This window comes from Chthoniobacterales bacterium, assembly GCA_035274845.1.
In the GTDB taxonomy this organism is placed as follows: Bacteria; Verrucomicrobiota; Verrucomicrobiia; order Chthoniobacterales; family UBA10450; genus AV80.
Genome location: DATENU010000017.1, coordinates 1 through 113,646 on the forward strand (window position 1 = coordinate 1; position 113,646 = coordinate 113,646).

109 protein-coding genes and 1 pseudogene (1 of these 110 only partly in view) are annotated in these 113,646 nt (G+C 59.1%); 69 read left to right on the top strand and 41 right to left on the bottom strand.

The genetic code is table 11. The annotated features are described in order from the left end of the window. On the top strand, positions 1-1,624 hold a 1,624-nt coding region (locus VJU77_11905; GenBank protein HKP04047.1), incomplete at its 5' end, for an ABC transporter ATP-binding protein. An 18-nt stretch (positions 1,625-1,642) separates the two neighbouring features. Here the strand turns inward: VJU77_11905 and VJU77_11910 are convergent. Continuing rightward, positions 1,643-2,128, bottom strand: a complete 486-nt coding sequence (locus VJU77_11910) for a LysM peptidoglycan-binding domain-containing protein (GenBank protein ID HKP04048.1) — start codon at positions 2,126-2,128, stop codon at positions 1,643-1,645. Positions 2,129-2,231: 103 nt separating this feature from the next. Here VJU77_11910 and VJU77_11915 point away from each other — a divergent pair, with 103 nt between their 5' ends. The 5 genes from VJU77_11915 (at position 2,232) to VJU77_11935 (ending at position 5,618) form a co-directional block, all read left to right on the top strand. Continuing rightward, positions 2,232-2,402 carry a ubiquitin-like protein UBact gene (locus tag VJU77_11915; GenBank protein ID HKP04049.1) on the top strand — a complete coding sequence of 57 codons (171 nt, stop codon included), beginning with the start codon at positions 2,232-2,234 and terminating at the stop codon, positions 2,400-2,402. Further along, positions 2,402-3,223, top strand: a complete 822-nt coding sequence (locus VJU77_11920) for a proteasome subunit alpha (protein HKP04050.1) — start codon at positions 2,402-2,404, stop codon at positions 3,221-3,223. Before VJU77_11915 ends, VJU77_11920 begins: the two co-directional genes overlap by 1 nt. After that, entirely contained in the window at positions 3,220-3,999 is a 780-nt protein-coding gene (locus VJU77_11925; GenBank protein HKP04051.1) for a hypothetical protein, read from the top strand. Before VJU77_11920 ends, VJU77_11925 begins: the two co-directional genes overlap by 4 nt. 87 nt (positions 4,000-4,086) lie before the next feature. Continuing rightward, positions 4,087-4,863 (top strand): N-acetylmuramoyl-L-alanine amidase, encoded by a 777-nt coding sequence (locus VJU77_11930; GenBank protein ID HKP04052.1) that lies wholly within the window; start codon positions 4,087-4,089, stop codon positions 4,861-4,863. Beyond that, complete coding sequence (locus VJU77_11935) at positions 4,860-5,618, top strand: peptidoglycan-binding domain-containing protein (protein ID HKP04053.1); 759 nt, start codon at positions 4,860-4,862, stop codon at positions 5,616-5,618. The genes VJU77_11930 and VJU77_11935 overlap by 4 nt, the downstream gene beginning before the upstream one ends. Positions 5,619-5,644: 26 nt before the next feature. Here the strand turns inward: VJU77_11935 and VJU77_11940 are convergent, their stop codons facing one another. From VJU77_11940 to mqnC, 4 genes are all read right to left on the bottom strand, one after another. Next, the gene (locus VJU77_11940; GenBank protein ID HKP04054.1) at positions 5,645-6,448 is read right to left on the bottom strand and encodes a DUF3108 domain-containing protein; all 804 of its coding nucleotides are present in this window, start codon (positions 6,446-6,448) and stop codon (positions 5,645-5,647) included. Between the two features lie 139 nt (positions 6,449-6,587). Beyond that, entirely contained in the window at positions 6,588-7,241 is a 654-nt protein-coding gene (locus VJU77_11945) for an OmpH family outer membrane protein (protein ID HKP04055.1), read from the bottom strand. 57 nt (positions 7,242-7,298) lie between these two features. Beyond that, complete coding sequence (gene bamA, locus VJU77_11950; GenBank protein HKP04056.1) at positions 7,299-9,626, bottom strand: outer membrane protein assembly factor BamA; 2,328 nt, start codon at positions 9,624-9,626, stop codon at positions 7,299-7,301. A 135-nt stretch (positions 9,627-9,761) separates the two neighbouring features. Then, positions 9,762-10,853, bottom strand: a complete 1,092-nt coding sequence (mqnC, locus tag VJU77_11955) for a cyclic dehypoxanthinyl futalosine synthase (GenBank protein HKP04057.1) — start codon at positions 10,851-10,853, stop codon at positions 9,762-9,764. A 150-nt stretch (positions 10,854-11,003) separates the two neighbouring features. Between mqnC and VJU77_11960 the strand changes: the two genes are divergently transcribed. Beyond that, positions 11,004-11,945, top strand: coding sequence for an FAD-dependent oxidoreductase (locus tag VJU77_11960; protein ID HKP04058.1), 942 nt, complete (start codon positions 11,004-11,006; stop codon positions 11,943-11,945). Here VJU77_11960 and VJU77_11965 read toward each other — a convergent pair. From VJU77_11965 to VJU77_12000, 8 genes are all read right to left on the bottom strand, one after another. Continuing rightward, entirely contained in the window at positions 11,935-12,792 is an 858-nt protein-coding gene (locus VJU77_11965) for an alpha/beta hydrolase (GenBank protein ID HKP04059.1), read from the bottom strand. The two genes, VJU77_11960 and VJU77_11965, sit on opposite strands and share 11 nt — an antisense overlap. A 17-nt stretch (positions 12,793-12,809) precedes the next feature. Continuing rightward, on the bottom strand, positions 12,810-13,205 hold the full coding sequence (locus VJU77_11970; GenBank protein HKP04060.1) for a beta/gamma crystallin-related protein: 396 nt from the start codon (positions 13,203-13,205) through the stop codon (positions 12,810-12,812). A gap of 81 nt (positions 13,206-13,286) precedes the next feature. Continuing rightward, positions 13,287-14,351, bottom strand: coding sequence for a class II fructose-bisphosphatase (gene glpX, locus VJU77_11975; protein ID HKP04061.1), 1,065 nt, complete (start codon positions 14,349-14,351; stop codon positions 13,287-13,289). Between the two features lie 394 nt (positions 14,352-14,745). Further along, positions 14,746-17,046, bottom strand: coding sequence for a S9 family peptidase (locus VJU77_11980; protein HKP04062.1), 2,301 nt, complete (start codon positions 17,044-17,046; stop codon positions 14,746-14,748). Between the two features lie 60 nt (positions 17,047-17,106). Further along, positions 17,107-18,603 carry a heavy metal-binding domain-containing protein gene (locus VJU77_11985; protein ID HKP04063.1) on the bottom strand — a complete coding sequence of 499 codons (1,497 nt, stop codon included), beginning with the start codon at positions 18,601-18,603 and terminating at the stop codon, positions 17,107-17,109. An 83-nt stretch (positions 18,604-18,686) separates the two neighbouring features. Continuing rightward, positions 18,687-19,085, bottom strand: a complete 399-nt coding sequence (locus tag VJU77_11990; GenBank protein HKP04064.1) for a hypothetical protein — start codon at positions 19,083-19,085, stop codon at positions 18,687-18,689. A gap of 55 nt (positions 19,086-19,140) precedes the next feature. Next, positions 19,141-19,974, bottom strand: coding sequence for a peptidoglycan-binding domain-containing protein (locus tag VJU77_11995; GenBank protein HKP04065.1), 834 nt, complete (start codon positions 19,972-19,974; stop codon positions 19,141-19,143). 152 nt (positions 19,975-20,126) lie between these two features. Then, positions 20,127-21,374, bottom strand: a complete 1,248-nt coding sequence (locus VJU77_12000) for a TCR/Tet family MFS transporter (GenBank protein ID HKP04066.1) — start codon at positions 21,372-21,374, stop codon at positions 20,127-20,129. A 51-nt stretch (positions 21,375-21,425) separates the two neighbouring features. Here VJU77_12000 and VJU77_12005 point away from each other — a divergent pair, with 51 nt between their 5' ends. Next, on the top strand, positions 21,426-22,316 hold the full coding sequence (locus tag VJU77_12005; protein HKP04067.1) for an alpha/beta fold hydrolase: 891 nt from the start codon (positions 21,426-21,428) through the stop codon (positions 22,314-22,316). Here the strand turns inward: VJU77_12005 and VJU77_12010 are convergent. Continuing rightward, complete coding sequence (locus tag VJU77_12010) at positions 22,313-23,233, bottom strand: DUF2167 domain-containing protein (GenBank protein ID HKP04068.1); 921 nt, start codon at positions 23,231-23,233, stop codon at positions 22,313-22,315. The two genes, VJU77_12005 and VJU77_12010, sit on opposite strands and share 4 nt — an antisense overlap. A 165-nt stretch (positions 23,234-23,398) precedes the next feature. Here VJU77_12010 and creD point away from each other — a divergent pair, with 165 nt between their 5' ends. From creD to VJU77_12045, 7 genes and pseudogenes are all read left to right on the top strand, one after another. Continuing rightward, positions 23,399-24,790: a cell envelope integrity protein CreD gene (creD, locus tag VJU77_12015; protein ID HKP04069.1), complete on the top strand. Its 1,392-nt coding sequence runs from the start codon at positions 23,399-23,401 to the stop codon at positions 24,788-24,790. Positions 24,791-24,904: 114 nt separating this feature from the next. Then, positions 24,905-25,726: a methyltransferase domain-containing protein gene (locus VJU77_12020; protein ID HKP04070.1), complete on the top strand. Its 822-nt coding sequence runs from the start codon at positions 24,905-24,907 to the stop codon at positions 25,724-25,726. Between the two features lie 126 nt (positions 25,727-25,852). Then, positions 25,853-27,304, top strand: coding sequence for a toll/interleukin-1 receptor domain-containing protein (locus VJU77_12025; protein ID HKP04071.1), 1,452 nt, complete (start codon positions 25,853-25,855; stop codon positions 27,302-27,304). Between the two features lie 14 nt (positions 27,305-27,318). Beyond that, positions 27,319-27,957: a hypothetical protein gene (locus VJU77_12030; protein HKP04072.1), complete on the top strand. Its 639-nt coding sequence runs from the start codon at positions 27,319-27,321 to the stop codon at positions 27,955-27,957. Positions 27,958-28,276: 319 nt separating this feature from the next. Continuing rightward, complete coding sequence (locus VJU77_12035) at positions 28,277-28,495, top strand: hypothetical protein (protein ID HKP04073.1); 219 nt, start codon at positions 28,277-28,279, stop codon at positions 28,493-28,495. Between the two features lie 12 nt (positions 28,496-28,507). Further along, positions 28,508-28,630, top strand: a pseudogene (locus VJU77_12040) (Fic/DOC family N-terminal domain-containing protein). After that, positions 28,625-29,251, top strand: coding sequence for a Fic family protein (locus VJU77_12045; GenBank protein HKP04074.1), 627 nt, complete (start codon positions 28,625-28,627; stop codon positions 29,249-29,251). The pseudogene VJU77_12040 and the gene VJU77_12045 overlap by 6 nt, the downstream one beginning before the upstream one ends. A 345-nt stretch (positions 29,252-29,596) precedes the next feature. Here the strand turns inward: VJU77_12045 and VJU77_12050 are convergent, their stop codons facing one another. After that, positions 29,597-29,806 carry a hypothetical protein gene (locus VJU77_12050; protein ID HKP04075.1) on the bottom strand — a complete coding sequence of 70 codons (210 nt, stop codon included), beginning with the start codon at positions 29,804-29,806 and terminating at the stop codon, positions 29,597-29,599. A gap of 1,066 nt (positions 29,807-30,872) precedes the next feature. Between VJU77_12050 and VJU77_12055 the strand changes: the two genes are divergently transcribed. Next, positions 30,873-32,984, top strand: coding sequence for a DUF4365 domain-containing protein (locus tag VJU77_12055; GenBank protein ID HKP04076.1), 2,112 nt, complete (start codon positions 30,873-30,875; stop codon positions 32,982-32,984). A gap of 3 nt (positions 32,985-32,987) precedes the next feature. Here the strand turns inward: VJU77_12055 and VJU77_12060 are convergent, their stop codons facing one another. The 5 genes from VJU77_12060 to metK all read right to left on the bottom strand — a co-directional run bounded on the left by VJU77_12060 (position 32,988) and on the right by metK (position 37,355). Next, positions 32,988-33,836: a DUF3883 domain-containing protein gene (locus VJU77_12060; GenBank protein ID HKP04077.1), complete on the bottom strand. Its 849-nt coding sequence runs from the start codon at positions 33,834-33,836 to the stop codon at positions 32,988-32,990. An 87-nt stretch (positions 33,837-33,923) separates the two neighbouring features. Beyond that, complete coding sequence (locus tag VJU77_12065; protein HKP04078.1) at positions 33,924-34,091, bottom strand: helix-turn-helix domain-containing protein; 168 nt, start codon at positions 34,089-34,091, stop codon at positions 33,924-33,926. A gap of 164 nt (positions 34,092-34,255) precedes the next feature. Continuing rightward, positions 34,256-34,480, bottom strand: coding sequence for a hypothetical protein (locus VJU77_12070; protein HKP04079.1), 225 nt, complete (start codon positions 34,478-34,480; stop codon positions 34,256-34,258). Positions 34,481-34,717: 237 nt separating this feature from the next. After that, positions 34,718-36,151 (bottom strand): adenosylhomocysteinase, encoded by a 1,434-nt coding sequence (gene ahcY, locus VJU77_12075; protein ID HKP04080.1) that lies wholly within the window; start codon positions 36,149-36,151, stop codon positions 34,718-34,720. Positions 36,152-36,155: 4 nt separating this feature from the next. Then, positions 36,156-37,355, bottom strand: coding sequence for a methionine adenosyltransferase (gene metK / locus VJU77_12080; GenBank protein ID HKP04081.1), 1,200 nt, complete (start codon positions 37,353-37,355; stop codon positions 36,156-36,158). 104 nt (positions 37,356-37,459) lie between these two features. Here metK and VJU77_12085 point away from each other — a divergent pair, with 104 nt between their 5' ends. From VJU77_12085 to VJU77_12150, 14 genes are all read left to right on the top strand, one after another. After that, entirely contained in the window at positions 37,460-38,395 is a 936-nt protein-coding gene (locus VJU77_12085; protein HKP04082.1) for a metalloregulator ArsR/SmtB family transcription factor, read from the top strand. Positions 38,396-38,501: 106 nt separating this feature from the next. After that, positions 38,502-40,019, top strand: coding sequence for a hypothetical protein (locus VJU77_12090; GenBank protein HKP04083.1), 1,518 nt, complete (start codon positions 38,502-38,504; stop codon positions 40,017-40,019). A gap of 131 nt (positions 40,020-40,150) precedes the next feature. Continuing rightward, a complete protein-coding gene (locus VJU77_12095) occupies positions 40,151-41,911 on the top strand; it encodes a tetratricopeptide repeat protein (protein HKP04084.1) in 1,761 nt (586 codons plus the stop codon). A 70-nt stretch (positions 41,912-41,981) separates the two neighbouring features. Next, the gene (locus VJU77_12100; GenBank protein ID HKP04085.1) at positions 41,982-42,257 is read left to right on the top strand and encodes a hypothetical protein; all 276 of its coding nucleotides are present in this window, start codon (positions 41,982-41,984) and stop codon (positions 42,255-42,257) included. A 46-nt stretch (positions 42,258-42,303) separates the two neighbouring features. Next, positions 42,304-42,627 (top strand): hypothetical protein, encoded by a 324-nt coding sequence (locus tag VJU77_12105; GenBank protein HKP04086.1) that lies wholly within the window; start codon positions 42,304-42,306, stop codon positions 42,625-42,627. Between the two features lie 226 nt (positions 42,628-42,853). After that, positions 42,854-43,945: a lipopolysaccharide kinase InaA family protein gene (locus VJU77_12110; GenBank protein ID HKP04087.1), complete on the top strand. Its 1,092-nt coding sequence runs from the start codon at positions 42,854-42,856 to the stop codon at positions 43,943-43,945. Between the two features lie 40 nt (positions 43,946-43,985). After that, positions 43,986-46,028 carry a tetratricopeptide repeat protein gene (locus VJU77_12115; GenBank protein ID HKP04088.1) on the top strand — a complete coding sequence of 681 codons (2,043 nt, stop codon included), beginning with the start codon at positions 43,986-43,988 and terminating at the stop codon, positions 46,026-46,028. Positions 46,029-46,128: 100 nt separating this feature from the next. Then, positions 46,129-48,123, top strand: coding sequence for a tetratricopeptide repeat protein (locus VJU77_12120; GenBank protein HKP04089.1), 1,995 nt, complete (start codon positions 46,129-46,131; stop codon positions 48,121-48,123). Continuing rightward, the gene (locus VJU77_12125) at positions 48,113-48,880 is read left to right on the top strand and encodes a phosphodiester glycosidase family protein (protein ID HKP04090.1); all 768 of its coding nucleotides are present in this window, start codon (positions 48,113-48,115) and stop codon (positions 48,878-48,880) included. The genes VJU77_12120 and VJU77_12125 overlap by 11 nt, the downstream gene beginning before the upstream one ends. 108 nt (positions 48,881-48,988) lie before the next feature. After that, on the top strand, positions 48,989-49,759 hold the full coding sequence (locus VJU77_12130; protein HKP04091.1) for a fumarylacetoacetate hydrolase family protein: 771 nt from the start codon (positions 48,989-48,991) through the stop codon (positions 49,757-49,759). 194 nt (positions 49,760-49,953) lie between these two features. Further along, positions 49,954-50,979 carry a MotA/TolQ/ExbB proton channel family protein gene (locus tag VJU77_12135; GenBank protein HKP04092.1) on the top strand — a complete coding sequence of 342 codons (1,026 nt, stop codon included), beginning with the start codon at positions 49,954-49,956 and terminating at the stop codon, positions 50,977-50,979. 9 nt (positions 50,980-50,988) lie between these two features. Next, positions 50,989-51,426, top strand: coding sequence for a biopolymer transporter ExbD (locus tag VJU77_12140; protein HKP04093.1), 438 nt, complete (start codon positions 50,989-50,991; stop codon positions 51,424-51,426). A 5-nt stretch (positions 51,427-51,431) separates the two neighbouring features. After that, positions 51,432-52,073, top strand: a complete 642-nt coding sequence (locus tag VJU77_12145) for a TonB family protein (protein ID HKP04094.1) — start codon at positions 51,432-51,434, stop codon at positions 52,071-52,073. A gap of 12 nt (positions 52,074-52,085) precedes the next feature. Next, positions 52,086-52,577, top strand: a complete 492-nt coding sequence (locus tag VJU77_12150) for a biopolymer transporter ExbD (protein HKP04095.1) — start codon at positions 52,086-52,088, stop codon at positions 52,575-52,577. A gap of 13 nt (positions 52,578-52,590) precedes the next feature. Here the strand turns inward: VJU77_12150 and rdgB are convergent, their stop codons facing one another. Further along, on the bottom strand, positions 52,591-53,178 hold the full coding sequence (gene rdgB, locus VJU77_12155; GenBank protein HKP04096.1) for an RdgB/HAM1 family non-canonical purine NTP pyrophosphatase: 588 nt from the start codon (positions 53,176-53,178) through the stop codon (positions 52,591-52,593). A gap of 85 nt (positions 53,179-53,263) precedes the next feature. Between rdgB and leuS the strand changes: the two genes are divergently transcribed. Beyond that, positions 53,264-55,861, top strand: coding sequence for a leucine--tRNA ligase (gene leuS, locus VJU77_12160; protein ID HKP04097.1), 2,598 nt, complete (start codon positions 53,264-53,266; stop codon positions 55,859-55,861). 12 nt (positions 55,862-55,873) lie between these two features. Continuing rightward, positions 55,874-56,317 carry a large conductance mechanosensitive channel protein MscL gene (gene mscL / locus VJU77_12165; protein HKP04098.1) on the top strand — a complete coding sequence of 148 codons (444 nt, stop codon included), beginning with the start codon at positions 55,874-55,876 and terminating at the stop codon, positions 56,315-56,317. A 95-nt stretch (positions 56,318-56,412) separates the two neighbouring features. Here the strand turns inward: mscL and VJU77_12170 are convergent, their stop codons facing one another. Continuing rightward, the gene (locus VJU77_12170; protein ID HKP04099.1) at positions 56,413-57,063 is read right to left on the bottom strand and encodes a metallophosphoesterase; all 651 of its coding nucleotides are present in this window, start codon (positions 57,061-57,063) and stop codon (positions 56,413-56,415) included. A 77-nt stretch (positions 57,064-57,140) separates the two neighbouring features. Here VJU77_12170 and VJU77_12175 point away from each other — a divergent pair, with 77 nt between their 5' ends. Beyond that, entirely contained in the window at positions 57,141-57,647 is a 507-nt protein-coding gene (locus VJU77_12175; GenBank protein ID HKP04100.1) for a 3D domain-containing protein, read from the top strand. A 46-nt stretch (positions 57,648-57,693) separates the two neighbouring features. Continuing rightward, the gene (gene galE, locus VJU77_12180; protein HKP04101.1) at positions 57,694-58,665 is read left to right on the top strand and encodes a UDP-glucose 4-epimerase GalE; all 972 of its coding nucleotides are present in this window, start codon (positions 57,694-57,696) and stop codon (positions 58,663-58,665) included. Between the two features lie 194 nt (positions 58,666-58,859). Here galE and VJU77_12185 read toward each other — a convergent pair whose 3' ends face one another. Further along, the gene (locus tag VJU77_12185; GenBank protein ID HKP04102.1) at positions 58,860-59,312 is read right to left on the bottom strand and encodes a hypothetical protein; all 453 of its coding nucleotides are present in this window, start codon (positions 59,310-59,312) and stop codon (positions 58,860-58,862) included. 123 nt (positions 59,313-59,435) lie between these two features. On the opposite strand from VJU77_12185, the gene hisS reads away from it, so the two are divergent. From hisS to VJU77_12205, 4 genes are read left to right on the top strand one after another with little or no spacing between them, the layout of a single operon-like run. Continuing rightward, a complete protein-coding gene (gene hisS, locus VJU77_12190) occupies positions 59,436-60,689 on the top strand; it encodes a histidine--tRNA ligase (protein HKP04103.1) in 1,254 nt (417 codons plus the stop codon). Continuing rightward, a complete protein-coding gene (aspS, locus tag VJU77_12195) occupies positions 60,689-62,467 on the top strand; it encodes an aspartate--tRNA ligase (GenBank protein ID HKP04104.1) in 1,779 nt (592 codons plus the stop codon). The genes hisS and aspS overlap by 1 nt, the downstream gene beginning before the upstream one ends. A gap of 10 nt (positions 62,468-62,477) precedes the next feature. Beyond that, the gene (locus tag VJU77_12200) at positions 62,478-62,681 is read left to right on the top strand and encodes a hypothetical protein (protein ID HKP04105.1); all 204 of its coding nucleotides are present in this window, start codon (positions 62,478-62,480) and stop codon (positions 62,679-62,681) included. Continuing rightward, positions 62,668-63,225 (top strand): hypothetical protein, encoded by a 558-nt coding sequence (locus VJU77_12205; GenBank protein ID HKP04106.1) that lies wholly within the window; start codon positions 62,668-62,670, stop codon positions 63,223-63,225. The genes VJU77_12200 and VJU77_12205 overlap by 14 nt, the downstream gene beginning before the upstream one ends. Here the strand turns inward: VJU77_12205 and VJU77_12210 are convergent. Further along, positions 63,217-64,839 carry a sodium:solute symporter gene (locus VJU77_12210; GenBank protein ID HKP04107.1) on the bottom strand — a complete coding sequence of 541 codons (1,623 nt, stop codon included), beginning with the start codon at positions 64,837-64,839 and terminating at the stop codon, positions 63,217-63,219. The two genes, VJU77_12205 and VJU77_12210, sit on opposite strands and share 9 nt — an antisense overlap. Before the next feature lie 48 nt (positions 64,840-64,887). Between VJU77_12210 and VJU77_12215 the strand changes: the two genes are divergently transcribed. The 5 genes from VJU77_12215 to VJU77_12235 are packed head-to-tail and all read left to right on the top strand — an operon-like array spanning position 64,888 to position 68,618. Next, positions 64,888-65,823 (top strand): DNA glycosylase, encoded by a 936-nt coding sequence (locus VJU77_12215; GenBank protein ID HKP04108.1) that lies wholly within the window; start codon positions 64,888-64,890, stop codon positions 65,821-65,823. A 37-nt stretch (positions 65,824-65,860) separates the two neighbouring features. Next, on the top strand, positions 65,861-66,904 hold the full coding sequence (locus VJU77_12220; protein HKP04109.1) for an energy transducer TonB: 1,044 nt from the start codon (positions 65,861-65,863) through the stop codon (positions 66,902-66,904). Between the two features lie 25 nt (positions 66,905-66,929). Continuing rightward, positions 66,930-67,628: a MotA/TolQ/ExbB proton channel family protein gene (locus VJU77_12225; GenBank protein ID HKP04110.1), complete on the top strand. Its 699-nt coding sequence runs from the start codon at positions 66,930-66,932 to the stop codon at positions 67,626-67,628. A gap of 22 nt (positions 67,629-67,650) precedes the next feature. After that, positions 67,651-68,058 carry a biopolymer transporter ExbD gene (locus VJU77_12230; GenBank protein HKP04111.1) on the top strand — a complete coding sequence of 136 codons (408 nt, stop codon included), beginning with the start codon at positions 67,651-67,653 and terminating at the stop codon, positions 68,056-68,058. Next, complete coding sequence (locus tag VJU77_12235) at positions 68,055-68,618, top strand: peptide deformylase (protein ID HKP04112.1); 564 nt, start codon at positions 68,055-68,057, stop codon at positions 68,616-68,618. Before VJU77_12230 ends, VJU77_12235 begins: the two co-directional genes overlap by 4 nt. A gap of 14 nt (positions 68,619-68,632) precedes the next feature. Here VJU77_12235 and VJU77_12240 read toward each other — a convergent pair whose 3' ends face one another. Continuing rightward, positions 68,633-69,187 (bottom strand): hypothetical protein, encoded by a 555-nt coding sequence (locus tag VJU77_12240; protein HKP04113.1) that lies wholly within the window; start codon positions 69,185-69,187, stop codon positions 68,633-68,635. 525 nt (positions 69,188-69,712) lie between these two features. Here VJU77_12240 and dnaA point away from each other — a divergent pair. Next, a complete protein-coding gene (gene dnaA, locus VJU77_12245) occupies positions 69,713-71,080 on the top strand; it encodes a chromosomal replication initiator protein DnaA (protein ID HKP04114.1) in 1,368 nt (455 codons plus the stop codon). 90 nt (positions 71,081-71,170) lie between these two features. After that, the gene (gene dnaN, locus VJU77_12250) at positions 71,171-72,268 is read left to right on the top strand and encodes a DNA polymerase III subunit beta (GenBank protein HKP04115.1); all 1,098 of its coding nucleotides are present in this window, start codon (positions 71,171-71,173) and stop codon (positions 72,266-72,268) included. A 60-nt stretch (positions 72,269-72,328) separates the two neighbouring features. On the opposite strand, the gene VJU77_12255 is transcribed toward dnaN, so the two are convergent. Genes VJU77_12255 through VJU77_12270 form a run of 4 tightly spaced genes read right to left on the bottom strand, consistent with a single transcriptional unit; the run spans position 72,329 to position 76,052 of the window. After that, positions 72,329-73,258: a glycosyltransferase family 9 protein gene (locus VJU77_12255; GenBank protein HKP04116.1), complete on the bottom strand. Its 930-nt coding sequence runs from the start codon at positions 73,256-73,258 to the stop codon at positions 72,329-72,331. A 34-nt stretch (positions 73,259-73,292) separates the two neighbouring features. Further along, entirely contained in the window at positions 73,293-73,844 is a 552-nt protein-coding gene (locus tag VJU77_12260) for a hypothetical protein (protein HKP04117.1), read from the bottom strand. Beyond that, positions 73,841-75,214, bottom strand: coding sequence for a tRNA (N6-isopentenyl adenosine(37)-C2)-methylthiotransferase MiaB (gene miaB / locus VJU77_12265; protein ID HKP04118.1), 1,374 nt, complete (start codon positions 75,212-75,214; stop codon positions 73,841-73,843). The genes VJU77_12260 and miaB overlap by 4 nt, the downstream gene beginning before the upstream one ends. Before the next feature lie 55 nt (positions 75,215-75,269). Continuing rightward, positions 75,270-76,052 carry a hypothetical protein gene (locus VJU77_12270; protein HKP04119.1) on the bottom strand — a complete coding sequence of 261 codons (783 nt, stop codon included), beginning with the start codon at positions 76,050-76,052 and terminating at the stop codon, positions 75,270-75,272. A gap of 117 nt (positions 76,053-76,169) precedes the next feature. Between VJU77_12270 and mtnP the strand changes: the two genes are divergently transcribed. Together mtnP and VJU77_12280 are read left to right on the top strand one after the other, a co-directional pair. After that, a complete protein-coding gene (gene mtnP / locus VJU77_12275; GenBank protein HKP04120.1) occupies positions 76,170-77,039 on the top strand; it encodes an S-methyl-5'-thioadenosine phosphorylase in 870 nt (289 codons plus the stop codon). A gap of 128 nt (positions 77,040-77,167) precedes the next feature. Then, positions 77,168-77,422 (top strand): hypothetical protein, encoded by a 255-nt coding sequence (locus tag VJU77_12280; GenBank protein HKP04121.1) that lies wholly within the window; start codon positions 77,168-77,170, stop codon positions 77,420-77,422. Between the two features lie 16 nt (positions 77,423-77,438). On the opposite strand, the gene VJU77_12285 is transcribed toward VJU77_12280, so the two are convergent. Together VJU77_12285 and VJU77_12290 are read right to left on the bottom strand one after the other, a co-directional pair. Then, the gene (locus VJU77_12285) at positions 77,439-78,353 is read right to left on the bottom strand and encodes a D-alanyl-D-alanine carboxypeptidase family protein (GenBank protein ID HKP04122.1); all 915 of its coding nucleotides are present in this window, start codon (positions 78,351-78,353) and stop codon (positions 77,439-77,441) included. A gap of 54 nt (positions 78,354-78,407) precedes the next feature. Then, on the bottom strand, positions 78,408-78,794 hold the full coding sequence (locus VJU77_12290; protein ID HKP04123.1) for a VOC family protein: 387 nt from the start codon (positions 78,792-78,794) through the stop codon (positions 78,408-78,410). 180 nt (positions 78,795-78,974) lie between these two features. Between VJU77_12290 and VJU77_12295 the strand changes: the two genes are divergently transcribed. Genes VJU77_12295 through VJU77_12305 form a run of 3 tightly spaced genes read left to right on the top strand, consistent with a single transcriptional unit; the run spans position 78,975 to position 81,093 of the window. After that, positions 78,975-79,544: a UbiX family flavin prenyltransferase gene (locus VJU77_12295; protein ID HKP04124.1), complete on the top strand. Its 570-nt coding sequence runs from the start codon at positions 78,975-78,977 to the stop codon at positions 79,542-79,544. Beyond that, a complete protein-coding gene (locus VJU77_12300; GenBank protein ID HKP04125.1) occupies positions 79,541-80,185 on the top strand; it encodes a lysophospholipid acyltransferase family protein in 645 nt (214 codons plus the stop codon). Before VJU77_12295 ends, VJU77_12300 begins: the two co-directional genes overlap by 4 nt. A gap of 23 nt (positions 80,186-80,208) precedes the next feature. Continuing rightward, positions 80,209-81,093, top strand: coding sequence for a tetrahydrofolate dehydrogenase/cyclohydrolase catalytic domain-containing protein (locus VJU77_12305; protein HKP04126.1), 885 nt, complete (start codon positions 80,209-80,211; stop codon positions 81,091-81,093). Between the two features lie 11 nt (positions 81,094-81,104). Here VJU77_12305 and VJU77_12310 read toward each other — a convergent pair whose 3' ends face one another. Next, positions 81,105-82,217 (bottom strand): NAD(P)/FAD-dependent oxidoreductase, encoded by a 1,113-nt coding sequence (locus tag VJU77_12310; protein ID HKP04127.1) that lies wholly within the window; start codon positions 82,215-82,217, stop codon positions 81,105-81,107. Positions 82,218-82,357: 140 nt separating this feature from the next. On the opposite strand from VJU77_12310, the gene VJU77_12315 reads away from it, so the two are divergent. Both VJU77_12315 and mrdA read left to right on the top strand, forming a co-directional pair. Further along, positions 82,358-83,914 (top strand): excinuclease ABC subunit UvrC, encoded by a 1,557-nt coding sequence (locus VJU77_12315; protein ID HKP04128.1) that lies wholly within the window; start codon positions 82,358-82,360, stop codon positions 83,912-83,914. A gap of 95 nt (positions 83,915-84,009) precedes the next feature. Beyond that, entirely contained in the window at positions 84,010-85,920 is a 1,911-nt protein-coding gene (gene mrdA / locus VJU77_12320; protein ID HKP04129.1) for a penicillin-binding protein 2, read from the top strand. 84 nt (positions 85,921-86,004) lie between these two features. On the opposite strand, the gene VJU77_12325 is transcribed toward mrdA, so the two are convergent. Continuing rightward, the gene (locus VJU77_12325; GenBank protein ID HKP04130.1) at positions 86,005-87,042 is read right to left on the bottom strand and encodes an aldo/keto reductase; all 1,038 of its coding nucleotides are present in this window, start codon (positions 87,040-87,042) and stop codon (positions 86,005-86,007) included. Positions 87,043-87,181: 139 nt separating this feature from the next. On the opposite strand from VJU77_12325, the gene VJU77_12330 reads away from it, so the two are divergent. From VJU77_12330 to VJU77_12355, 6 genes are all read left to right on the top strand, one after another. Beyond that, entirely contained in the window at positions 87,182-88,015 is an 834-nt protein-coding gene (locus VJU77_12330) for a CbiX/SirB N-terminal domain-containing protein (protein ID HKP04131.1), read from the top strand. Positions 88,016-88,036: 21 nt separating this feature from the next. After that, a complete protein-coding gene (locus VJU77_12335; GenBank protein ID HKP04132.1) occupies positions 88,037-88,501 on the top strand; it encodes a GAF domain-containing protein in 465 nt (154 codons plus the stop codon). Continuing rightward, positions 88,498-89,148: a DR2241 family protein gene (locus VJU77_12340; protein HKP04133.1), complete on the top strand. Its 651-nt coding sequence runs from the start codon at positions 88,498-88,500 to the stop codon at positions 89,146-89,148. Before VJU77_12335 ends, VJU77_12340 begins: the two co-directional genes overlap by 4 nt. Next, positions 89,145-90,365, top strand: a complete 1,221-nt coding sequence (locus tag VJU77_12345; GenBank protein ID HKP04134.1) for an amidohydrolase family protein — start codon at positions 89,145-89,147, stop codon at positions 90,363-90,365. The genes VJU77_12340 and VJU77_12345 overlap by 4 nt, the downstream gene beginning before the upstream one ends. A gap of 100 nt (positions 90,366-90,465) precedes the next feature. Next, the gene (locus VJU77_12350; protein ID HKP04135.1) at positions 90,466-91,836 is read left to right on the top strand and encodes a sigma-54 dependent transcriptional regulator; all 1,371 of its coding nucleotides are present in this window, start codon (positions 90,466-90,468) and stop codon (positions 91,834-91,836) included. 5 nt (positions 91,837-91,841) lie between these two features. Then, positions 91,842-92,681, top strand: a complete 840-nt coding sequence (locus VJU77_12355) for a creatininase family protein (GenBank protein ID HKP04136.1) — start codon at positions 91,842-91,844, stop codon at positions 92,679-92,681. A gap of 9 nt (positions 92,682-92,690) precedes the next feature. On the opposite strand, the gene VJU77_12360 is transcribed toward VJU77_12355, so the two are convergent. Continuing rightward, positions 92,691-92,972, bottom strand: coding sequence for a hypothetical protein (locus VJU77_12360; GenBank protein HKP04137.1), 282 nt, complete (start codon positions 92,970-92,972; stop codon positions 92,691-92,693). A gap of 1 nt (position 92,973) precedes the next feature. Beyond that, on the bottom strand, positions 92,974-93,213 hold the full coding sequence (locus VJU77_12365; GenBank protein HKP04138.1) for a hypothetical protein: 240 nt from the start codon (positions 93,211-93,213) through the stop codon (positions 92,974-92,976). Between the two features lie 119 nt (positions 93,214-93,332). Here VJU77_12365 and rpoN point away from each other — a divergent pair, with 119 nt between their 5' ends. The 3 genes from rpoN to VJU77_12380 all read left to right on the top strand — a co-directional run bounded on the left by rpoN (position 93,333) and on the right by VJU77_12380 (position 95,696). After that, positions 93,333-94,754: an RNA polymerase factor sigma-54 gene (gene rpoN / locus VJU77_12370; protein ID HKP04139.1), complete on the top strand. Its 1,422-nt coding sequence runs from the start codon at positions 93,333-93,335 to the stop codon at positions 94,752-94,754. 76 nt (positions 94,755-94,830) lie between these two features. Next, positions 94,831-95,190, top strand: coding sequence for a DUF721 domain-containing protein (locus VJU77_12375; protein ID HKP04140.1), 360 nt, complete (start codon positions 94,831-94,833; stop codon positions 95,188-95,190). 8 nt (positions 95,191-95,198) lie between these two features. Continuing rightward, a complete protein-coding gene (locus VJU77_12380) occupies positions 95,199-95,696 on the top strand; it encodes an MOSC domain-containing protein (GenBank protein ID HKP04141.1) in 498 nt (165 codons plus the stop codon). Here VJU77_12380 and VJU77_12385 read toward each other — a convergent pair. The 3 genes from VJU77_12385 to VJU77_12395 all read right to left on the bottom strand — a co-directional run bounded on the left by VJU77_12385 (position 95,693) and on the right by VJU77_12395 (position 97,879). Beyond that, on the bottom strand, positions 95,693-96,583 hold the full coding sequence (locus VJU77_12385) for an NAD(P)-dependent oxidoreductase (GenBank protein ID HKP04142.1): 891 nt from the start codon (positions 96,581-96,583) through the stop codon (positions 95,693-95,695). The genes VJU77_12380 and VJU77_12385 overlap by 4 nt on opposite strands. Positions 96,584-96,587: 4 nt before the next feature. Beyond that, positions 96,588-97,403 (bottom strand): MBL fold metallo-hydrolase, encoded by an 816-nt coding sequence (locus tag VJU77_12390; protein HKP04143.1) that lies wholly within the window; start codon positions 97,401-97,403, stop codon positions 96,588-96,590. 194 nt (positions 97,404-97,597) lie between these two features. Continuing rightward, a complete protein-coding gene (locus tag VJU77_12395; protein HKP04144.1) occupies positions 97,598-97,879 on the bottom strand; it encodes a hypothetical protein in 282 nt (93 codons plus the stop codon). Positions 97,880-97,929: 50 nt separating this feature from the next. On the opposite strand from VJU77_12395, the gene VJU77_12400 reads away from it, so the two are divergent. The 7 genes from VJU77_12400 (at position 97,930) to VJU77_12430 (ending at position 106,605) form a co-directional block, all read left to right on the top strand. Beyond that, on the top strand, positions 97,930-98,112 hold the full coding sequence (locus VJU77_12400; GenBank protein ID HKP04145.1) for a ribbon-helix-helix protein, CopG family: 183 nt from the start codon (positions 97,930-97,932) through the stop codon (positions 98,110-98,112). 284 nt (positions 98,113-98,396) lie between these two features. Further along, complete coding sequence (locus VJU77_12405; GenBank protein ID HKP04146.1) at positions 98,397-99,092, top strand: hypothetical protein; 696 nt, start codon at positions 98,397-98,399, stop codon at positions 99,090-99,092. Continuing rightward, complete coding sequence (locus VJU77_12410; protein HKP04147.1) at positions 99,089-101,818, top strand: hypothetical protein; 2,730 nt, start codon at positions 99,089-99,091, stop codon at positions 101,816-101,818. Before VJU77_12405 ends, VJU77_12410 begins: the two co-directional genes overlap by 4 nt. Next, complete coding sequence (locus tag VJU77_12415) at positions 101,815-102,861, top strand: hypothetical protein (protein HKP04148.1); 1,047 nt, start codon at positions 101,815-101,817, stop codon at positions 102,859-102,861. The genes VJU77_12410 and VJU77_12415 overlap by 4 nt, the downstream gene beginning before the upstream one ends. Positions 102,862-102,942: 81 nt before the next feature. After that, positions 102,943-104,100: an RHS repeat-associated core domain-containing protein gene (locus VJU77_12420; protein ID HKP04149.1), complete on the top strand. Its 1,158-nt coding sequence runs from the start codon at positions 102,943-102,945 to the stop codon at positions 104,098-104,100. Between the two features lie 373 nt (positions 104,101-104,473). Next, positions 104,474-105,967: an RHS repeat-associated core domain-containing protein gene (locus tag VJU77_12425; GenBank protein HKP04150.1), complete on the top strand. Its 1,494-nt coding sequence runs from the start codon at positions 104,474-104,476 to the stop codon at positions 105,965-105,967. Next, positions 105,964-106,605, top strand: coding sequence for a hypothetical protein (locus VJU77_12430; GenBank protein HKP04151.1), 642 nt, complete (start codon positions 105,964-105,966; stop codon positions 106,603-106,605). Before VJU77_12425 ends, VJU77_12430 begins: the two co-directional genes overlap by 4 nt. A gap of 79 nt (positions 106,606-106,684) precedes the next feature. On the opposite strand, the gene lipB is transcribed toward VJU77_12430, so the two are convergent. From lipB to VJU77_12445, 3 genes are read right to left on the bottom strand one after another with little or no spacing between them, the layout of a single operon-like run. After that, on the bottom strand, positions 106,685-107,341 hold the full coding sequence (gene lipB / locus VJU77_12435) for a lipoyl(octanoyl) transferase LipB (GenBank protein HKP04152.1): 657 nt from the start codon (positions 107,339-107,341) through the stop codon (positions 106,685-106,687). Continuing rightward, positions 107,338-107,841 (bottom strand): crossover junction endodeoxyribonuclease RuvC, encoded by a 504-nt coding sequence (gene ruvC, locus VJU77_12440; GenBank protein HKP04153.1) that lies wholly within the window; start codon positions 107,839-107,841, stop codon positions 107,338-107,340. Before ruvC ends, lipB begins: the two co-directional genes overlap by 4 nt. Positions 107,842-107,845: 4 nt before the next feature. Continuing rightward, the gene (locus tag VJU77_12445; GenBank protein ID HKP04154.1) at positions 107,846-108,373 is read right to left on the bottom strand and encodes a DUF4337 domain-containing protein; all 528 of its coding nucleotides are present in this window, start codon (positions 108,371-108,373) and stop codon (positions 107,846-107,848) included. A gap of 197 nt (positions 108,374-108,570) precedes the next feature. Here VJU77_12445 and VJU77_12450 point away from each other — a divergent pair, with 197 nt between their 5' ends. Then, on the top strand, positions 108,571-113,646 hold the 5' portion of the coding sequence (locus tag VJU77_12450; protein ID HKP04155.1) for an alpha-2-macroglobulin. It continues 825 nt past the right edge of the window; 5,076 of the gene's 5,901 nt are visible here — the first part of the coding sequence; its start codon is at positions 108,571-108,573; its stop codon lies off the right edge, out of view.

The following is a 113,646-nucleotide window of genomic DNA, read 5'->3' on the forward strand; positions in this document are numbered from 1 at the left end:
GGCCCTGGCGTTCCTGCTTCAGAACGGGCTGAACTCGCTCCGGATCATCCTGAACAATACGTTCGAGCAACGGGTGATCTTCGATCTGCGGAGCGATCTCTATTCGCACATCCAGATGCTGCCGCTGCGCTGGTTCGATAATCGGGCGACGGGTGATTTAATGACCCGGATCCTCGAGGATGTGACCTCGGTGGAACGGATGCTGATCGATGGGATCGAGCAGGGCGTGATGGCGGCCCTCCAGCTCGTGATCGTACTCGGGATGATGTTTTATTTCAGCGTGCCGCTAACGTTTGTGGGCTTGGCGCCGCTGCCGCTGCTGGCTGCGGGGGCGCTTTGGTACACCCTGACGGCGCATCGGCGGTACCGGCTGCAACGGCGGGAGTCCTCGGCTATGAACGCGCTGCTGCACGATAACCTGGCCGGAATTCGTCAGATCAAAAGTTACGTGCGGGAACGGCACCAACATGGGCGTTTCAATTCGGTGAGCGACCAGCTGCGGGACGCGACGCTCGTCGTGATGCGGGTCTGGGCGCTTTATCATCCGTCGATGATCCTGGTCGGATCGCTCGGGATCGTTCTCACCGTGTTCGTCGGCTCGCGGATGGTGTTGGCGGGAACCATGCAGCTCGGGGACATGCTCGCGTTCCTGATGCTGACCGGGTTCCTCTACGAACCGATCAACAAGCTGCATCAGTTGAATCAGCTGGTGCAGGCGGGCCGGGCGGCGGGCGAACGCGTTTTCGAAATCATTGACGAGCCGGTCGAGCCGGGATGGGGCGTCGAAAAGCCGGCGACGCGCGTGACGGGCGACGTCCGTTTCGAAGAGGTCGGGTTCAGTTACGGAAAAGAAGCCGCGCCGGCGTTGCAGCAGATCACGTTTCATGCGCGCCCGGGCGAGACCATCGCCCTGGTGGGGACGACCGGCGCGGGCAAATCAACGCTGGTGAATTTGCTGACGCGTTTTTACGAGTACGACACCGGCCAGATTCTCATCGACGGCAAACCGCTGCGCGACTACGGCACCCGGCGCCTGCGGGAGATGATCGGCGTTGTGACGCAGGAAAGCTTTTTGTTCAACGGTTCGGTGCGCGAAAATCTGCTGATGGGCCGGCCGGACGCGACCGACGCGGAAGTTCTGGCCGCGGCGGAAGCGGCGAACGCGCGGGGGTTCATCGACCTTTTGCCGAAGGGACTCGATAGCGTGGTAGGCGAGCGCGGGGTGAAGCTGAGCGTCGGGGAAAAGCAACGCGTTTCAATCGCACGCGCGCTCCTGAAAGACCCACCCATCCTGATCCTCGACGAGGCGACAGCGAGCGTGGACACGACGACCGAGCGCCTGATCCAGGAAGCGCTCGAGCACCTGATGTCGCACCGGACCTGTTTTGTGATCGCGCACCGGCTCTCGACGATTTTGCGGGCGAATCAAATTCTGGTGCTGGAGCGCGGCCGGATCATTGAGCGCGGCACGCATGCGTCGCTCCTCGAGCTGGGAGGAAAATACGCGCGGCTTTGGGAGCAGAGTTTTCTCGAGAAGCCCGCCGAAGATCCGGAAACGGACCTGGAAGAAATCCCAAACATCGAAGATCCAGATCCGGAAGAGAAGCTCGACGTTCCGGTTTAGAGGGCCGGCCGCCGCGGCCTAACCGTTCGGAGGAGGCGAGGGCGAGCCTGGCGAATTCGCAGAAGGCGGAATCATGATCGTCTGGCCGATCTGGAGCTTCCGGTCGTTCTCGATGTGATTGAACTTCTGCAATTCCTCCACGGTCACCTTGTGCATTTTCGCGATCGACGTCAGGGTTTCGCCTTTGGCAACGACGTGGCTGTTCCCGGTTTGCGGAGGTTTCGGGGGCTCCGTCGTCGCGGCAGTGTTAACCGCCGCCGGGGCCGGCGTGGGAGACTCGCCGATCATGACTCCAGGACGCGTGTTCTTGGAGACCTGCTGTTCGAGTTTGAGAATCTGCTGGGAGAGCGCATCGATCTTGGCGTTTTGTTCGTCGATCTTTTTAGACAAAGCCTCGAGCAGCGCGTGGTCGGATTTGTCTCCGGCGGGGGTTTGGGCGCGCAGCCCCGGGCAAACCATCGCTGCGAAAAGAACCGTGCAGGAGGCTAAGGCCAGGCGTCTCATGGGGCCGCATTTTGCCATTGAGGAAAGGTGGTGGCAAGTCCCGGCGCGCGCCCCTCTCGGGGGCCCAGCTTGCCTTTCGATTATTTATCTCTAACGTTTTTTCATGCCTGAGCGGGTCCAAAAACCTCCGGTTCCCTGGGGCCCGAAACCGGGAGACGGGGATGGCCCCAAGTCGCCTGACATCACGAGGCCGGACACGCGGGACCTCCTGCAAAAAATGCGCAAGGTGGACCCAAACCAGTCCAAGCGCTATCGCCAGCGAACGGGTCAATAATGGAACCGCCGGCCCTGGAGCTCGACCAGAATTCTTCTGGAGCGAGCGATGATTTTCCGACGCTGCTTCGCCGCCGCGGGCTTATCGCGGGCGCGCCGCCACCGATGGCCTCGGGGACTGCCGCGAACCCGGCCTGGGTCCCTACGCAGGCGACTACCATTCTGGCGTTCAAGTTCCAGGGCGGGGTCCTTGTCGCCGGGGATCGGCGCGCCACCGCCGGCAACACGGTTGTTTATGATCGGGCCGATAAAGTCCTGGAGATCGATCGGCATTCCATCATGGCGATCGCGGGCGTCCCGGCAACGGCGTGGGAAATGGCGCGGGTCCTGGAGCATTCCTTTCAATTTTTCCGGCGCACCCAATTGCAGGAGATGAGCGTGGACGGAAAAGTCCGCGCGCTTTCGCGACTGTTGCGGGACAATTTTGGATTCGTCCTCCAGGGCGCTGGTATCGTCGTGCCGATTTTCGCCACTTATGATTCCGGCGCGGATCCATCCGCCCGGCTTTATTTTTACGACGCCATGGGCGCGCAATTCGAGGTGGCTGATTACGCCGCCACCGGCTCGGGATCGCCGGCCGTCCGCGGAATTCTTTATTACGAGAACAACTGGGGGAAAAAACCGCTGCTCAAGCTAACGGAGGACGAGGCGGTCACGGTGGCATTACGCGCTCTCGACACGGCCGCCGAATCGGACACCGCCACAGGCGGTGTGGATCGGAACGCGAAAATATTCCCGGTGATCAAAGTCGTCTCGCGCGATGGGATCAGCACTTTGTCGGAGAAGCGGATCGCCGCCCTCTTTAAACGGAGCGTGGCATGATCGAAGAGCCGTACCGTTGGGTCGAAGCGATCGCGAACCGCGGTGAATACATCGAGACGCAGCTCGCGGCGGGCAGCCCCATTGTCGCCCTGGGTTACCGGGATGGAATTCTATTCCTTACGTTGGGACGGACGCGGCAAAAGCTCTTCGAGATTTACGATCGCATCGCGATGGGAGCGATCGGGCATCCGGGAGACATCGAGCGGCTGCGAATGGCGGCGATTGAACTCGCCAGCACCGAAGGCTTCACTCGTTCCGCGGCTGACGTCTCGTTGCGGCGTCTCGCCTTCTATTCGCTCAGTCCGGTTCTGAAGACGGCCTTCGAGCAAGTCTACGGCGCGCCCTATCTCGTCCGGCTTCTTTTCGCGGAGATCGGCGCAAAACAGGAAAACGATTTGTTTCTCCGGCTCGAGTACGACGGCGCGATTGCGACTAATAACGCGACCTTCACCCAGACCCGACAGGATTTTGGCGCGCTCAGCGGCACCCGGGCCTCGACGGATTTGATGGAGAGCTATCTCGCCGCGGAACATTCCCCCGGCGCGACCTTCGACCGTGCGCTGAAGCTCGGCTTGGATGCCTGGACGGTTGGCCATCTCGCGCTCGGCGAGGCCGGGGTGAAAGAAATTCCCGGGCGCGACAAGATTCTGGCGGAGCGGAAGGAACGATTGCGGGCGGCGGGCATCGAGGCTGCAATCCTGGAGCGGGATAACAAGACTGCGATTCGTTATCGGACATTAGCGGAAACCGAAATTCGATCAGGGCTGGGCGACTGAGTCCCCTCCAGGGAGACAATGTTTCGGCGAGCTCGACACGATCGACGGAGAAGCCAGTCGCTGCTGGCCTGGCTTGGGCTCCTGCTCATGACCGTATCGTTCGTCTGGCTGCAACTCACGTCGGTTCCGCGCGGGCCTCGGTCTGAAGAGCCGCCCCCACCCCCCGCCGCTCCGTTCGGTCTCGTCGTTATCGATCCAGGACATGGCGGCAAGGATTCCGGAACGACGAAAACCGGGATGGTGGAAAAGGAACTGACTCTCGACGTCGCCCGCCGGGTCGAACGGCTGCTGCAGGATCGGGGACTCGCTACTTTGCTTACCCGGGCCGACGACACCTTTGTTTCCCTGCCGGGAAGGGTGCAGGCTGCCAACGAACAGGCGGAATGTGTTTTCGTGAGCATTCATTTTGATGAAGCAACGAGATCGGCCGCGGCCGGCGTCGAAACCTATTACGCGGCGCGGAAGAGTTCGCTCCCGGAGCGGGTGGCATCGTGGCTGCCGTTTCTTCAGCGCGCGTCGCTGGAGCCGGCAGACGTGGAAAGCCAGAGTCTGGCCAGCTTTATCCAGGAAGCGCTCGTGGCGCGGACCCAGGCGGTAAATCGCGGAACGCGCCCGGAACAATTCTTTGTCATCACTAATGTGCGCCATCCCGCGGTCCTGGTGGAAGGCGGTTTTCTGACCAACAAGGATGACGTCAACAAACTCACCAACGGGGATTACCGGGAGCAAATCGCCGCCGCGATCTCGGACGGAGTATTGCGGTATCGGGAGAATTTGCAGGAGAAACAAACACCGCTGGCGGTTGACCTTCCCGGGGCGATGAATAGCGAAAGCGATCTGGCGTCCAAACCAAATCAGCCATGAATCGAAGGCTTCTCGTGACAGCTCTGTTTCTCCTGGCCGCCTGGTCCTCGGCCCGGGCCGACCAGACCGTCGCGACGGTCCAGCAAAAACTGAAGGATGACGGGTTTTATTACGGAGAGATCACCGGTCAAAAAGACGCGGAAACGACCGCCGCGCTTCGCCGTTATCAGATTCGTAATGGGCTGCACATTACCGGCGAGATTGATTCCGAGACTCAACGGTCTCTCGGCATTGCCTCCAAGCCCGGTCCGACTCCGCCCCAACCTTCCAACACACCGCCACCGGACAGACCTCGTTCACCTGACGAATCTCGCGGTCCAAAACAAACAACACCCCCGCCGGGGCCGCCCCAGGATCCGTACGACGCGGAAGAGGCGCCGTCGAATGAACCCGGCGTCCCGCCCCAATCACCGCAGGGAAACGCGAATCCTTTTTGGGGCACTCCATTCGTAACCGCACCGCCGGACGTGCAGCGAGACGTAATCATTCGCGCACAGGTGAGTCTGATGCGCCAGGGGCTGTATCGGGAGGGAATTGACGGCATCTATGGCCCGGGGATGAGTTTCGCTCTTCGCACCTACCAGGCGCGAATCGGCCTGGAGCCCACGGGCCGTCTCGATGTGGAAACGCTCGCATCACTCAATCTTCTCCCGCCGCCGCGGCCTCAGCGTCGCCTGAATCCGTTTTATCCCCGGACCTACCCGCCGCGGCCTCGCTTCGGCCCGGGCGGTGAGCCCATCTACATTCCGCGCTGATTGCCCGCTCCGTTCTGCCGCGGGAACTACGGCTTCGCTTTGTCGAATTCGACCGACTGCAGCTCGGCGAAAACCGTTCCTACAAAAATCTGCGCCTCTATTCTCAGCATTAGCCGGTCGGGATCGTCCGAGATCCATGCATTCGCGTGCCGGAATTTTCGATGCGGCTCGAGCCGTCGCTCCTTCCCGATCTTGCTCAATTGCAAATCCAGTTTGATCGCGTTGTAAGTGCCGGCGGGCACGGTGAGACGTTCACGACCAAGCACCGTCACGGTCGCCAGGTAGGCAGAAGTGGCGGGATAAACGACGATTCGCTGAATGCTCCGTTCCTGGAGCGCCTGGCTGCGGAGATATAACAAACCCGATTGCAAATCGAACAGGTTCGCGAAATCAAATTTCCGCACCTTCGGTCCGGGACTCTTCGAGGGTGTCTCGGTGACCTTGGAAGTGACGCCGGCCGGTCCGAAGGAAAGTTCGGTCACCGTTTTCTTATTCCGCACATTCTCGACCTGCTTCACCTCCACGGGATGCAACGTCGCGCCGTGCACAACCGAGGTGTGACTGGCGTCGAATTTCCAAAGCGATCGAACCAGGCCGATCGTGTGAGCCGTGACCTCGAGCTGCAGGCGATCGCCGGCCGTCCTGCTCAAGCGTATGTCCGCAGTGGCACCCGGGAAACCGCTCCAGCCAAAGCTATACTTGGCCTGCATCGGGCGCGGGTTTGGGAACGTGGGAGGCGAGGAGGCAGTCAGGGTGGCCTCCCAGGAGGCGCCGGACGCAGTCGCGCCGAGGCAAACCAGGAGAAAGAGCGAGAGCAACCCGGGTCTCATCGCTAAAGAGCCTGGATAACGCCACAGACCTCCTTCACCCGCTATTTGGAACACCCGCGCCATCACGGACAATACGATGCCGGACAAGAAAAAACACGCGGGGATGCCGCGTGTTTTTCCAAAAAAGCTGAGAAAGCCGTTACGGCTTTTTCGGAGTAGTGGCCGGGGCGGCCGCCGGGCTGGTGGCCGGTTTTTCCGTGGCCGGCTTTTCGGTTGTCGTAGTCGCCGGTTTCTTATTGAGGGCCGTGATGATGTCGGTTGTGAAATCGGTGTTGTCCTTGGAATACAGGAGCACCTCGACGCCATTCATGCTCGGGCCGGACTTATCAAAAACGAGGTCGTAGCCGGCGGATTTCACCCGCTCCATGATGATGTCTTTAATTTCCTTGATGATGTTTTCCCGCATCCGCATCGCCTGCTGTTGCAGCTGGTTCTCGCGAGTTTGCCGAAACTCATTGATCTCGCGTTCCATGTTCTTGATGTTCGAGATCTTCTCGTCCCGCTCCTTGGCCTTGGCTGTTTTCGCATCCGCGCTCAAAGCGGGAGCTTCAAGCTGCTGGCTGAGCTTGTTGATTTCTTCGAGGGCCTTCTTGTAGTTCTCGGCGCGATCGTCGTATTCCTTCTTCGCGGCGTCCTTGGCTTCGTTGATCTTCTTCTCAGAATCCTTCGTTTTGTTGTACTCCTTGAAGGCGCGGTTCATGTCCACAGTACCAACTTTGAGAGTGCCTTGAGCAAAGCCCGCGACCGGAAAAGCGAGGCCGGCGGCCGCAGCGAGAAGAAGAAGTTTTTTCATAGGAAAGGGTAAAAGTGGTTGCTGGAAAGGGGTTAGACCGTGACCCCCACTATTCGTTCAAAATTGATAACCGACATTAAAGTTGAATTTCCCGCCTCCGCCATTGCGATCTTTGATGATGGGAATGCCATAATCGATCCGCAGAGGGCCGATGGGAAGGTCAAGTCGCAGTCCCACGCCGACGTCGGAAACAACGTGGTCGGTATTGAAATCCCACGGCCGGGCGTTCACAAAACCGGTATCGTAAAAAACGGCGGCACGGGCCTTTTCGATGATTGGCATGGTGTATTCGATGGTGAAGGCCGCCTCAGTCTGGCCGCCCAACGGCTCGCCGTTGATATCCTTCGGACCGACATCGCGGTAATCAAAGCCGCGCAAATCGTTCGCGCCTCCCAGGAAGAGCCGGTCGTAAATCCGCACGCGATCTCCGTCGCCCCAGGTATCGACGGCGCCGAACGAGCCGGCGAACACCAAAATGGAGTCTTTATAGAGACGGAAATACTGCCGGGCTTCGATGTTCAAACCGTAGATCTGCTCGCTTCCGCCGAGAAAGCCCCCGGCAATGTAGGGAGTCACGGAAATGCGGTGCCCGCGGCGGCTCAGGAAAGGATTATCAAGGGTGCTGTGAACAATCATCGAAGTGATCTGGCTCTTCGTGGACGAGCCTTGCTCCTTCAAAATCGCATCCGAGACACCGGCGGCGACATCGAATAGCTCCGTCACTTCGAGGCGATATCCCAGGCTGGCCGACATGAAACTGCCGATGGCCTTTCGCATTTCGAACGAGGTCCCGTAATTTCGCTGCGCGTAAACTGAACTGAGATAATCGGCCTCGCGGTAATAAACATCACCCCCAAGCGAAAGGCGGCGATCGAGAAAATACGGTTCGGTCAGCGAAAGGATGATGTCTTTACGGGTGTTCCCGTATTGGAGGCGGGCGCGAAACTTTTGACCGGCCCCGGTGAAATTTGGCCAGTTCATGATGTCGAAATTTCCCTGAGTCATTTCGATGAAACCGACCAGTTGATCGATGGTGCTGAAGCCGGCGCCGAAGTTGAGCGAGCCGGTCCGCTTCTCTTCCACCTGAATAATAAGATCCTTGCGCCCGGTTACGCCCGTGTCTTCCGGATAGGTTTCGACCTTCGCGAAATATCCGAGGTTATCGAGCCGCTTCTTGGTCGTTTCGACGCGGACGCTGTTGAGAATGTCGCCCGGCGCGATCAAGACTTCCCGGCGGATCACTTTGTCTTTCGTGCGGGTGTTTCCAATAATGTTGATGCGCTGAACAAAGGAAGGCCCGCCCTCCTGGATGGTATAGTGGACGTCGATCCGCCCCTCGCCGGCCGGGACTCCCTGCGGGGTCACCTGCAAGTCCACATAACCGCCGCTTCCGTACGCGTCCGCGATTTTCTTCGAATCTTCACGAACCTGTTTCGGCGAATAAATGCCGCCCTCTTTCATCTTCATGAGGGCGCGAATCTTGTCGCCGCTCGCCACTTTCTGGCCGGTAATGGTTAACTTGCCGACGTGGTAAATCGGTCCTTCCACCAGGACGACGGTAAGATTCAATTTACCGTTAATGCGCTCCCGGCGGACCTCTTTGACCTCCACATCGATGTAACCGTGGTCCTGGTACCATTCGCGAACGGCGTTGATGTCCTGCTCGAGCTGGGTCTCATCGAGCCGTCCCGATTTATCGATAAATGAATAAAGCGTCTTGCCCTTCGTTTTCATCTGCTTGCGCAGAACCTTGTCGGGAAATTTCGTGTTCCCTTCGAAGCGAATGGCGCTGACGGCGCCCTTGGCTCCTTCGGTGATCGTGTAAACGACGCGCGATGTTCCGTGGGCATCGTCGGTATCGACCCGGAATTTGACGTCGATGTCGGTGAAGCCCTTGGCCTGGTAGGTTTCAATGATCTTCTGGCGTCCCTTTTCGAGCTCTTCTTCGGTCAACGGGCCGTTGATCTTGAGGTCGATCATTTTTCTCAGTTTTTTTGCCCCGACCCGCTCGGCGCCTTCGATCTCAATTTCATTCACCAGCGAACGCGTCTGGAGAACGACCATGACTTTGACTCGCTCACCGTCCGCCTGCCCGAAGATCCGGACGTTTTGGACGGCACCAGTCTGGTAGAGAGCTTTGATGTCCTGCTCGACGACGGCCTCGGAATAGGGCTGCCCGGGTTTGGTGCGGATTTGGGCCAGGACTTTCTCGCGCGAAATCGTCTGCGGACCAACGTATTGGACCTCCACAGAACTGATGATGGGCGGACCCTGGCTTTGGGGCGCGGTTTGCCCCTGACCGCTTAAAGTCGCCAGAAAGGCCACAATGACGCCCAGGAGGGCTGCCTGTATTCGGCGACGGGTCGGACCGACAAAATGTATCATAGCGTAAAAAATCCCCAGGCGTCCTTCGTCTCCGACGCTTCGCAGGCGGTATTCATGGGTAAGAAGGTGGGCATCGTCAAGGCGGATTTGGCGCTGGCGCGAGGCGTTGGACGGAGAAGAACGCACCAGTCGGCGCTAATTCAAGAGCTCGTACCAATTATTCCTGCGCCGTGGCTCATAGCCCGCATCCCGAATCAGGGTTTCAATTTGCGCCGAATCCAGCCGGAAAGTCGTGCCGGCGCTGCTCACGACATTCTCCTCCATCATGACCGAGCCGAAGTCGTTCGCCCCGTACTTCAGCGCCACCTGGCCGATGTCCGGCCCCTGCGTTACCCACGAACTCTGGACGTTGGCGAAGTTATCCAGGAAAATCCGGCTGAGCGCCTGCATGCGCAAATATTCGGACACGCCGGTGGGCTGTTTCACTTTTAGCACCGTGTTCTGCGGCTGGAAGGTCCAGCAGATAAATGCCGTGAACCCGCCGCTCTTGTCCTGCTGATCGCGCAGGCGCTGCAAATGTTCGATCCGGTCTGCGATCGTCTCCACATGGCCGAACATCATGGTTGCGCTCGATTTCAGACCGAGCTCGTGCGCGGTCTGCATCACCTCCAGCCACGCGTCGGAATTGCATTTGAGGGGTGAAATCCGGTCCCGCACCCGATCGACCAGGATCTCGCCGCCGCCGCCGGGGATCGATCCAAGCCCGGCCGCTTTGAATTGTGAGATCACTTCGCGCAGCGGCATCCCAAAAAGATGCGCGAAATGCTGGAGTTCCGGCGGGCTGAAGCCGTGGATGTTTATGTGGGGATATTTTTCGCGGATGTGCCGGAGCAATTCGAGGTACCAATCGAACGACAGCCCTGGATGGTGCCCCCCCTGCATCAGGATTTGAACACCGCCCGCCGCGGAAAGTTCGTCGAGTTTTTGGTCGAGCTGCTCCCGGCTGAGCACATAATGATCTTCGTCTTTTTCGGTGCGATAGAACGCGCAGAACTTGCAGTAAACGTTGCAGACGTTGGTGTAGTTGATGTTGCGATCGATGATGTAAGTGACGATCTCGCGGCCGCGCCGATCATAACTGGCGCCCTTCGCCAGGTCGCGCCGGGCATTGGCGAGCACCCCCAGCTCCGGCAGCGGCCGCCGATAGAGCTCGAGCGCTTCGGCGCCGGAAATTCGTTCCCCCGCCAGCACTTTGTCCGTGAGCGATTTCTCCGATAATGCGACCACGGCTAATTGTAACCGAGGCAGCGCCACTCTGCACGCTCCAAGGAGAGGCGATTTGAAATCGCCGTGGCGTGGTCCAGCGGCGGCTAAAAACAAAAAACGGCGGTTTCAAACCGCCGCTCCTTGAAGTCTGAGCTACAGTCTCTGCGCCAAATGAAACGACGTGTGGCCATTGTCGGCGCAGGAGTCTCGGGCCTGACCTGCGGGGTACTCTTCGCCGAGAACGGGTTTGAGACTTCCATTCTCGCGGAACAGATGGGCGATGAAACCAATTCCGCCGCCGCGGCCGCGATCTGGTACCCGTACGATGTCGGCGCCGGCGCGGAAATCATTCCGTGGGCTCTCGCCAGTCGCCGTCATTTTCTCGAGCTCGCGCGCCGCCCCGATACCGGGGTGTCAGTCACGGAACTCCGCGTCTTCTCCCGGCTCGGCCCGATTGAACCGCCAGCCTGGGCGCAGTCTTTTCCGACCCGCGCGCTCGCCTCCCGGGAGATCCCAGCCGCCTTTGGGAACGGCTTTTCGATTGAAGTGCCGTTGATTGAAACCGGCAAATATCTCGAATATCTCGCGGCCCGCCTCACGACTGCCCGCGGCTCGCTCAGCAGCGGGACTCGTTTCGACAAGCTGGAGGAAATCGACGCCGCCTTTGACCTGATCGTCAATTGCGCCGGCATCGGAGCGCGCGAGCTGGCGCCCGATCCTGAAATGGAACCACATCGCGGCCAGGTCGCGGTCGTCCAAAAGTTCGACCTGGCTTACGCCGTCGTCTGCGATGACCCGCCGTTAATGTACGCCATCCCGCGATCGAACGATTGCGTGATCGGCGGCACGAATGACGTGAGCGACGACCGCACGCCCGATCCCAGAACAACCGCGCAGCTCATCACCGAATGCGAACGAGTCCTCGGCCGGCCAACGCCGCCTTTGATCCGCGAACGCGTCGGCTTGCGTCCGAGCCGCTCCAGCGGCGTTCGCGTCGCGGCGGGAAAACTGCGCGACAGCCGCACGGTCATCCACAACTACGGCCACGGCGGCGCCGGTTTTACCCTGTCGTGGGGTTGCGCGGAAACCGTTCTCGGGTTGGCTACGGCATAAGCTTGTGCTTTTCGAGAAACGCGACCAGAGCGCGGTTGAATCGCTCCGGCTGTTCCATCATCAGAAAATGGCTGACCTTCTCCCAGACCTGATAATCCAGATCGGGCACGATCCCGCGCGCGAACTGTTCGTATTCGGCCGACCAAAGCGGTTGCTTCGCCAGAACCATAAGCACCGGAACGTTGATCTTGTCCGGCTTCCATAACGCGTCATCGACCGTCGCCTCGAACTCCGGGACCGCCACATATTGCGGCGTTTTCAGCATGGAGGTCTTGATCTTCTCGCGCATTGCCGCGTCCTGAATCGGACTCGTCATGTTATCGATCAGTTTGCCGACGTTGTCCGCATAGCTCGGCCCTTTCAATTCCGCGACGAATTTCTCCATCGCCTCCTTGTTCAAAAACGGCCGCAACCCGCCATCCACGATGACCAGTGCCCGTGTTTTCGCCGGATACTTTCGGTAAAATTGCCAAATCACCGGCGTCCCATTGCTGTGGCCGATCAAGGTCGCCGATTTCACTTTGGCGTCGGTTAGCACCGCGTCGATGGCCCGCGCATACAAAGGCATCGTATAAGCGATCTGCGGCTTATCGCTTTGGCCATGTCCGGGCAAGTCGATCGTGATGACGTGATACTTCTCCGCGAGCGCTGCCGCCTGTCCGGACCAGAAGGTTTCGTCACACGCCCAGCCGTGAACGAAGAGAAGCGCGTTTTCCCCGGTGCCGTAATCCGTGTAATGGACCTTTGCCCCGTCGAGTTGGGCCGTTCGTGAAACTCCGCGCGATTCCGCCGCGGTGGCGACCGCTGCGGAAAACAACAACGCGGCCAAGCCGAGCTGTGCCTTCATTCGCGAGGGGAACGCGCTTACGTCAGCTCGATCGCCTGGAAGGAGCTAATGACGTCGTCCGGGCCTTTGTCCTTGAAAAAGCACTCGTAGAACCCGGGGCCCAGATCCCAATGGTCGCCCTTGTAATATTCGTCGCGATAAAACCGCCAGACGCCGCTGACGATGATGAGCGAACTGATGCGGTCGTTCCAAAAATCGCCCAGGAAATGAAAGCTGAGGTTCGTGCGGCAGGCAGCCCCTTTGAATCCAACGTGGTCGAAGATCACGAGTTCCGGCATGGGCGCGTTGTGCGCCGCGTGCACCTGCCCGGTAATGCTCGCGCAGGCGTGGTAACTTAACGGGCCCACCTTCCACTTCGTGTCGATGATACAGCCATTCTCCGGCGCCAGTTCGGTCTTGGGTACTAGTCTCATATGGGTGTAGGAAGATTTGACCAGACGATTAGTGGGATGTCGAGGAGATGTTGCAGAGATATCCCCGGCGCGCCGACTCTCTCAAATCTTGTGCTCGCGATTATCCGACCGGAGCCGGATCGTTTTGTTCTGGAGGTCGTGTAAAGCCTTGATGAATCGAACCGTCCGGCTCTTCGCCCGCATGAGGATGGAATAAGTGACCGCGGTAGCTCCCTGCGACTTCACTCCCCGCAGCAGCGCGCTGTCACTAATGCCGGTTGCGCAAAAAATGATGTTCTTCCCATTCGCGAGATCGTCGGCAAAAAAAACGCGGCCCAAATCGGCTTCGTACCCCTCGGCGATCAGACTCTTGCGTTCTTTCTCGTCGCGGGGCCACATCACGCATTGCATGTCGCCTCCCAGGCATTTGATGCCCGCGGCGGCCAGGACAGCTTCCGGCGATCCGCCGATTCCAAAATAGACGTCGATCCCGCTGTCGGGAAGGGCGGGCGCCATGGCCGCCGCGATGTCGCCGTCGCTGATCATCCGCAGAGAAGCGCCTACCGCCCGGATTTCCGCGACGATCTCCTTGTGCCGGGGCCGATCGAGCATCATCACGACCACGTCCTGGACCCGCTTGTTCAGGGCCTGGGCGATAACGCGCAGCATTTCGTCGATCGGGCTCTCGATCTTGAGCGTGTCGATGCCGGTGATCTGCATGTGTTGCAACACTCGTGGACCGTAGGAGAGCTTCGTCATATAAAAGGAAGGAATGTCGCGCAGCGCGACTTTCACTCCCTTCTCCGGACTGGCCGCGGCGATGCAACTGATCGAATTCGGCGCGCCCTTCGAGATATTCGTCGTGCCGTCGATGGGATCGATCGCAATGTCGAATTGAGGCGTCCCGGGAAGCCATTTCCCAAGCTGTTCGCCTTTGAAAATGCCCGGGGCGTCGTCCTTGATTCCTTCGCCGATTACGACTTCGCCGCAGATGTTCATCAGGTCGAACATTCCGCGCATCGCGTCGCAGGCCGCGGCGTCGGCCTTCTCCTTTTCGCCGCGCCCCAGCCACGGAAGCGAATTCAGGGCCGCCGCCTCCGTCGCGCGCACGAAATCGAATTCGATGATCCGTTCGATGTCGTGATAACTTTGCGGACGAAGTTTCATTTCGGGACATTCTGCCTTCTGCGGGTAAATCGGCAAGCCGCGATCCGGTGAACCTGTTTCCACTGCAGGAAAGGCGGATGCGATTCGAGCGCCGAAAGGCGCGAAGGATTAACAGCCCGGAGTGAGCGAAGCGAACTCCGGGTATCCCGTAACCACGACACCGAACCCCTGCCAAAGTGACGGAAAACGGAGGCTGCGCTTCGTTCTCCTCCGTTCGCGATCCGTCGCCCCTTTCAGGGGCTTGTGCCGACGCCATCACAACCCGGAGTTCCGCTTCGTTCCACTCCGGGCTTTATCTCCGACGTCCCTCCGGGACTGCAGCGGGGCCCTGGATAACAACGAACGCAAACTCCCTCCAAGGGTGACGGCGTCTCGGGATGGGAGCAGGGCCGCGCTACCGATTTCCGGGCGGCTTCGGCTTCGGGGCGTTACTTGGTTTCACCGGCACTTCGCCCGGCCCGACCTCATACTCCGGCTTCGCCACCCCCATCAGCCAGCGATCGAACCAACCCACAATATGCTGGAGCCGTTCGATTCGGTGCCACGGCTGGCCCGCCCGGGACAGCTCGTGCGTCTCATTCGGAAACTTCACCATCACCGTCGGAATCTTCCTGAACTTCAGCGCCCTAAACATTTGTTCCCCGCCCGCGCCCGGAGGAGTGCGGGAATCGTTCTCGCCCAGGATGAACATCATCGGCGTCTTTACCTCGTTGATGTAGGTGATGGGCGAGCGCGCCTTGAAATCCTCGGGGTCTTGAAAGGGCGGCGCCTTGAACCAGCGCGGTTGAAAGAGCGTGAAATCGGCGGTGTACCACCAATCGATCCAGCTGGCGATGTCGCGCTGGGCAACCGCCGCGGCAAAACGGGTCGTATGACCGACCACCCAATTGGTCAGTAATCCGCCGCCGCTGCCGCCGGTCACACCCAGTTTTTTCTCATCGATGTAGCCGCGCTTGATCGCCTCATCCACCCCGAGCATGAGGTCCTGGTAATCGTCGCCGGGATAATGATATTGAATCACGTTGCCAAATTCCTGGCCGTAGCTCGTGCTTCCCCGCGGATTCGGATAAAGCACCACGTAACCTTTGGCGGCCATCCACTGAAACTCGTGGTCGAAAACAAAGCCGTAGGCGGCGTGCGGACCGCCATGGATGTTCAGGATGAGCGGATATTTTTTTGTCTTATCGAATCCCGGTGGCCGCTGGAGCCAGGCCTGAATCATTTTCCCATCGAAGCTCTTGTAGCGGATCTCCTCCGGCTCAGTCAGGTTGAGCTGTCCAAACAGCTCGTCATTGTTAAAGGTTAATTGCCGCGCCTCCCCCGAGGCACGTTCGAGCCAGAAGAGATCGCCGATGCGGGTGGGAGTCGACAGAAGATAAACCAGCTTAGAGGCGTCCGGCGCCGCGCGAAAACGCGTGATCGCCTGGTCTCCCTTCGTGATCTCGGTCATCGCGCCGGTCGCAACGTCAAACTGTCCCAGATTGGTTTGACCTTCCCTCGCGAAGTTCTCGACGATCGCCATCCCGTCCGCCGTCCAAATCGGCGGGTTGCCGCCGCCGCCGCGCGGCGAACCGTTATCCCCGAAAACGCTGCTGCCGACGTCCCAATCAAAATTGGCGGTGAGATTCCGCGGCTTGGCGTCCTTGACGAGGTCGAGCACCCAGAGATCGGGTTGCGTATAGGAATTGACCGGTTGCTCCACCGAGGCAATGAAGGCCACCTGCAATCCATTCGGACTCAAAGCCATGCTGCCGATGTCCATATCGAGGGTGGTAATCCGGGACGGCTCGCCGCCGTTTACCGAAATGGAATAGACCTCGGTCTTCGCCAGGTCGTAGTACGGCTCGTCGTTGTGCAGCGTCGTGAAATAAATCTGCGTGCTGTCCTTCGACCAGATGGCGCCATCCTCGTCGAAGCGGCCGCTCGTCAGTTGCTTTGGCTGGACTTTTTCCTCCGCGTTACGCGGCGCCGGCACCACCCAGAAATGCTGCGGCCGCTTGAAATCCAGATAGCCTTCGTCGTTCGAGCGATAAACGGCGCGAGTGACGACATGGATGTCGCTCTCGCGTTCGTTTTCGGCCTCGGCTTTCTTCGCCGCGTCGTCAGCCGGTTTCGGTTTGTCTTTCCCGCCATCCTTGCCGGGAGTCGGCGAAAGCTCGGCCGCCGCCGCCCGCTTCAATTCCTCTTCCCTCCGCTTTTTCTTTTCCTGCTTCTCGAGATCCTCAGGATTTGAGGAGCTGGCGAAAACGATCAGCTTCCCGTCCGGCGACCATTTGGGATCGCCCGCGCCTTTTGGAAGGCTGGTGAAAGGAAACGCGTCGCCACCCGCCATCGAAAGCATGAAAAGCTGGGGCGGCTCCGGTTTGCCGTCCTTCTCCGTCGTCCGCGTGAACGCCAGGAATTTCCCGTCCGGCGACCAGCGCGGCGTCGAGTCGCGCTCGCCGGTGGTCAAGCGATGCGGAAGCTCTTTCCCGGTGGTGGCCACCATCCAGATCGAGGTGTTATAGCCTTCCTTCTTTTCATTCACCGTCACCCGGACAAAGGCGACCCGGGCTCCGTCCGGCGAGACCTGCGCGTCCCCGATCCAGACGAAATCGAAGAGATCCTTTTCGGTAATCAGGCGTTTCTCGGCCGCGACAGCTCCGGTCGCAGCCGCGATGAAAAAAAGAATGGCGAAGTAGAATCGAAAAGACATGGCGTGAGATGCTGGCCGCAAGCAGGCGAACCAGCAAGTTTTCTCGAATGCCTCGTCTTTCTATTTCGCAGCCGGCGTCATTTGGTCGTGATGGTGATGCTCCAACAAGGAAGGCCGGACTCTCAGGAAAACCTGGAACGAGAACGGAACGTCATCGCCGTAATAGCGATCCAGAGTGTCCGGCACATCATGGATTGTGAGCTGGCCGCCTAATCCCACGTCCACTCCGCCGCCGTGCGTCAGATCGCGGACGTAGCCCACCGTCCAAGCGTTGATCGGAAATACGCCGTGTTCGTCGACAGGATCGAGCACCAGTTCGTGGCCCGGTTTCTCCACATGCTCGTAGCGCGCGAACAACGTGTTCCGCCCGCGCTGGTAATTTGTCTCGAGCAACACCGACTGCGTCTTGCCGTGGTCGCCGTCCCGGTTCTGTCCCCAGACAATCGAGTTCGACCAATTAGAATCAGGACCGCGCGGTTTGTTATAGATCAGAGATGCCGTCGTCCGGTGGCGGTTCGCCTCCGGTTCCAATTCCTCGGGACTGTGGAGGTAACCATGCGAAACCTGGAGCGCCAGGTTCTTTGTCGGATTCCAGGAAATTCGGCCGCTGAACGAATCCAGCTTCGGCTCATCGAAATCGTAGCGCACTTCGTCCGGCTCGCGTCCCTTGAAAGTCGAGCCTTCGATTTTCAAATCGCGCCAAACCAGTCCGAGCGTCACAACTCCAAAAGTGACATGGGTCGAATCCTGCCAGTGATGGCTCAGCGGCGCGTCGGGATTGTCCATCGCCGAGAGCCGGTGCATGAACGCCGGCGGCCCCAGCGCCGGTTCACCCGGATATGCCAGATAGAGATACGCCGAAAAATCCCTGCCGAACTTTTGCGAGTAGCTCAGCGAAAGTTCGTCGAACAAATCGTGCGGATGCTGCCGATCGTGGAGCGCGTTTCCGTTCCAGGTCTCGCCGGTTTGAAAGAGGAGCGGATAACCGCGGCCGCCTTCCGTCAACAAATCAAGACTCATCATTCCACGAAAACCGAGCTGGGCGTTTTCGTTGAAGGGATGCGAATACATCGCCATGAACCAGTTCGGCGCGTCGATCCGATCGTCGCCCCGGAGGGTGTTGGCATTTACATAGCGCGGAAAGATCGCGCCATGCAGCATCAGCATGTCGTCGCCAAACATGCGCATCCAGCCGTACATTGGCGTCGAATCCGGGACCCAGCTGGACCCGGAACTCTCCCGGCTCATCGGCTCCGCGATATTCAGCGACGACGCCATCGTCATCTCATGCTGATGCTGCGGCATGTCGTGCTTTTCCTGGGACAATTCCTTTTCTGACTTCGACGTTGGGCGTTGGACGTTGGGCGTTGGACGTTTTCTTTCTTCCTCCTTCACCGGCTCCAGCGTCATTCCGCATTTTGGGCAATCTCCCGGCGCGTCCGTTACCACTTCGGGATGCATCGGGCAGGTGTATTTCTGGGTGGAAACTTCCGCGAGAGCGCTCGTCCTCACGAACAGCGCCAACCCGGCGATCACAAATAATATTGTCTTCTTCATTTTGAATTCCTGAACGAATGGCTGCGACCGGCTAAGGACCGCACACAAATGCAGGCGCACACGCGCCTGCCACTACGAGGCGTTCAGGGAACAGGAGGAGCGTGCGAAAGCATGCTCTCCTGCAAGACAGACTCGGCGAAACTCAAACAACCGGGCGGTCCGGTATCGAGTTCTTCGATCTCGACAGCGACGCGCAAGGGCGGCGCGAAAATCGCGGTCGCGTAGTCGCGCGGACCGAGCAGACGAAGAGCGACGGGATTGGCGGCGACGCATTTTGCGACGATCGCGCGAAGATCTTTGCAGCAGGGCGTCTTAGCCGCGGGCTTCTTCTTGGCCGGCGGCGAATGCATCGGGCAGCCGGTCGGTTCGGAAGCGGATTCCGCTGGGCCCGCGGCGGCCCCGATCGCACAGTGATTCGAGAGCGCGAACCACGCCGCCAGCGACAGAACCACGATAAAGGATCGAATCGCGCCGCGCTGCATACGGTGGGAAGGTTCGCGCAGATTGCCGAATTCGCAATTCCACCTCGAAGCCGAGTTAGTGGAAAATGCTTCGGAAAACGTGGTGAATCGTCCGCCCGACCGCGGCCGGAAAATTCGGCGGCCGGCGGCGATGGCGGGAAGGACGCCTGACGCGGGCCTCCTTGACGGAGACAATTTCCAGCGAGTCGCCACGCTTGGCCAGGCTGAAAGTAGTGTCGGTCTTGCCGTGGGCCGTCCGGTTATTCGGAGGATTCGCGACGTCAAAGGAGACGCGGATTCTTGCGATGGTGAAATTCCCATTCCTGACCACGCGCACGGAATCGCCTAACGAATATTTTCGGACTGGCCATCTTTGGTCGTAAACGGCGAGCTCGTTTCGAATGTAGGGCTTGTCCACCGCGCCATGATCGAAGTATTCAACCCGGTCCGCATAGAAGGCGAGTTCGTCCTGGGGATTGGCTGACTGGGAGGCATCGAAATAGCGACGCAGAAAAGCGTGGATCTCGCTCTTTGCCACCGCCCCCGCGTTTTGTTCTTTCGTCGGCACTGGGGCCGGCGCGGGCCTTTGTTCGCGCAACGCGGCGTCGCTCTTCAAGACAGGGATGTCAGGGAGATCGGCTTTCCCTTCCGCCGGCGAGGCCGGCTCCCCGATTCCAAGCGAATAGAGCGTCATCTCATCGGCCAGGCCGGTGACGGCGAAGCCCTGGCGCGCCTGATAGCGTTTTAGCGCGATCGCGTATTCGAGACTGGGGCGGCCATCGATGTCGCGAAAAAAAAGATGCCGCTTGCGCAATTCCTCCTGCACCTGCCGCGTCTCCTCATCTGCCAAGGCAAGCTGCGGATAAAAAATGCCGCAGAGCAGCAGCACGAGGATGGTCCTATGTCTCACAGAGAGAGTTCGTTGCGGAAGAGTAAAGTGGCCTTAAACGGTTTCCATTTGCAGCAACTCTTTTGCCGTCCGAGTGGACACGCTCGGGCATTGTCTCGCGAATGCGAAATATTCCGGCTATCGCCGGAATTGGCGATCCCCGCCCAATCTTGTCAGTTTGCGCGTGGTGGAAGCCCCGGATCACTGATCCCGGCTACGGCGGGCAACCGCGGGATACGCGTCGCCAAAATCATTGCGACAAAGAGAAGGAATGCTCCGAGGTACCAGGGCGCGCCGGGAAGGTTCCATCCATTTTTTTGGTCGATGAAGTAGGCAAAGATGTAGGTGAACAGGCCCGGTCCCAGGATCCAGGCGAGGCTGCAAAGACTGCTGATGGCACCCTGCAATTCCCCCTGCTCTGACTCGCCCACTCTCCGCGTCATCATTCCCTGCGCGGCGGGCGTTGAAACCGTCCACATCATCATCACGGGGATGGAGAGGAAAAAGAATCCGCTGGTGGGCGCCACGCCAGCCAGGACCATTCCGAGCGCGCCAAAGAGTTGGCCTATGTACAGGGTGCGGCGTTCGCCCAGCCGCGACGCCATCGCGGGCACGATCCAGCTCGAAATCACGATCGAGCAAACGCCAACCAGCGCGAGCGAAAGTCCAATCGTCCCCTCGCTCCAGGCGTAACGAAAGATCGTGTAGAGCGCCCAGACGTTGAAGACTTCGTGGGCCACGTAACCGATGAACTGAATCGTCGCGAGCTGAAACAATTCCGGATGCGAACGCAAGAGCACGAGCGAGCCGACCGGATTCGCGCGGCGCCAGGTGAAGGCCTTGCGTTTCTCGGGCGGGAGCGATTCCGGCAGGACGAAATATCCGTAAAGCGCATTTGCCAGACTCAACCCGCCCGCGACCCAGAACGGCAGGCGCGGATCGGAATTCCCCAGCAGCCCACCCAGCGCCGGGCCAAGGACGAAGCCGACTCCGAACGCCGCCCCGATCATCCCAAAGGCGCCGGCGCGTTTCTCTGGCGCCACCACGTCCGCGACGTAGGCGGTGCCCGTCGTGATGCTGGCCGCGGTGATCCCCGAGATCACCCGCCCAACAAAGAGCCAGCTCAGGGTCGGTGCCAGGGCCATTACGATGTAATCGAGGCCGAGCCCGAAATTCGAAAGCAGTATGACCGGCCGCCGCCCGAACCGGTCCGACAAGACCCCGAGCACGGGCGAAAAGAGAAACTGCATCAGCGCCCAGACGGTCCCGAAAATGCCGAACATCTTCGCGGCATTCGGCGTGTCTCCGCCGAGAAAATTCAGAACCAGTTTCGGCAGGACCGGCATGATCAGCCCCAGCGCCAGCATATCGAGCGTGACGGTGATGAAGATAAAAACGACCGCTGCCTTGCGTGACTTCATGTTGCTCCGCGTCGTCCTTCGCTGAAAACTCTGGCGCGATCAATTCCGGAGATGAAAATCAGACAAATCGCTGTAGCGGCGTTGATCCTTGTTTTGCTCCTCGGGCTGGCCGCATTCGTCGCCGGCACTCTTCTCACTGCTCCTCATCCGCGGGAGATCGGCAGCCTCCCCTCCAACCTTACGGGCGAAACGGTCGAATTCCCGAGTGAGTCTGGCTCGCAGATCCACGGCTGGTTCCTACCCGGACGCGCCAGCCAGGGCGTGGTCGTCGTCATGCATGGAGTGCGGGCCTGTCGTCTCGATATGCTCGATCGTGCCGAATTCTTGTCCGCGGGGGGGTATGCGGTCCTGGTATTCGATTTTCAGGCCCACGGCGAAAGCCCGGGTAAGCAGATCACGTTCGGCTACCTCGAAAGCAGGGACGCGCGAGCCGCCGTTGCGTTTGCCCGGTCTCGCTCACCGGATGAAAAGGTGGGAGTCATTGGAGTTTCGATGGGGGGCGCCGCGGCGATGCTGGCGGAACCTCCATTGCAAATCGATGCCCTGGTTCTGGAACAGGTTTACCCAGCACTTCGTGAAGCGATCGGCGATCGCATCTCGATGCGATTGGGAAATTGGTCGAGGATCCTGACGCCATTTCTTTCCTGGCAACTCGGACCTCGCCTCGGCGTGAGGGGAAGCGCGCTCCGGCCGATCGATCACGCGGCAAAACTTCCGAGCCCAAAGCTATTCATCGGCGGATCGGCGGACCGACATACCACCCCGGCCGAGCTCGAAAAGATGTTCGAAGCGGCAGCCGAGCCGAAAGAGCTTTGGATAGTCCCACGGGCCCAGCATGTGGATCTCTGCCGATTCGGCAAGGCGGAGTATCAAACCCGGATTCTCGAGTTCTTAAGCCGCTCTCTGCGCCGTGTCTCCAAACCGGCCGGGACTTCCCCTTAACTCGCGGTCGTTCCGTCCGTGTTCGTCGCGGCCTTGTTCCTGCCGAATAGCTTCCGGAGAAAAGCCACCAGCGCGACGACGCCAATGACAACAAACTTTTTTGCGCCCAGCAGAAGGACCCAAAGCCCTTTGAAAAGACCGAGCTTCGCCGCCACTCCGCCCGCCACCAAAGCGGCAATGCCGTACGACGCCACCTTGTCGCCGGAGGCTTCGCTGAAATCAGCATAGCGATTGCCCGGATTGAAATCGATCGCGCTCAAAATCTTGGGCGCGCTTCTCTCGATCTCCGGAAGCTGCGACATCGCGGCGACGGCATTCAAAACGAGCACCCCTCGCCGTCCCAAGATCCGAATATTGTAATTCAAAGTGTCCTCATCTCCGCCGCTGAATTTCAGCTGCTTCGCCCAATAGAGTTTGTGCACCGTCTTGTCGTAATGAGGTGGGGCGGCCCAGCCAACCAGCTCTACGGTGGAGTATCCCTGTTTCTGGCGTTCCTTGTTCGTTTCGCGGGCGTCCTTCTGCATCTGCTTGAGCAGGTCCGCGTAATCGATTTTCTCGGCATCCTTGTCTTTGACGTAGCCTTCCTCTTCGTAGGTAATGATCACCGCCCATGCATTCGGATCCAGCGGGCCCGCGTCGGCCGGCATGATCAAACCAAGCGGAGACGGCATCGGCGGGTTATTCCATAATTGGACCAGGACTGTCCACGCATCGTGGCCGTTGAGGAACCGGAGACCTTCGGGAACTTTCAACGTAGCCAAGCCATCCTTCAGGACAATTTCGCCCTCCTGAAATTTCAGGCCTGCGGCAATCGCTTCCGCTTCCTGCTTATTCTTCGGTCGATCCTGGCCATAACCGGGGCCAGTTGAAATTACGATTAGGGCGAGAAAGAGAAAAAGGAGAGTTGACGGTTTCATGAGGGGAAGTGGTTGGAATCAGATTCGACGGGTATTTGATAAATTGCGGACAAGGTAAAGCATATTCGCTGCCGCAACTCTCAGTCACCATTCTCTCCGCAATTCCGGCTTCTTCGGGCGTATTGTTGTTGCCCAAACAAAGGGAGTTTCGCAATTTCACCTGTCATGCCCGACGCACCGCCACCGCTGCCGAAATCGCAGCCATTTTTCAAACGCCGAAGCAGCTCAATGCTGAAGCTGCTCGGAGTCGGCGCGCTCATCCTCCTGATGCTGATTCCGCTCCTCATGATCCAAGGGGTGCTGAACGATCGGCTCGAGCGGAGGAACGAAGCCGTCAATGACATCACCGCGTCGTGGGGGAAAGAGCAGAACATCATCGGACCGGTTCTGGTGGTGCCCTATCTCCATCATGGAACCGTGGTTCGGTCAGTGACCTTGCCGGATGGCCGCGTCGAAACGCGCGAAGTAGCGGAAACGACGGTGGCGTTCGCCTATTTTCTGCCCGACACCCTCGAAGTCAGCGGCGATCTGCAAAACCAGACGCTCCATCGCGGAATTTACGATGCCGCCGTTTTCCGCGGAACGATCAAGCTTTCCGGGCAATTTCCCGCGCCCGACATGGCAGCGCTCAAGATCGACCCGAAAGACGTGCTCTGGAAAGACGCCAGCGTGACCCTCGCGGTCAGCGACCTGCGCGGGACGCGTGAGAGTCTGTTGCTCGATTGGGGCGGGAAAAAGATCCAGTTGCAGCCCGGCTCCCAGTTGCCCGGGTACACGACCGGAATTACCGCCCAGCTCGCCAGCGATCAGCCGATCGCGGTGCCGACCAACTTTTCCATCGCGCTCGATCTGAACGGAAGCAGCGGAATTTTCTTTGCGCCTTTCGGCATCCACAACGTTGTCTCGCTCAAGTCGAACTGGCCGGACCCGGGATTTCGCGGGGCGTTTCTCCCGGCGGAACGGAATGTGCGGACGGACGGCTTCGACGCCACCTGGAAGGTTTCCTATTATGGCCGCGATTATCCACAGCGCTGGACGAGCCGTTCGGGCAACGAACGATTCAGCACCACGGCGGTTTCCAATTCACTCTTCGGCGCGCAATTCCTGCGCGTTCTCGACGCCTACCGTTACGTCGAACGCTCGATCAAATATGGCGTCCTCTTTTTCGTCCTCGTCTTCACGACCTTTTTCCTCTTTGAAATCACCGCGCGCCAGAAAATCCATCCGCTCCAATACCTGATGGTGGGCGCGGCCCTCTGCCTTTTTTATCTCGCGCTGCTCTCGGCCTCCGAGTTCATCGGCTTCACCCTTTCCTATATTATCGCGACGGTGACTGCGACAGGGTTGATCACCTGGTATTGCAGCTATTTTCTGGGGGGCGGGGCGCGCACGTTGATCATCGGCGGCGGATTGATCGGTGTTTACACCTTTCTTTACATCACCCTGCGTCAGCAGGACTACGCCTTGCTCATGGGAACGGTCGCGCTCTTTGTCCTGCTCGCGGTCGTGATGTGGGTGACGCGCAAGATCGATTGGTACGCGCGCGATACCGATTGAGGCGGTGCGCTTCGTCACCAGGAGCGGCGATTTGAAACCGCCTTTTTCGCCGCCCGCCTGACGGTGCCTGAATTCCGTCCTTGTCTTCGAGCCCGATTTTGTGCTGACTGATCTATGCCGAACAAGGGCGAAACGGATTACGTGCTCGGCACGCACGATGAAGAAGTCGCGCGTCTCGGGTTGCAGCATCGCGTCTGGCGACCGGTCGCGTCCGATTGCTGGCGGCGCGCCGGAATCACGATTGGCTCGCGCGTGCTCGATGTCGGCGCTGGTCCTGGCTACGCGACCGTTGATCTCGCGGAAATTGTCGGTCCCACCGGCGAAGTCTTCGCGGTGGAACGCTCAGCGCGTTTTCTCGAAGTGGCGAAACGCGTCTGCGCGGAGCGCGGGCTCTCGCAGGTGCGTTTTCGCGAGGCCGACCTGGTCGAGACCGAAATCGGGCCGCTGAACTTTGATTTCGCCTGGTGCCGATGGGTGGCGTGCTTCGTGGCGTCGCCGGCGAAACTGATCGCAAACATTGCCCGCGCTTTGCGGCCCGGCGGCCTGGCGATGTTTCATGAGTACAGCCATTACGAAACATTTCAGTTCGCGCCCCGCCGTCCGGCCCTGGAAGAATTTTCCGAAAAAGTGATGACGAGCTGGAAGGCCGCCGGAGGCGAACCGAACGTGGCGGTTCAATTTCCGGCCCTGCTCCACGAGGCAGGCCTCGAGATCATCGAAGCCCATCCGCGCATCGTGACGATTTCGCCGGCGAGCTACGTCTGGGAATGGCCGGCGAGTTTCATCGAAATCAATCTCGCCCGCTTGCGCGAGCTCGGCCATGCGACCGAAGAATGGACGGAGTCGGTCCGGCGCGAATTTAAGGAAGCGAAAGCGGACCCGCGGACACTGTTCACGACGCCGCTCTTTCTCGAAGTCATCGCGCGGCGGCGCTAACCCCATCGGGTTAAGCTTGCCAGTCGCCCAAATGATCGAGAACCTTTCCTGATCGGATGAATAAGCGTTTGCTTCCTGAGGTTGACGGAACCACGCGCGATCCGTTATGACGATTCGCGGGAGTCGATGATCGCAATCTCTTATCGCCGGCAGGACTCCAGCCCGGTCGCGGGCCGGCTTTACGATCGGCTCCAGGCCGAGTTCGGCAAAGGCAGCGTCTTCATGGATTTCGATTCAATCCCCTACGGCGTCGATTTCCGCGAACATATCAAACAAACTCTGCAACGCGCCAAAGTCGTGGTCGCGATCATTGGGCCGGAGTGGTGCGGCGGCCGAGAGCCGGCAAACCGCCGCATCGACGATCCGACCGATTTTGTTCGGCTTGAAGTGGCGAGCGCCCTGGAGCATGGCATCCCGATTATCCCGGTCCTGATCAACAACACCCCGATGCCGGAAGCAAAAAATCTTCCGCCGGAACTGGAAGGCCTGGCGTTTCGAAATGGCCTCGCTCTCGACACAGGGATCGACTTCCATCATCACGCGGACCGCCTTATCGCCGGAATCCATCGAGTGGTCGATCCGCCAAAGGCGCCCGAACCACCGGCTCCCCTCGTGCCTCAAACGAGTGCGGCTCCGGCAGCCCGGAAGCCGTCCAAATTGCTTCCGGTTTCCATTGCGGTCGTTGCGTTGGCCGGAATAGCAGCGTGGTATTTCTCGAGGCGACCGAACCAAGCCACGACAGTCCACGAGGTAGTCGCAACAACTCCGGCGCCGGCCGCGGCTTCGCCCGCCGCCACGAGTTCACCACCGGCGATTGCGGTCGCCAGTCCGACGGCAATGCCAATGGCCGCCGTTCGATCGCCCGCGGCCGCGACCTCCGGCGAAGCACCGCCGACGGGTCCAGGTCGAGTCAGCGCCAGCGAACAAGTCTTCACGGGCAAAATTGGGGCCAAAGAAGCGACCTTTCGCCTGCGCTTTGAACCGGACGGTCGGGTTACCGGCACCTATTCCCAGAGCGGTTCGACCTATCGTCTCGAAGGCCGCCGCACCTCGGACAAGTTGCTGCTCGATGAATTCACGGGCGAACGGATCACTGCCCACCTCGACCTCGCCCGGTTGGAAACGGGTGGCGCCAGCCGCTGGGAGGGAACCATGCGCAACACGCCTCCGGACAAGCGCGTGCTCGCGGTCTTCTTCGAGAGCGGGCCTGCCACCGCCGCTACGTCCCAGCCCCCCGCTGCCTCAAATTCCGCTGAAGAGAGCGGGACAACCGGCGAGTATTCCTATCGGGGGAAAGTCGGCCCTTACGATGCCTCCTTTCAGTTGCGTTTTGAACCGAGTGGACGCGTGAGCGGCACGTACACGCTGTCGAAAAACACGAGTCTGGTTCTGCGCTTGGAAGGACGAAATCCAAAGGGCCGGTTGTTCCTGGACGAATATACCCACGATCGTCTCAGCGCCCGGATCGAACTCAGCCTGATCGATTCCGCCAGTGACATCCGCTGGGAAGGAACGATGTATAATACACCGCCGGATAATCGGGTCTTCCCGGTTTCATTCTCCCGGCCTCGGAAATAATATTTAGCCCACCTATGAACAAGAATAGAACCCTCCTCGCGCTCGCCCTCTTAACCCTGGCCTCGGTCTCCAGTGCCCAGGCCGAGGAACCAAAAGCTTCCACAGACTATTTCCCTTTGCGGGTCGGGGATTCGTGGACCTACCGCAATAGCGCGGACCAGAGCGAGTACACGCTGAAAGTTCTTGGAGAAGAAAAGCAGGCCGACGGCTCAGTCCGTTATCAGGTTGAAAAACTGGCTGGCCCGAAAGACAGCCAGGTCAAAATCCATCTCTGGTTCTCCAAGGCGAAGGGCTGGGTTTTGCTGCATGGCGAGCGCTACCCCGAGCATGAAGGCCTGGAGGCAAAATACGAACCGCCCAAACAATACCTGCCGAGCCCGCCCGCTCCCGAAGCGAAATGGGAGTGGAGCGGCAAGGATTACACCCAGACCCCGATGCTCGAAAAAAACCGAGTGGTTGGGTCCGAAGAGATAACGGTTCCGGCCGGAAAGTTTCGCGCAATGAAAGTGGTCAGTGAGGTTACCGGGAGCTCGGCTCCGGTCACCAAGACCTATTGGTACGCGGACGGGGTCGGCCTGGTAAAGACCACTTCAGAAGCCGGCGAAATCAAGTACGGCTCGGAGCTGGCAGATTACAGCTTCAAGAAGAAGTAGGAGCGCTCGGAGGGGATGCGCCCCGCCGCAGCGGGGCTTTGAATCCTTCAATTAGCAACGGGGAGCGCCCGACCTTCCGGGGACTTCGGTCGGCTCGGCACACCGGTTTACCTCGTCGGCTCTCCGGTCTTGTGCGGCGCGGTGCCTGACTCTTCATCGAACTTTCCGGCAGGAGCCGGTTTCAGATTGGTCGCCGGTTGGGAGAGGCTCGACAAAGATTGGTTTAATTACCGAAGAGCTTAATAAAGAAACTGGGGTTTTTCTTTAATAACGAAGGAGTTGAAGAAAGCTTCCTTTAGTTGGAACTCTCAATCGAAAAATGAAACCGCAGGACTTCAAGAGCAGGGAAGCGGGCCGCCTCGTCAAACAACCGGGTGGCTTTTTCGCCTTTGTCCCAGCCCCCTTGCCGCCGCCATTGAAATACGACGCTGCCTTGGCGGTAGCGCAATCTCGCGCGGATGCCGCCTTGAGCGAACTGGCGGGTGTGGGCCGGCTCCTGCCGAATCCGCACCTCTTGATTGATCCTCTGATGCGATAGGAAGCGGTCCTCTCCAGCAAGATCGAAGGGACGCGCGCCAGCCTCTCGGAAGTCCTTGAAGCAGAAGCGTTGGAAATGAGCGACGCCGAGAGCGGCGACATCCCCGAAGTCCGCAACTACATCGGGGCGATGACGCATGGTCTTCAGCGGTTGAAATCGCTGCCCCTGTCTTTGCGGTTGGTGAGCGAATTGGACAAGCGCCTGATGCGGAATGCTCGCGGTCATGACAAAACGCCCGGGAAATTTCGGCGCTCACAAAACTGGATTGGACCGCAGGGCAGCACGCCGGAGAATGCCGTGTATGTCCCGCCGCCCCTCGACGAACTGATGCCAGCCCTTGGCGACTGGGATGTTTTCTTATACAAGCGCGACGCGTTGCCGGATCTGATTCAGTGCGCGGTGATGCATGAGCAGTTCGAGGCGATTCATCCGTTTCTCGATGGAAACGGCCGTGTGGGCCGCCTGCTAATCACACTGTTCCTGATCGAGCGCGGTCGGCTCACGCAGCCGCTCCTTTATCTCTCAGTTTTCGTCGAAGCGCATCGCCAGGAACATAATGAATTGTTGCAACGAGTGCGGACCCCACGGCGATTGGGGTCGTGGCTGCGGTGGTTTCTGCGTGGAGTCGAAGTGACAGCACGTGGCGCTGCTGCAATGCACGACGCCGACAGCTCTGAAAGCAATCAGCGAAATCGAAGCGCAGGGAATCCTGACCGGAGCGATTCGGCACGCGGAAGCAGTCGACTTGTCTGGTGAAAACTTCCTCGGGTTCACGCCGATTTTTCGAGGTGCAGCCACGCGGTTTCTCTGATTCTCTGAGATAAGGCGCCCGCTTAATGCGAGCAGCAATACGTGGCCAATACTTCAGGGCGAGATCACACTCCCATACCCGCACCACGCACCAGCCTACTCTGCACAGAGTTTTCATGACGAGGAGATCGCGCTCGCAATTGCGCTGCAACTTCGCCGCCCACCATTCAGAGCGATTCTTCGGTAAAGGAGCATGCTTCGGCTTCGGCCCGCTGTAGCATCGACTCGGATTGTGGGATGTGAGATAACGGACATCGTGGATGCCGACTTTGAATACGACGTCTTCCTGAGCTACAGCGCGAAGGACAAGGCGGTGGTGCGCCCGCTCGCGGAGCGGTTGCGGTCGGACGGGGTGAAGGTGTGGTTCGATGAATGGGTGCTCAAGCCCGGCGATAGCATCCCGGCGAAGATCGAGGAAGGGCTGGAGCATTCGCGCGTGCTGGTGCTCTGCATGTCGGCGAATGCGTTCGGCTCAGACTGGGCGCAGTTGGAATCCGGCATATTCCGGTTTCGCGACCCGCTGAACAAGGAGCGCCGCTTCCTTCCCCTGCGACTCGACGACGCCCCCATCAAAGGCTCCTTGGCGCAATTCCTTTACATCAACTGGCTTCCGGCGGAACGCGAGCAGGGGTATGCGAGGCTCCTCGAAGCCTCTAGACCTCCGGCCACACGCCAGCTTGAAGAGCCAGCAATTCGCTGCGAGGGAGGGTCTGAGCAGAAGTCGTTCTTTTCGGTTAAGTCAGAAATACATTCCCTCGCATTCAATTCGGATGGAGTTCGAGCCCTCTCGGGAGGCTACGACAACACGATGCGATTATGGAACATAGCGCGAGGAGTTTCGATTCGCGAGTTCAGGGGCCATAGGGGCACTGTTTTGGGTGTGGCTTGGAGTCCGGAGGGCAGACGCGCCCTCTCCGGATCCGATGACAATTCGGTCCGGGTTTGGGATGTGGAAACGGGCCGCTGTCTGTTGGTGTGCAAAGGACACACTGCCTCAGTGAATGATGTAGCTTGGAGCCCGGAGGGCCAGCGCGCCCTGTCCGGATCCGATGACAAAACCGTCCGACTTTGGGAGGTTAAGACAGGCCGCGGCCTCTCTGTATTCCAAGGGCACACGCACTGGATTAAGTGTGTAACTTGGAGTCCTGACGGCAAGCTAGCGCTTTCCGGGGCTACGGATCAAACTCTTCGAGTATGGGAGGTCCAGACCGGCCACTGTGTGAGCGTGCTCGAGGGTCACTCAGGCGCTATCACGAGCGCGGCTTGGAGTCCCGACGGCCAACTTGCCCTGTCCGGTTCTTCAGATAACACCGTCCGGTTGTGGGATGTGAAAACGGGACGCTGCCTCTTTGTGTTGGAAGGTCACACCGCCTCCATCTTGAAAATAGTTTGGAGGGCTGATCGGCATTATGCCCTTTCTGGCTCCAGAGATGAGACGGTGCGTCTTTGGGACCTAAAGACGGGGCGATGCTTGCATATCCTCAAGTGTAGCATGGCTGTTAGGGGGTTGGAATGGAGCGCCGATCAACACCATGCGTTTTCCGGTGACACTTGGGGCGGAATTCGAATGTGGGATCTATCGGAATTCGTAAAGGATGCAGGGTCATCTGCAGATGCGGGGCTGTCTCCGCTCGATCAAGTTCAATACACGAATGCCAAGATCCTCCTCGTCGGCGACAGCGGTACGGGCAAGACGGGACTTTCCAAGCGGCTCGCTTTGAATGACTGGCAGCCCAGTGACTCGACGGTCGGCGCGTGGGCGACGCAGTGGAAGCTGCCGGTATCGGGGGGCAAGGGCGTCGAGCGGGAAATCTGGCTCTGGGATTTCGGCGGGCAGGCGGACCAGCGGTTGATCCACCAGCTTTACATGGACGAAACCGCTCTCGCGGTGCTGGTCTTTGACGGCCAGAAGGAAGACCTCTTCGAGACACTGGGCCAGTGGGACCGCGATCTCACCCGCGCTTCCCGAAAGGAGTTCGCCAAGCTGTTGGTCGCCGGGCGCGTGGATGCCGGCGGCCTGCGCGTCAGCCGGAGCGAGGTCGAGAAGTTTGCGGCGGATCGGAAATTCGGGGGCTTTCTGGAAACGAGCGCGAAGAAGAATACGGGCTGCGAGGAACTCAAGCAGGCCATCCTCGACGCCATCAAGTGGGACGAGCTTCCCTGCCGCACCACGGAGGTGCTTTTCAAGCGGCTCAAGGAGGAGATCATCGCGCTCAAGGAGAATGGCCGGGTACTGATGCGCTTCAATGAACTGCGCGAGACGCTGCAACTCCGGCTGACCGGCGAATTGGCGCGGTTTAACGATGCAGAACTGCGCGCGGTGCTGACGCTGCTTGCCGGTCCCGGCGTGGTGTGGGAACTGGCATTCGGCAGTTGGGTGCTGCTCCAGCCGGAGCGCATCAACGCCTACGCGCAAGCCGTGATCCGGACGTTGCAGGCGGACGAGAATCAGCGCGGCTGCCTGATGGAGGAGCGGGTGCTGAAGGGCGACCTGATGTATGAGTCGTCCATCGGAAAGCTGGAAGGCGACGACGAGCGTTTCGTCCTGCTGGCCATGCACCAGACGCTCGTGGAGCGCGGCCTTTGCCTGCGGCAGCCGACGTCGAAGGGCAATCTGCTCGTCTTTCCCAGCTATTATCGCCGCGAACGAGAGGAGCAGCCGAAGCTTCCGGCGGTGCTCGTGGACTATCGCTTCACGGGATTCCTCGATGAGATTTATGCAACGCTGGTCGTGCGCCTGCACCACAGCGACGCGTTCCAGCAGGACAAGCTGTGGCGTTACGCCGCCGATTTCAAGACGAACGCCGGGAAACAGCTCGGCATCAAGCTGACGCGGCGCGCGCCCGGGGTAGGCGATTTGGAGGTGTATTTCGACCCGGCGGTCTCGATGGAGGAGAAGATCATCTTCAGCAAATACGTCCACGAGCACCTGCTCCAGCACGCGCGCGACGTGGAGCGGCTGCGGCATTATGTCTGCCCGGAGTGCGGCACGCCGGTGGGCAATCGCGAGGTGGCGATGAAGCGGCTCAACGACTGGCTGCGAGGCCGGCCACCGCAGCCGGAAGCGACGGGCTCTTTCAAGCTCCGCCAGAAAAAGGAGGAGACGCCGAGCATCATCTGCGTGGGCTGCGAGCAGCGGGTGCTGCTCTGGGATGAGATGGAGCAGTGCTTCGCCAGCCCGGAGATTCAGCAGCGGGTCCGCGAGATGCAGGAGGAGTCCGCCATCGAGCTGAGCAACCAGAGCAAGGAACGCGCGCTGGTGGGCGAGGTAATCTCCACCGTGGCACTCGCGGACCAGATCAGCCGGGAGTTCAATGTGAGCGATCAGGGCATCGACATGGAGATTGAGTTCAATGACGACGCGCACGAGGCCACCGGCGCGAAGCTCTACCTGCAACTCAAGTCGGGCGATTCCTACACGCGCAAGCGCAGGGGCGACGGCGCCGAAATCTTCACGCTCAAGAAGCAGCGCCACGCGGAATACTGGATGGCGCAGAAGTTCCCGGTGCTCCTGGTGATCCGCAATTCCGAGGGCGAAGTCCGCTGGATGGAAGTGCGCGACTGGCTGAAGCGCGCAAGCGACAACGGGAAGAAAGCGGTGAAGCAAATCGTCTTCGAAGGCGAGCGCTTCGACGTGATGAGTGTGCGGCGGTGGCGCGAGCGAGCGTTGGCGTCCTGACGGCTACTTTGGAATTGCCGAGAATGTCACCGCCGTAAGTCGGGAGGTGGTTTGGAGCGCGCCGAGGAGGGTGAATAGCTTGGGAGATTTCCCGAAGGCGAAGAGGCGATAGAGGTGGTAGTCGGGGTCGCGAGCGGCGGAGAATTCGACTTCGTTGCGGGAGGCGAAGAATGGGGTGAGGGCACCGAATCGGGTGGTCTTGACTTCGATGAGGCGTTCGCGGCCGTCGATCTCGAAGGAATGGATGTCGTAGCCGAGATGATCGCCTAGGGTTTGGGAGATGTGTTCGATGCGGTCGGCGAGGCGGCGTTCGCCGGCGCGCCAGAGGCGCTCGTGCTCGAAGCGCAAGACGAGATCTTCGCCAGCGCGGCCGAGGGAGCGGCTGCGTGCTTCGATTTCCAAATAGTTGCGACGGACGGGCGGTTGGGCGGACGACGGTTCTTCGCGCACGCGAGCCGTCGGCTCCTCGGAATGCGGGCGCGGGACTTCAATGCCAAGAATGTCGTCAAAGACGGGCGGTGGAAGAAGGGGTGCTTCTACCGCGGCTGCGACCGTGGCATTGAGATTGGCCGCAGCGCTTAGGCGCTCAGCGACGACTTCGGCGAGAAGCCGCTGGTAATTGCCGAGCGGCTTGTATCCATCGATGTAGGGATAGCCGAGTTCGATGAGGATCGCGCTAATGTTTTGATGCTTGCGTTCGACGGAACCGCGTGGGCGATCATCGAGCATCAGCTGCAGATTCCGATTGCGCTCGGCTTTGTTGAACGGCTCCCCGCGCAATTCCATAGTCAGCATCGCGAAGTAATCGGCGACGACGGCTTCGACTTCTTCGCGCAACCAATTGGCGGGCATGTGGGACATTATTCGACGAGCTCGCCGCATGGAAGGCGCTTCTCTGGCGGGCGAGTCATCTTCTACAACGTGCAGGCGTTCCACCGTTCAGTGCCCGCGCCAGTAAGCACGGATTTTGATGCCGGGATTGCGCACCCCAATCTTGATGCCGCTGAGGTAAGTGCGGCCGAGATCGAACGATTCGGCCAGTTGGTCTTGAGAAAGGCCGCGATCACTGCGCCGGCGCGCCACGTTGCGGCCAAACGCAGCCAGCATGAGGTCACGCTTCGGTCTGCGGACAATCGGCGACAAATATCTGGTTTAGAACATTCGAATTTCCGTCCGTCCGGCGAAATCAGCCTTCGCCAGATACCCAGCTTGCTTCTGCGAAAGTTTCATTAGTTTCACGCCGATCTTTTGGAGGTGCAGGTGGGCCGATATCAAACGGTGACAGGTACGGTGACGAGCGCCCGTTTTGCAGGCAAGGCGCGATGCCCTCGTTCGCTTTCGGCGATCTCATCGCTCACCAATCGCGAAAGCTCCCGATAAACCTTTTGTTCATCAGCGCCATGGCAGACACCGCCGATAAAGAGGTCGGGGCAATATCCGACGAAAAGCTGGTCTGATACATTCCACTGAACAAATTTTAAGTAATCGGTTTTCATTTTCGCACTTCGCGGACGGCGATCCTGACTGCCTTTTCCTGGTAGTGATGAGCATCTGCGCCGCCCGCTCCGCTAAGAATTATTTTACGCGGCGAATCAGGGTGAGCAAACTTGCGATGGCTCCCTTTGCCACCGCTTGTGTTAAGCCAACCGGCTCTTTCCAGTTCTGCAACCAGTTCGCGGATTTTCCGAGGCATCGCGCCTGTCGTTCTCGTGGCCGGAGCTCGTGATGTCCGCTTAGTAGCGGTAGTGCTCTGATTTGTACGGGCCTTCGATCGGCACACCGAGATACTCGGCCTGCCTCTCGGTCAGCTTGGTCAATCTCACCCCGATCTTCTGGAGATGGAGGCGGGCAACTTCTTCGTCGAGTTGTTTCGAAAGAACGTAAACACCCACCTTGTAGGTATCCTTGTTCTTCCAGAGATCGAGCTGGGCGAGCACTTGGTTCGAGAACGAATTCGACATCACGAAGCTCGGGTGGCCGGTGGCGCAACCGAGGTTCACGAGCCGGCCTTCCGCCAGCATGAAAATTTCGTGGCCATCCGGGAAGGTGTATTTGTCCACCTGCGGCTTGATGTTGGTCCGCTTCACGTCTTTGCGCTCGTTGAGCGGCTCGACCTGAATCTCATTATCGAAATGTCCGATGTTGCAGACGATCGCCTGGTCCTTCATCCGCTCCATGTGCTCGAGCGTGATGATGTCGACGTTGCCGGTCGTGCTCACGTAAATGTCGCCACGCCCCAGCGTGTCTTCGACCGTGGTCACTTCGTAGCCCTCCATCGCCGCCTGCAGCGCGTTGATGGGGTCGATTTCGGTGATCACCACGCGCGCCCCCTGGCCGCGGAGTGATTGAGCGCAGCCTTTGCCGACGTCGCCGTAACCGCAAATGACCGCGACTTTGCCCGCGATCATGACGTCGAGCGCGCGGTTGAGACCGTCGACGAGCGAATGACGGCAGCCGTAAAGATTGTCGAATTTCGATTTGGTAACCGAGTCGTTGACGTTAATGGCCGGGATGAGCAGCTGATTGTTCTGCTGCATCTTGTAAAGGCGATGAACGCCGGTGGTCGTCTCCTCCGAAACGCCGCGCCATTCCTTCACCAGCTCATGCCAGCGATAGGGATTCTCGCGCTGCACTTCGAGCAGCAGATCCTTGATGACCTGTTCTTCCTTGCTCGCCGACTTCGATTTCGCCCACTCGCCGCCTTCTTCCAGCTCGTAGCCTTTGTGGATGAAGAGCGTCACGTCGCCGCCGTCATCGACGACGAGCTGAGGACCTTTGCCGTCCGGGAACGAGATCGCCTGGTTGGTGCACCACCAATATTCCTCCAGGGTCTCGCCCTTCCACGCGAACACCGGCACTCCCGCCTTCGCAATCGCCGCCGCCGCATGGTCCTGGGTCGAAAAAATATTGCAGCTGGCCCAGCGCACTTGCGCGCCCAGAGCGACGAGCGTCTCAATCAAGACCGCCGTCTGAATCGTCATGTGCAGGGAACCGGTCACGCGCACGCCCTGGAGCGGTGTGCTCGGCGCGTACTTCTCGCGGATTGCCATCAATCCCGGCATCTCTTTTTCGGCGATCGCAATTTCCTTGCGACCCCAATCCGCGAGCGTGATGTCGCGAACTTTGAAGTCTTGTTTCGTGATTTCTTGGGTGGTGGTAGTGCTCATAAATTTATTTCGCAGCTTTCTTTAAGGCGGCGGCCTTGTCGGTTTTTTCCCAGGTAATATCGGGGTCGTCTTTGCCGAAGTGGCCGTAGTTGGTGGTCTTGGAGTAAATCGGGCGAAGCAGGTCGAGCTGCTTAACGATATCGGCAGGCTTGAACGAGAAAGTGCGGTTGATGGCGCGCTCGATCGCTTCCTCGTCGACGGTGTTCGTGCCGAAGGTGTTGATCGCCATGCTGACTGGATCGGGGTAGCCGATCGCGTAGGCGAATTGGATCTCGCAACGCTTGGCGAGCCCGGCCGCCACGACGTTCTTCGCGACCCAGCGTCCCATGTAGGCGGCGCTGCGATCGACTTTGCTCGGGTCCTTGCCGGAAAACGCCCCGCCGCCGTGCCGGCCCCACCCACCGTAGCTGTCGACGATAATCTTGCGGCCGGTGAGACCAGTGTCGCCCTGCGGACCGCCGATCACGAAGCGACCGGTTGGATTGATTAGAAATTGGGTGGTGCCGTTGAGCATCGATTTCGGCAGAACCTTTCGGATTATCTTCTCGATGCAGAACTTTTCGATCTCGCTGTGGGCCTTGTCCTCGGTGTGCTGGGTCGAAATAACCACGTTGGAAATGCCAACCGGCTTGCCGTTCTCGTAAATCACCGAGACCTGCGATTTCGCGTCGGGGCGAAGCCATTCGGCTTTCCCGCTCTTGCGAATCCGGGTCAGCTCGCGGCCGAGACGGTGCGCGAACATGATCGGCGCCGGCATCAATTCCGGCGTGTCGTCACAGGCGAAGCCGAACATCAGTCCCTGGTCGCCCGCGCCCTGTTCCGCGGTCTTTTTGCCTTTCGCCTTCTTCGCGTCGACGCCCTGCGAAATGTCGCCGGATTGGTCGGTGATGACCGTGTTCACGAAAATTTTCTTGGCGTGAAAGACGTCGTCGTCGTGGACATAACCGATCTCTCGAACGGTATCGCGCACGATCTGGTTGATCGGGATGACGTCTTCGAGGTGCTTGTTCTTCGGCAGATTCGGCACCGTGATTTCGCCGCCGACTACGACCACGTTGCTCTTGGCGTAGGTTTCGCAGGCCACGCGGCTCCGACGGTCCTGGCGGAGGCAGGCGTCGAGAACGGCATCGGAAATGGTGTCACAAACTTTATCCGGATGGCCTTCGCCTACGGATTCGGAAGCAAAAATGAAACGTCGAAGCATGGAAGTGCAGTTGGAAGATTGGAGATTACGCTGAACTGAAGAAGCAAATGATCAGCCAACATATTGACCAATCATGATACGTCGATATATCGTTTGGGCAGCAAATGGCGTCAACCATTAATTTTCTCAAGCTCCTGGCCGATCCGACCCGGCTCCGGCTCCTCCTTTTACTCGAGGAAGACGAGCTCTCCGTGGCCGAGCTGCAGAAGATCCTTGGGATGGGCCAATCCCGCATCTCGAGTCACCTGGCCCAGTTGAAACGGGCCGGCGTCGTGGAAGACCGCCGCGCGGGGAAGAATGTTTATTATGGGCTGACCGCGAAGGAGGAACGCAATCCCGCCCGGGCCAAAGTCAGCGAGCTGATTCGGGTGCTCGCGCGCGAGATGCCGGAAACAGCGCGGGACCGGACGGCGCTTCAACTCACCCTCCGGAAGCGGCGGGACAAGGCGCGCGAATATTTCGACGAGCTCGCCGGCAAATTTGGACGCAGTTATGTCCCCGGCCGATCCTGGCAGGCGCTTGCTCACACCTTAATTTCGCTGCTCCCGAAATTGACCGTGGCCGATCTGGGCGCGGGAGAAGGAACCCTTTCCCAGCTCCTCGCGAAAACCGCGCACAAGGTCATCGCGATCGATAATTCGCCGAAGATGGTGGAGTTCGGGTCGCAGCTGGCAAAAAAACACGACTTCACAAATCTCGAGTACCGCCTCGGCGACATAGAAGACCCACCCATCGCCAAGGGGACGGTGGACCTGGCGATTCTGAGCCAGGCCCTGCACCACGCGATTTATCCCGAGCGCGCCATCGCCGGCGCCCACCGCATTTTGCGAAAGGGCGGACGGATCGTCATTCTCGATTTGCTCAGCCACCGCTTCGAGCGGGCCCGCGAGCTTTACGCCGATCACTGGCTCGGCTTCAGCGAAATCCAGCTCCATCAATTTCTCGAAGCGGCCGGCTTCAAGAACATCGAAGTCACCGTCGTCTCCCGGGAAAAACAGAGCCCTCATTTCCAGACGGTTTTTGCCACCGGGCTGAAGTAAGGCAGCGCTCGGCGATTTTGGGGAGAGACACAAAATCGCTGGGATCGGCGAGATTCATCGCGTGTTTTCGCGCGCCCAAGTGTCTATGCTTTTAGATCGCCCGCCTATGAAAAGAATAATCCTTCTCCAGTGTATCGTTACCGCCATCTCCTCGCCGGCATTCGGCGGCCCGCCCGCCCTCACGATTTACAACCAAAACTTTGCCGTGGTGCGGGACACGATACCGCTGGATTTGAAGGAGGGAGCCAATGAGGTGCGCTTCTCGGAAACGACGGCGCATCTCGAGCCGGATTCGGTCATTCTGCGCGATTCGCAGGGAAAAACGAATCTCGAAATCCTCGAGCAAAATTACCGGAACGACCCTGTCTCGCAGGAATTACTCCTCTCGATGTTTGAAGGAAAGACCATCGATTTTCTAGTGACGGAAGCGAACAAACCGAACACGATCGTGCAGGGCAAGATCATCCGGAGCGGATATGCGATGCACTCGCAATCGGCTTTGAACCGTTACGGCCCGAATTACAGCGCGGCGCAATCGTCGATGGCTTATGGAACGACCGGCACTTCCCAGCCGATCATCGAAGTAGACGGGAAGCTTCGGTTTGCCCTCCCAGGACAGCCACTTTTCCCCGCGCTCGGCACCGACACCGTTCTGAAACTAACCATCGCGTGGCAGCTTCGGGCGGACAAGCCCGGCAAACTCGAAGCGGAGCTGGCCTACGTGACCAGCGGAATGAGCTGGGAAGCGGATTATAACGTCGTGGCCCCCGAGAACAGCGACCTGCTGGACGTGGTCGGCTGGGTCACAATGGACAACCAGAGCGGCAAAACGTTCGAGAACGCCAAGATCAAGTTGATGGCCGGAGACGTGAGCAAAATCCAGGAAAGAGGCGCCTACGACTACTTGGGGAACGAAGAGCTCGCCGTCTCTGCCGTCAGCCAGGTTCCGCCGGTCACGGAAAAGGCCTTCCAGGATTACCACCTCTACACCCTCGCGAGACCGACGACTCTGCGGGACCGCGAAACGAAGCAGGTCGAGTTCATTCGCGCCGCCAAGGTGCAGTCGCAGAAGATTTACGTTTACGACGGGATGAAGCTCGATTGGCAACGGTATCGCGGTTACTCGATGGAAAATATGCGAAACAACCAGGACATCGCCGCGGAGTCCAATTCCAAGGTCGCCGTCATGCGCGAGTTCAAGAACTCGGAAGCCAACCATCTCGGAATGCCGCTTCCGAAAGGCCGGGTCCGTTTTTACAAGGAAGACGACAAACAGCTGGAGTTCACCGGCGAGAACGTAATCGACCACACGCCCAGGGACGAAACGGTCCGCATCTTCACCGGGAACGCCTTCGATCTCGTGGGCGAACGGCGCCGGACGAATTTCAAGATCGACACGTCGAAAAACACGATCGACGAATCGTTCGAGATTACTCTGCGTAACCGGAGCAAGGAAGGGGCGGAGATCCGGATCGTCGAACATCTCTTCCGCTGGTTCACCTGGGACATTAGCGAAAAGTCGGACGCCTTTACGAAGACCAACGCCCAGACTGTCGAGTTTCGCGCCCAGCTCAAACCGAACGAAGAAAAGAAGGTGCGCTACACGGCGCATTATTTCTGGTGATACCCCAGGATTGCTTCCAATAACGTGAAGCCGTCGTCCCTCGCATAGACGGAGCAACGGCGCTCGATTTCACTCGTCAGCGAAGAAGACCGCTGGTAGGACTCATTTCGCCCCTCGCGGAAAAACCAAGTGTGAATCTAAAAAAATTTTTCGCCGAATTGCAGCGGCGAAATGTTTACAGAGTGGCTGCGGCTTACGGGGTCGTGAGCTGGCTTCTCGTCCAGATTGCCACCCAGGTCTTTCCTTTCTTTGACATTCCGAGCTGGACGATTCGGATGATTATTGTCGTCCTCCTCCTTGGGTTTCCGGTCGCGCTGATCATAGCCTGGATCTACGAGCTGACACCCGAGGGACTGCAGCGCACCGACGACGTAGCGTCCGCGAAAGCGCCGGCGTCGAGCAAGGGACGTAAAATCGATTTCGTCATCATCGGCGTGTTGCTCGCCGTCATCGCCATTTTAGCCTGGCGGCACTTTCACCAGGGCCGGACGGCTACTAATCCGGATCTGCCCCGGAAGAGCATCGCCATTCTCCCCTTTATCGATCTGAGCCAGACAAAAGATCAGGATTATTTCAGCGATGGTATCACGGAGCAGATCATCAACTCTCTCTCTCACATCCGGGGTTTGCTCGTGGTCGCCCGCACCACTGCCTTCTCTTTCAAGAACAAGGAAATGGACGTGCGAGAGATCGGGCGCCAGCTCCAGGTCGACCACATGCTCGAAGGCAGCGTTAATCGGGGTCCCGATAAAGTGCGCGTGGTGGCGCGACTCATCGATGTGGCGAACGGATTCAACCTGTGGTCGGAAACGTATTATTCGTCAGAGAAGGATCTCCTGTCGCTGCAGAGCGACGTAGCCGCGAAAGTGGCCAGCGCTCTCCGTCTCGAGCTGAAGCTGGCCGAGACCACTCAAATGGCCAAGTCTCTGACTCAGGATCCGGAAGCGTATGATTTATATCTGCGCGGACGCTATTTGCTAAATAAGCGCACGAACGAATCGACCCAGAAAGGACGCCTGCTTTTCGAACAGGCGGTGGCGAAAGATCCTCGCTTCGCCCTGGGGCACGCGGGAATCGCGGATTCCTACATCCTGCTTGGCAAAGCGGGCGCCATCTCGCCTGACGAGGCGTCCAACGCGGCCTGGTCGGAAGTTTCCACCACGCTTGGAATCGACGAGAACCTGGCGGAGGGCTACATTTCCCGGGCGACCATCCTGGCCGATTTCGACTGGAACTGGCCGGCAGCGGAGGCCGACTTCCGAAAGGCGCTCACGTTAAACCCCAACAGCGCGATAGCTCACCATTGGTACGCACGAAATCTTGCGCAGCTGGGCCGTTGGGACGAGGCGCTCAGGGAAAATAGCGCGGCTGAAAAACTCGATCCCCTCTCTCCGGTCATTTTGCAATCCCGGGCGAAGATTCTTTTTGCCGCTCGCCGTTACCAGGAAGCGATCGCTTCCTGCCAGAAAGCACTTGGGCTCGAAGGAAATTTTAGCCAGGCTTTCCAGATCCTGGCGCAGGCTTACGTCCACGACAAACATTATCCGGAGGGTATCGAAGCTGCGAAAAAGTATGTGGAGCTATCGAATCAAAGCAGCTACACAAAGTTGGAGCTGGCCTACGCTTACGCGCTCGCCGGGAACAAAACGGAGTCCGACCGAATCGTAACCGAAGTCATTTCCAAGAAGGAGCCGTTCTCGCCCTACGACATGGCCACTATCCGCGGGGTCTGGGGCGACAAGGATGCCGCTTTGGAGTGGCTCGGAAAAGCAATCGACCAGCGCTCCGTTGATGTCATCTGGATCAGAGTTGATCCGCGCCTTGACCCACTGAGGTCGGACCCGCGTTTTGCCCAAGTCCAGGCCCGCCTGGTGCCACGCCGTCAACCTTAGCCGGCACCCAAAAACAAAAAAGCTTGTTCTCTCGCCTAACAAATCCTCTAATCGGGCCGGAGCAAACGATATGGCAACCTACCAATGTCCAAACCCCTCCGGGGAGAAATACACGGTTAACACGCTCAACCGAAAACTTAAGAGCGATAGCGCCTTTGCCGCGTTCTTTTCCGCCCAAATGAAGCTGGCTGTGGCGGGCGATAAGGAGGCCCAGGCCTGTATTGATTCCTATTATGAGCCTGCTGACTCGGAAATGCAGGGTCTTGGGATCCCCTCCTCCGATTGGGCCGTAATGAGAAAATGCACTGATTCAGGATCACTGCTGGCTCCTACGGCGGGGGAATAGACATCCGAGGAAACTACGCAAACGATAATCAACCCACCAGAAAAATATGGCCAAGAAAAAGAAGGAAAAACCCACTGCCTTACCTGACATCTGCTCAAATCCGGGGCGCGCGTTAGGCCTCTGGGACCTCATAGCAAAACTTCAGAGCGACAAAGGTTTCGCCGCAGAGTTCATTGATCTGCTGAAGCTCGCCAATAACAACGAGCAAGACGCTATTGACTGTGTTAACGCCTTACTGGCGCCCAGCAAGGATGAACTAACAGGTTTGGGCGTACCCCTGTCTCAAGTGGACAGCTTTAGGAAATGCACCGAGTCGGGATTGCTGGTTGCCGCCATAGCCCGACAAGGCGCCGAAAAATCCCGCAAGTAAGATCGGTATTCCTGTTTCTGAGGTAGCCCGCGAACCATCGCAGCGTTGGCTCGCGCTGATAAGGCACCTGCCGGTATCCGACGGCGACTGGGCCTATTCGCGGTCGGCGCGGAGAGACGACCCGGCGCAGGGGTGGAAGCTTCACGTCTCAGCCACGATCCTATCGGCCGCGGAGGTCTTCGCTCGGACCGAGCCGATCCTGCGCGGCAACGATGCGCTCTTTAAGGTGCCCTGCCGGCTGGAGCTGCTCCGATCGCTAAATTCGGGCCTGGGCGATTTCTCCCAGATTGGGAAATTCCTGACCGTTTATCCGCGTTCCATTGACGAGGCTTTGAAATTGGCTCGCGAACTCCACGGCGCCACCCGTGGGCTACCCGGTCCCCCCATTCCGTTCGACGCCCGATACCGCAAGGGTAGCCTGGTCTATTATAGATATGGGGCCTTCCGCAGGCCCGTCGGGGCCCTGGCCGGATATATTCTCGATCCGAAAGGAAAGCGCCATCGAGACAAACGCGCGCCCGGCCGGGCCGTGCCGCGATGGATTCAAGATCCCTTCCAGAAGACGCCGCCGAAAAGCTCGGCCTGGCGGGGACTAATCAGCCGGCAACTTCTGGTCTTTCGCGCCAAAGCTCAACGTGGCAAAGGAGGCGTTTATGAAGCGCTCGACCTCTCCGTTTGGCCTGTCCGTGAAGTGATCATCAAAGAAGGCCGGCGTCATGGTGAAACCAACTGGGATGGGAGAGATGGCTACGCGCTCGTCGAGCACGAGGCCCGGGTCCTGCGCAAGTTGCGCAAAGCAGGGTTACCTGTTCCCGGGATTCTTCGGGAGTTTACCAAGAACGGGAACCGTTACCTTGTGCTCGAGAAAATTATTGGACGCCCTCTACTGGCCAACCGACGCCTCCATCCGCCTCGACCTTCTTCCCTTCGCGCCGGGAGGGTTCTGGAGCAGTTGGAGCCAATCCTGTCCAGGATGCACGCGACGGGATGGACCTGGCGAGATTGCAAGCCGTCACATATTCTTGTCCATCGAGGATCGGTGCGCTTAATCGATTTCGAGGGTGCGTGCCGAATCGATCAAACCGAGTCGCTCCCCTGGGGCTCGCCGGATTATGTTCCCCCCCGTTGCCGCGGAAAATTTTCCCGGCCCGCCGGAACTCTCGAAGATGATTACGCTCTGGGCGTCATTGGCTTCCAATTCCTATCCGGGGAATTTCCACCTTCTGGAGGGCGCGCCCGGTCCGCCATATACCGGCGCACAAACTGTCCGAAGCCGCTGCGGGAGAGAATTGAGCGGCTGTTAAATTCGACGATTTAGTCGCGCTTTGTAAAGTGACCGCCTGGGAAACCGTCTTAGCTTGGCCAACTCATTCAAGTCTTCACGTCTCTATGGATTCTTTTGCGAACTGCGGCGCCGCAAGGTCTACCGCGTCGCGGCCGGCTATGGCGTGGTGGGCTGGTTCGTCATTCAAATCGCGGTCACCGTCCTGCCAGTCCTGACGCTGCCGCTTTGGTTGACGCGGCTCGTTGTCATTCTGGTGCTCGCTGGATTTCCGATCGCGCTCATTCTGGCCTGGGCCTTCGACATCGGTTCGGACGGAATCGAGGTGACGCCGGAGCCGGCGGCCGGCGAGGCGTGCCCGCCCGCCCTGCCCAGCCGGCGAAGGAACATTTTCGCCCTGGCCGTAACCGGCCTGATCATTTCGGCGCTCATTGGTTATTTCGTTCTCTCCCGCACTTCTTTCCGAAAGCTGGAGAAGTCGATCGCGGTTTTGCCTTTCGCGAACTTCAGCACGGACGCCGCGAACGCCTATTTCGCCGATGGAATTCAGGACGACGTGTTGACCAACCTCGCCAAGATCAGCGATTTGAAAGTGATCTCGCGGACTTCGGTGCTGCCGTATCGCGGGCAGACCCACAACATTCGAGAGATCGGCATGGCGTTGAATGTAGCCACGTTGCTGGAAGGCAGCGTCCGGCGCGAGGGAAAGCGAGTTCGGATAAATGTCCAGCTCATCGACGCCGTGAACGACCGGCATCTTTGGGCGCAGGTTTACGACCGCGAGCTAACCGATGTCTTCGCCATCCAAAGCGAGCTGGCGCAGGAAATTGCCTCCGCCCTCAAAGCCACGCTTGCTCCCGGCGAACAGGAGAGGATCGAACGCAAACCGACTCAGAACGGCGACGCCTACCTCCTGTATCTGGAGGCGCACGAAATATTCAACCGGCCGGATCGCCATCATGACGACCTGGCCAGGGCGGAAGAACTTTACGAGAAAGCAATCCGGCTCGACCCGACTTTCGCCCTGGCCCAGGCGCGTCTTTCCCATCTGCAAAGCTGGACGTTTTACGCCATCGAACCACTCCCCGTCCGGGCCGAGAAAGCACGGGCCGCGGCAAGCGAAGCGATCCGCCTGCAGCCCGATCTGGCGGAGAGCCATCTCGCCATGGGTTACGTGCATTATTATGTCGACCGCGACTATGACAAAGCCCTGAACGAGCTGGCCCTGGCGCGTCGCGGATTACCCAACGATCCCGGTGTCTTTCGCGCCATGGCCGCAATCCAGCGGCGGCAGGGAAAATGGGACGAATCCAGCGCCAGCTACGCGAAGGCCGTCTCGCTCGACCCGAAGGATCCGATTCTTCTCGAGAACATGGGCATGAATTACCTGGCGGTCAGGGATTACGCCAACGCGGCGAAAATATTCGACCGGGCGTTGAAAGCTGCGCCGGACACATTCACGATTCGGGAACTCCGCGCCCGGGTCGATTTCTATTCCAAAGGCGATTTGAAACCGATCCAGGCCCTGTTGGCGTCCTGGCCTGAAAACATCGATCCGAACGGAACGATCACCCTCGCGCGCTTTAACTACAAGATGTACGAGCGCAAGTTCGACGAAGTCATCAGCCTTCTGGAACGCAGCCCGGCGGAAAAATCACGCGGGGAAACGAGCGCGCCTCTTTCGAAGTCATTTCTAAAGGCGACCGCTTACGCCGCCATGAAAGACGCAGCGAACGCCAGGGCAAGCTACGAAGAGGCGCGTGAGAAAGCCGAGAAGGCAGTCCAGGAAAGTCCGGACGATGGTCCTCGCCACGCCTTGTTGGGCCTGATTTACGCCGGGCTCGGCCGTTGCGATGAAGCCCTCGCTGAAGGAAAGCACGCGGTCGAATTATTGCCGGAAGGCAAAGACGCCTTCGACGGCCCGATCCTGGTCATCTCTCGGGCCCGGATCAGCATGATGTGCGGCGATTTCGATACCGCGCTCGCCCTTCTGGATCGATCGCTCCAAACGGCCTCCGGAGTTACCCTGCCGGAGCTGCAATTGGATCCGGTCTGGGATCCGCTCCGGAGCGATCCACGCTTTCCCAAAATGCTTGCGAAATTCAGTCGCCCGAAATAGGGCGGCGGAAGTCGCTGCCGGCCGCTCCCAACAATTCCACAACGCCAGTCGAACAAATCTTGTCTCAGAGTGAGCAGAAGTCTGTAATTTAAGCCCAGAGATGAGCGGTTTCTTCGAAGAGATAAAACGACGGAAGGTGTATCGCGTAGCAGTCGCCTATGCGGTCGTCGCCTGGCTGGTTATCCAGGCGGCGTCGATCGTCTTTCCGGCGTGGGAGCTTCCCGCCTGGGCCCTGCGTCTGACCATTCTCCTGCTGTTAATCGGGTTCCCGATCGCGCTCATCCTAGCCTGGGCACTGGAAGTGACCCCGGAGGGAATCCGCGCCACACCGAGCATCCCCATGGCGCCGCGCCGCCGCCGCAATATCGTGGCCCTCGTTGCGATCGGGGTCATTGTCTCCGCCGCGGCGGGCTTTTTCCTTCTGCCTCGCGCTTCCGCACGCAAAATCGACAAGTCGATCGCCGTCCTCCCATTCGAAAACTTCAGCGACGACAAGGAAAACGCTTACTTCGCCGATGGAATCCAGGATGACATCCTGACGAACCTTTCCAAGATCGGGGACCTGAAGGTCATCTCGCGCACTTCGGTGATGCCGTACCGCGGCAAGGAAAAGAACGTGAAGGAAATCGGCAAAGCGCTGGGAGTTTCGGCAATTCTGGAGGGAAGCGTCCGCAAATCCGGCAATCGCGTCCGGGTCAACGTCCAGCTAATCAATGCCGAAAACGACGAACACGTCTGGTCGGAAATTTACGATCGCGATCTCACGGACATGTTCGCGATCCAGACCGACCTGGCGAAGAAGATTGCCGACGAGCTGCACGCCAAGCTTTCGCCGACCGAGAAAGCGCAGATGACGCGGAAGCCGACCGAGAACGGGGAAGCGTACCTGGCGTTCGTCCAGGCGCATAATCTTCAGCGCGAACGGGAGGAACTTCCGAAATTGAAACAGGCGGAGCCGCTTTTCGACCGCGCGCTTCAGCTCGATCCGAACTTTGCCCTGGCGGCCGCCAGTTACTCCCAGCTTCAAAGCTGGATTTATCACAGCTTCGAGCCGACTGCCGAACGGCGGAACCAGGCCCGCACCCTGGCGGAGCGCGCCCTCCGACTCCAGCCCGATCTCGCCGAGGCTCATCTCGCCTTGGGATTCGCCTTCTATTATGGCGAGCGTGATTACGATCGCGCTCTGGCCGAATTTGCCATTGCTCAAAAAGGGTTGCCCAACGAGGCCGAAGCCTACCTGGCGATCGGCGCCATCCAGCGGCGCCAGGGCAAGTGGGACGAATCGAATGCGAACCTGGAAAAAGCGGCCAGCCTGAGCCCAAACGAAACCTGGCCGTTGCAAAACCTGGCTTTGAACTACCAGATGCAGCGAAAATGGGAGCTGGCGAATAAGACAGTTGATCGCGGTTTGAAGGTGGCGCCCGACTCTTTTGCGCTCTGGTCGATCAAGGCCCAGCTCGAGATTTCGGAAAAGGGAACGTATGAGATCGCCGAGCGAGGCGCGAAAATGGTCGCGACCAAACCGATGGATGAGCAGACGCGGCTGCACTTCAACATCGGGATTGCGCAAGTCCGTTTATTGCAGCGCCGGTATGCCGAAGTCGTGCAATTGACCGACAGCATGCGAGACGAGCTGCTTGGGAATGATGTGGAACAGTTGATGGGAAAATACGGCACGAGCGGGCTCGCCAAGAAAATGCTGGGCGACGAAGCGGGCGCGCGGGAGGCTCTTCTGAAGGTGAAAGGTTACGCCGAACAATTCGTCGCCGCCGCGCCGAACGAAGCAAAGCGCCGCACCCGGCTGGCCGAATGCCTGGCGTGGCTCGGCGAAAAGGAAGCGGCCATCGCGGAAGCAAAACGCGCGATCGAGCTGCTCCCGGAAAGTGTGGATGCTTTCGATGGCCCGGTCTGTACGCAGACGCTGGCGGAGGTCTACATGATCGTCGGCGACTACGATCAAGCGCTGGCGATCGTCGATGGCTTGTTGTCCCGGCCGTCGGATGCCACGGTGGCGAAACTGAAGGTAAATCCGCTCTGGGACCCGATCCGGAACGATCCTCGTTTCATCGCGCTGTTGAAGAAGCATGGCGGCTAGAATTGCGCTGGTTGCCGCACTTCTGTTCCTGCTGCGCGCCATTTCGGCGGACGCGGCTTGGACGGTCGCTTCATCAGAAAGTGAACCTGGCACCGCGGCCGGAGTTGAACGCCGCCATATCATTGTCTCCGGCGCGACGGGAGACGAAGCCCGGCTGGAGCTGGCGCTCTTCTCGAGCAAATCCGCCACTGTCCGCGTGGTCGATAATCCCAGCGGCGACGAACTTGGCTCGGTGGCGAGCCGGTTGCGGGCCCTCGCCGGCGTAAATGGCGGCTACTTTGATCCGCAGAACGCTCCCGTCGGACTGGTAATCGGTGATGGTAAAATGATCGCACCATTCCGGAAAGCGAAGCTGTTGAGTGGCGTGCTCGTCGTTAACAGGAACCGAGTGGAGCTGATGCGCTCAGCCGAGTATTCGCCGCGGAAAAACACCATAGCGGCATTGCAGTGCGGGCCCTTCCTGGTCGACGGCGGCACGCCGGTCGCTGGCTTGAACAATACCAGGCCTGCGAGGCGAACCTTCTTTTTTACCAGCGGATCGGACCGGGCCGGCATCGGGTTCTGCTCCTCGGTGACGCTGGCCGAAATGGGCGAAATTTTGGCGACGCCACGCCTGGCCGGCGACCTGAAGGTTCAACGCGCCCTCAATTTTGACGGCGGATCCTCGAGCGCGTTCTGGTTCGCCGGCGAAAAAGGAGTTTTCTCCATCGGCGAGCTAAAGACCGTGCGGAATTTCGTCGTGCTGACGCCGAAGTAGTTACAGCTTCAAGGAGCGGCGATTTGAAATCGCCGTTTTTTCGGTCGGCGATTTCAAATCGCCGCTCCTTGACGCGAACCGTTGATCCACGCGAGACTCGCAATTCCCATGCGAACCTTCGGCGGCTTCAAGCGAAACGGCCAGATCGTCTATGGCGAAGTCCGTGGCGAGGAGGTGCATTTGCTGACGAAACCTTTCTGGCTCTCCCTCGATTTCACGGGCGAAGTCGCCCCGCTCGGCGACTTGCAAATCGACGTGCCGGTCGCTCCGGGCAAGCTTATCGCCGTCGGCCTCAATTACGCCGATCACATCGCCGAGATGAAACGGACGCCGCTGGGGACGCCGCTGATCTGGTTCAAGGCGCCCACGTCGCTCCTTCCGCACGAAGGCACGATCGAGATCGCGTTTCCCGAGCACAAGACCGATTTCGAGGTGGAATTGGCCATCGTCATCGGCAAGCGAACGAAAAACGTCAGCCAGGCTCAGGCGCTCGACCACGTCTTTGGCTTCACGATCGGCGAAGATATCAGCGACCGCGTTCTGCAAAGTTCCGAGAAACAATTCGCCCGGGCCAAGTCTTTCGACACCTATTCGCCAGTCGGTCCATTCGTTTATGCCGGCGTCGACGTGGCCGACCTCGAAATCACTCTTCGTCAAAACGGGGAGGTCAAACAACAGGCCCGAACCAGCCAGATGATTTATCCCGTGGCGGAAATTGTCTCGTTCGCCAGCCAGTCGCTCACCCTCTTGCCGGGCGATTTAATCATGACCGGAACCCCTTCCGGCGTCGGCCCGATCAAGGAGGGCGATGAGCTGGAGGCGCGGATCGGGGATTGGCCGCCGCTGCGTAATTCCGTCCGAAACAGCGGGGCGCCATGAAAAATAATGCTTCCCTCGCGCAATTTCCTAACCCTAAGCTACATCCCACGGAGGATGACAATGCGAAGTAGTATTAGTGGGTCCTCCGAAACGTCGAAACGAAAACGCGAAAGTTTTGCTCGACTCGCACTTATCTCATTGAGGATAACAGACTCATCGATATTCGATCCCGGGAAAGCTTTCCAATCAATCCTATGAAAACACTGCTAATCGCCAGCCTCTGCTCCGTCCTGTTCGCGCTGACTTCGTTCGGCCAAACACCGCCACCGGCCCCGCCGAACGCGCCCGCCAATAAGCCACCCGGCGCGCCTCCGGTTACGGGGATAAGCCCGGCCGCAGTGAATCCCGCGGTTCCACCGGCGCCGGGCGCGTCCGTTGCGGGCACGAACCCAGTGGCCCCGGCCTCCACGGCCCCGGGAATATCGCCGATCGCCGGGACGACTCCTTCGACCGCTGCCATGTCGCCAGCGACCACAACGACTACGACGGCGGCGACGGCCACGCCGACTCCGACCCCCGCATCAACCGAATCGGGTGGCGTTTTCGATAAGAATTTCTTCGTCGACAACTTCAAAAAAGGCGGCCCGATCATGTGGCCCATCCTGGTTGTTTCCCTCACCGCTCTGGCAGTGGTGCTCGAACGCATTTTCTGGTGGCTCGGCCGCTGGATGCGCCGCGATCCGAAACGAATCGAGAAGGTTTTCACGGCCATCGAAGTCGGGGATGTGACGGAAGCGTCCCGGCTCTCCCGCGATTCGCGTGACCCAGTTTTGCGCATGATGTGGAACGGATTGAACCACCAGCACGCTTCGCTTCAGGGCGCGCTCCAGGTCGCGGCCGGCATCGAGATCAAACGCGCCGGGCGTTTCCTGGTCGTTATGGATACCCTCGTTACGCTCGCCCCGCTGCTCGGTCTGTTGGGCACGATCACGGGCTTGATGAAATCGTTCAGCTTCCTCGGCAACGAAGAGCTGGCGGTGCAGGCGGTCACTGGCGGTATCGCCGAAGCCCTCATCGCGACAGCGTGCGGTCTTGGCATCGCCATTTTTGCCCTGGTTCCGTTTAACTTTTTCACGTCTCGCGTGTCTAACTTAGAGTTCGAATTGCAGACCGCTGCGACGAACCTGGAAGTTATGTTGGAAGCACAAAGCAAGACCGGACATAGCGCGGTGGAGGTGCCGGGAACGACCCCGTCTTCCGCCACTCGTTCGTCAATCTAGAGGTTTCGCATGGAAGTCGCCTCGCCCATCCCAAAAAAGCACGCGCGGATCGAGATCATTCCGTTGATCGACATCATGTTCTTCCTCCTCGCGAGCTTCATGATGGTGAGCCTGAGCCAGACGACCATGAAGGGCATGAAAGTGAACCTGCCGGTCGGTGCTTCGGGTAAGACGCAGTCGAAAAAAGATTACGTCAGCCTCTCCGTCGACAAGGATGGTTTTTATTACTTCGACAAGACCAGAATCGCTCTCGAGGAGATTCTGCCGAAGTTGCAGCAGGTTTATCGCACAAACCCGGACGCGAAAATATTCATTCGAGGCGATCGGGATGCCGTTCACGGCAACGTGACCCGAATGCTGGATCAAATCCGTTCCTCCGGTTTCATGAAATTATCATTCGAAATCAAAAGCCAGGCGACAGCCGGAGTGCCTGGCGCGCCAAAATAAACAATATGGCTGGACCACTTCTTTATCGTCCTCCGCCGAAATGGCAGACCTGGACGGCATTTGGCGGGGCCCTGGCGATTCACTTCGCGGCCGTCGCCATCGCGGCCATTAAGCCCACGGAGAAGATCGTGGACCTCTCTGATATTCCGGAAGCCACGGTCGAGATGTCGCTCGAGACGCAACCTGAGCCCCCGCAACCGACCCCGCCTCCGGAGGAGGAACCGCCGCCTCCACCCCCACCGGAAGCGATCCCGGAAGAAAAGCCGGAGTTCGTCGAAGAAAAGGCCACGCCGCCTCCGAAACGCACCCCGAGTAACCAGCCGGTCCAGCCAATTGCGAAACCGAAGCCGGCTGGAGTAGCCGGACCGATGTCGATGTCCTCGGCCAAGGCTGTCGCGGTCAGTGCGCCACGGCCCGAATACCCTTATGAAGCGCGCCGGTCCAAGATCACGGGCAGCGGCGTTTGCGTGATGACGGTCGATACCGGGAGCGGCGCAGTCACAAGTGCCGACATGGCCCAAAGTACCGGGAGCCCAATTCTGGACAATGCCGCCACCGCCGCGTTTCGGCGCTGGCGATTCAAACCGGGGACCGTTTCTCGGGTCCGAACACCGATCACCTTTACCATGAGCGGGGCGCAGTATTAGAGGGACACGAACATGAGAATGCGATCGCCCATTCCAAAGAAGCACGCCCGGATCGAGATCATTCCGTTGATCGACATCATGTTCTTTCTCCTCGCCAGCTTCATGATGGTGAGCCTGAGTCAGACTCACATGAAGGGGATTGCGGTGAATCTCCCCAGTAACGTGCCGCAGAAGCCCCAGGATCCAAACATTAAGGATTATGTTGCCATCCGGATCACAGAGGGCGGCCTCGTCTATTTCGACAATGTCAATGTCATGACCGACGAAGTGCAGGGTAAACTCCTGCAGCTTCACGAGGCAAACAAGGACGTGAAGGTTTCGTTGAGCGCTGAAACCCTCGCCACTCACGGCGACGTAATCTCTGTCCTGGATAAGATTCGTCAGGCTGAGATCACCAAGATCGGCTACCAGATCAAACCAGCGGGGGTGACCGGGAGCACCGGGAACGTCCCACCGCCTGCGCCTGGAGCTCCGCCTCCGCCCCCACCTCCGCCAAAGCCCTGATTTTCGTTTGCGGTCAGGCCAGCAAGGATGCCCGAAGCGCGCAAATCGCCTTCCCGCGATGGCTGATTTCGTTTTTGTGTGCGGCTGGGAGCTCCGCGAAGGTTTGCGTTAATCCCGCCGGCTGGAAAACCGGATCGTAACCAAAGCCGGCGTCGCCGCGCGGCGGGGCGACGATCGTTCCTTCCACAACACCCTCGAAGGTCCCGAGGATGTTGCCGTCCCGGGCGAGAGCGAGCACGCAGCGAAAACGGGCGGAATGAGGGTCGTGCTTCGGTTGCTTAGCGAGTTCCGCCAGCAACTTCTCCACGTTCTCGTAATCGGTCGCGTTTTCTCCGGCGTAACGCGCCGAATAAGTCCCGGGCGCGCCCTTCAAAGCATCGACTTCGAGCCCGGAATCATCCCCCACCACCAGTTCGGGAAATTGCCTCGAAGTCTCCACCGCTTTCAAAATCGCGTTCTGGGCAAAGGTGGACCCGGTCTCCTCCACCACCGGGATCTCCGATTCACCGGACAAATCGCGGACGGCAAACTCTCCCCCCAGCACCTGGGAAAATTCGCGGGTCTTGCCGGGGTTGCGGCTGGCGAGGAGAAGCTGGCGCACCGAAGGATTAACCGCGAATGAACGCGAATAGACACGAATATTTTTCCATTCGTGTTAATTCGTGTTCATTCGTGGTTTCCATCTGATGAACAACGAGCGCCGCAAACCCTATCCCTTCGACAAGCTCGAGCTGAAGTGGCAGGCCGTCTGGGACGCCGCGCGCACCTTTCACGCGCCCAACCCCGACGAACCCGGCTTCGACCCGGCCAAACCGAAGTTTTACGTGCTCGACATGTTCCCCTACCCGAGCGGCGCGGGACTGCACGTCGGGCATCCCGAGGGGTACACGGCGACCGATATTATCGCGCGCTACAAGCGCCTGAATGGATTCAACGTCCTCCACCCGATGGGCTGGGACGCGTTTGGATTGCCCGCCGAACAGTACGCCATCAAAACCGGGCAGCACCCGGAGATCACTACCCGCGAAAACGTCGCGAAGTTCAAAATGCAGTTGAAACGGATCGGGTTTTCCTACGATTGGGAACGCGAGATCAACACGACCGATCCCGCCTACTACAAATGGACCCAGTGGATCTTCCTCCAGATCTACAATTCCTGGTTCAATCCGAAGACGAAGAAGGCCGAGCCGATCTCCACCTATCGCGGCGAGGATCCTGATTCCGTCCGGCTGGCTTACGTCGCCGAAGTTCCGGTGAACTGGTGCCCGGAGCTGGGCACTGTCCTCGCCAACGAGGAAGTCATCGACGGGAAAAGCGAAGTCGGAGGATTTCCGGTCGTCCGCCGTCCGATGCGGCAATGGATGCTGCGAATCACCACCTATGCCGAACGGCTGGCCGACGAGCTGGAAAACCTCGATTGGCCCCAGGGGATCAAGTTGCTCCAGAGAAATTGGATCGGTCGGAGCGAGGGCGCGGAAATCGAGTTTCCTGTGGTAGGGTCGTCGCGCTGCGACGACCGGACGCCGCAGCGCGGCGTCCCTACCATCGACGAGCGCCTTCGCGTTTTTACCACCCGCCACGACACGATTTACGGCGCGAACTATATGGTCCTCGCGCCGGAACATCCGCTGGTCGATCGGTTGACGACCGAAGACCGGAAAGCGGACGTCGCAAGATATCGGGAAGAGGTTGCGGCAAAGTCGGACCTCGAGCGGACCGACCTCGCGAAGGAGAAGACCGGTGTTTTCATCGGCGCGTATGCGATCAATCCGGTGAACAGCGAGAAGATCCCGATCTGGATAGGAGACTACGTCCTGATGGGCTATGGCACCGGCGCGGTCATGGGCGTACCGGGCCACGACGAGCGCGACCTGGAGTTCGCCCGCAAATTCAACATGACCGTGCTGCCCGTCGTCCAGGCGCCGGGGAAGACGCCGGAAGAATCGATCGGCTTCCTGGAGGATGGCGTTGCGGTCAATTCACCGATCATCAATGGACTGCCGACGCCAGAAGCGAAAAAGAAAATTCTGGCCTGGCTTCAGGAGCGCGGCGCGGGGCAACCGGATATTCGCTACAAATTGCGCGATTGGCTTTTTTCGCGCCAACGCTACTGGGGCGAGCCGTTCCCGATCGTTTGGCGGAATGGGCGCCATGAGGCCTTAACGGAAATCGAACTTCCGCTCAACCCGCCGGCGCTCGACGATTTCAAACCAACTGGCACCGGCGAACCCCCGCTGGCGAAAGCGAAGGATTGGATCCGGTACTCGGAACAGGCGACGAGAGAGACAAACACGATGCCGCAGTGGGCGGGCTCGTGTTGGTATTACCTGCGTTTTTGTGACCCGCAAAATGCCGGGCGATTCGTCGGCGAAGAAGCGGAACGCTATTGGATGGGCGGCGGGCAGCCCGGCGGAGTCGATTTGTACATCGGTGGCGTCGAACACGCCGTCCTCCACCTGCTTTACGCGCGGTTCTGGCACAAGGTGCTGTTCGATCTTGGCCATCTTTCGAAACCGGAACCGTTCCAGCGGCTGGTGAACCAGGGGATGATTCTCGGCGAGGACAACCGCAAAATGTCGAAGCGTTGGGGGAATGTAATCGATCCGCTCGACGTGATCGAGATCTACGGCGCGGACGCGTTCCGTTGTTACGAAATGTTCATGGGCCCGCTCGAACAGATGAAACCGTGGAGCATGAAGGGCGTCGAGGGTGTCTCACGGTTCCTGGCGCGGGTCTGGCGCCTGATGATGACGGAGAATCAGGCGGGCGAATGGGAAGTGTCGGCCGCGGTCCAGGCCGTGGAGCCAACCAAGGCGCAGCAGAAAATCACGCACGCGACCGTGAAGAAGGTGACCGAAGACATCGAGGCGCTGGCGTTTAATACCGCCATCTCCCAGATGATGATTTTCGTCAATGCGTTCATCCCGCAGCGTGAGACCGACGTCGTGCCCGTTTCGGCCATGCGCACTTTCCTGGTGCTCTTGAATCCGTTTGCCCCGCACATCACCTCGGAGCTCTGGCAACGGCTCGAGAGCCCGGGCGATATTACCTCGCAAACCTGGCCTTCTTTCGACGAAAAATTCCTGGTCGAAGACGAAATCGATATCGTCCTCCAGGTAAACGGTAAGGTGCGCGACCGGATCAGGATGCCGATCGACGTGACCAACGCAGAATTGGAAGCCGCGGCGCGAGCCAACGAGAAAGTGCAGAATGCCGTGGGCGCCCAGACGATTCGGAAGGTCGTCGTCGTCCCCAAAAAACTTGTCAACCTCGTCGCGGCCTAACTAGCTTGCGGCATGTTTAAAGAATTCAAGGAATTCGCGGTTAAGGGGAATGCGTTCGACCTGGCCGTCGGTGTGATTATCGGCGCCGCCTTCGGTGGGATCATCAGTTCGCTGGTCAAGGACATCATCATGCCACCGATCAGTGTGCTGACCGGCGGGCTCGATTTCTCGAACAAATTCATTGTTCTAAAGGCGGGAAAAGACGGCGCCGAATCGTTCACCAATATCGCCGACGCAGTCAAAGCGGGCGCGGTGACGTGGAACTACGGCAACTTCGTCACCCTGGTGATCAACTTCATCATCGTGGCATTCGCGGTTTTCCTCCTGGTGCGCTCGCTCAATCGCATGAAGCGGTCGAAACCGGACGAGCCGGCGGTGGCGAAAGATTGTCCCGCCTGCACGATGTCGATCCCGATCAAGGCGACCCGTTGCCCGCACTGCACCTCCGAGCTCTAGGTGGCGATGCCGGTGGTGGATCGTGCGCTCCGTAGCGCGATGGGAGTTGGCTTGTAATCGTCGTCACTAATCGAGCGACGGAGCGCTCGATCCACCTACGCGGCTTCTTTTGCCGGCAAGGCAAAGACGCGCTCCGCCGTGCACAACCAAATTCGGCCCGGCTCGTCGCTGGTCCAACGAGTGCCGCTGGCCCAGGGAGAAAACGCCGGCATGATCCAGCAACGCGCTTGCTGGACAAACGCCGGGCACTTCAGCCGCAGCCCGGCGCCATCGGTGATCACTTCGGCCGGATGGTGATGCCCGATAATCTGGATGCGGCCTTCTGAATTCGCGGCGCAATGCCCGTGATGAAAATGGAATTCGCCGGTTTGCCACGATTCCACCATTGCAATCTTTCCGCGCAGCCGCCGGTCGTGATTTCCCGCCACCACGATTGTCTCGCAACGTAAACGGAGGGATTCGAGAAGGCGCGCGGCCTCGGTGGCGGCGGACTGATCGTGCACCAAATCTCCGAGGATAATCAGGCTCTTCGGCTCGTATTCTTCGATCAGTTGAAAAAGACGCTCCGAAACCGATGCCATCCCCCACATCGGAACAAGCCGCCCCGCCGCGCGCTGGCTGATTTCATACCCAAAATGCAGGTCGGCCACGGCCAGCCAGCCTTCCCGTTGGTGACAAAGCGCGAGCCGGCCATCGAGCAAAATATCGTCGGCGACGAGCGCCTGGTTCGGGCGTAAGGAAATCATGCAAACGAAAATGGCCCGGCAAATTATCGCTTGCGCCGCTGGGCTTCAATCGGTATTGAGCGGCTTTCCGTCTCCCAATGAAGACCCTGCATAAAGTCATCATGCTCGGCGCTTTGGCGTGCGCCGCAGCCAGTTGTGAATCGCCTTCGACCCGAACCTCGGAAAGCGCGCAGATGCGGCCGGCCACCATCACCGGCGCGCGGCGGATTGCGAACGTTCGCACGACCGCCTACACCCACACGGAGCGCGGCGGGCGCCGCAATGCCATCGGCACGCGCCTCGCCGGCGCGAATGTCATGAGCGCCGCGGCGGACTGGTCCCGGTTCCCGCTCGGAACTCGATTCCAGATTGTTGGAACGTCGGACCGTTACGTGATTGACGATTATGGCGGCGCCCTTATTGGGACCAACACGATCGACCTTTACAAGACCAGCCGGAGCGCCATGCGCGCCTGGGGAGTCCGGCATGTCGACATCGATATCATCGAATGGGGTTCCAGGGAACAGAGCCTCAAAGTTCTCGGGCCGCGAAAAAGAAACCGCCTCATCCGGCGGATGATCGCGGGCCTCGAACAGCGAACCTAAGTTTGTTTGCTTTGACATCGCGCGCAGGAGCGCCACAACTTGCGCGATGAAAATCTTTGTGGTCGGCGGCGCCGGTTACATCGGCAGCGTCTGCGCCGAGCTGCTTCTCAACGAAGGCTACGAAGTCTGCATCTTCGATAATCTTTCGGAAGGCCATCGCGCAGCGGTCGATTCCCGCGCCGAATTTATCGAGGGCGACCTGGCCAGCGCCGATCAGATTCGATCCGCGCTCAAAGCTTCCCGGCCGGAAGCCGTCATGCATTTCGCGGCCAGCGCCCTCGTGGCGGAATCGATGGTAAATCCTTCGAAATACTTTCGAAACAATATCTCCAACGGCCTGAACCTGCTCGACGCCATGGTGGCCACCCAGGTCAACCGCCTCGTGTTTTCCTCCACCTGCGCCATCTTTGGACCGCCCGACCGCCTCCCGATTGACGAGACCCTGCCGCAACGCCCGATTAATCCATACGGTGAGTCAAAACTCGCGTTCGAGAAAATCCTGCGCTGGTACGACGAGATCCATGGCCTGCGCTTTGTCACGCTCCGTTATTTCAACGCCGCCGGCGCCTCGGAGAAGCTCGGCGAAGAACACCGGGTCGAAACTCATCTCATTCCGAATGTGCTGAAAGTCGCGCTCGGGCAAAAAGCGGAGGTGGAGATTTACGGCACCGACTACGAAACCCCGGATGGGACCTGTATCCGGGATTATATTCACATCCTCGATTTGGCCCGCGCGCATCTCCTGGCGTTGCAATCGCCGGCCAGTGCCTGCTACAACCTCGGCACCGGCGGGGGCACGAGTGTGCGCGAAGTGATCGAGTCCTGCCGAAAAATTACGGGGCACAAAATCCCGGTGATTGAAAAATCGCGGCGGCCTGGCGATCCCGCGCGCCTCGTGGCGGCGTCAGAAAAAATTCAACGGGAACTGGGCTGGCATCCCCAATTTCAGAGTATCGACGCCATCATCGAAAGTGCCTGGAAATGGCACCAGAAATTCCCGAACGGCTACGGAGGTTAAGTACCAAGGAGCGGCGCTTTCCAAACCGCCGACCAAAACGACAGCGGCGAAGCCGCCGGAAATAATGATCGCGCGAGAGCGCGATCTAGAGAAGAAGGGCGGTTTGGAAAGCGCCCCTCCTTATTAAAGAAAACACCCGCGGAAACACGTTCCGCGGGTGTTTTGAATCTTAATTCGAAACTACGAAGTGGCCGTTAAGGCTTGGTCGTAGTCGTGGTGGTGGTCGTCTTTTCCGTGGTTTCGTAGTACGACACCGGCTTGGTCAGGGTAATCTTGCTGATCACCATGCGGTCGCCTTCCTTCACGTAGGTGTATTTCACCGGCATGTCGGGTTTGAGCGAGGACCAGGCCACGGTCTTGCCTTCCGGGTCGACGATGGTCGTGCTCTTGGTGTAGTAATACTTCACCGGCGTCGTGCTCGTCTCGGTCTTAAACGTGATGTAGTCCGAGCCCGGCGTGTAGGTGGTAATCGTTCCCGACCCGTCCATCGAGCTGGTCGATGTGGTAGTCGTCGATGAGCTGCTGGTGGTCACGGCCGGATTAGTGGTAGTGGTGGTGGTCGAAGAGGTTTGCGCGAAAGCTGTGGTGAGCGCGATTGCGCTGACGGCTCCGGCTGCCAATAGTGTGGTCAATCTGTTTTGTTTCATATGTTCCTTTGCTTTGGTTAAACGGATGCTCTCCGTCGTGCATTCATCCGACTGCTCGAAGCTGGAGTTTATTCAACCGCACCTTAATTTCGTAATCTGCCGCTACCCCGGTCGCCTCTGTTTATGACGCAAAATCAGCCCTTGCCCGGTTTTCGCGATTTTTTGCCAAAAGATTGGGCGCGACAAAATTACATCTTCGGAAAGTGGTGGAACGTCGCGCGGCGTTACGGTTTCGTGCAATGGGAAGGCCCTGCGCTCGAGCCGACGGAGCTCTACACGAAAAAAAGTGGACCGGAGATTGTCGGACAGCTTTTCAATTTCACCGATAAAGGCGAACGGGAAGTGGCGCTGCGCCCCGAGCTGACGCCTTCCCTGGCGCGGGTCGTCGCCGCTCACGACCGCGAATTCAAAAAACCGCTCAAGTGGTTCTCGATTCCGCATTGTTTTCGTTATGAAAAACAGCAGCGCGGCCGGCTCCGAGAGCACTACCAATTCAATGCCGACATCATCGGCGAAACGTCGCTCGACGCTGACGTCGAGATGATCGCGCTTTGCGTGGATCTCCTCCGCGGCTTCGGTTTTGGTGCGAATGACTTCGTGGTTCGAATCAGCGACCGCCAATTCTGGATCGACTTTCTCCGGCAGCAGAATTTGCCGGAGGAAAAATGGCAGGAGACATTGCAGGTCATCGACAAGAGCGAACGCGAGCCGCGCGAGAAAACGGCAGCGAAACTCGGCCCGCTGGCCGAACCGATTTTCAAGATCCTGGATGGCGAAGGGCGGAGCGAGAAGCTGGAGCAGGTAGTCGAGGCCCTTCGGGGACGCGGCCTCGGCGACTTTGTCCAGGTCGACCTCGGGATCGTCCGCGGCCTGGCCTATTATACCGGGATTGTTTTCGAAGCGTTCGATCGAGGGGGCAAATTGCGCGCCCTCGCCGGCGGCGGCCGCTACGACAACCTCATCTCCCAATTGAGCAACGGCGCGCTTTCGCTCCCCGCCATCGGCTTTGCCATGGGCGACGTGGTCCTGGCGGAATTGATTGAGGAAATTCCGGCGGCCCAGCAGCAATTGGCGGCCGCCGTGGCCGGACAACACGATCTCGACATCTACGTCGTGATCGCCAAGGAAGAGCGGCGGGCCGACGCGCTTGCCCAAATCCAGTCCCTGCGTGAAGCCGGTTTCCGAGTCGATTATCCGCTGGCGCCGGCGAAGGTAGGCAAGCAATTTCAAAATGCCGAGCAGCTTGGTGCGCGGGTGGCGGTTTTGTTCGGCGATGAATGGCCGCAGGCGAAAATCAAGGATCTGCGCAGCGGCGAGCAAACTCTGGTGGCGCGCGAAGAAGTTAGGGCGAAAGTTGCCGCTCTTTTGTCTGCCTGATGTATCGAACCCACCACTGCGCTCAACTTCGGAAAAGCGATATTGGCTCAACCGCCACGCTCGCGGGCTGGGTCCATGTTCGCCGCGACCTTGGTGGCGTGGTCTTTGTTGATCTGCGCGATCGGGAGGGACTGACGCAGGTCGTCTTCCGGCCCGAAGAAAACGCCGAGCTGGCCAAACAAGCGCATCAGCTTGGCTACGAAGATGTCATTCAGGTGCAGGGCAAAGTGGCGCCGCGCGCGCCCGGGATGGCGAATCCGCGAATGCCGACCGGGGACATCGAACTCGTGCCCGACACGCTGACTGTTTTGAATCGGGCCGAGGTCCTGCCCTTCCCCGTCGTCGAAAGCGAACCGGCCAACGAAGATTTGCGGCTCAGCTACCGTTACCTCGATCTGCGCCGGCCGCAGATGACGCGAAACCTGCGCCTCCGTCATCGTGTTACGAAGGCGGCCCGCGATTTTCTCGATGCACAAGGTTACGTCGAGATCGAGACGCCGATCCTTTCCAAAAGCACGCCGGAAGGCGCCCGCGATTTCCTGGTCCCGAGCCGGATCCAGAATGGGAAATTCTACGCGCTGCCCCAGGCCCCGCAGCAATACAAACAGTTGCTCATGGTGGGCGGCATCGAAAAATATTTCCAGATCGCCAGGTGTTTTCGGGATGAAGACCTGCGCTCCGATCGGCAACCGGAGTTTACCCAGATCGACATCGAAGCGTCCTTCGTCCAGCCAGACGACATTTTCACGCTGGTCGAAGGCTTGCTGGCCGCGCTCTTTCGCGCCGGGCGCAGCGTTGAAATCGCGACCCCCTTTCCCCGCATGACCTACGCGGAGGCGATGGATCAATTCGGCAGCGACAAACCGGATCGCCGCTTCGCCCTGCATCTCACCGATCTGGCCGAGATTTTTCGCGAGAGTTCGTTCAAAATGTTTCGCGGCACCCTCGATTCCGGCGGCTCCGTGAAAGCAATCAATGCGAAGGGGTTCGCGTCACTGACCACAGGGCAAAGTGACGATCTCACCGAAATGGCGAAGCACTACGGCGCCAAAGGCCTTGCCATGATCAAGGTCGAGAATGGCGAATGGAAATCGCCGCTCGTGAAATTTTTCTCCGAGACCGAGAAGGACGCCTTGCGCTCGAAACTTCTGATTGAGGAAGGCGATCTGATCCTGTTTGTGGCCGACAAACGGGAAATCGCCTGCGAAGTCCTGGGCCGGATTCGATTGCGCGTCGCGGAGATGCAAAAACTGACCGCGAATTCAGAACAGCTCGATTTTCTCTGGGTCACCGACTTCCCGCTCCTGGCCTTCGACGCCGCGGAAAAGAAATGGAACGCGGTCCATCATCCGTTCACCCGGCCAAAGGCGGACGATGTCGCCAAACTCGAAGCCGGAGAGTTCGCTGAGATCCGCGCTGAAGCCTACGACGTGGTCCTCAATGGCGTGGAGCTCGGCGGCGGGAGCATTCGGATTCACGAGCCTGATTTGCAGGCGAAACTCTTCGCCGCCCTCGGCATTGACGAGGAAGCTCAGCAGTCACTTTTCGGCCACATCCTGCGCGCTTTTCGTCTCGGCACTCCGCCGCACGGCGGCATCGCTTTCGGGCTCGACCGGATCGTCATGATGATCGCCGGCGAAGAAAGCATCCGCGAAGTGATCGCCTTCCCAAAAACCAACCGTATGATCGACCTCATGTCCCAATCACCGGGCGATGTCGATGAGCGGCAGTTGCGCGAACTCGGAATCAACCTCGCGCCCGAGAAGAAGAGCGAGTAAGATCCTAGTCATGTTTGTTGAAGGCGGCCTGCATCCCGAGCAGATCAAAGCTCTCCGCAAAATGTCGCTCGAGCGCCGGGCGCAGATCGCGCTGGGATTCATCCGATCGATGGGGCGATTGAAAGCTGCTGCTTTGCGGAATCAGCATCCAGATTGGAGTGACGATCAGATTGTCGCGGAGCTTCGCCGACTGGTATTGAATGGCCGAAGCTGATCCTGCTTCTGTTTTCGCGCCGCGTTTTAATGCGCTCGGCGCCCCATGGGCGGCCACCGGAGCGATCGCCTCTATCATTTACGGCGAAATTCGCACAACCCTGGATATTGATATCATCATTCTGCTCGACTCGGGCTCAGTCGTCGCCCTGGAGCAGGTTTTTCCAGATGCGGAATTCTACCGGCCGCCGCGTAACGTGGTCGAAGTTGAACGCGCGAGGGATCAGGGCGGCCACATTAACCTGATCCATTTCGACAGCGGCTTTAAGGCCGATGTTTACGTAGGCATTGGCGATCCGCTTCACGGCTGGGCGATCCGTAACCGGCGGCTAATCGATGTCGACGGCATCCAACTTTGGTTAGCGCCGCCAGAATACGTGATTGTTCACAAGCTGGAATTCTATCGTGAAGGTGGCGGTGAAAAACATCTCCGCGACATTCGCGGGATGCTGGCAGCGACAGAAGTCGAGCGGTCCCTTCTAGAAAAGGAAATCGCCGCACGCGGATTGCAGGAAGCGTGGGGGGCGGTTGGAAAATCAAGCTAACGGCTCGATCGCGGCCGCCGGCGAATGATGATCGCGTCCGGTGCGGAACAGAATCGCGATGAAGAAGGTCACGAGCGTCCCGAAGAAGATCCACCACGGGAATTCCATGACCGGCAGCCAATCGGGCTGCGCGTAGAGTTTGCCGCCAAAGATATCGGCGACTTTGTTCGGCAGTCCGCTCAGAACCGCCACTACGACGAAGCCGGCGATCATCGCGAGGACGTTTCCGCGATCGTTTCCACGAGTCCGCGTCAGCATGCCCGCGAAGAATACGCCGAGGAGCGACCCGTAGGTGTATCCAAAAATGCTCAGGACGATCGGAATTATCCGGACGTTCGGATAGACGATCACCAAATACGCCGTCGCCGACGCGACGACAATCATCAGGACGGAAAACCAAACCGTTGCCCAGCGCACGGCGCGCAGGCTTTGCTCATCGTTCGCAGCGGGATTGATGTAAGGCTCGTACCAATCGCGAGTGAAACTGGTGGCGAGCGCATTGAGCGCCGTGCTAAGCGAACCCATCGCCGTGGCGAAAATTCCGGCCAGCAGCAATCCCCGTAGTCCGACCGGCATTTCGTAGAGGATAAAATGGCAGAACGTTTCGTTCGGCGTTTTCGACAAGGTCGGATCAGGATGGGCCTGATAATAAACCCAGAGCAGCAGGCCAATGCTCAGAAACGTGAATGCAATCGGTATATCGGCGAGTCCGGACAGGATCAGCGAGCGGCGGCTTCGGCGCACGTCCTTCGCCGTCAACATGCGCTGGACCATGTCCTGATCGGTCCCGTGCGTTCCCATGGTGATGAAGACCGAGCCAATCAAGCCAGCAAAGATCGTGTATTCGGTTTCGAACATTGTTTTCCATTTGTCCCAGCCGCTTTTTGCTGGATCGAGACCAGTGGCAATTAGATCGGAGAAGTGAAAATCGCCCCGCCGCTGGACAATTTCCTGCCAGCCACCGGGAATGGAGAGATAAAGCAGCCCGAGCGCGGCCACGGCGCTGCCGATCATGATCGAAGCTTGAATTAGATCGGTCCAAATGACGGCTTTGATGCCGCCCAGCGTGGTGTAAATCGCCGTCAAAATCACAATGACCACGGTGGCGCCGATGTAAATCCAGAGCGTTTGGGTTTCGTTCGGCCGCGCACCGCTGATCATCTCGTAGGCGAGGGCAAGAGCGATGGCGGCGACGTACAACCGCGTCCCGGACGCGAGCAGACGCGTGATCATGAACACCGCGGACGCGGCGTTCTTGCTTCCAACGCCGAACCGCGCGGTCAGGTATTCGTAGATCGAGAAAACCCTGTAGTCGTAGTACGGCTTGATGAAAATGTAACTGACGAGAATGCGGCCGATGATCGTGCCGAACGCAAGCTGGAGGTAGGTGTAATCGCGGTGGGTGTATCCTTCGCCCGGCGTACCGAAGAAGGTGCCGGCGCTGGTTTCAGCGGCGATGAGCGACGCAAGCACCGCCCACCAGGGGATGCGCCGGCCGCCGAGAGCAAAGTCCTCGAGGTTGTCTTCCTTCCGGCCCATCCGCAGGCCGATGAAGATGATGATGACGAAGTAGAGAAGGAGAACGCCAGTGTCGATGACGAGACGGCTGTCCATGGGAAGTTAGGTGACAGAATTTTCCCGCTGCGCAAGGTGGGATCGAGGATGAAAATCGCCGGGCGAGACTTTGATTTGGAGAAAACACTCAACTGCGGCCAGGTCTTTCATTGGGAAAAGCACGGCCTGGGTTTCGTCGGAGCGATTGGGGAAAAGGCAGTGTATGTCGAGCAACGCGGTGGCGAGCTGCACTTTGCCGGCGTCACGGCGAAGGTCGTCACGAACTATTTCTCCCTCGATCATTCATTGACGGAGATCTGCCGGTCATTCCCGCGCGATCCTTCGATGACGGCGGCAAGCGATTTCTGCCAGGGATTGCGCATCATCCGCCAGCCGCTTTGGGAATGCCTGGCGACTTTCATTTGTTCGTCGATGAAACAGGTGGCCCACATCCGCCAGATCTCGCTGGCGCTGCGGCGCCGCTTTGGCAGCAAACTCGACGTTCCACGGGGTCCCTCGACTGCGCTCCGCTTCGCTCGGGATGACAGAGCGACAGACGCGCCCCTGATGACATACGTCACTGACGTATATGATTTTCCCAGCGCGGAAAGGTTAGCGCGGAGCAGTGAGAAAGAGCTGCGGCGGTGTGCGCTCGGTTATCGGGCGAAGAATTTGCTCGAGACGGCGAGAAGGGTGGCGAAGGGGGAGGCGGACCTGGACGCCTGGCGGAAATTGCCGGACGACGAATTGCGGGGACGGCTCTGCGAATTGCCGGGCGTCGGCGTGAAGGTGGCGAATTGCGTGATGCTGTTCGCCTACGAGCGGCTGAAGGCGTTTCCGATTGATGTCTGGATCGAAAGGGTCCTGAGAGAGCAATATTTTCCGCGGCGAAAGAAGGTCACCGCCCGGCAGCTCCGCGAATTTTGCGACGCGTACTTTGGCACGCACGGTGGTTACGCCCAGCAATATCTTTTTCATCACGCGCGCAAGGGCGGAGCGCCGCCCAAGGCAGCAGAAAGCGACGCCCAGCGCCCAGGTTGTTAGGCTATCCGATCTGCGATATGATTTGGCCTCCTTGAAGATGGTCCATAAGAAAGAGAGCCGGAAGCTCGCGATCGCGGTCCTGATCTCGCTTTTCCTGCACCTCGCCGTCGGATACGCGCTGGCCGCCTTCGGGGGAATATTCACGCCCTCTGCTCCCCCGGAAGATACGCCGGCCGAGCTGACCCTCGTTGATTTATCCGAGCCGCCTCCACCCCCCGTTCCGAAGAATCCGGCCTTTGTCGAGACCGAGGCTGACAAGGAATCGAAGGAAAAGCCAAAGGATCAGACGTTTCAATCAAACGCGAATTCGCTGGCCGCGAGCAACCTTCCTCCGAGCGGAGACCTTCCTTTGCCCAGCCAGGACGGAAAAGACCGTCCTGATCTGAATCTCGACACGCACGACTATTCGCTCCCGACCCTCGGATCGCAGCCGCAGCCTCCGGTCCAACAGGCGCCGCCGCCGGAGTCGAAGCCGTCACCTGCCCGAACTCCGGAAACGAAACCATCCGAGCCGCCAAAATCGTCGCCGAGCCCGCCCTCCGCCACGACGCCGGAGCCGGACCAACTCGCGATGCTCCGGACGACACCGCCCCCTCCTTTGAACACTCCCGAGGAAACGGAGCCTTCTCCTCCGCCAGAGCCTTCCGCCTCGACCGCGCCTCCAGCCCCGCGTCCGAAACCGAATAACCCTGCTTCCACTTACCGCCCCGAAAGGCAGGAAAATCGGATGGCGGGAAGCATTTCAAATCGAGGCCCTTCCGCACTCAACACGGTCGGGACGCCGCTCGGCCGCTACCAAAAACAAATGTATGATGCCGTGGGCGCGCGCTGGTATCAGCACACGTCCCAGAAACGCGATCTGATCAGCATCGGCACGACGAAATTAACCTTCTCGATTGACCGATCGGGTCGCGTGATCAATCTGAGAGTGGCGGAGAACACCGCCAACGAAGCGTTCGCCAGCGTCTGCCTTCAGTCGGTCCAGGAGCTAAAGTTGCCACCGATCCCGGAGGACGTTGCCAGCACCCTTCCGCCGGAAGGTTTGCAGGAGGAGTTGACGTTTATCTTATACGCAAACTAATGATTGCACGGATTCGCATTTCTAAATGATCGACACACTTCACACCATGCTGAGCTTTTTCGGCAAGGGGGGCCCTTTTATGTGGCCGCTTCTGCTGTGCTCGATCGTCATGGTTGCCACCGTCGTCCTCGCCGCCCTTACCCTGCGGGAAAAAAAAGTGCTGCCTTTGGTGATCGAAAGCGAAATCGAACGGCTGGTGCCAGGAGGCAGCCCCGAACGGCTCCTGCGCATTGTGAATGACGACAATTCTTCCCTGGCCGGTGTTGTTCGCACGGCGTTGCAGCATCTCCGCTGGCCGCGTTCGGAAAATATCGAATCGGTGCAAACGCGGGCCCGGCGCGAGCTCGTGCGACTCGAGCGGGGATTGATTGTGCTGGAAGTAGTTACGGGCATCGCGCCGCTCATCGGCCTGATCGGCACCGTCTCAGGCCTGGTCCATGTTTTCTCGGGTCTGGGTCTGAGCACCGGCGCGTCCGATACCAAGGCCGTGGCTCTTGGAATTTCCGAGGCCCTCAACTGCACGATCTTCGGTTTGTCGATCGCCGTCCCCGCGCTCATCGGGTTCAGTTACTTCTCGAAAAAAGTGGAAGTGATGTCGGTGGAAATGGAATCGCTCGTCTCCGATCTCATCGCGAAAATCTATTACGGCCGCGTTCCGCGGGAAGAAATGCCGCCACCCTCGAGATCGACCGCGCCGTCGCCGGCCCGGGCGCCTGTCGCGTGAGCCCGGAAGCGATTGTCCCGGCATGAAGATCGCAGTCCGAAAAAGGCGGGCGCCTTCCATCATCATCGTCTCCCTGGTCGATATCCTGACGATTTTGCTGATCTTCTTTGTCGTTTCGACGACATTCAAAAAGGACCAGCCTGAGGTTCAGATCAATCTCCCCGATTCGAAGACCTCGACCAAGACCTCCACCGAACTGGACCACGCCATCGTCAGCGTGAATGAGACCGATGAAATTCGGCTGGACGGACAGGTGATCGAGGCAGACCAGCTCGAGGCTGCTGTGCGCAGTTTACCGGCCACGCGTAGAGCCGCGCTCGCGCTGCAGGCCGACAAAAAGGCATCGTTCGGCACGATCATCAAGGTCATGGATGCCTTGAAGCTTGCCGGAGTAAAAAACCTGCCGGCTTTCACCCGCGGTGAGAAATGAGATTGGAAATCAAGAAATATGGCGACCCGATCCTGCGGGTGAAAGGGAAACGAATCGAATCCGTAGACGATCGGATTCGGACGCTCGCGGAGGACATGCTCGAGACGATGCACCTCGCCAATGGGGTGGGTCTCGCGGCCCAGCAAGTGGGCCAGGCGCTGCAATTGACGGTTCTCGACGTTTCGCAGATCGAGGATCGGCCGAGCACAATGACGCTGAACGGCGCGGTCGTGGATGATCTGACGACGGCGATGCCGCTCGTTCTGCTGAATCCAGTCCTGCGTTTGAGCGAAGAGAAAGATTCGGGGACCGAAGGCTGCCTTAGCTTTCCCGAGATCACCGCTGAGATTGAGCGCGCGCTTTCGGTCGAGCTCGAAGCGGAAACGCTGGAGGGCGAGAAGATTCGGATCGACGCCTCCGGCCTGCTCTCCCGCGCTCTCCAGCACGAGGCGGATCATCTTAACGGGATCCTGTTCATCGACCGGATGAGTTCGGCGGCGAAAGCGAGCCTCTCGAGCAGGCTCAAGCGGCTCCAGAAAGAGACGCAGCGGAATATCTAGCTTCCCGACGGCGGCTAAATCGCCTTGTAAGTGACCGTGATGCTGCGGAAAACCATCTGGTCGCGTTGCGCGGAAAAATAAAAGAGCTCCAGCATCGTTCCGCCCACGATCCATTGATATCCCACCAGGGTCTGGATCACATCGGAATCGGTGTCGCGCGAGCGGGAAACCAGCTTCCCCGTCCCGAATTTCGCGTCGAAATATCGCCGGATTTCGCCCATTCGATCGTTGTAGTGCTCGATCGTCCATTCCGGGTATTCGTATTGTAATTCCACTTCCACGAGAAAGCCGTCCCGGAAAGTGAAGAGCGTCCGCTTCAGCCCCGGCTGGACCAGGCCCTCAACCGTCCAGACGTCCCGCTTCTCCTTGCGCTCGCGCGTGACGATTTTCGCTTTCGCCGCCATCAGCACCTGCTCGAGCTTCGTCATCGAATCCTTCCAATGGAATCCGAAAGGTGGCGGGATGTCTTCCGCCGCCCGCGCGGAAACGGCCGTGACGACCAGCGCGACGGCCAGACAGCGACAGAGGTTCGCTCGGTTCGTGATTTTCCGGAAAAAGGACGAAGGCATTGCAACGGCGCCGCCTCGAGGAAAGAAGGCGAATCCGGGAGCAACGTTGCGCGAACGGGACGATTGGGTCAACTTCGCTCGCGCGCCCGAATGGTTAGCGCCGCCTTCTTCGAAGTGGGATTTTTCGTCAAGATTTTTTTGATTGGCCGCCAAAAATAAAGTTCAGGTTTTTTCTTGTCGCATCTGAGAGCGGTTTCTAATCTCAAGCCGCTGGCAGGGAGCAAAGAGTGCTGGTGTTAATAAGATGTGAACAGTTTTTGACCATTATTAGGAGCTAGAATGAGTATAACACCCGCCAGAGTATCCGAAGCATCGCCGAACCAGTCCTCTTCCTTCGTCACGCAGATGTCACATACCGGTTCGCAACCAATTTTTCCCTCGTATTTCGCAATTTCAACGCAGAATCCTTCGTGGCAGAACGGTGACATGCCCCAGGGAAACGCCGCGATGAAATCATTTATTACCCTGCAACATTCGCTTTCGCCCGGCGCGAAGCCGGTTGTTTAACCCTGTTAACAAGTCGGCATGGACGAGAAGCATTCTCAGCTATGGCAGAAACTGTCGGTTGCTCTCAAGCCGCAGGTCAGCCCGGACACTTTTAAGCGCTGGTTTTCCGCCGTAAAACTCGTCGACGCGACCGATGAGACGCTGACATTTCGGGTTCCAAACAATATTTACCAATTCTGGATCGAGAGTAATCACATGGCCGCCTTGCAGGCCGCAATTGTAACCGCGTTCGGCGCACCGCGCGTCGTGAACTTCTCTACCGGCGCTGACGGATCGACCAAAAAGGAAGATGCCGAGGTCGCGGAAATTTCGGCCAAGGAATTTGCCAGCGACACGGGCCGCGACGCCAAACAATCCAGCAGTCCGCTCGGCCTGAATCCGCGCAACAACTTCGAATCGTTCGTGGTCGGCCCGAACAACGAAATTGCACACGCCGCGAGCCTGGCGGTCGCCAAAACTCCGGCGCGCACCTACAACCCGCTTTTCATTTACGGTGGCGTGGGACTTGGCAAGACGCACCTGATGCAGGCGATCGGCCAGTACGTCGGGATGAACAAAAAGGGCGCGAAGGTGATGTACCTTTCCAGCGAGGTATTCATCAATGAATTCATCGACGCGATCCAGCACAACAACCTGGTCAAATTCCGGAAGCGTTATCGCCAGGCCGATTTGCTTTTGATCGACGACATTCAGTTTCTCGGCGGGAAGGAACGTTCGCAGGAGGAATTCTTCCACACGTTCAACACGCTTTTTGACGGCCATAAGCAGATCGTCCTTTCCAGCGACCGGCCGCCCTCCGAGATCGCGAACCTCGAGCATCGCCTTGTTTCCCGTTTCGAGTGGGGATTGACCGCGGAATTGCAGCCGCCGGATGTGGAGACGCGCATGGCCATTCTCCGAAAAAAGGCGCACACGCTGCAGATCAAACTGCGCGATGAAGTTTACGAGTTCCTGGCCAATCGCATCCGCACGAATGTGCGCCGGCTGGAAGGCGCGCTCATGCGCGTCGCCTCGTTCGCTTCCCTCAGCGGCAAAGCGTTGACCAACGACGTGGTCGAGCATCTGCTCAAGGATATCCTCCAGGAGGAAGCCCGGCACGCCGTGACCATTGAGCAAATCCAACGGCGGGTGGCGGAACATTTCGACGTGCGCCTTGCCGACATGACGAGCAAGCGGCGCCCGGCCAATATCGCTTTTCCCCGCCAGATCGCGATGTATCTCGCCCGCGAACTGACCAAGGCATCGCTCAACGAAATCGGTGATGCGTTTGGCGGACGCGATCACGGGACCGTTCTGCACGCCTGCAAACTGGTGAAGCGGCGGATGCAGGAGCAGGACAACATTCGCCAAACCATCTCATTCATCGACAGCGCCCTCCAGCGCTGAGGAGGACGCGGAATTCTCACGCGCGAAGGAAAGGAGTTTGCGGTTGCCGAATAAAATCGTAAGCCTTACATCTTAGCTTTCCGCTCCTTCATGAAATTCAGCGCCACCAAAGAAAAATTGCTCGAAGGTTTGCAGCAGGTGCAGAACGTCGTCAGCACCCGCACCACTCTTCCGATTCTCTCCAACGTCCTCCTCCAGGCCAAAGGAAGTGAGGTCCATTTGACGACGACCGACCTCGACGTGGGCGTGCGCGGAGGCTTCGAGGCGAACGTGGAGAAGGAAGGCGCCACGACTTTGCCGGCCCGCCGTCTGTTCACCATCATCCGCGAATTGCCCTCGAGCGAAGTCCAGATCGAAGTCGACGGAAAAAACGCCGCTTCCATCCGTAGCGGGCAAAGTTATTTCAAGATTCTCGGCCTGCCCGAAGAAGAGTTTCCGCCCCTCCCGAAATTCGACAGCGCGAAGGTAATTACGATCCGGCAGAAGGATTTGCGCGATGGTCTGCGCAAAACCTCGTACGCCATTTCCACGGATGAGACGCGTTACGTTCTCAATGGTCTTTTGTTCAGCCTGAAGGAGAACAAACTTACCCTCGTCGCCACCGATGGGCGGCGGCTGGCCATGGTCGACATTGAGCTGGAATTCCCGCGCAGCCATGAGGCGGATATCATTGTCCCGACGAAGGCGGTCACGGAATTGTCCCGGCTTTTGACCGATGACGGCGAAGTGAAGGTGAGCGTGGGGAGTGGCCAGATCGCGTTCGACCTCAACAACACGCTTTTGGTTTCGAAATTGATCGAAGGAAATTATCCAAACTACAAGCAGGTGATTCCCACCGAGACGAAGGAGCGCGTCACCCTCGAACGAGAGACATTTTTGAATTCGCTCCGCCGGGTTTCCCTGCTCGCGAGTGACAAGTCGAATTCGATTAAGCTGAATTTCACCAAGAACAATATCGACATCACCGCGAACACGCCGGAAGTCGGAGAGGCGAAGGAGTCCCTGGCGGTTGTCTATAAGGGGCGCGATTTCTCGATTGCGTTTAACCCGGAATTTTTCATGGCGCCGTTGCGCGCCCTGACCGAAGACGAAGTCTTCCTCGACCTCATCGACGAAATGAGCCCGGGCGTGCTGAAAATCCAGACGCCCTTCCTCTACGTCCTGATGCCGATGCGCATCAGCTCGTAAGGCGGCGAGCGAGTCGTCTGTTGGAGCCGCTTCGGTATGCGAAGCGGACAACGGCGTATCCTAGCCTGATTGCCACGCGGCCCGCACGGCAGCGGCGACCGTATCGAGACCGAGATTTTCCATTTTCCCATCCAGCGCCCGAAGCACGGTCACGTCTTTGTTCGTGGGCGCCCAGATCGCGGGATCAGTCCACCCGAAGAGGAGAACGCACCTCGCTCCGGCGGCTGCGGCGATGTGCGAGATCCCGCTGTCATGCCCGACAAAGAAACCGCCTTCGAACAGCGCGGCCAACTGCGGAAGCGCCTGGTGCTTCACAAATCGCACTGGTTTCCCAATCCACGCCGATTCCAGGACTCTCACCCGCTTCTTGTCAGCTTCACCTGCGATAACCAGGAGCTCGTAACCGGCTGACAAAAGCAGGCCGCCAAGCTCAATCCAGTTCTCGACCGCCCAGTTCTTTGTTTCGCTTCCACTGCTGGGATGCAGCGCGATGGTTGGCGTCGACTTCTCTCCCAGATAACGCCTCGCCAGACCGCGGTCCTCGGCACTCGGATAAATATGGGCGGCCGAATCTTCCAAATGCAGATCGAGCGCTTCGAGCGGCCGGGCCAGCTGAATTGCCGCGTGCGCGCTGTTGTCCAGCTTCGAGGGACCCACCAAAAGCTTTGCCGTCCCGCATCGCTTCAAATTGTCTTTCAGGATTCCGTCTGGATCGTGGAGATAAGTCACGATCAAGTCGAACCCGCGGAAGTAGCTGACCGTCTCCGGAGGGAGCTCCGCATCCTTTGCGAAAAATTTCGCGAGCGAGGCAGACTCGATGGGGCGAATCGCGTCCGCGTAAAAACGCTTTTCGGCGAGCGCCGCAATCCGTGGGTAGCCGAGGATTTCCAGGTGCACCTTCGGGAACCGATCGCGGAGAAGCTTGAGCGCCGGCAGCGTCAGGACAAAATCCCCAATCGCGCCCCCGCGGAGAACGAGAATCCGGTTCATCGCAACGGTGGGCGGATACCGCCGCCGCGCCCGATCAATAGCGCGTCACAGCGCAGGCCAGGATGGCGGCGCCGTAAAGGAGAGCAACGCCATGCGTGAGCCGCCAGCGCCCCATGGTGCGGGCGCTCCAATTAATCTGGTCCCGCAAAAGATACGGCATCGTGACCCAGATTAGTCCAATCACAATCAAGAGGTAGGCGAAGACCGTCACCAGGAGCCGGCTGGTTTCGCCGCGGAAAAAGGCGGCATCCAGGAGCGGTTCCGCGGAGAGCAGAAAGAGAATGCCAAGCGCTCGCGCGGCGAGAAATTCATCCACGAACCGCAGCACGAGGAGGAACCCGATCGGGAGAATCACCAACAGCGGCTTTCGAAAGCTGCTGAATTCTCCCATCTCCATCGTCGCCAACAGCCAAAAGCTCCAGAAAAAGGCCAGAGTTAAGAGTGCAAAACCAGCCACTCGAGACCGCGGCAAACTACGGGCAACAGCCTGGGCTGAAGCGGGTTTGATCAGGCCGCCAAGACCGAGGAGCAGCAAGAAAACACCCGCGATAAATCCAGCGGTTTGGAGCGACAGATGATAAATCATGCGAAATCCGGAGACGGTTGCATGACCGGCGTTCCATACAAGCTGAATCCATTCGCCTGGGCGACATGGATGTCGAAGATCTGACCGGCCAGGTCCGGCTTTCCCTCGAAGACGACGATCTTGTTCGTGCGCGTCCGGCCCATGAGCCGGGCGGCATTCGTCCGGCTTGGTCCCTCACAGAGAATTTCGAGATCGCGGCCAACAAGACGTTCGTTGGCGCGATGGGCGGAAGCATCGACCACGCTCAGCAGGTCCCGGTTGCGTTCCTCTTTCACGCGTTCCTCGACCTGCTCCATCGCCGCGGCCGGAGTGTCCTGACGAGTCGAGTAGCGAAAGACGAAGGCGTTATCGAACTGAATTTCTTCAACCAGGTCTCGGGTCCGCTGGTAATCGTCTTCGTCTTCGTGGGGAAACCCGACAATCACGTCGGTGGTAATCGCAATCTCGTCGCGCGTCCGGCGAATTCGCTCGACCAGCGATCGATATTTTTCGGCCGTGTAAGGGCGATGCATCGCCTTCAAAATCCGGTTCGACCCGGATTGCAGCGGGAGGTGAACGTGCTCCGCGAGTTTCGGCAATTCGGCGAGAGCCCGGAGCAGGTCGTCGCGAAATCCAATCGGATGCGGCGAAGTAAAGCGGAGGCGCTCCAGGCCGTCGATCTCATGAACCGCTTCCAACAACTGCACGAACGGGCTTTTGCCGTCGACGGAGGCAAACTCGCGCCGGCCATACAGGTTCACGATTTGTCCCAGAAGAGTGATCTCCTTCACCCCCCGGGCGACGAGATCGCGCGCCTCGCGCACAATTTCGGCGATGGAACGGCTTCGCTCAGCGCCGCGGGTTTGGGGCACAATGCAAAAAGTGCAATGCATATTGCAGCCCTGCATGATCGAAACGAAGGCGGTCGCCTGCCGGTCTTTGACTTCGTGATCGCGAATAGTCTCCGCGGAACCGGCCTCTTCTTCTGTGTCACAAATCGAAAAGCGAACGTCGTCCATTTGCCGGGTCCGCTTTTTCTCCACGAGCTCGTCGATGTAATCCGCGACCCGATGAAATTTTTGGGTTCCCACGACGAGATCCAGATGCGGAACTTCGGCGAAAAGCCTGTTTCCCCGCGCCTGCGCCATGCAACCCAGGAAGCCAAAGACCACTTCCGGCCGGCGCCGGGCGATTTGCCCCAGCATTCCCATCTTCCCGAGCGCCTTTTGCTCGGCCATGTCCCGCACACTGCAGGTGTTGAGCAAGACCACGTCCGCATCCGTTTCCTGGGCGGCGCGTTCGTAACCCCGCGCCAGCAGAGAATGGGCGACCTGTTCCGAGTCGCGCTCATTCATCTGGCAGCCGTAGGTTTTGATGAAGAATTTCGGCATGAGCGGGGGAGAAGAATGGCACAGGAGCCGCCGGCGCGCCATGGCCGGCTCGGCGTCAAGGAGGCGTGGCGAAACGTCCCGGGAACGGGTCCGCCTTGAGCCGCCGTTGGGCATCCCGATCAATCAGCGGATTGGTGCCGCGCTCGTGGAAAAGCGCGATTCCGATCACGCCCACGTTACGCGTGTCGCCATACTTCTGGTTGGCGTAGGATTCGCGAACCGGGCCGAATCGAAACGCGGCCACGGCGTCCGTGCTTTGCCGAAAACCTTCCACCACCAGTTGCCGATGCGGTTCAATGAGGTAGCCGCGTTTTCGGAATGAAGCCGTCCTGCCGTCCATGACATCGAGCCCGTCCACCGAAAGGACTACTTCCAGGCGCAAGTCGCTCCGATTGCGAACGACGATGGAGTAGCGGCGTCCTTCCTCGCCCACCACGAACCAGCGATCGCCGACAACGAGGCCGGGCAAAAAGCTCCCGCTTTGGTCGCGCAACCCAACGGACACGAGATTTCCGGCAGGCGCTCGAAGCAACGGCCATTGCCTCCGGGCGTTGGCGGCTCCAGCCATCGCCTGGATTCCAGCCGCGTTGTTGTAGTAGATTGCCGCCGTGGCGAGGGGCTGCGGGCTCGCCCGGAGGAACGTCGTAGCCGTGACCCGCGAATCGCGGGTTTCACCCCATTTCGTTCCCAACCCGGGCCGATCACGCGGCGGCGAGGCATAATGGTCTGTTTCCGCGGCAGCTGACGATCGGCTCGCGGTGGACGTAGGCTCCGGAGAAGAACAGGAGGCGAGGACCAAAACGATGGCAATGAGAGTCAGGAGGTAGCGAAGCTTCATACGAATGCTATTTGAACCGAACCCGAAGCGGTTCGCGAACAGAATCGGGCGGCGGGGCCCAGATTGGGACGCTGTAAGCTTGCGCTCTCCTCACCCATTCCATTTTAATCGCGCGCAATGAGCGAAGACACGGCGGCTATTGGCATCATCGGCGGGAGCGGCCTCTACCAAATGGAGGGCGTCGAAAACCCGACCGAGCTCCGAGTTTCCACGCCGTTTGGCGATCCGTCCGATGCCTTGATCGGCGGGCAACTGCAGGGCCGCCAGGTTTACTTCCTTCCGCGCCATGGACGCGGACATCGCCTCCTGCCCCACGAACTGAATCACCGGGCGAACATTTATGCCCTTCGCTCGCTGAATGTCCGCTGGATTATTTGCGTCACCGCAGTCGGCAGCTTGCAGGAGAAATACGCGCCGCGCGACATCCTGCTGCCCTCGCAGTTTTTCGATCGTACGAGTCAGCGCGCCATCCACACATTCTTCGGCGACGGGATCGCGGCCCACATCGGCTTTGCCGACCCGATCTCGACGGACTTGCGCAACATTCTGGCGGAATCGGCGCGAACCCTGGGGGTCAATGTTCATAACGGCGGGACCTACGTGAACATGGACGGGCCCGCCTTCTCGACTCGAGCCGAATCCGAGCTGAATCGACGCAACGGCTTCGACGTAATCGGGATGACCAATGTCCCCGAAGCCAAGCTGGCGCGCGAAGCGGAGATCGCTCTCGCAACCCTGGCTATGATTACCGATTACGACTGCTGGAAGGTCGAAGAAGAGCCGGTTTCCGCCCAGACCGTCTTCGAGCATTTGATCGCGAATGCTGAAACCGCTAAAAAGATCCTGGTCGCAGCCATCCCCCGGATCCCCACCGAGCCAAACTGGCCTGAACATCGGGCCCTGGACACCGCCCTGGTCACGGATCGGAAGCTCTGGCCGGCGGCGACCAAGGCCAAACTGGGGCCGATTTTGGGCCGGTTTACCTAGGAGAAATCCGGTTTCGCAAAAATGCGTCGCGGCTCGCAAAAAAGATTCTTGCCAAATCGGCCGGAAATATAGTAATTATAAAGACCGTCGGGAGATTCCCGCCTAAGCACTACAGAGTTCAAATCAAAATGATCACGAAAATTACTGCCGGTTTGCTCGCCGTCACTCTCCTTGCCGCTTGCGAGACCACTACCACGACCGCGAAACGCACCACGCTCCGCGAGATGAACGCCACCCGCCTGGCGTCGACCGACACCACCGAGCCCGCTCCTCCGGCGGAAGGACCCGAAGATGCCATTGCGACAGGGCCGCTCGACCCGATCAAAAATCCGGCGGTGGTCCCGTCACCGTTGCTCCGCGCGAACGCTGCGGGCGGTCTCTAATCAAACCCGACCCGCGTCACATCCAGAGGCCCCAGGAAAGCAGCGCGGACGCGTCCTGCCAGACGCCCGATTTGCTGTCCCCAAGGACGACCACAATAATGTCCCGCCCCGGCCGCGCGCCGCTGGCGATCAGGCAATGCCCGGCGGCTTCGGTGTAACCAGTCTTCATCCCGTTGCAATAGGCAAGCCGTTTTAACACCTTGTTGGTATTCTCCAATTCTCTAAGGCGGCCGTTCGAATAGCGGAAGACCAGGTTCGGCAGACAGACGATCGAACGAATGGTGCTATTGGCGTAGGCGGCCTTCGCGATAATCGAAAGGTCGCGCGCGGAAGAATACTGGCCGGGCACGGGGAGACCGTTCGGGTTTACAAAATGGGAGTGGGTCGCGCCGAGCTCGCGGGCCTTCTGGTTCATCAGGTCGGCGAAAGCTTCCACGCTTCCCGCTGAATCGCGGGCCAGGCAACGGGCCACGTCATTCGGGCTCTTCACGAGCAGGGCGCGCAATAGATCGATCCGTTGATAGGTTTCCCCCGGCTTTATGTTGAGCCTCACCGGCTCGGCTAGCGTGTCTACATGCTCCACTGTCACCTGCCGATCGAGAAAGCCGCGTTCCGCGACAATCAAAGCCGTCAGCAGTTTTTGGGTGCTGGCGGCGGCGCGGGGCGCGTCGGCGTTCTTCTCATAGAAGATTTCTCCGGATCGGGCATCGATCACCATCACGCTGGCAGCCCGCGTGGACGGCGCGATTTTCGAGACCGAACCCGGCGGCGGCGCCACCGGCTCGGCTTTCCGGACTTCCGAAATTCCATCCGGCACGTCCATCGGGCGGACGGCTTTGAAGGTCTGCTTTGATTTCGGCTTCGCCGCGACGCAAAGAAGCGCGAGGACAATCGTGCAAAGAAATGCGGTTGTTTCCCTTCGGCGTCTCATGGGCAGCAATTTAGAAGCAATACTTTTGCTCGCGCAAGCAGTTGGATGATCCGTTCAGTCGCCGGTCCCGCGCTGAATTAGCTCGATTTCGTAGCCTTCCGGAGCGTCGATAAACGCAATCGCGCCATTCTTCCCATTGGGGTGGGGCCCATCTGAAAGCGGATAACCCTTCCTGGCCGATTCGCGGGCGAACTGCTCGATGTCGTCCACTTCAAAGGCGAGATGAGTCAGATCAGGGCCGACGATTACCGGCCCGCTTCCGTCGAATTTGCAGATCTCGATTTCCTCCTCGCTGCCGGGCGCTTTGAAGAAGACCAGTTGCGAGCCGCGGCCGGAAGTGTGCCGGCGCGTTTCTTCCAAACCGAGAACGTCCTTGTAAAATGAAACCGTTTTTTCCAGGTCGGTAACGCGGTAACGAGTGTGGAGAAGCTTTTTGACCATGGCGCCAATTACTTGCCCGTGCTTGCTGCGAATTTCAAACCCTAATGGCGAGGTTACCCCCACCGGCCTGAGGGCAGGCCGGCTCCATCGGCCGGCTCGGCTTCTCCCGTGGAGACGGCCTGCCCTCAGGCCGTTCTTCCCGCACTAGTGTTTCCCATCCGACTGTGATTGGTTAGGCGCATGAAATTGGTCATTGCCGCCACCGGGGCCAGCGGCACGATTTATCTGCAGCGACTGCTTTCCCAGGTCGATTGCGCCGCGAACGAAGTCCACCTCGTCATGAGCGGTCATGCGAAACAGGTCGCGGCCCAGGAGGTCGAACGTCTCGTCATTCCAAAAGGCGTATCGGAGCACGGCGAGAACGATCTGAACGTCCCCTTCGTCAGTGGCTCGGCGCGTTTCGATGCCATGGTGATCGTCCCGTGCTCGATGGCGACACTCGGCCGCGTTGCGTCCGGTTGCAGTGACACCGCCCTGTTGCGGGCCGCGGATGTTTTCCTGAAAGAGCGCCGGAAACTGATTCTCGTGCCGCGCGAAACGCCCTGGAGCCTCGTCCACGCCCGCAATGTGGTGACGCTTCTCGAAGCGGGCGCCATTCTTTTGCCGGCCATTCCATCGTTCTACAGCCGGCCCAGTTCGGTCGAGGCTGTCGCCGATACGGTGGTCTGGAGGATCCTGGATCAACTCGGTTTGCCCAACCCGGCTGCCTATCGCTGGCGTGACGACAGCACGCCTCCTCCATCAAAGTGAAGCTCGATAGCTGGAGCGCCCGGACGTTACTCACGTTCGGCTTCGGGTTATATCGTCTCTGGGCGCGCACTCTTCGTTTGCAGGTAGAGGATCCACACAACGTGATGGAATTCGTCCGAAACCACCCGGTCATCTTCGCCATTTGGCATAACCGCCTCCTGATGCTGCCGCGGGTATTTGATCCCTCCTTTCCGACCCGCCAAAGCTTCGGCCTGATTAGCGCAAGCCGGGACGGGGATCTGATTGCGAGTTTTATTGAGCGCTCCGGCTATGGCACCATCCGCGGCTCCAGCTCACGCAAGGGCATGCTCGCGTTGCGCCAGCTGGTCGATACCCTTGCCGCCGGAAGCAATGTCTTGTTAACCCCGGACGGTCCGCGCGGACCGGTCTATGAGGCCAGCCAGGGTGTCGTTTTTCTCGCCCAGAAGAGCGGCGCATCCATCGTCCCGATCCACATGGAATATTCGAGTTCCTGGCGGCTGAAGAGCTGGGACCGATTCGTGGTGCCGCGGCCGTTCGCGAAACTGCGGGCTATCTTCGGCGCGCCCATCCAGGTCGCTCCCCTGGCCGACCCGGCGCAGTTTGAGGCGGAGCGGCTCCGTTTGCAAAAGGCCATGATGAGCCTGGTGGAACAGGAATGAGTCTTCGGTAGAATTCTCGCTTTATGTCACGACTCATTCAAGGCCGCGCGGTGGCCGAAAAAGTTTATGCGGAGCTGCGGGACGAAATCGGAGCGTTAAAAAAGCGCGGGGTGACGCCCGGCCTGGCGGTGGTGCTGGTGGGCGATGACCCTGCGTCTCGCGCCTATGTCCGGTCGAAAGACAAGATGTGCCGCGATCTGGGACTCCACTCCGTGAAGCTCGAATTGCCCGCGGACACGACGCAGGAGCAATTGCTCGCCCGGGTGGAAGAGTTGAACCGCGATGCGGCAATTCACGGCATTCTGGTTCAATCGCCGCCGCCGAGGCAGATCGACGAAGCCGCCATCGTGCGGGCGCTTGATCCCACCAAGGACGTCGATGGATTTCATCCCATCAATGTCGCCAAGCTCGCGCTGGGAGATGACACGGGGTTTGTTCCGTGCACGCCCTTGGGTTGCCAACGTCTCTTGATCGAGAGTGGAATCGAAATTGCGGGCGCGCACGTGGTCGTTCTGGGGCGCAGCATGATCGTCGGAAAACCTTTGGCGCTATTGCTGATGCGGAAAGGCCAGGGCGGCGACGCAACTGTGACCGTTGTCCATTCGCGCAGCAAACGGCTGGCCAACATCACGCGCTCGGCCGATATCCTGATTGCCGCCATTGGCCAGCCCGAATTTGTTCGGGCGGAACATGTCCGGGACGGCGCCGCCGTGATCGACGTGGGAATTAATCGCGTGGACGACGCGACGACGGAGCGCGGTTATCGGCTCGTCGGCGACGTCGCTTTTGCCGAAGTGGCAGAGAAAGCTTCAGCGATCACACCCGTTCCAGGTGGTGTCGGCCCGATGACGATCGCGATGTTGATGGCCAACACCGTTCGCGCCTGCCAGCAGCGCGTCGATTCGTAACCGCCGATCAACTAAAACGGCGGTTTCAAACCGCCGCTCCTTGATGCCGGCCGGACGATCTTCGCGGTCAAAAGGCGCAACGCCCAAGGTTGAAAACGGACCAAAAAAAGAAATCCGGACGCAACTCGCGGCGATAACACGGCGGCTCGTGCCAGCTGATTAACCCAAAGCCGGCCCCGATAGAGCTGGGCATGCGCGGCGGAATACGCCGTCGCGACGTCGGCCGCGTTCCCGCCCTGGGCTTGCAAAGCGATCGCCTTCGCCGCGAGCTCCCCAGAGGCGAGCGCGTAATAAATTCCCTCGCCCGTGAACGGTTCAACAACGCGCGCGGCATCTCCGACAAAGAACAAGGATGGCTGCGCGGGCGAAATCGGTTCGCGCGTCAACGGCGTGATCGTTCGCCAGGCGTGCTTTGCCGAGATGCCAAAGCGCTCTTCCGCCCAAGCGCGTAACGATGCGATCTGTTTCGGAATACTGACCAGACAGAGATTCAGCTGGCCTTCCCCCACCGGCGCCTGACCGGAGTAACCTTCGGGCCGAAACTCCAGGACGACGCGGTCGCCGAAATCCGGTGGCAACGGCAGATGCGTCTGGAGAGCGACGCGTTCCTTTGCCGGCTTCGGGAGCAATCCGCAGAGACGCGCCACGGTCGAATTTCGGCCGTCGGCGGCGACAAGGGTGCGGGCCTTAATGGGCTGCTCGCCCGCTGAGATTTGCCAATACTCGGCCCGCGGATCGGGCGGCGTCAGCGTTGTAACGGTCGTCGATTCAAAAACCGTCGTGCCCAGCTCGCGCGCACGCTCGAGCAACAGATGATCGAGAAGACTGCGTTTGATCGCGATCTCCGCGTTCTCGTCCGTGGGCAGCGGAATACTGACGCGCCGGCCGCTGGTTCCTATGAAATCCACCCGCGCCAGCTTCCCGTGCGGCAAAGTTCGAATCCGCTCAGCGACGTTGAGCCGGCGCAGGATTGGCCAGCACGCCGGATTCACACAATCGCCACAAACTTTTTCCCGCGGAAATTTCTCGCGGTCGAAGACGGCGGTTCGCAGCCCTGCTGCTGCGCAAAACGCCGCGCAGCTGGAGCCAGCCGGCCCGCCGCCGACGATCGCGACATCGAACATGTGGCACAGTGGAGGAAAGCAGGACAAGCCTCAAGGAGCGGCGGTTTGAAACCGCCGACGAACGTCTGGTGGTGGACAAACGGCGGTTTCAAACCGCCGCTCCTTGAAGCTCTCCTCGAATCCCGGCACACTTACCTGCCGTGCCGAAGGACGAAAAACCAGACCTGACCAAGAAGGTGCACGAGGTGCCGCACAAGCCCGGTGTGTACCTGATGCGCGATCGGTTTAATCGCGTCATCTACGTCGGCAAAGCGCGCGATCTCCGGAAACGGGTCGGCTCCTATTTCATGCCCTCAAAGATCGCGCAAGCCGACATCAAGACGCGGGCCCTCCTCGACGCCGTCTGGGATTTCGAAACCCACACCGTCCAGAGCGAGCCCGAATCGCTTCTCCTGGAAGGCAAGCTGATCAAGGAATACCGGCCCCGTTACAATATCTCGTTCCGCGACGACAAACGTTTTCTCGTCGTCAAAGTCGATCCCACCGAGGAATGGCCGCGGTTCCGCCTGGCCCGTTTCAAGAAGGATGACGGGGCGCGCTACTTCGGCCCCTATGCGCACGCCGGAGCGCTGCGACAGACGTTGAATTTCATGCGCAAAAAATTCGGCGTGCTGACTTTCGGACGCGGCTCACCGACGGAACGCGAGTTGAAATCCGCGACGTATCAGGTCCCGACGCGCCTGAGCGATATCACCGCGGAACTTTATCGCGAGCGAGTTGCCCAGGCCTGTGATTTCCTTGAAGGGCACTCCCGCGAAATGATCACGGCGGTCGAAGAGGAAATGGAGAAAGCCGCGGAGAAACTCGATTTCGAAAAGGCCGCGGAGCTCCGGAACATGCTCGAGGACTTGCGGCGGACGACGAAACCGATCCGCCGATTCACGCGCCACAGTCTGCCCAGTTCGATCGACCCAGTGAGCGATGTCCAGACACTCGCCGATGCGTTGCAGCTCCCAGGGCTGCCGGTCGTCATGGAGTGCTTCGACATCTCGAACATCTCCACGACGCACGTCGTCGCTTCGATGGTCTGCTTCCGCAATGGCGTTCCGGATAAGGACAACTACCGGCGTTATCGAATCCGGACGGTCGAAGGCCAGGACGATTTCGCGAGCATGGCCGAGGTCGTGCGGCGCCGGTATTCGCGCGTCCTGTTGGAAGCGCGGGATGCAAACCCCGACGCAGCCGAGTTTTCGCAGGAGAATCCCACAGAAGCGCTGGAACGCGCCCAAAGTACCAGTCAACCCGAGCGATTCGTCGCGGTCCGTCTGCCTGACCTGATCATTGTCGATGGCGGCAAGGGACAGCTCTCCTCGGCCTGCCGCGAATTGCAGCGGCTCGGTCTGCACGAGCTTCCGATCATCGGCCTGGCGAAGGAATACGAAGAAATCTATCGCCCCGGCCGTGCGCTGCCGCTGGTCCTGCCGCCGGATTCGGGCGCGTTGCGGTTGCTGCAACGGATTCGCGATGAGGCCCATCGCTTCGCGAATACGTATCACCAGCTCCTGATGAAAAAGCGCATCGGCGAAAGCATTCTCGACGATTGCCCAGGGGTGAGCCAAAACCGCAAAAATCTGCTCCTGCGAAAGTTTGGCTCGGTCAATCGCCTGCGCAAAGCGACGGTGGAACAGATCGCGGCGACGGAAGGGATCGGACCAAAGCTGGCGGAGGAGGTCCATCGATTCCTGCAACGTCATTGAACGTTAAGCAGCGAACTTGTCATTGCGAGCGGAGTCGAGGAATCTCTCAAGCTATGAGGGGAGGAGTTCGAATTGGTGGCCCTTCGGGGAACCGGGTGAGTCGTTGCTGCCATCCGGCGGCCCTTCTGGTTCGCCTCGCTTTGGCTTTTGGCTTCGCTTCACTGGCGCTCTCTCAGACCCAACCGGAGAGCACTTCGCCGGCGCCTGGCCCAAATGCGTTCGAGGAGACCATTGTCCCAACCTTCGAGACGCAGACGCGAGCCCGCACCTACATTCTCGATATTCCAGCCCCTCGCGGTCTTATCACCGACCGCAACGGCACGCCGCTCGCGCAAAATCGGCTCAGCTACAATCTCGCGATCAGTTTTCCGACTCCGCTCGATTTTTCGGATCCTCAGCTGCTGGCCTTCGCGCACGAAAAAATTCAGGCTGCCGAAAAACTGCTCGGGCGATCCCTTAGGATCTCGGACGAGCTCATCAAGCGGCATTATCGGAATCGCGGGATCCTTCCCATCGAGATCGCGCAAAACCTTTCCGCGAAGGAATTCGAAAGCGTCAACGACCGCTTACCGGCGGGCATGACGTTGCGCCCATATTACGTGCGCGTTTATCCGAATGGGAAAATCGCCGGGCAAATTGTCGGTTACAGCGGCAAGACCGGCCGAACTCCCGACGGAGTGATCGACAATCACGAGGTGCTCTGGCCGGAAACTGAAGGCCGGGAGGGACTCGAACAGACTTTCAACCAGGTCCTGACCGGGAAGCACGGAGAATACAAAATCACGTTCGACAAAGACGGGCGCAAAACGTCGGAGAAGATTGTGACGCCGCCTGTGCCCGGGCACACCGTGGTGACGACGCTCGATTTGCATTTGCAGGAGCTGGCGGAGAAAGCCCTCGAAGCGAAAGCCAAGCGCGGGGCGATCGTCATCGTGAATCCCAACACGGGCGACATCCTCGCGATGGCGTCGTGGCCGACCTACGATCCCAACGCATTCACTCCGACCATTTCGGCGGAGAAATTCAAGGCGCTGCAGGATGACCCCGATATTCCCCTCTTACCGCGGGCGTTTCGCTCCTCTTATCCTCCTGGGTCGACTTTCAAGGTCGCGGTGGGAATCGCCGCCCTCGAAAGCAAGACGGTCCAATCCAACGACGAATTTGACTGCGTGCCGGCCATGCAGATCGGCAATCTCACCTTTCACAACTGGAAGAAAACAGAGCGCGGCCCCATGAATTTCGTCGAGGCCCTGACGGAATCGTGCGACACCTGGTTCTACCAGGTCGGAATCAAAACGGGCGCGGACCCGATCCTCGAATGGGCCCAAAGGCTTGGGTTCGGCGTGAAGTGCGGCATTCCGTTACGCGGAGAAGTGGAAGGCCGTGTGCCCGACGATCGATACATGAAGGCGACGCATGGACGGAAATTGCTCAACGGCGACATCGCCAATTTGTCCATTGGCCAGGGCGACACGCAGACCACCCCGCTCCAAATGGCGCAAGCGATGGGGGTGGTGGGCAACGGGGGAACCCTTTACCAGACCCGCCTCGTCCAACAGGTGCAAACCGTCGACAACGAGATCGTGACGGCTTTCCAGGTCCGCGAGAAAAAGACGCTGGGTGCGTCGGCGGACACGATGGCGCAATTGAGAACCGGCATGATCAACGCGGTGAACGCCCCTGCCGGCACGGCTCATCAGGCAAGTCTGGAGAGTGTGGAGGTCGCCGGGAAAACCGGCACAGCGCAATGGGGACCGAAAAACAAGGAGCGCACCGCGGCCTGGTTTGCCGGCTTCGTGCCCGCGGAGAAACCGCAATATGCCTTTGCCGCTCTCTATGAAGGCGACGTGGGGAGCAAGGCCCACGGTGGATCGGCCGCCGCGCCCATGATCGGGATGATTTTGAAGGACGTTTACCAGGAAAACGGGAAGAAGAAACGGCAGCCGGAACCCGACGACACCCGCGTCCGAAAAGCGCAGCCAGTGGAAGAAGACGAAGGGGACTAGATTCTGTAGCCGTCGCCCTGTGGGCGACGCAGACGTTGAGAGGCGCCGTCGATGCTAGCGCTTCGCACAGCGAAGCGGCTACAGCTAGACAGCGGCCGTTTCCGCCAATTCCATCGTGCCTTTGTATTTCGGCTCTTCGCGCTCGACGCCGAAGTTTTCTTCGTAAAGCTCGGCGATTTTTCGCATCTCCTCGTCCGTCAACGGCGAAGTCTCGGGTGCCTTGGCGAACTCGATGAGCTGCGCTTCTTCGTAAATGTTTGGCAACGTCGAGGCGACGCGATCGTCGGCCAGGAGCCATTGCAACGCGGCCTGGCCCAGAGTGCGGTCGGAGTTTTCCAGGAAGCGGAGGCGCTCGATTTTTTTCACGCCGTTCAGCAGCCAGCTGCGCGGACGGTGGCCGCGGTGATCACCGGGCGGGAACACGGTTTCGGCGGTGTATTTTCCCTCGAGCATCCCGGATGAGTGGGTCACGCGGATCAAGAACATCGTGTCCTTGCCCGCTTCAACCGCCGCCTCCTGCATGGCGCGCCCGGGATGTTGCTCGAGCAAATTGTAAATGTGCTGGACGCTGGTGATTTCCCGCTCGCGAATGCAATTCACGCCTTCGTAAAGCCACCCAATGGCGGGCCCGAGCGCGATGCCGTAATAACGGACCTTGCCGCTCGTTTTGAGTTTTTCGAGCGTAGTCCAGAGGGCATCGTCGGAGATCTGCTCCATCCGAATGTTGTGGAGCTGGAGTAAATCGATCCGGTCGGTCTTGAGGCGTTTCAGGGCGGCATCCGTCGCGCGCACGATCGCTTCCGGCGAGAAATCCTGCGGGATCTCGCGCTGCCCGCGGCCGCGCGACTCGCCATGGGTGACGAAATCGTAGCCGACCTTGGTCGCAATCGTGATCTCATCGCGCTGTTTCGGGAACGCTTTGGCGATGAGTTCTTCGCTGAGCCCGTTGCCGTAGGTATCGGCGGCGTCGAACAACGTCATACCGAGATCAAACGCCTTGTGCATGAGTGCGATCGCCTCGCCTTCCGTGAATTGGCCCCACCAGCCGGTCGAAATCGTCCAGAGCCCGAAGCCGACTTCGCTGACGCGCAGGTCGGTGTTTTTGTAGGTGCGGTAGCGCATTGAGAAGAGATTAACGTCCAACGTCCAACGTTCAACATCCAACGTTCAACATCCAACGTTCAACGACCTGGGGCTCCGCGCTTTTTCTGAAATTCGACGTTGGACGTTGAACGTTGGACGTTGAACGTTTCTTCCTCTCATGAACCGCAACGAGAACGCCGCGCTCTTGATCGTCGGCCACGGCTCGACCGTTAACCCGGACTCGAGCGCCCCGACCCTCAGGCACGCCGCGGCGATCCGCCATCGTGGGATTTTTGCCGAGGTCGCCTGCTGTTTCTGGAAGGAAGAGCCGAGCCTGCGCGATGCCCTCTTTTTCTTTCGCGATCCGGCCATCCGCGATGTCTACGTGGTGCCGAATTTCATCAGCGAAGGGTATTTCACCCGGACGGTGATTCCGCGCGAGCTTGAGCTGTCGGGTCCGGAGACCGAGCGGGCGAACGGCCAGGCTTGGAAATATTGCCCCCCGGTGGGCAGCCACGAAACCATGACGGACCATTTGCTGGAGCACGCTCGTGAGATCGCGCCAGGGGTGTCCGAGCAGGAAATGGCGCTGTTGATTGTGGCTCACGGCACGAGCCTGAATGACAACAGTGCGGTCGCGGCCAAAGAGCAGGTGGAAAAAATTCGGCGGCTGGGCCGATACGCCGAGGTGCTGAATGTCTATATGGAAGAGCCGCCCCTCGTTTCGGACTGGGTGAAGCTGACGAAGAGCAAAAACGTCGTGGTGGTCCCCTTCTTCATTTCCGACGGGCTTCACAGTTATGAGGACATCCCGGCGCTGCTGGGGATTGAGCCGGAGGCACGTCCGGCCGCAGGTCCTCAACAGGCAGAAGCGCGTCCCTCCGCCCACCCGCTTCAAGGCCGCTCACTCTTCTATTCGACAGCGATAGGAACCGACTCCAGATTTGCTGACGTGATCATCGAACAGGCCAGGGCGTTCGATAGAAAGCAGGTGCTTCAATCAGCCTCCTAAATTTTCAACAAACGCATACGAATGGACGCGACAGGGAAGATCGGGAAAAAATTGCAGGAGCTGGGCGGTTATGTTTTGGCCGGGGCGAAGGACCCGCACCAGCTCTGCACGATGGCGGAGATGATCCGGACGGCGTGCGATTATCGCTACGTCGCGATTTATAAGGTCGTCCGGGAAGAGTTTGTGATCGTGGCCAAGACCGGAAAATGTCCGCCGGCCTATCCGCGGTTTCCGATCACGCAGGGACTCGCCGGCGCCGCGCTCGAGGCCAAGCAATCGGTCATGGTCGCGGATGTCCACAAGGATCCGCGTTATTTGCCAACCTTCGGCAGCACGCAATCCGAGATCGTTGTCCCGGTGATCACAGAAGCGGGGAAGACCGTGGGGTTGATCGACGTGGAAAGCGAAAAGCTGGATGCCTTCACCGAGAATGACCGCGATTTTCTCGAACACGCGGCGTTTCTCATTGCTCGCGCGTTGAAGTGAGCTCCCTCGCGCCGGAACGCGCGCTGAGAGATTGGCTGGCTGCTGGCCTGCGGTTCATTGGGCAGATCGCCATCGAAACCCAGGATGACGGGAAATTTTCGCTCCGGCATCGAGACGACCTGTCGAGGGACGATCTGGCTTTGCATGCGGAACCAGAAGATGCCGCGATCCTGGCCCGATTTGATGACGCCGAAAACTATCGGCCGCTCAAGACCGCTCCGAATTTAAGGCATGGCTGGCGCCTGATTTTGCAGGATCTGGCCAGCCTGCGCCTGGCCCTCGATTTCTTTTACCCGGGCCGTTCGGCCGCCCTTATTGCCTTTGAAAAGCGCGACCTTCTTACGACACCGTTGCGGCAGACTCTTGGGCGGCAATCGGGGATGTATCGAATAGCGGCGCAAATCAGCGACAGCGAGGCGGACGAATTGGTGGGGAGATTCTGCCGATCGGATGGCGGATGCCTGCGAACAATTCTTTGGGCGCGCGATGCCGGAGGAACAGTCGCCTCAACGCAGCTCCCGCCCGAGAAATTCGAACCTAAACACGATCAGACGGGCGGCGGCCAACCGGTAATCCCGCTGCTCTGTCAGGAAGCGTGCAATCTCCTGGTGGCGGCGGCGCGCAACGCGGTTCAGGCGGGCAAATGATCATTCGATCCCGCGTCGTCGTTCCGATAGAGGGCGCGCCGATAAGTGACGGCGCCGTCGTGGTTGAAGCGGAAAAGATCACGGACGTCGGGCCGTTCGAAGAAGTGAAACGCCGGCATACCGGTGAGACCCTCGATTTGGGCGAACAGGTGTTGCTGCCCGGGCTGATCAACGCGCATTGCCATCTCGATTACACCGCATTGCGCGGCAAAATCCCGCCGCAAGACTCTTTCTCGGAGTGGATTCGCTCGATCAATGCCCACAAGGCGGCGTTAAGCGAAGCCGATTACGTGCGCTCGATCGCGGCCGGGCTTGCGGAAGCCCAGAGTTTCGGAACCACTTCCATGCTAAACCTGGAGGCGTTTCCCGGACTGGTGCGCCAAGTCCCACGCCCCTCGCTTCGCGTCTGGTGGTCCGCCGAGATGATCGATTTGAGGCAACCGGTGAATGTAAAGGAGATCGCGGTCGATCTACGCCGCTGGTTCGAAGCGCACCCAGATTGGCTCGGCGGCTTCGGTTTGGCGCCACATGCGCCTTACACGGCTTCGCCGCAACTTTACGCAGAAGCGTCGAGAATCGCGCAAGAGAATGACCTGCCGGTCACAACGCATCTCGCCGAATCAGCCGAAGAACTACAGGCCTTCAGCGAGGCCAGTGGACCGCTTTTTGACTTTCTGAAAAACATCGGCCATCCCCTGGCAGATAGCGTGAAAGAGTCCCCGCTTTCGTTCCTTATCCGCAATGAAGTGATCGGGCCGCGTTGGATCGTCGCGCATCTCAACGAACTCGACCCCGGCGATTTCGATCTCCTGCGGGCTGCGCCGAAATTTCACATAGTCCATTGCCCCCGCAGCCACAGCTTCTTTCGTCACACTCCCTTTGCCTTCCAGCAACTGGGCGCGCTCGGCTTCAATATTTGCGTTGGGACCGACAGCCTGGCGAGCAACACAACCCTGAGCCTGCTAGCAGAATTGCGCGAACTCCTGCGGAAAGAACCGGGGCTCTCCCCAAAAGAGGCGCTCGCCACCATCACCGTCAATGCCGCCAAGGCCCTCGGAAAAGCAACCTCTCTCGGGAAAATTCGGGCCGGCTCCCTGGCTGACTTGATCGCTTTACCAATTTCCCCTTCTGAAACGGAAGTTTTCGAAAGCATCGCGGCCTTCGAGCACAACGTTCCGTGGGTCATGGTCAACGGCGCGGTGATCCAGGCCCCTTAGCGCACGGACATAACCGAAAACAGGGGGGTTCGGCGACGGCGGTGAGAATTTCTCAATTTAGCTTTTCTTTTCTCAATTCTGAAATATTCTCCGCCCGAGTATGGCGAAGATCATAATTATCGATGATGAACCAGCAATGGTGGAGGTTATTGTAACGCTCTGCCGGGAAAAAGGGCATCAGGTCTTTCCCTTCAACTCCGCACCCAAAGCCGTCGAGCAACTGGATACGATCCAGCCGCAGGTCGTAATTGCCGATATCAAGATGGAGTCGATGACCGGGTTCGATGTTCTCCAGCACGTGCGAGAGCATCACCGGCAGACTGCGGTCATTCTAATTACCGCCTTCGCATCAGTCGAGACGGCGGTCGACGCCATGAAGATGGGCGCGTACGATTACGTGACCAAGCCGTTCAAGATCGACGAGCTCCAGATGACGGTGCAGCGGGCGCTCGATTACCAGGCCGCCCTGCGCGAGAACGTTTACCTCCGCAAGGAACTGAAAAACCGCTATCGGTTCGAAAACATCATCGGCACGAGCCGGAAAATGCAGCTCGTTTACAATTTGATCAACAAAGTCGCTGATACGGACAGCACCGTCCTGATTCAGGGAGAGAGCGGCACCGGTAAGGAACTGGTCGCACGCGGGTTGCATTTCAACAGCAACCGGCAGCATCATCCGTTCGTTGCGATCAACTGTAGTGCGTTGCCGGAAAATCTGCTCGAGTCGGAATTGTTCGGCCACAAGAAAGGCGCCTTCACCGGCGCGGTCGCGGACAAGCGGGGGCTGTTCGAAGAGGCCAACCTCGGCACAATTTTTCTCGACGAGGTCAACTCGATGGCGCCGCCGTTGCAAACGAAGCTTCTCCGTGTTCTCCAGGAACGGGAAGTCCGTCGCGTCGGCGACAACAAGAGTGTTCCCGTAAACGTCCGGGTGGTAGGTGCGACCAACGAAGCGCTCCAGGGGAAAATGAAGGACGGCTCGTTTCGCGAAGACCTCTACTATCGGCTTGCGGTGATTCCGGTGGAAATTCCGCCCCTCCGCGACCGGTTGGAGGACGTTCCCTTGCTGGTGAATCATTTTCTCCAGAAACAGGCCAGCGCTTCCGGGGGCGACCCAAAAAAGATAGACCCGCAGGCTGTGGATATTCTCTGCCACTACGATTATCCCGGAAACGTTAGGGAACTCGAGAATGCCATCGAGCGGGCGTGCGCTCTCTGTGAAGAAGACCTGATTTTGCCAAGCGATCTTCCGCCTCAAATCGTCGCGGCCGCCCAGGGAGAAAAGTCGGAAAACGCGATCAACTCCATGCCGGTGGGCCAATCGCTCGACGAATTCATTCAGCAGCAGGAGCGTGGCTATATCGACGCGACCTTGAACCACTGCGGCGGTTCCCGCGAGAAGGCGGCCAGCATGCTGGGCATTAGCATGGCGACGCTCTATCGCAAGGTGGAGCCGAAGAACAAAAAGTAATCCTCGTGCACGCGGCGAATAGACTGGTTCTTCGCCTCAGCCTTCTTCTCCTCGGTTCGCTCTATCCGTCCGCGGCGTTCGCCGCCGACCCGCCCGCGCCCAGCACGCGGGAGATGGAACGCATCAACTGGATGGAATTCCGCGAGTGGGTGCCAGGCAAAATCAATACGGTTCTGCTCCCGCTGGGAACGATTGAGCCCCACGGCGTAACCGCGAACGGCGCCGACATTATTGCTCCAGTCGCAATCGCGAAAGAAATCGCTCCGCGCGTGAACGCAATGATCGCGCCGGTCGTTCCCTACGGGTTTACCGGCGTGATGGACGCTTATCCGGGAAGTTTCACGGTGCCGGAAGAAGCATACCGGGCCTATGTCCGCGCCGTGCTGGTCGGACTCGCAAAGAACAAATTCAAAAACATCATCCTCCTGAATGGCCATGGCGGAGGACAGACCGCGATTTTGACCGCACTGGCCCAGGAGGTGGGCCGGGAAACGAACACGCGTATCCTGGCGGTGAATTGGTGGTCGTATTGTTCGGATGTGACGACTGAAGTTTTCGGCGAAGACGGCGGTCATGCGGCCGAAAACGAGAATTCATTCATGATGGCCATCGACCCGTCGCTGGTTCACCGAGAGCGTTATAACCAGGACATGGTGACGGCGAATCCTTCGCCCGGAACCTGGAGCGCCTACCCAAACCCGTCGAGCATCACCCTCTACAAAGAGGGCCAGGGCTATCCGAAATTCGATCTCGCGAAAGCGAAAACCTACTTCACCAAGGTGAACGACAAGATCGCGAAGTTAATTCAGGAAACGATCCGGAAATGGGACATGGCCGGGCTCTAGCCCGGAAGCCTAGCCGCGCTTGCTGTAAATCCGGATCTCCTGCGCGGTCTTTTCCATTTCGTCCAGCTTCTGCAGGGTCGCCGCCTGTTGCTTCAGAATTTCGTCGTTGGCGGCCTTCATCGCTTGGAGCGCTTTCAAGACGTTTTGGGCAGAGCCTGAGGCATTCTCGGCGGCCGCTGCCTTGACGACCGTTGCCGGCGTCACCGCGGGCACGACGACGGTCATTGGCGATGGCGCCTGGCCGAAGGCGATTACGGCGGTCGCTAAAAGAAAAAGGATAGTTGCGCGCATATTACCGTCCGCCTCTGCTGGCATAGATTTTCGCCAGACGTAACGCTTCCGCGACCGTCACCATCTTGGCGTCGATTTTCGTCTGATTTTCCGCGATCGCGGTTTGCTGCGCCTGGACTTCTTTGGCGAGCGCAACGATCTGCTGCTGCTCGCGTTCGGCCTCTTTTGACGGCTCAGCCGCGGGAGTGGTGCCAAGCGACGCAAGCAAACAGGCAATAACAAGAGCTGGCAGGAGTTTCATTGAAAGGGAAGCGGGTGTCGGACTCGATAAAGCAAGTCGTATTCCGTCGAGTGCCCGAGGGTGTTTTTGGCGCGGAAATTGCTTGCTTTTAGACCCTCCCAAAGCTTACCATCGGAACCATGGCTGGCCCCGGGATGCATCAATCGCAAAACCTCTCGCTCCAACAGGTTCTTGCGCCCCAGCTTCAACAGAGCCTGCTGATCCTTCAGGCGCCCCTCCTCGAGCTCCGCAACCTGGTTCAGCAGGAAATGGAGACCAACCCGGTCCTGGAAGAACTCGCCACCGAACCGCCCGCTGATGGTGTGGAAGAACCGCCGGCTCAAACCGCGGATGAGGATTTCAAAGCCGAGTTCGATCAATTGGCGAAGCTGGATGACGAATGGCGCGACTACATGGCGCAATCCGGAAGCTACAGTGCCCGCTCGCAGGACGACGAAGAAAAGCGGCAGTTCTTTTTCGATTCCATTGCCACCCAGGAGACGCTTCAACAGCACCTCATGGGGCAGCTCAACCAGACCCCGCTCGACGCCGACGATCGCAAGACAGCCGAGCTCATTATTGGCAACGTCGACGACAACGGCTTCCTCCAGGTCACCCCGGAAGAGATGGCGCTCAACACCGGCATCGCCCAGGAAGATTTCGAGACGATGCTCCTGCTCATCCAGAGCTTTTACCCGCCGGGCGTCGGCGCGCGCGACCTGCGCGAATGCCTCCTCATTCAATTAAAACGGGACGGAAAAGGAAACAGCCTCGAATACAAAATCATCCAGGACCACATGCAGGATCTGGGGAAGCGGCGTTTCCCCGAGATTGCGCGCCGGATGGGAATCAGCGTCGAACAGGTCCAGAAATGTGCGAACAACATCGCGCAGCTCGATCCGCGGCCCGGCCAGATCTTCGCCGCCGCGCCTCAAAATTACGTTCTCCCCGATGTCACGGTCGAGAAGATCGACGGCCAATACCAGGTGATCCTCAATGGCGAACAGATCCCCCACCTGCGCATCAGCAACACCTACAAGGACATCATGTCCCAGGATGGAAACGGCAGCGAGGTGAAGGATTACATCCGGGACAAGATCCGGAGCGGCAAATTCCTCATCAAATCAATTCACCAACGGCAGCAGACCATCTCGAACATCGCGCACCAGATTGTCCTGCGGCAAAAAGAGTTCCTCGATCACGGAACCGCGCACCTGAAGCCAATGACCATGGTGCAGATCGCCGACATCGTCGGGGTGCACGAAACGACCGTGAGCCGCGCCATTTCCGGCAAATACATGTCCACGCCGCAGGGTGTGTTCGAGATGAAGTATTTCTTCACGCCCGGTTACCAGACGGCCACCGGCGAATCGATGAGCAACACCAGCGTGAAGGAAGCGATCCTGGACCTGGTCAAAAACGAAAATTCCAGCTCCCCCTTGAGCGACAAGGAGATCGTCGAGATCCTGAGCGAACGCGGCATTCCCATCGCCCGTCGCACCGTCGCGAAATACCGCACGGAGCTCAACATTCTGCCGAGCAACATGCGGCGAAAATACTGAGATTGGAGTAGTGGAGTGTTGGATTAATCAGTAATGATTCTTCCCTGATCCATCACTCCATTAATCCAACGCTCCAATGACCCCTTCTCTTCGCGCCGCCGTTATCGCCGAATGGCGCGGCCTCCCGGCCAATAAGGCACGGCCCGATCGCTGGCAGGCCCCGGCCGACCTGTTGCCGAAGCTGATGCAGCAGCTCGGATTGAGCGAGCGGCTCCGCGAAACCGAAGTGATCGACGCTTGGAAACAGATCGTCGGGGAATTTATCGCCGCACACTCGGCGCCAGTCAGCTTGCGGGGCGGCGTGCTGTTCGTCCGCGTCCTCCAGCCCGCGCTCCACTACCAATTCGAGCAGATCTCCAAGGCCGAGATTCTGCGGAAACTGAAGCAGCGGTTCGGCACGAAAATCATCCGCGAAATTCGGTTCCGGGTCGGTTAGCTTCCGGGATGGTCATCCGGCAGATCTTCATTTCTGCGGGACACAATTATTTCGGACACCACGGCCGCGCTCCCGATGATTTTCCGCTCGTCGAAGTCGAGCAAATTGAGTGCGTCGCCGGACACGGAATTCGCGGCGACCGGTTTTTCGATTATCGGGACGATTACAAGGGCCAGATCACATTTTTTTCGCACGAGATTTTTGAAAAATTGACCGCGCATTTTGGTTTGAAAGACAAATCCGCCGGCGTCCTTCGCCGAAACGTGGTCGTCTCGGGAGTGAACTTGAACGACCTGATCGGCGAAGAATTCTCCATTCAGGGCGTTCGTTTCCGGGGAAAGGCGCACTGCAAGCCCTGCTACTGGATGGATCAGGCCGTTGCTCCGGGCGCGGAAGAGTTTCTCCAAGGCAAGGGCGGGTTGCGGGCGCAGATTCTGAGCGACGGCGTGATTGCGGTCGGCGACGCGCAGTTGGTGCTGGCGGAACCGCGTTTGATCGCGAGCTAAGGTCCGGTTTGTTCGGTCAACCGGCCTTTGAAAGTCAGTTCCGCGATTCCGGATTTGTCCAGTTCGCCCAAACCGGTGGCAACCATCTTGTCGTATTGCGCTTTGGTTTCGCGCGCGAGCGGAAGATCGAGTCCGTTCTCATCCGCGAGCTCGAGCGCGATCCCGCTATCCTTGGCCGCGTGTGCCGCTGAAAAAAAGCAGGAGTGATCGCGGTTTTGCATGTCTTCGCCATCGGTTTGGAGGACACGCGAAGCCGCGCCGGTCTGGGAAAATACTTCCCGCAGCATCGTGAGATCGAGTCCGAGCGCTTCGCCCAGGCCGAGCCCTTCCGCAAGCCCGGCGGTGTTGATATTCATCACCATGTTTACAAGCGCTTTCACTTTCGCCGCCTCGCCGGATTTCCCGATGTAGCGCAGGAACGTGCTCAACTCCTTCAGGATCGGCTCAGCACGCCCGAAGGCTTCCTCGCGGCCGCCACCCATCAGGTAGAGCGAACCTTCGCGCGCCTGAGTAATGCTCGACGCCATGCACGCCTCGAGCGAAGCCGCGCCAGCCGCTTCGGCCAGCTGTTCGACTTCGATGTGGATCTTGGGCGAAACCGTCGCGCAATTGATGAACAGTTTCCCGCGCGCGTTCACCAGAAGATTGTCGGCGCCGCTGAATATCTCGCGCATCGCCGCGTCATCGGTCACAATCGTAAAGACAACGTCCGCTCCGGCAGTCACATCCCCCAGGGTCTGGCACGCCGCACATCCAAGCTCCGTAGCCAGCGACGTCGCTGCCGCCCGGTTCACATCAAAAACCGTCGTGACGTGATAACCACGGTCCTTTAGGCGCCGCGCCATGTTAGCGCCCATTCGGCCGACCCCAACAAATCCGATATTCATAGGTTCACCTCGCAAAGAACGGGTTGTCGCGTTTCTCCTTTCCAACGGTCGTTAGCGGGCCGTGCCCGGGACAAACGATCGTCTCATCCGGTAGGGTCAAAATCTTGTCGCGATTGTTTCGCAGCGCGTCCTGATACGAAACATTTCCGCCGCCCATCGACGCGGCAAAGAGCGAGTCGCCCACCACGGCAATCGGTCGGACCAATCCAGTCACGACATAGGTGATCCCGCCGGGGGAATGTCCTGACGTCAATCGCGCCTCTATCTTCAACGATCCAATTTCGAAGCGTTTTCCCTCGGCAATTGGCTGGGCGCCCTCTTCGGGTTCCAGCTCTGAAATGTAAACCGGCGCCGCGGTCGCTTTCCGCAACCGCGACAAATCCGCGACGTGATCCGGATGGGCGTGGGTGAGCAGGATCAGCTTGATCTTCAAATGCTCGCGCTGGACAAGCTGCAACATCCCGCCGCAATCTGCACCGGTATCAAACGCGACCGCATCGCGAACGGCTGGATCCCAAACCAGATAGGCGTTCACGGTCATGTCGCCGTAGGAAGTGTTAAACATCGCCAACCCATCGCGGTCGCCGAATTTTTCCGGCTCCCACTTTCCAGCGGCGAGCTTGCGGAGTGCGGCTGCGTTCAACTGCAAAACCGGCGCCACTCGTTCGAGCGAATCGTCGTCGAAATTACCGCTGCGAAAATTCCGTGCGGCTTCCTCTCCGAGACCAGCTCGTTCGACCAACTGGCTGTCGGAAATGCCCAAGCCGCGCTGGGCCTTGCCAATGATGTCGCCGGCATTGTCTTCCAGTGGGATGTTCATGCGAGAGCTTCTACCTTGCGGAGGGAGGCCATCCGCTTCAACGCGATTTTCTCGGCCACCCCGGCGACTTCACCAACGCCATTGATCGGCTTCCAGATGAACCGGAATGCCATAGTGGGTGCAGAGGTCGATCAATGTCTTCATCCGTCACAATGTAACACCCGTCCCCGGGATTAGTTAGATCTCCTCCAGCCCTATTTTCGGCTTTTCCTTTTGCGAGACCCGTATTTGACGGAACGATGCTCCGCTTTAGCTACCGCGGTTTTGTCCGTCTTTTCGTTCAGGCGAAGATTGACCTTCATGCCCGCCTCCTTGTAGAGCACCTCCCGGATCGCGGCGGACTTGTTTCCACAATGCTTTTGATCGGCCAGCGCCTGAAGGGCCCGGTCGAGGGCCAGCGGAAGAGTGATCGTGATAGCCGTGGATTCCTTGTCCCGCACGCCGCCGACCGTGTTCCAGTTAAGACGAAACAGCAAGAAAAATTCGCCCTTGACTCTGTGTATGATACAATAATACATCTAGCGACATGCCCAGAACGAACCTGCCCAAGGGCAGTGTCCCGGTGACGTTCCGCCTGCCGCGCGAGGCCAAAAAGCGTTGGGCCGCGAAGGCGTGGCGCGAGAAACTGAGTCTGGCTGAATTCATCCGGCGCGCTCTGCGCCGCGAAATCGAGCCCGCCCAAGGACGGCCCCCCCGCCATGAACGCTAAGCTCCACCTTCCCGCCCGCGACTGCGCTGAAATCCGTACGTATGACTTTTATGCGCCTAATCTTTGGCGGCTATTGCCAGGCTCCTTGAACCGATTCAAGAAACTGGAATTTCCTCGCCAAGATTATCCGGATTGCGCTTTAACAGTCCTTCGTGAACCCCGTTTCCCAGCCGGAGGCTGGCCTTCGTGATCAGCTGCTTTTTTTGTCCAACGCAGCGATCGGATCGCACTCCTGAGGACCCATTTGCTCGAGTGGCCAGCGATATTTGAGTCCCCAACCAAGTATGACAAAATTCCTACACTCCAGTTCCCTTCTCCTCGCGATCTTTCTCTTTCTCTGGCCTGCTGCAGCGCCGGGGCAACAGCCGGTGATGCCGCCGCCTTTGCCCTCTAGCTTGGCGAATCCGCCCCCGCCCGAGCTGGATGCGCTGCCGCCGCCTCCGCAATTGCAGTGGCAATCTCTGGGACCGAAAGCTCCTGAGGAACAACCGGCCGCACCGCCCGAAGCGATCGCCACGGCGCCCGAACCGGAACCTTCGATCGCCCCGCCGCCACCGCCGGCAATCGACCCTCCTGCACCCAACCCACCCAATCCAGCCGAGATGGAATTGGTTAAGCCCGAGGTGGAAATCTGGCGGAATGGATCGCTCAATCCCCAAATTCCTTCGCGCCAGCTAAACCGGCTCAAGGCGGCTTATATCACGGGGACGGAGCCGGTTTGGTTGCGGGTGCAATTCGATCCGCTCGCGGGAGGCAAGAAAGTTTTCGTCAAGCCCAGCGGCATCACGCTGGACCTGCCCGTGGCGATGATGACCATCTCGCAGAGCGGCGAATGCCTCTTCCTGGCCCAGCTCGAGGAGAACGTTTTCGAGGGCCACATCATTTTTTATTGTGAGGGGGTAAAGACCGTCCTGCCGGTGCTCCGGGCGTCGCTGGCCAAAGTGGAAGAGAAGGAAGCGGAATCGGGAGGAGGCCAATGAGACATCGATTCTTCAATCTCGCCCTGTTCGGGGCCTCAACTCTGGCGTTGGGATGGCAAAGCCTGCTCGCCGCCCCGGTGTGGGAGGCCAATCCGACGGGAAACACGGGAGCGCTTAAAGCGCAAATCCAGACCGCCGGCAGTTATGACGCCCACAGCGGCAATGCGACGCGGGTGGTAAATGACCTGCAAATCCCCGGCGCCCTGGGAGATTATGGGCTCGATTTTACACGCTACTGGAATTCGGTTCACAACGACTATGACGATGACCACGCAGACTGGTCCATGGACTTTGGCATGTCCGGGTGGTCGCATTCCTGGCATTGGACTGCCAGCTATGGCGAGGACGGGCCCTACGAAGTCCCCGGCACAGACCACACTGATCAGAAGTATATCACCTCAATCACAATCACATTTCCCGACGGCCACACGACCAAGTACAAGATCGAGCGCTGCGGTCCGGGAGCGGGTGTTTGCCCCGTTTACGATCCGAGGTTTGGCCCGCCCTACGATTACACAGAGAGAACCGATCCGTCCCACTTCCCCTATGGCGGCCCGGGCGTGAATGATCATATCTGCGACATGGCCCCGAATGGTCGGGAATTTCGGCTTTGCCGCGCTGATGGCGGCTCGGTGCATTTTCTTCAGGGCGATTCGGGATATCAGGCCGATGAGGTCGTCGATCCGCACGGGTTCAAAACCGAACTTAAGTACAATCAAGTGACGGGTAACCTTGAGCGCGTGGAGCAGGAAGGCGGCCGGTTCCTGGAGATCGAGTGGGCCTGGTATCCAAACGGCGGCTGGGCGATTAAGCAGGTCAAGCCGGGAGGCAGCGACGATTCAAAAGCGGTCACTTACACCTACACTATGGCGGGTCCGTTTTTCGTGCTGGGGACGGTGACCTACCCACGCGAATCCTGGGAGGCCCAAACAGCCACCGCCGTCTATTACTACGGAGGCTGTTTTGTCGACGGGATCCACGGGGAATGCAGTGCGCCCTCGACTTCGTTCCCGCTGTTGAAGCGCGCAAATGACCCTCATTACGGGGGGCCGATGACAGTAATTCGATATGACTATCGCGGGATGGCATGCCCGACTCCGCCCCCGCGTCCTCCCGGTGCGGTGACGTGGTATAACGAGCATGTCCAGGCCCAGGCTTATGCGATCACCGCGGAGAAAAGCGATGCCGGCGTGCTGGTGTCCGGTTTCCAATTACTTTGTGATACCGGGGAGCGCCTGGAATACAATGGCCTGGGAGGACAGCGCAAGTTTTACTACGGGAGAGCGGCGCATACCGTTCCGCCAAGCGTCACCCCCCGCGGATACAGCCTGGGCAAGCTGACCGATTTCACCACCTCTCCTCTTAGCTTGCCCCATAACTCCGAAACCCAGCCTTGTCCCCAGGGCGCGTCCTGTCATCGCCAGAATTTTTACTTCAACACCCTGCCCTTCCAAATCTGGGATGGGCGCAACAACCTGACCACGCAATTTGGTGAACCTGGGGACGACAGCGGCGAGCCGGCCCGGATCGAGTATCCCGGTGGCGGGAATTCCACCTACAATCGGACCGATGCCACGGGCTCCCTGGACCTCGACGGGCTCCGGATGCACAATCCGTATAATCACTGGCTCTTTAGCCAGAAAGATGAAAACGACAAATACACCACCTACCGGCGGGACGAACGCCGCCGGGTGACACGGATCGAGTATCCAGGCAGCATCGTGGAAGAATACACCTACAACGGTTTAAACCAGGTAGAAACTCACACCCTCCCGAGCGGTGCGGTGCAGCACTACGAATACGATCCCGGGACCCATCTGCTCATGCGGGAGTGGAATTCGGTCGATGGCTCTGCCGAAGACACCAAATATACCTATGATGACCTGGGTCGCGTCGCCACGGTCCAAAATCCCCGGGCCCGGGCGAATGGCAAGGATTTTAGCACGAGGATGACTTACAACGGGCAGCATCAAATCGTGGCAGTCGAATACGCAGGAATGAACGACTCCTCGGATAACCCTCCGAAGGTCCAATATGGCTACGACACCTACGGCAATTGCACCCTGATCATTGACGAGCTGGGGCACCGGAAATATTACACCTACGATTCCTACCGGCGCTGCACCTCCCTGACCGAGGAGCTCAACGCTCCGGCATGGAACGGGAATGGCAACGTTTACTCCCGGCAATGGCTTTGGTACTACGACCGCGAAATTGATGGCGTGATGAAGCCCGCCTCGGCTCACACATCGAAAGAGTGGCGCGTCCAAATCGAGCCCATCTTCAATGAAGCGGGGGAGCGGAGGGTCACCACCCGCACCCACGACGTCAATAACCGGATGACCTCAGAGACGACGGGGTTGATTCAGCCCTGGAGCCAGCCCATCGGTCAATGGGTCGCAAGCCCGGCGAACGTTGAAACTCATTATTTCACCTATGACGAAAACGGCCAGAAGCAGACGTACAAAGATCCGCTCGGCCGCATTACCGACTACACCTACGACAGCCGCAACCGGCCCAAAGATGTGATCGAGCCAAAGCGCAATGACCAGCTGAACCGTCCCACGACGACCACCGAATACGATTTCGCTGGCAACAAGACAAAGGTCACCTTCCCGGATGGAAAGACCCAGCGATGGGAGGGCACGATGCCTACGGCCAGCCCGCACGGTATTTCGACGAGTACAATAGGCCGACCGACCTATCGTATCAGTGGGGGCCCATGAAGAAGCTCGATACGGTCCGGACTTACCGCACGATGGACGGTGGCGCCGGCCTGGAGGAACAGAAGACCGATTTCGATTACGATGGAATGGGCCGGCCCATTACGACCCTGTTTCCAGACGGCACCTCGGAAGTCAGCAGCTATCAGCATGGACAACTCGAGACTTGGAAGACACGGAAGGACCAGCTCAAGACAATCGTTTACGATGCGCGAGGGCGTGAAATCTCAAATTCCTGGAGTCCCGCGCACACGCCCACTCCGGGCCAGAGTCCCATTCCGTTGGCGCCGGGCATCAACCGGGCCTGGGATGCCGCCAACCGGTTGACCAGTATCTCAAACAGCTTCTCGACCATCGGCTTCGGCTACGACGACGCCAGCCAGGTGCGCTCGGAACAGAGCAGCGTGACCGGCGCGAACGGGCCCGCTCAAATCAATTATCTCCGCTACCCCAGCGGCGAAGTGTCGTACGTCCAGTATCCAGACCAAACATGGGTCCGGCGAAATTACACAGCACGGGGGCAGCTAAAAGACGTGGGCTGGGGCAGCAGCGTGAGCACCAGTTACGTGTACCTGCCGGACGGGAAAGTGGACTATCAGGCTCGCCTTAATGGAGTGACCACGAGCTATGGGTATGATGCGCGGGGGTTGATCAGCTCGGTGCTGCATCGCGACGGGACCGGGCATGACCTGGCCAAACGCGACTATTGGCGGGACGACCGGGACTGGATCAAAGCCTGGGAAAAAGGGATTAATCCGGGTGTGAACCCGCGGGAGAACGGCCGTGGGGACCGCTACCAGTACGATGATGCGGGCCAGTTGACCCAGGCAGCGTACCAGGCGGAAAGTGCCCATGACACCGCCGGCACCCCGGAGCGGACCGACGCGTTTCATTACGATGAGATGGGGAACCGGACGGGAGCCAACTGGGTGGCGAGCCGGGGTTTGATGAGCTTCGGAGGCCGCAACAATAAACTTAACCAATATGGAAGGTGGGAAAACAACATTGCCTGGCCTGATCCGCTCCATTGGGGGCTGGACCTGTGATATGACGATGCCGCACCACATCCCGCTGCGGCTCCGTGGCTGCCTCCCGGGAATGGAGTCTTGATGGGAGACGGGTGGAACGTGGCCGGCTTTAACGCGCTCAATCAGCCTGTCCAGATGACGAGTTTTTTCTACGAAGGGACTGGCAACTGGATGTGGTTCGGCTACGACCCGCTGGGGCGGTGCGTGAAACGGTGGGTCGGGCCGGGGGACGGGAGCGCGCCCAATGGGGCCATCTACTTTTACTATGACGGGTGGAACCTGGTGCAGGAAGGTCTCAGCGCGAACTCGGTGTCCCGCACCTACGTCCACGGCGCCCGGGTGGACGAGATAGTGGCAAGCGCGGCGGGAGGCGGTTCCTGGCTTTACCATCAGTACGACGCGCGGGGTCATTGCATCATGCTGACCAACGGAAGCGGCGGCATCGTGGAGCAATACGAGTATGACGCCTTTGGCCAGCCGTATATTTACGACGCAAACTCCAATCTGGTGGCCCGGAACCTGGGCTCTCCCGAGGGGAACCGTTTTCTGTTTACGGGGCGGGAATGGTTAAAAGAACTGCGGGTCTATGATTACCGGAACCGGCTATATCAACCGGAGCTGGGCCGCTTCGTCCAGCCCGATCCGAAAGAGTTCGAGGCCGGTGACTACAATCTCTACCGCTATTGCCACAACGATCCGGTGAATCGAGGCGACCCGTTCGGCCTATTGGACATGGATACGGCAATACAGCGCGCACTCTTTGAAACTGGCACAACACTGTTGGGTGCGGGGATTGGAGCATTGATTGGCGGTGGAGGCGGGGGGGCGCTGGGATTGGCTGGCGGTCCAGCCGCCCCGGCCACCGTGCCTGCTGGCGCAGCTGTCGGAGGGCTCGGTGGCGTCGTTGTTGGAGGGGCAGCTGGGTTGGGTATTGGGAAGGTACTCAGTCCGATTATCTTCAAGGAGGATACCGAAGGCACGTATGAGTTTCCCGACCAGCAAGGCGGTGAGAAGCCATATGTTGGTCAGTCCGGGAATGTTGAAGGAAGACTGGGTCAGCACCAAGCTGCAGGGCGTCTTAAACCTGGAACCGAAAAGGTTACAAAAGTTGAGGGTGGCAAGACGGCAAGAGAAATCGCAGAACACAAGCGCATACAGGAATTGACAGGTGGCAAACCCGCTCGCGAATCTGATAAAGTGACGAACAAAAAGGATCCAATTGGTCCTGCCAGGATTCGTTTACTCGAAGATAAATAGAATCTATGAACACGGAACTCCCGAAGCCCGCTTCCGCGGCCACTGCACAGCGTGCAATAGAGATGGCGCGGATTTGGATTGTAGATAAGCGCCAAGATGTAGTGATTTCGTCAGACACTTGGAAGGACCCTGGAAATTGGGGTATTATGTTGGTCGATCTTGCTAGACACGTAACTGAGGTGTATGCCGAGAAAGGCTACGATAGGCAAGAAGTTATGCGTCGAGTAAAGGAAGCGTTCGACGCTGAATGGAACCATCCGACAGAATAGAAAACCCCCTCAACATGGGGAAGGGCAAGGGGCCGTCTGCAGGGGAGGCAGAAGGGGGGCCTGAAGGGGTCGGTCCGTGAATCTCGGCAAAATTGCTTGGGTCTATGAGGAAGGCTTATCGGGATAACCGGGACCGGATCAAAGCCTGGGAAAAAGGGGTTAATCCGGGTGTGAATCCGCGGGAGAACGGCCGTGGGGACCGCTACGAGTACGATGACGCGGGCCAGTTGACCCAGGCGGCCTACCAGGCGGAAAATGCCCATGACACCGCCGGCACGGCGGAGCGGACAGACGCGTTTCATTACGATGAGATGGGGAACCGGACGGGAGCCAACTGGGTGGCGAGCCGGGGTTTGATGAGCTTCGGAGGCCGCAACAATAAACTCAACCAATATGGACGGTGGGAAAACAACATTCCCTGGCCTGATCCGCTCCATTGGGGGCTGGACCTGTGGTATGACGATGCCGCACCACATCCCGCTGCGGCTCCGTGGCTGCCTCCCGGGAATGGAGTCTTGATGGGAGACGGGTGGAACGTGGCCGGGTTTAATGCACTCAATCAGCCTGTCCAGATGACGAGTTTTTTCTACGAAGGGACTGGCAACTGGATGTGGTTCGGATACGACCCGCTGGGGCGCTGTGTGAAGCGGTGGGTGGGGCCGGGGGACGGGAGCGCGCCCAATGGGGCCATTTACTTTTACTACGACGGGTGGAACCTGGTGCAGGAAGGTCTCAGCGCGAACTCGGTGGCCCGCACCTATGTGCATGGTGCCCGGGTGGACGAGATTGTGGCGAGCGCGGCGGGAGGCGGCTCCTGGCTCTACCATCAATACGACGCGCGCAGCCATTGCATCATGCTGACCAACACCAGCGGAGGCATCGTGGAGCAATACGAGTATGACGCGTTTGGCCAGCCGTATATTTACGACGCAAACTCCACTCTGGTGGCCCGGAACCTGGGCTCGCCCGCGGGAAACCGTTTTCTGTTCACGGGGCGGGAATGGTTAAAAGAATTGCGGGTATACGATTACCGCCATCGGATGTATCAGCCCGAGATGGGCCGTTTCCTCCAGCCCGATCCGAAACAGTTCGAGGCCGGTGACTACAATCTCTACCGCTATTGCCACAATGATCCAATTAACAAAACCGATCCGACTGGGCTCGTCGACTCGAACCAAGCGGGCGGTGATTCTAAGGGTAATACCGAATGGGAGAAGAGTTTTAATCCGAGCGACCGCTTTACCGTAGTCATACACTCCGACGGAAAAGGATTCATCGTCAAGGGAGATTACGTGTCAGCAAGCAAGGTGGCTGACAAGATGAAAGAGGACGGCTATACTCCCGGAAAGACAGTGCAGTTGATTTCATGTGAGTCGGGCAGGGAAGGAAAAGACTCGCCGGCACAAAAGTTGGCTAATATCTTAGCCAACAGAAACAAAGTGGAGACGAAGGTCATTGCGCCCAATAATAAATGCGAAAGCGGCACGACACGCGGAGCGGAACCAACTGTTCAAGCCACTGGAAAATCGGGTCAACCAGGAGAATTTAAGACGTTCACAGGAAAGCCGCCGGAACCTGAGAAGAAAAAGGACAAATGAAGAGGTTCACAACTATCGCAATCTGGGTCGCGGGCAGTATACCGTTGGCGGCTTTTCACGCTTCTGCGGATAGGCAGTCAGAGGGTCAACTTTGGGCACCGACTGTGATCAAGGAGTCTTTATCCATCCCTGAGGCTGAACTACCGGGATTGATTAAGAGAGCAGAGGCGAAAGACACTGACGCAGCTCTGAAGCTGGCCACTTACTTTGGCATGTACCTCGGCGATACGAATAAGCAAATTCACTTTTGCGAAATTGCGGCTGATAACGGCTCCGAGAAGGCTTTGCATAACCTGATGATGATTTTCGCCAGCTTTCCAGAGTTTTTCGACTTCGAACGAGCGCTACAAGTCCGTGCGCGGCTTAAAGCCACCGTGGCAGCCAGAGAAGGAGAAATGGAGACGGACAGTGAATGGGCGTATGACATGTACGTCGAACATTTCGTGGGCTACAGCAATAAGCCGCGTGGCTTGTTATTTCTTGAATACGCGGCGAAGCAGGGTTCTGATAAAGCGCGGCTCGAGCTGATCAACATCTACACCAAGGATCCCGACGTACGGGACCAGGCCAAGGCGCTGCAGTGGAGAGGAGGGGCGTCATCGCCAAAGTCGGCGATCACGCCTCACGGCAAAAATTAGCGCAGCAATGCTCCGTTAGAAAAGAAGAGCAGAAAGGGGTTAGTCTTAGAATCTCGGCAACCAGCGGCACTCGGGAGAATCAGGCGAAGGCTTCGACCTTGTGCAAGCGGGAGATTCGGCTCTGCGCAATCTGCTCGACGCGCCTGGCCACCTCCTCCACCGAGTGTGTCCGGCGGGTCTCCTTTTCAATCGACGTCATCGTGACGTTGGCGATCCCGCACGGAACAATGTGGGCAAAGGGCGAGAGATCGCCGCAAACATTCAGCGCGAATCCATGCATCGTGATCCAATGGCGAACGCCGACGCCGATCGAAGCGATCTTGCGGTCCGCCACCCAGACGCCGGTCAAGCCGGGCCGCACCGCGGCGGCGACCCCGGCTTCCGCGAGGGTTTCCACGAGCAAGGATTCGATCCAGCGCAGATACCGATGCAGGTCCTGCCCGCACCGGCGCAGGTCGATGATCGGATAGCCGATCAACTGGCCCGGACCGTGATACGTCGCCTGTCCGCCGCGGTTAATGGCAAAGAGAGGGTGCGGAAGGTGGGAGGCTCCGCGAAGACTCGATTGCTCAGGGGTGCGGCCAATGGTGTAAACCGGGTCGTGTTCGAGCAGGAGAAGCTCGTCGGGGGACGAGCGGCCGGCGCGCTTTTCCGCGACCAATTTCTCCTGCAAGGCGAGCGCATCCGCGAACGACAACCGGCCCAGCCAGCGAACAGAAAGGGCGCTCTCGTTCATATTTGATCCCCTGCTGGCACTCCGAGCCGCGCCGCCTCCTGCGCACGGAGGTGGGTTAATCCAATCGCGAGAGCATCGGCTTCATCCGGCCCCGGTGTTTCGGTCAATCCGAGCAGGGCCCGGATCATAAACGCCATCTGGTTTTTGTCGGCAGTGCCTCGTCCGACGGTTGCCAGCTTGATTCGCTTCGGCGCGTATTCGAACACCGGCAAACCGCGCTCCGCCGCCGCCAGAATGGCCGCGCCCCGAGCCGCCCCGAGAAGAATCGCGGTCTTGTAACTCTGCACGTAGATAACCGCCTCCAGCGCACAGCAATCCGGTTCGTGAGTATGAATCAATTCCGCCAGTCGATCGTGAATCGCCACCAGGCAGGAAGAGGAGCGAAGCGTGTTCCGGTTGTGGATGACTCCAAAGTGAAGCACGCGCGGTTTGCCCGAGTTGGCGTCGATGATGGCGACGCCGGTATTGCGGAGCGACGCGTCGATGGAAAGAACCCGCATCGAATCAGTGCGCGAGCCAGCCGAGCACGAGAAAGATGCAACCCACCCCGCCCAGGATCATGCTGACAATCCAGTAGCGCCGGCGCTTGGTCAGGGCCGAGATCGCCGCAATGGCGATCGCGATCTGGAACATCGTCACGCCGCGCGCGAACGTTTCGTGTTTATGAAAATTTGATTTCGCTTCCGCCTGTTTGTGCTCGGCCTCTCGTCTGATCTCGGCTTGTTCTTCCTGGTACTTCGCAACCTTTTCCTTGTCCTGCTCGGTCGCTTCCGAGGTCAACGTCATTTTGGCGTCCAGGACCGACGCCTTGATGCTCTTCGCCTGGTAGTAGCTCCATTGATCGGAAGCTTCGATTTGGGCCATCATCGCTTCGTTCGCATGTTTGCCGGAAAGCAGACCGGTGATCGCCGCGAGGACGGCGAGGATCGCGGTACTCAACGCCACTCCGTTGATCCAGGCCGCCCCCCCATGCTCGGCATGGTGATGAATATGCTCATGCAAATGCTCCAGCGGCACTTCGGCTTCTTCCATAGCGTAGATTAGGGTCCGCCTTTCGCCATTCAACAAGGAACATTGGTCGACCCAAAGCGGCCCAAAAAGGCCATCCCCCTTGGCGCCAGGCCATTTCATTCTTCCCTGGCCCAGGGCGGCCGAATAGCATCGCCCGGCACGTGCAAGAGCTGTGCGAATGACCGTCTCCCTCTCAGCGCCGTAAAGGACGCACCTATATGCTTAACTTCTTGTGGCCCTTGATTCGCCCGTTCGCCTGGCTGGCGCGGTGGCTTCGAAAAATTTTCCGGACCGCCTTCGGGCAACTTTCCTATAATCCCCCGCGCTGGCTCCAGCTCGGCTTCGCCCGCGTCGTTCTCTTTCGCCGCGGCCATCCAATCCTGGCCGCGGTCTATGTGCTTCTCGCCTTTCTCCTCGTCAGCGGATCGATCTGGTCCTATCGGTGGTACCAACGCCGGCCGAAACCGCACACCGTTTCCGCCGTGGTCGCCCCCATCCCGGTCACGCCGCTGGAGAAGGAGCTGAAGTTCCCCCCCATCACGATCGAGTTCAGTGAATCGGCCGCGCGTTTGGAAGACCTGAAGAATCCGACCCTGCAGCGGGTCCGGCTCGATCCGCCCACGGCTGGCGCCTGGAAATGGATCAACGATCGCAAGCTCTCCTTCGCACCCGCCCAGGATTGGCCGGCCGAGCGCAAATTCCGGATCATTTTCGACAAGGAATTCTTTCCGGCGCAAGTCCGGATGGAGAAACTGGAATACGACGTCACGACCCCGCCGTTCCGGGCGGAGATGAAAGGCGTCACTCTTTCAGAGGACGCCAAGGAGCCGGGCGTTCAGCGGCTCCTGGCCACTATCGAACTCACTCATCCAGTGGAGCCGGGTGAGCTCGAAAAATATGTGACTCTCAACATGCTGGGAAACTCGAACGTTTTTCCGGCGAGCGATCCGGTTCCCCACTTTTCGGTCACCTACGGTTTGCATAAACGCCAGGCCTATCTGCGCAGCTCGCCCATCACGCTGCCGCCTGAGGAGGATTGGATGCGCGTGACGCTCCGGGACGGTCTGCGCACCGGATTGGGCGGCGCGGAAATGCATGAGGCGGTCGAGCAGAAAACCCTGATTCCATCAAAAGCGACGGCGTTTCAGATTAAGTCGATCGACTCGAGCATCGTGCGGAACAAGGAGGGCGAACCGGAGCAAATCCTCAACATCGAAACGAGCAGCGACATCAGCACGCCGGAGTTGGCCAAGGCCCTTCACATTTACCTTTTGCCCAAACGCGAGGCACCCAAGCCGGAAGCGTCGGACGAAGAATCGACCAGCTCCGATGAAAGCACGACGGAATCCAGTGAAGAAAGCACCTCAACAGAGACAAATAAATCCAGTGAAGAGGAAAGTGGCAGCGACGAAGGAGAGAACACAACGACAGACAATTCTGCTGGCACGAAATGGGCAAACGCAGACGAAGTCACGGATGACATTCTGGAACAGGCGACGGTGGTGAAGTTCACCGCCATCCCGACTGAGAAGGAGTTTGCGCGCGACCACCATTTCAAATTCCGGCTCGAAGGCGATGGCCAGCTGTATGTTCGCGTTGATAAAGGACTGAAGGCGCGCAGCGGTTACGACCTGGCGGAGACCCACGCGAACCTTGTCGTGCCAGCGGAACTGCCCCAGGAGATCGAGATCCAGGGCGAAGGCGGCCTGCTCGCTCTTGGCGGCGAGCGCAAACTCTCAATCCGGTCGCGCGGCGTAGCGATGATCAAGTTCGAGATCGATCGCGTTCTCTCCACCGAAATCAATCATCTGGTCAGCCAGACGGAGGGCGAATTCCAGGCGCCAGAATTCAAGAATGCCTCCTTCGACCAGGACAATATCTCGCGCATCGCCCGCGAAGACCAGTCGATCGCCCTTCAGAACAAATGGAAAGCGAACTATTCCGCCTTCGATCTCGCGAAGTATCTGCAAAAGCCCGCGGACGGCGGGAGCGAGCGCGGCCTGTTCTTCGTAACAGCGCGGGGTTGGGATCCGGTCGCCAAGAAGTTCATCAAGGGGGTCAAAACAACCCGGTTCATTCTGGTCAGCGATCTCGGGTTGCTGGTGAAAAAGAACGCGGACCAAACCAGCGACGTATTCGTCGTCTCGATCAAGACCGGGCAGCCGCTCGCCGGCGTGACCGTCGACATTCTCGGGCGGAACGGTCTCGCGGTGCAAAGCGCGAAGACGTCGCCCGATGGCCGCGCGACCTTTGCGTCGGTCGAAAAGAACGACCACGAAAGGAAAGCCGTCGTCTATGTCGCGCGTCTCGGCGACGACATCAGCTTCATCCCCTATTCGCGCGACGACCGGATGCTGAACTTTTCGCGGTTCGACATCGAGGGCGTGAACAAGGTCCTGGCCGAAGACCTGGACGCGTTCGTCTTCACCGAGCGCGGCGTTTATCGGCCGGGCGATGAGATGCACATCGCGTTCGTGATCAAACAGCGGAATTGGCTCGGGAAACTGGCCGGGCTGCCGATCGAGACGGAGGTGATCGATGCGCGCGCCCTGAAAGTTCAAACCAAGAAGATGGCGCTGCCGCCGAGCGGATTTGCCGAGGTAACCTACAAGACCGCTTACGAATCACCGACCGGCGAATATTCCATCAACGTCTACCTGGTGAAGAACAACCAGCGCTCGACGCTGCTCGGCTCGACCACGGTCAACGTGAAGGAATTCCTGCCCGATCGGATGAAGATCGAAGCGCGGCTTTCGAAGACGTCGCCGAAAGGATGGGTCGATCCGCGGGAAATGAAGGCCTCGATCGCGCTCGCGAATCTGTATGGGACGCCCGCCAGCGACCGCCGAATCAAGAGCAAGGTCGAGCTTTCACCGGCCTCATTCTCGTTCGACGACTTCAAGGACTACAGCTTTTACGATCCGCTCCTGGACACGAAAAAGGACCGGCAATCGGAGACCGTCGATCTCGGCGAACAAAACACGGACGCGGAGGGCAAGACCGAACTCGATCTGCAGCTCGACCGGTTCGCGGACGCGACCTACTCGATGCGCTTCTTCGCGGAGGCATTCGAAGGGGAAGGCGGTCGGAGCATTACTGGCCAGGCTGCCGCGCTGGTTTCGTCGCTACCTTATGTGGTCGGCTATAAGAGCGATGGCGACCTGAATTACATCAATGCCAGCACGCCGCGCACGGTCGATTTGATTGCGGTCGATTCGAAGCTGAACAAGATCGCGCTCGATAATCTGACCGCGAATGTGATCGCGGAGGAGTACGTCTCCGTGGTCACGAAAAAAGAGAACGGGAGCTACGCCTACGAATCCGTCTTGAAGGAACGCGTCGCAAAAACCGAGAAGCTTGCGATCAGCGCCGACGGTTTGCGTTATCAGTTGGCGACGGAAGAGCCGGGGGACTACGTGGTCGAATTGCGCGACAAGGACGATCGCAAAGTCAGCCGGGTTCGCTACTCGGTCGTCGGCCGCGGCACCGTAAAGCGCGCGCTCGACAAAAATTCCGAGTTGCAGGTCAAGCTTTCCAGGCCGCAATACAACACTGGGGAAGAAGTCGAGATCAGCATCACCGCACCCTACGCGGGCAGTGGCTTGATCACGATCGAGCGCGACAAGGTTTACGCCCAGGTTTGGTTCAAGACCGATGCCGCTGGTTCCGTGCAAAAAATCAAAGTGCCGGACGGATTCGAAGGCAGTGGCTACATCAACGTGGCCCTGATTCGTTCGCTCGATTCCAAGGAGATTTTTGCCAGCCCGCTCAGCTACGGCGTCGTTCCGTTCACGGCGAACATCGAAAAGCGGCGGCTAAAGGTGGATCTCCAGACTGCGAAGATCGCCAAGCCGGGTGAGCCGCTCCATATCAGCTACAAAACCGACCGGCCTTCGAAGATCGCCGTCTTCGCGGTGGACCAGGGCATTCTGCAGGTGAGCGATTACAAGCTGCCGGACCCGCTCGGGTTCTTCTTCCGCAAATGCGCGCTTGGCGTCGAGACGGCGCAAATCGTCGACCTGATCATGCCGGAATTCTCGATTCTTCGGTCTGTGTCCGCGTTCGGCGGCGACGGCGACAACGCCAAGCAACTGAACCCATTCAAGCGGGTGACGGAAAAGCCGGTCGTGTTCTGGTCGGGAATCATCGACGCCGACGCGACCCAGCGCGAAGTGGTTTATGACGTCCCCGATTATTTCAGCGGCACGCTGACCGTCATGGCTGTGGCCGTGGCTGACGATGCGACTGGCGCGGCGGAACAAAATCCGATCGTTCGCGGCCCGTTCGTAATCACCCCGAGCGTGCCGGTCCTGGCGGCGCCCGGGGACGAATTCGAGGTGGGCGTGACCGTCGCTAATAACGTCGAAGGCTCCGGTGAGAATGCCGAGGTCCAGATCCGCGCGGAGAGCTCCGAGCATCTGCAAATCTCCAAGAATCCTTCCCAGACACTGAAGATCGCGGAGGGACGCGAGCAGACCACGACGTTTTCGGTCAAAGTGAACGACAAACTTGGTTCGGGGACGATCACCTTCACCGCCAGCAATGGCGGCAAGGAATCGCGGTTGCGCTCCACCCTCAGTGTGCGGCCGCCGACAACGTTCATAACGCAAGTCCGGAGCAGCAGCTTCACGAAGAACAACGTCGATGTTCCGATTACGCGCGCGATGTATCCGGAGTTCCGGAAATTGACCGCCGCCGTTTCCGCGCTGCCGCTCGGACTCGCCCACGGACTCGATGCCTACCTCAAAGAATTTCCGCACGGTTGCAGCGAACAGATCACCAGCGCCGCCTTTTGCCGGCTCACTCTGGCCGACGAAGCCGACTTCGGTTTGTCGAAGCAGGAGGTAGCCGCGCAGCTGGAAAATGTTTTCGCCGTCCTGCGCCGCCGCCAGAACGACCAGGGCGCATTCGGTTATTGGGCGCCGGAGAAAGGCTCGGAGATCAGTTTCATGTCCGCCTACGCGATGCATTTCCTGATCGAAGCGAAAGCAGCCGGGTTCGCGCCCCCGGCGGAAATGTTCGCCAGCGGCCTGCGCAATCTGCAGGGGATGGTGGCGAAGGAACCGCAGGACCTCGATGACGCGCGCCGAATTGCCTACGCCATCTACTTGCTCAGCCGCGAAGGCGTGGTGACCACCAACTACATCATCAACCTGCGCGATTACCTGGACAAGAATCACGCCAAGGAATGGAAGACCGATCTGACGGGCGTTTATTTGGCCGGCGCGCTCCACATTCTGAAAAAGGAGGACGAGGCGACCAAATTGATCGCCGCCTACCGAATCGGTCAGTTC

Bases quoted from the DNA above. Each gene is read 5' to 3' on its own strand.
- VJU77_11910 (HKP04048.1), bottom strand. From the start codon at position 2,128: ATGAGACGCCTGGCCTTAGCCTCCTGCACGGTTCTTTTCGCAGCGATG.
- VJU77_11915 (HKP04049.1), top strand. From the start codon at position 2,232: ATGCCTGAGCGGGTCCAAAAACCTCCGGTTCCCTGGGGCCCGAAACCG.
- VJU77_11920 (HKP04050.1), top strand. From the start codon at position 2,402: ATGGAACCGCCGGCCCTGGAGCTCGACCAGAATTCTTCTGGAGCGAGC.
- VJU77_11925 (HKP04051.1), top strand. From the start codon at position 3,220: ATGATCGAAGAGCCGTACCGTTGGGTCGAAGCGATCGCGAACCGCGGT.
- VJU77_11930 (HKP04052.1), top strand. From the start codon at position 4,087: ATGACCGTATCGTTCGTCTGGCTGCAACTCACGTCGGTTCCGCGCGGG.
- VJU77_11935 (HKP04053.1), top strand. From the start codon at position 4,860: ATGAATCGAAGGCTTCTCGTGACAGCTCTGTTTCTCCTGGCCGCCTGG.
- VJU77_11940 (HKP04054.1), bottom strand. From the start codon at position 6,448: ATGAGACCCGGGTTGCTCTCGCTCTTTCTCCTGGTTTGCCTCGGCGCG.
- VJU77_11945 (HKP04055.1), bottom strand. From the start codon at position 7,241: ATGAAAAAACTTCTTCTTCTCGCTGCGGCCGCCGGCCTCGCTTTTCCG.
- bamA (HKP04056.1), bottom strand. From the start codon at position 9,626: ATGATACATTTTGTCGGTCCGACCCGTCGCCGAATACAGGCAGCCCTC.
- VJU77_11960 (HKP04058.1), top strand. From the start codon at position 11,004: ATGAAACGACGTGTGGCCATTGTCGGCGCAGGAGTCTCGGGCCTGACC.
- VJU77_11965 (HKP04059.1), bottom strand. From the start codon at position 12,792: ATGAAGGCACAGCTCGGCTTGGCCGCGTTGTTGTTTTCCGCAGCGGTC.
- VJU77_11970 (HKP04060.1), bottom strand. From the start codon at position 13,205: ATGAGACTAGTACCCAAGACCGAACTGGCGCCGGAGAATGGCTGTATC.
- glpX (HKP04061.1), bottom strand. From the start codon at position 14,351: ATGAAACTTCGTCCGCAAAGTTATCACGACATCGAACGGATCATCGAA.
- VJU77_11980 (HKP04062.1), bottom strand. From the start codon at position 17,046: ATGTCTTTTCGATTCTACTTCGCCATTCTTTTTTTCATCGCGGCTGCG.
- VJU77_11985 (HKP04063.1), bottom strand. From the start codon at position 18,603: ATGAAGAAGACAATATTATTTGTGATCGCCGGGTTGGCGCTGTTCGTG.
- VJU77_11990 (HKP04064.1), bottom strand. From the start codon at position 19,085: ATGCAGCGCGGCGCGATTCGATCCTTTATCGTGGTTCTGTCGCTGGCG.
- VJU77_12000 (HKP04066.1), bottom strand. From the start codon at position 21,374: ATGAAGTCACGCAAGGCAGCGGTCGTTTTTATCTTCATCACCGTCACG.
- VJU77_12005 (HKP04067.1), top strand. From the start codon at position 21,426: ATGAAAATCAGACAAATCGCTGTAGCGGCGTTGATCCTTGTTTTGCTC.
- VJU77_12010 (HKP04068.1), bottom strand. From the start codon at position 23,233: ATGAAACCGTCAACTCTCCTTTTTCTCTTTCTCGCCCTAATCGTAATT.
- creD (HKP04069.1), top strand. From the start codon at position 23,399: ATGCCCGACGCACCGCCACCGCTGCCGAAATCGCAGCCATTTTTCAAA.
- VJU77_12020 (HKP04070.1), top strand. From the start codon at position 24,905: ATGCCGAACAAGGGCGAAACGGATTACGTGCTCGGCACGCACGATGAA.
- VJU77_12025 (HKP04071.1), top strand. From the start codon at position 25,853: ATGATCGCAATCTCTTATCGCCGGCAGGACTCCAGCCCGGTCGCGGGC.
- VJU77_12030 (HKP04072.1), top strand. From the start codon at position 27,319: ATGAACAAGAATAGAACCCTCCTCGCGCTCGCCCTCTTAACCCTGGCC.
- VJU77_12035 (HKP04073.1), top strand. From the start codon at position 28,277: ATGAAACCGCAGGACTTCAAGAGCAGGGAAGCGGGCCGCCTCGTCAAA.
- VJU77_12045 (HKP04074.1), top strand. From the start codon at position 28,625: ATGACGCATGGTCTTCAGCGGTTGAAATCGCTGCCCCTGTCTTTGCGG.
- VJU77_12050 (HKP04075.1), bottom strand. From the start codon at position 29,806: ATGCCGGATTCCAACTGCGCCCAGTCTGAGCCGAACGCATTCGCCGAC.
- VJU77_12055 (HKP04076.1), top strand. From the start codon at position 30,873: ATGTGGGATCTATCGGAATTCGTAAAGGATGCAGGGTCATCTGCAGAT.
- VJU77_12060 (HKP04077.1), bottom strand. From the start codon at position 33,836: ATGCCCGCCAATTGGTTGCGCGAAGAAGTCGAAGCCGTCGTCGCCGAT.
- VJU77_12065 (HKP04078.1), bottom strand. From the start codon at position 34,091: ATGCTGGCTGCGTTTGGCCGCAACGTGGCGCGCCGGCGCAGTGATCGC.
- VJU77_12070 (HKP04079.1), bottom strand. From the start codon at position 34,480: ATGAAAACCGATTACTTAAAATTTGTTCAGTGGAATGTATCAGACCAG.
- ahcY (HKP04080.1), bottom strand. From the start codon at position 36,151: ATGAGCACTACCACCACCCAAGAAATCACGAAACAAGACTTCAAAGTT.
- metK (HKP04081.1), bottom strand. From the start codon at position 37,355: ATGCTTCGACGTTTCATTTTTGCTTCCGAATCCGTAGGCGAAGGCCAT.
- VJU77_12085 (HKP04082.1), top strand. From the start codon at position 37,460: ATGGCGTCAACCATTAATTTTCTCAAGCTCCTGGCCGATCCGACCCGG.
- VJU77_12090 (HKP04083.1), top strand. From the start codon at position 38,502: ATGAAAAGAATAATCCTTCTCCAGTGTATCGTTACCGCCATCTCCTCG.
- VJU77_12100 (HKP04085.1), top strand. From the start codon at position 41,982: ATGGCAACCTACCAATGTCCAAACCCCTCCGGGGAGAAATACACGGTT.
- VJU77_12105 (HKP04086.1), top strand. From the start codon at position 42,304: ATGGCCAAGAAAAAGAAGGAAAAACCCACTGCCTTACCTGACATCTGC.
- VJU77_12120 (HKP04089.1), top strand. From the start codon at position 46,129: ATGAGCGGTTTCTTCGAAGAGATAAAACGACGGAAGGTGTATCGCGTA.
- VJU77_12125 (HKP04090.1), top strand. From the start codon at position 48,113: ATGGCGGCTAGAATTGCGCTGGTTGCCGCACTTCTGTTCCTGCTGCGC.
- VJU77_12130 (HKP04091.1), top strand. From the start codon at position 48,989: ATGCGAACCTTCGGCGGCTTCAAGCGAAACGGCCAGATCGTCTATGGC.
- VJU77_12135 (HKP04092.1), top strand. From the start codon at position 49,954: ATGAAAACACTGCTAATCGCCAGCCTCTGCTCCGTCCTGTTCGCGCTG.
- VJU77_12140 (HKP04093.1), top strand. From the start codon at position 50,989: ATGGAAGTCGCCTCGCCCATCCCAAAAAAGCACGCGCGGATCGAGATC.
- VJU77_12145 (HKP04094.1), top strand. From the start codon at position 51,432: ATGGCTGGACCACTTCTTTATCGTCCTCCGCCGAAATGGCAGACCTGG.
- VJU77_12150 (HKP04095.1), top strand. From the start codon at position 52,086: ATGAGAATGCGATCGCCCATTCCAAAGAAGCACGCCCGGATCGAGATC.
- leuS (HKP04097.1), top strand. From the start codon at position 53,264: ATGAACAACGAGCGCCGCAAACCCTATCCCTTCGACAAGCTCGAGCTG.
- mscL (HKP04098.1), top strand. From the start codon at position 55,874: ATGTTTAAAGAATTCAAGGAATTCGCGGTTAAGGGGAATGCGTTCGAC.
- VJU77_12170 (HKP04099.1), bottom strand. From the start codon at position 57,063: ATGATTTCCTTACGCCCGAACCAGGCGCTCGTCGCCGACGATATTTTG.
- VJU77_12175 (HKP04100.1), top strand. From the start codon at position 57,141: ATGAAGACCCTGCATAAAGTCATCATGCTCGGCGCTTTGGCGTGCGCC.
- galE (HKP04101.1), top strand. From the start codon at position 57,694: ATGAAAATCTTTGTGGTCGGCGGCGCCGGTTACATCGGCAGCGTCTGC.
- VJU77_12185 (HKP04102.1), bottom strand. From the start codon at position 59,312: ATGAAACAAAACAGATTGACCACACTATTGGCAGCCGGAGCCGTCAGC.
- hisS (HKP04103.1), top strand. From the start codon at position 59,436: ATGACGCAAAATCAGCCCTTGCCCGGTTTTCGCGATTTTTTGCCAAAA.
- aspS (HKP04104.1), top strand. From the start codon at position 60,689: ATGTATCGAACCCACCACTGCGCTCAACTTCGGAAAAGCGATATTGGC.
- VJU77_12200 (HKP04105.1), top strand. From the start codon at position 62,478: ATGTTTGTTGAAGGCGGCCTGCATCCCGAGCAGATCAAAGCTCTCCGC.
- VJU77_12205 (HKP04106.1), top strand. From the start codon at position 62,668: ATGGCCGAAGCTGATCCTGCTTCTGTTTTCGCGCCGCGTTTTAATGCG.
- VJU77_12210 (HKP04107.1), bottom strand. From the start codon at position 64,839: ATGGACAGCCGTCTCGTCATCGACACTGGCGTTCTCCTTCTCTACTTC.
- VJU77_12215 (HKP04108.1), top strand. From the start codon at position 64,888: ATGAAAATCGCCGGGCGAGACTTTGATTTGGAGAAAACACTCAACTGC.
- VJU77_12220 (HKP04109.1), top strand. From the start codon at position 65,861: ATGGTCCATAAGAAAGAGAGCCGGAAGCTCGCGATCGCGGTCCTGATC.
- VJU77_12225 (HKP04110.1), top strand. From the start codon at position 66,930: ATGATCGACACACTTCACACCATGCTGAGCTTTTTCGGCAAGGGGGGC.
- VJU77_12230 (HKP04111.1), top strand. From the start codon at position 67,651: ATGAAGATCGCAGTCCGAAAAAGGCGGGCGCCTTCCATCATCATCGTC.
- VJU77_12235 (HKP04112.1), top strand. From the start codon at position 68,055: ATGAGATTGGAAATCAAGAAATATGGCGACCCGATCCTGCGGGTGAAA.
- VJU77_12240 (HKP04113.1), bottom strand. From the start codon at position 69,187: ATGCCTTCGTCCTTTTTCCGGAAAATCACGAACCGAGCGAACCTCTGT.
- dnaA (HKP04114.1), top strand. From the start codon at position 69,713: ATGGACGAGAAGCATTCTCAGCTATGGCAGAAACTGTCGGTTGCTCTC.
- dnaN (HKP04115.1), top strand. From the start codon at position 71,171: ATGAAATTCAGCGCCACCAAAGAAAAATTGCTCGAAGGTTTGCAGCAG.
- VJU77_12255 (HKP04116.1), bottom strand. From the start codon at position 73,258: ATGAACCGGATTCTCGTTCTCCGCGGGGGCGCGATTGGGGATTTTGTC.
- VJU77_12260 (HKP04117.1), bottom strand. From the start codon at position 73,844: ATGATTTATCATCTGTCGCTCCAAACCGCTGGATTTATCGCGGGTGTT.
- miaB (HKP04118.1), bottom strand. From the start codon at position 75,214: ATGCCGAAATTCTTCATCAAAACCTACGGCTGCCAGATGAATGAGCGC.
- VJU77_12270 (HKP04119.1), bottom strand. From the start codon at position 76,052: ATGAAGCTTCGCTACCTCCTGACTCTCATTGCCATCGTTTTGGTCCTC.
- mtnP (HKP04120.1), top strand. From the start codon at position 76,170: ATGAGCGAAGACACGGCGGCTATTGGCATCATCGGCGGGAGCGGCCTC.
- VJU77_12280 (HKP04121.1), top strand. From the start codon at position 77,168: ATGATCACGAAAATTACTGCCGGTTTGCTCGCCGTCACTCTCCTTGCC.
- VJU77_12285 (HKP04122.1), bottom strand. From the start codon at position 78,353: ATGAGACGCCGAAGGGAAACAACCGCATTTCTTTGCACGATTGTCCTC.
- VJU77_12290 (HKP04123.1), bottom strand. From the start codon at position 78,794: ATGGTCAAAAAGCTTCTCCACACTCGTTACCGCGTTACCGACCTGGAA.
- VJU77_12295 (HKP04124.1), top strand. From the start codon at position 78,975: ATGAAATTGGTCATTGCCGCCACCGGGGCCAGCGGCACGATTTATCTG.
- VJU77_12305 (HKP04126.1), top strand. From the start codon at position 80,209: ATGTCACGACTCATTCAAGGCCGCGCGGTGGCCGAAAAAGTTTATGCG.
- VJU77_12310 (HKP04127.1), bottom strand. From the start codon at position 82,217: ATGTTCGATGTCGCGATCGTCGGCGGCGGGCCGGCTGGCTCCAGCTGC.
- VJU77_12325 (HKP04130.1), bottom strand. From the start codon at position 87,042: ATGCGCTACCGCACCTACAAAAACACCGACCTGCGCGTCAGCGAAGTC.
- VJU77_12330 (HKP04131.1), top strand. From the start codon at position 87,182: ATGAACCGCAACGAGAACGCCGCGCTCTTGATCGTCGGCCACGGCTCG.
- VJU77_12335 (HKP04132.1), top strand. From the start codon at position 88,037: ATGGACGCGACAGGGAAGATCGGGAAAAAATTGCAGGAGCTGGGCGGT.
- VJU77_12345 (HKP04134.1), top strand. From the start codon at position 89,145: ATGATCATTCGATCCCGCGTCGTCGTTCCGATAGAGGGCGCGCCGATA.
- VJU77_12350 (HKP04135.1), top strand. From the start codon at position 90,466: ATGGCGAAGATCATAATTATCGATGATGAACCAGCAATGGTGGAGGTT.
- VJU77_12360 (HKP04137.1), bottom strand. From the start codon at position 92,972: ATGCGCGCAACTATCCTTTTTCTTTTAGCGACCGCCGTAATCGCCTTC.
- VJU77_12365 (HKP04138.1), bottom strand. From the start codon at position 93,213: ATGAAACTCCTGCCAGCTCTTGTTATTGCCTGTTTGCTTGCGTCGCTT.
- rpoN (HKP04139.1), top strand. From the start codon at position 93,333: ATGGCTGGCCCCGGGATGCATCAATCGCAAAACCTCTCGCTCCAACAG.
- VJU77_12375 (HKP04140.1), top strand. From the start codon at position 94,831: ATGACCCCTTCTCTTCGCGCCGCCGTTATCGCCGAATGGCGCGGCCTC.
- VJU77_12380 (HKP04141.1), top strand. From the start codon at position 95,199: ATGGTCATCCGGCAGATCTTCATTTCTGCGGGACACAATTATTTCGGA.
- VJU77_12385 (HKP04142.1), bottom strand. From the start codon at position 96,583: ATGAATATCGGATTTGTTGGGGTCGGCCGAATGGGCGCTAACATGGCG.
- VJU77_12390 (HKP04143.1), bottom strand. From the start codon at position 97,403: ATGAACATCCCACTGGAAGACAATGCCGGCGACATCATTGGCAAGGCC.
- VJU77_12400 (HKP04145.1), top strand. From the start codon at position 97,930: ATGCCCAGAACGAACCTGCCCAAGGGCAGTGTCCCGGTGACGTTCCGC.
- VJU77_12405 (HKP04146.1), top strand. From the start codon at position 98,397: ATGACAAAATTCCTACACTCCAGTTCCCTTCTCCTCGCGATCTTTCTC.
- VJU77_12410 (HKP04147.1), top strand. From the start codon at position 99,089: ATGAGACATCGATTCTTCAATCTCGCCCTGTTCGGGGCCTCAACTCTG.
- VJU77_12415 (HKP04148.1), top strand. From the start codon at position 101,815: ATGAAGAAGCTCGATACGGTCCGGACTTACCGCACGATGGACGGTGGC.
- VJU77_12425 (HKP04150.1), top strand. From the start codon at position 104,474: ATGAGGAAGGCTTATCGGGATAACCGGGACCGGATCAAAGCCTGGGAA.
- VJU77_12430 (HKP04151.1), top strand. From the start codon at position 105,964: ATGAAGAGGTTCACAACTATCGCAATCTGGGTCGCGGGCAGTATACCG.
- lipB (HKP04152.1), bottom strand. From the start codon at position 107,341: ATGAACGAGAGCGCCCTTTCTGTTCGCTGGCTGGGCCGGTTGTCGTTC.
- ruvC (HKP04153.1), bottom strand. From the start codon at position 107,841: ATGCGGGTTCTTTCCATCGACGCGTCGCTCCGCAATACCGGCGTCGCC.
- VJU77_12445 (HKP04154.1), bottom strand. From the start codon at position 108,373: ATGGAAGAAGCCGAAGTGCCGCTGGAGCATTTGCATGAGCATATTCAT.